We start from the raw sequence: 110,971 nt of genomic DNA on the forward strand, positions 1-110,971 counted from the left end.
TTGCCGCCCGCTCCACTCGCCTCACACCAGCGTCCAGCCCTCGGCCTTAATGTCAACCTCGACCTGCAGCCCGAAGAGCACCGGCCTCGCCCCGCTCCAGCCACCGAACTCGGAGCGGCTCAGGGTCTCATGCGTGCAGCGATCCAGGATCAGGACAGTGGGAGGGGCCCCGCGTGCCTCCGCCTCGTTGCGAGCCTGGAGAATGGAGTGAGCAAGGTCGGTGGCAAAGATCATGGCAGCAACCTGGGTCCTAATCACATCACGAAGGCGGCCCGTCGCCGGGCGACGACGGGCCTTGTCAGTCTGCCCCATCAAGGGAGTCCGACGTGCCGGGGTTGTCAGAACGGCGGCACTGTCCGGCTGATCCACCGCAGCCTGGAACACTGGCTGCACACCTCAGATGACGGACGTTCACGGCTCTTGTGGGGCTCTGCCAAGGCAACCAAAGTCAGAGCGGCGGCAAGTCTGTGTTGGGCTGTGTCCATGCCCTATCCCGTTGCGGAGCTTGTAGCCCCTGAGGCAAAGGAACACTCTCGGGGGCTCTTGGCTCGCCTTAAAATATGATCCCAGCAGGGCGCCCGAGGCGGATCTGGCTCGCCCCAGGCTCGGAAGGGGTCTCCCTTGACGGCAAACCCCTTCCTCACAGTTGGTTAGGGTAGGTTCTGATACGGGGCAATTTGGCCTTTGGAGGTATGGCTCGGCCCGGTTGGCTACTCAGACCTGGGCTCAGCCTCCCAGAGGTTGAACTGGCAACTCCAAAAGGCTCTGGAAGTGCAGGTCGCTCTCGTGGTCCCTGGAAAGCGGGTAGGCTTAGCGCACGCAGGGCCGGATGCTGCCAGCGGTGGGGTAAAAAGCGGCCCCGCCGAAGCGGGGCCGAGCACCAGGATCAGAGTGCGATCGCTTCTCCCGGGCGGCCGGCTCCGTGGAGCCGGACTGGGTCGCCGGACCAGCCGGCTTCACGTCGTGTAGAATCCACCCATCTCCTTTGTCTAGCTACCCTCGGAGTTCCAGTCGCAAGAGCTGCTGGTTGCCATTTCTACTCAGGTCAATAAGCTGTTGCTGCGAACATGGTCCGCGACTCAGCCCTGAGAACAGCAAGCGCGGAGTAGAGTGGAGATGAGGCAGGACTTCCTAGAAGTACGGCGTCGTGATGGGTAGACGCGCTCCTCCGATCAGGCCTCCCACTGTAACCGCCTTCGACGGCCAGGATGGCTGGAAGGCCATCAGCCTCGATCCGACTGGTACGAGCCTGCCTAACAGGAATGGGCCCTGGACCGCTATTGGGTTCGTCCAACTCCTCGACGATGGGATATTGGAGACTTTGCGGGAGCACGGTTACATCCTCCTGCGTGACGTCGAGGGCGAGGAGAATACCCTCGGGATCCAGCACCCGACCCAGTTGCACTGAGGTGCGGGATGAAATCCGCATCCGCACTCACACCAGGAACCCGCAAATACAGTCCGACGCTTCTTTCTCCCCCCGCGAGCAGGTCACCTCGGGTCACTGAGGGAATGTGACCGGCAGGGTTATCCGTACCGCCTGGAGTAAGGAAATTGCGTTGTCCCTGCTGCCCCATCTTCCTGAGCCTTTGTCCAATGTCCGACACGTCCGACGGCAGATGGTTCGAGCGAACAGCGTCAGGGCTTGCCCCTGATCTCCCACCCCTCGACCTGATCGTCCACCACGACCGGGACACCGAACAACGAGTGCGTTGACGGACCAGCCGCCCAGTAGCCATGTTTGTCCTTGCACAGGCGGGCCTGGACGGACAGCCCCAGGACTATGCATGTCGGCTGCTTACCTCAATTTCCCATGCGGCTGAGTTCGCGAGCGATTGCTTCGGCTACAGTGCGCCCGTCTGCAGACCGCGGAGGAGCGTCATTACTCAGCACGGAACAGGCCGTGCTTCTAGGTTGGAGAGGATCTCAGTTCTCAGCCGCATTCACGCTCGACTGGTAGTTGTTGTGCAAGAAATTCCATTCGGTGTACAGCCGATAGCTGTTGTATGGAATGGCGAAGCATATCAGGAACAAGTAGAATGGCAGCATCCTCGCTCTATTGTAGCCAACTTCTTTGGCGAAGATGAAAAGAGTCAGGATGCTAATTTCCCAGTAAAAGACGATAACCCTCTCGGTCCCGAGGAGAAATGCTGCCGCCGCGATCACGAAAGTAAGCCGCAGCCAAGAAATCAGCATCGCCTTGCCCGCAACTAGGGAGATAACAAAGAACGGCACCGAGAGCGCCAAGGTCTTCGCAACTGCTTCGGGCCTGAGATCTAAGTAGACACTCAGTTTCCTGGCGCCCAGATAGACAATGACTGGAGCGACGAGGAGTAGGCCAAGTGTACCCAAGATGAAGCGCCGACGCTCGAGGACCAACAGAGGTGCGAGGATGATCACTTGAAGGTGGGACAGCACTGCCGCGACGTAGCTCAACAGCGGATAGCGCGGCGTTAGAGCAAACGGCAACAGCAGCAGAATGGCCGCCATGCTTAGCCTTTGCAATTCTCCCATGAGGCGGAAGAGATAGAAATCTGTCGCAATGTAGATCAGGAAGAGCAGGGTAAGCGGTGTGAGGCGCAACTTGGTGGCAACGAACCGCCAGATAACCCAAGTGAACACTAGGTTCTTGATCAGGATGGCAGTGGGGTAAGCAACGCCGATCTTGGAAAAAACGTAAAGGTAAAGGAACGATAGAGGTTCGGAGGCGCCTACTACCGCCGAAAAGAATAGGTATGCACCTTTGAAGGTTTCGACCAAGAATAGATTATCGTAGAAATAGAAATAGTTGAGGTTGTCTCGGATCAACGACTCGACGACCTGCTGTGAAAGCAGCAGGATCGGAGCAACCGCCAGCGTCGTCAGGACGAGCAGTGCTAGGCTGTTCAGCAGCCGGTTCAGGGATCTCGGGCTCATCAGGCGTGGACTCGTTGTGCGGGTACAGAAACCGGTCCCTAGCCCAGCGGTGATAAGATGGGCAACAGTAGGGCGCGACTGCGACAGTTTGTGTCGGATGTCGTAGGGGCGATCATCAGGCTTGGGCTCTGCCCCGCACCTCCCACCGCTCGACCTGGTCGCCTCCTAGCAATCTGCGCCCGCCTCACGCCGCCTCGACGTGCACTGACGCCCTCTGGCCCAGCGCGGCAAAGGCCTGCTCGTACTGGTCCAGGCGCGTGGCGTGCCGGGCGTGGAAAAGGCGATCGACCTGGGGCCGGTGCCAGGACAGCCGGCGGGCGAGCTCGGCCCTGGTGATGCCCTCCGCTTCCAAGGCCCACATGAGCCGGACCTTGATCTCGATCTGCAGCCCGACCTTCACCTTGGGGCCATCGGTCAGCTCCGGCCGGGGGATCCGCCAGAAGTGGGACAGCCGGGCGGCGAGAGCCTCCTCGACCGCCAGCCGTCCCATGGTCAGAGCGTCCGCCTCGGTCTCGCCATAGGACGTGACCTCGGGCAGCTGCGGGCAGGTGACGAGCAGGGTATCGTTGTCGTCGGGTGTCAGGCTGATTGCATAATCCATGATGACCCATCCTCCTGGGCCCTTATCTGGCATCCAGCGTTGCAGCCAATAGAACTGTTGATCAGGCAGCGTCAGGACTTGCCCCTGATCTCCCACCGCTCGACTTGGTCGTCCACCACGACCCGCACGTTGAAGATCGAGTACCGGGAGGGCCCGCTGTGAGTGAATACTAGGTCGTCCCGGTGCAGCCTCTCGAACACGGCCGGCCCGATCGCGATCGACACCGGCTTCTCGCCCCGACTGCGGAAGGCTACGAGGTCGCGGGCGATGGCTTTCGCTAGGGTCAGGCCGTCCGTATCAGGGATGGGTGGGTGCTTCCGGCTCACGGGCTGGCCGGCTGGTTGGCAATCCCCTCGGCTCTGACGAACCCGTCCATCTGAGCTCCCATCCGCATCAGGGCGTCGTAATGGACCGGATGCAGGTGGCCGACCGGCAGGTGCCACTGCTCTGCGCACTGGCCGGCGTAGAGCGCCAGCGCCGGCACGGCCCACTCTCGCGCTTCCCGCAGCCGCGCCTCCAGCTCCTCGATCTTGTCCAGCAGGCTGCTGATCATCTCCTCGGGCTCGAGCATGGGGCAGGGGTCCTGATTCCGTCCCCGACAGCCTAAGGCCGGCCCCTGAATTAGAACAAGACCAGAACATAGCTCAGATGATGTCGTCGACAGTGACGCCCAGCGCCTCGGCGATCCGCTTCAAGGTGTCGATCGATCCCCGCTTCCGGCCATGCTCAATATCGTGAAGCTGGGCCCGGTGCATGCCGGCCTTGGCCGCCAGGTCAGCGCCGGTCAGGCCACGCCAGGTGCGGAGCGCTCGTATCGGATGTTCTCCCTTTAGAATTCGTTTCACCACCTTGGCCGGGATGCTTTCCCGCCGATCTGCTATGGCAGCGTCATGGGCCTGCAGCGCTTCGAGTTCTTCGGCCACTTCCCGCAGCCGCCGCACCTCGGCGATCAGGAGGGCCATCGTGCGGCCAACTGCGTGCTGCCCACCGCTCAGGGTGCAGTCCTGCATCGCAGCGGCCGCCGCCTCTAGGGCGTCCAGGTCAAGGGGCTCGTGCGCCCATGGATAGAAGTCTGCAGTGTCCGGCATTGCCTTTCCTCTCGGTCCGGCAATCGTTGCGGCTTTTACAGGACACAGTGCAAGTCATTGATCTTCCTTCGCACACCGCTTGCCGCTTTTACACCATAAGCCACTGATGAATTGGAGGAAATGAGGTCCCTCCGGGATCGCCATCCGGCCCGTTCGCTTCGCTTGACAGGCGAGGGTGGGTTCCCCTGAGTGGGGAGGACAGCAACTCGGAAACGGACAACTCCTGTGGCACGGATCGAGGCGGACGCCTCCATTGATCTTGACGACCTCGACCTTCACCGTCTTCGCGTCAGGTCGGAGAAATCCAGTTTTCTCGACGACATCTCGGTTCGCCTGAATGGCGAAAGGTATCAGGATGTCTACGAGGTGCTGTCGAACGACGGGAGCATCAGCAGCGACTTCGGTGGCAAGCGACTGGTTTTCGACGACGAGCAGCAGCGGCTCGTCGATGGATCCGTCACCGGGATCGTGGAATTCATCTACCAGGGTTCGAACCAGTGGAAACTCTGGTGGAGCCTTCAAGGTGTGGAACTTCCGGCGGTCAAACTCTGGAGCGCCTCGCTGACCGTCTCGGCCAAGGACGACGCTGCGATCGTCCGGGCCGCACTCTCCGGCGACGACAGCTTCCGATTGTCGGATCAGTCGGATCGGGCAAGGGGTTTCGACGGCAATGATACGCTTGAGGGACGCGGAGGCGACGATTCGCTCTTTGGCGGAGCAGGCCAGGACAGCATTTCTGGTGGTGCTGGCCACGACGTCCTGAATGGAGGAGACGGCGGCGACGTCCTGCGGGCAGGTCGTGGGGCGGACAGCCTTGCAGGCGGTGAGGGGCGCGACGTCCTGATCGGCGGGATGGACGACAATCCGGACGTGTTCCTGTTCAGGTCGGTCCGCGACAGCCGCATCGGTGCGGCGGACGCTGTCGAGAACTTCACCTCGGCGATCGAGAGCGGTGACCACATCGACCTGAGGTCGATCGACTCGAACATTACGCATCAAGGCAACGATGCATTCGATTGGGCGGGAAAGGCCGCCAAGGGTCATGCCGTGTGGTGGACCGCAGCCGGGACCGATATCTTGCTCAAGGCGGACGTCGACGGCGATGCGGCGGCGGATCTCGTCATTCGGCTGCGCGACCTGGATGGCCTGTCCAGGAACGACGTCTGGCTCTGAGGCGGCGACCCCGCAGGCTCAGGTCCGCGGGGCGCCACCCTCGAAGATGGCGTGGCCACGGTAATCCACCTCGGCCTCCTGCATCTGCAGATGGAGGCCGTCGCCTCTGAACGGATGGGCGCGGGCCAGGTCTTCGTCCACATCGATCCCAAGGCCAGGGCCGTCGGGCAGGCGGATGTAGCCATCCTCGATCCGGATGTTTCCCCTGATCAGCCGGTCGTGGAAGTCGGTCTCGATGGTCTCGGCCATGAGGCAATTGGGGATCGCAGCGCAAAGCTGGATGTTGGCTGCCCACTCCACGGGCCCGGCATAGAGATGGGGCGCGACCTGAGCGTTGGCGGCTTCGGCCAGGGCGGCGATCTTGCGGGTCTCCCAGATGCCCCCGGACCGTCCCAGCGCCGGTTGCAGGATGGCCGTGCCGGCTGCGAGCGCCTGCGCGAACTCGCGCTTGGTCGTCAGCCGCTCTCCTGTGGCGACCGGGATGCGGACGGCGCGCGCCACCTGGGCGAGCGACTCCATGTCGTCGGGCGGCACCGGCTCCTCGTACCAGAGCGGGCTGTAGGGCTCGATCGCGGCACCCATCCGGATCGCGCCGCCGGTCGCGAACTGGCCATGGGTGCCGAACAGGAGATCGGCCCGGTCGCCCACCGCCTCCCGGATCGACCGGCAGAAGGCCACGGAGCGCGAGATGTCGTGCATCGAGGGCATGTGGCCCGACCGGATCGTGTAAGGGCCAGCCGGGTCGAACTTCACGGCGGTGTAGCCTTTGGCCACCATGTCCTGCGCGGCCTCCGCCGCCTGGCCGGCGTCGGCCCAGAACCCCGGAAGGACATGAGCCGGACGGGTCGGATAAAGGTAGGTATAGGCCCGGATCCGTGGGCTGACCTGCCCCCCGATCAGGGCGTGCACCGGTCGGTTCCGGTCCTTGCCGACCATGTCCCAGCAGGCGATCTCCAGGCCCGAAAAGGCCCCGATCACCGTCGGGTCGGGTCTTTGGGTGAAGCCCGATGAATAGGCGCGCCGGAACATCAGCTCGACGTTCTCAGGGTTCTCGCCCGCCATGTGCCGGACGAAGACATCCCGGATGACCGCCGCCATGGCGTCCGGCCCAACGGCGGCGGCATAGACCTCGCCCCAGCCGACGACGCCGGTGTCGGAGGTGAGCTTCACCAGGATCCAGTAGCGGCCGCCCCAACCTGGATCCGGGGGCGAGGTGACGATGATGTCGAGGCTGTCGAGTTTCATGCCCGGATCCTGCCCGCGCCTTGGCCCGTCTGCAGGCAGGAAACCGACCTACGACGTCGCGGGCGCGGGATCTGGGCCACGCGCCCGGCGGAGCAGGAGGATGCAGGGGATCGTCAGGAGGGCCCCCAGGAGGTATGGCGCCCCATAAAGATGGCCGCCCGGGACCGAAGCGCCCCAGGCGAAGACGCTGGTCATCAGCAGCGGTCCGACGACCAGCGCCGCCGATCTGACCGAGGCGACCACGCCCTGCGCCTCGCCCTGTGAATCCGCCGGCACCAGTCGTGAGATGCGGCCCTGAAGCGCCGGGACGGTGACCTCGGCCAGGGAGGACAGCGGGCAGAGCAGGATCGCGAGCCATCCGCCCCATGGGGTCGGGGGAAGCAGCGCATAGACGACGAACCACACGAGACCGAACAGCAGGCCGAACATGATCGTTCCCCACTCTCCGAACCAGCGCATGTAGATCCGGATGCCCTGCGCCTGGGCCCAGGCGGCAGCGATCCCGAAGGCGGCCAAGGAGATCCCGATCTCCCAGGGGGTCCAGCCGAAGGCTGCCTTGCCCCAATAGGACCAGGTGGCGACATACGAGATGTAGCTCAGGTCGAAGAGGAACAGGATGAGGAGCAGGGGGCCGACCCCGGTCAACCGGCTCACCGACCGCATCGCCCCAAGGGGATTGGCCCGCTTCAGCTCGATGGGGCGCCGCGTCGCATCCGTCACCGTCTCCGGAAGCGTCAGCGCCCCAAAGGCGAGGTTGGCAAGGGCAAGGGCCGCCGCCGCAAGGAAGGGCGCCCGGGTGCCGAGCTCCCCCAGGAGGCCGCCGATGACAGGGCCCAGGATGAAGCCACCCATGAACGCGGCCCCCAGAAGGCCGAAGGTCTGGGCGCGCTTGTCCGGGGGCGTCACGTCGGCGGCCGCGGCGTTGCAGGTCGCATGGGTCGCCGCGGCGATTCCCGCCACGACCCTCAGGAGCATGAGGACCCCCATGGACCGCGCGAATGCGCTGCCCAGATAGTCCAGGGCCATGACGGCCAGAGAGATCAGCAGCACGGGCCTGCGCCCGTAGCGGTCCGAGATCGCTCCGATGACCGGCGCGCAGAGGAACTGCATGACCGCGTAAACGGTGGCCAGGACTCCACCCCAGAGGGCGGCGTTCCCGATGGTCCCGCCCTCCACCTGCGCGATGAGGTCGGGCATTACCGGGTAGACGAGCCCGATCCCGACCGCGTCCAGGAACAGGGTCGTCATGAGAAACGGCAAGGGAGAGCGCATGGTGCCGAGCTAGCGCAGCGTCGCGTCGGGGGCCAGTGGGTCCCCGGACGAGAGCTCAGCCGCTGCGGGCCTGGGCCAGGCCCGGCAAGTTCCTGCCTTATTCGATGGCGTCCAGCCGTTGGCGGCACTTGTCCAGCCATGTCTGGAGCGCCTGGAGCGACTCCGGCTCGTCGAGAAAGGGCACATGGCCGCGCCCCGGCACCTCGACCGCGATGAGGTCAGGCCGGCGCCGCTTCATGTCCTCGAAGGTGGCGCGCGACAGCAGGTCAGACGTTTCGCCCCGGAGCGCGGCCACCGGGAGACCGGCCAAGGCATCGAAGGCCGGCCAGAGGTCGGGCAGGGGCGTGTCCTCGGAAGGAAGGAACGCGTCGCGAAGGCGAGGGTCGTAGCGGAGGCCGAGCCCCTCCGGGGTTTCCTCGTAATGATTTCGCACCTCGTGCAGCCAGCGTTCGTGGGGCACGCCCCGGAAGCCGGTCCAGAGCTGCGCCCGCATCCGTGCCGCTTCCTCCCAGGTGGGCTGCGCCGGACGACGCCCGAGATAGCCGGCAATGACGCCAAGCCCGCGACGTTCGATCACCGGACCGATGTCGTTGAGCGCCACGCCCAGCAGCCGATCCTTGGCGGTCATCGCCAGGACCATCGCGACCAGCCCCCCGCGCGAGGTGCCGATCACGGCGGCCCGCTGTAGGCCAAGATGGTCCAGCAGCGCCACGACATCCGCGGCCTCCTGCGGAACGGTGTAGGTGGCGGGGCCGGTCCAGTCGGACTGGCCGCGCCCCCGGGCGTCGAGCCGGATGAGGCGCACCCCCTCGAGATGCGGAGCCAGGTGGTCGAAGTCGCCCCCGTTCCGGGTCAACCCGGCCAGAGCCAGGACGGGCAGGCCATGTCCCTCATCCGTGTAGTGGAGGCTGGCGCCATCCGCGGCTCGAACAAATGGCATCAGGCCGTTCCTTCTGCATCTGCTGCGATCCGGACCAGGTTACCGAGGGCCAGGACCGTGTTCCAATTGCGCGCCGTGTTCGGGACGCCGATTCCCTTGTCAAAGCGTGCGCCGAGGTTCGACCGACCGAAGCCGTCCGGCGTGTGGAGGTAGGCGGCCCCGTCCCGGATGGCGATCCTGTCAGGCCCGCCCAAGGCCCCCAAAGCCCCCACGCGCGCGGGATCAGGCACCCCGTCCAGGACAGCGAGGTGAAGCGTCGTCGGCGCAGCGCTGGCTTCGGGGAAGGGGTTCGACGTGATCATCCCAAGCCACGTGAACCCGTCGACCACATGCACGGCCTTGCCAAAGCCGAACTCCGCCCGGCAAAGGTCAGCGATGCAATCCCTGACCTCTTCGCGGGCAGCGGGACTGGTCGCGACGGCGTTGCCGCTGTTGATGTAGGTGACCGCATGACCAAATCCTGCGCGGGTCAGCGCGTCCCGCAGGGGACGAGTCGGGAGCTGGGTCGGACCACCGACCCCTCGGAACAGGATGACCCAAGCCGTCATGGCGGCTCAGGCGTCGATGGCACTATTGAGTTCATCCCCGAGGGTGCGTTCGTAGGCCGTGACATCCATCCACATCGGCTCGAGCACGTTGCCGTCCGGATCCGAGATGCTGCGGCCGTACATGAACGGGTAGTCCTGGACCTTGCCATTGTCGCTGCCCCCGGCGCCGAGCCCCGCCTCCATGAAACGTTCGACGGCCGCACGGCTGTCGCAGGACAGGGCCACCAAAACCGAGGTCTCGCGTGACGGATGACCGACCGGCCGGGGAGCGAACTCCGCAAACTTGTCGCGGGCCAGAAGCATGATCTTGATCTGGTCCGAGATCACCACGCAGGCGCTGCTGTCGTCCGAGAACCGCTCATCGAAGGCGAGCCCCAGGGCCGCATAGAACGCGCGCGCCCGAGGCAGGTCGCTGATCGGCAGATTGACGAAGATATGCTGGCCCATGTCGGATCCTCCCGGCCACCAGCCTAGAGCAGCCTGCAGGAGTAACCAAGTCCGGCGAACGGCTGAGCGGATCACCCTTGGCCGACGTCATGGGGTGCACGCCTGCCTAGCATACCGGCAGTCGATCGGCCGCCCGGATCGGTCGAGGCCACCGATCCCTGGCGAAGGTGGCCTCAGTTCAGAGGTTGTCCGCCTGAGGCATCCCAAGAACGTGGAACCCGCCATCCACTCGGACAACCTCGCCGGTGGTGCAGCGGCCAGCCTCCGAGCAGAGCCAGACTGCCGTTCCTCCGATCGCATCCAGCGTCGCGTTCGAGCGGAGTGGCGCATTCGCTTCGGTGTGCCGGAAGGTCGCGCGCGCACCACCGATCGCAGCGCCGGCCAAGGTCTTCATCGGCCCCGGCGAGATCGCATTGACCCGAATGCCCTCCGGACCGAGGTCATTGGCCAGGTAGCGCACAGCCGACTCGAGCGCAGCCTTGGCTACGCCCATGACGTTGTAGTGCGGCGTCACGCGGTTCGACCCCTGGTAGGTCAGGGTCACGATGCTGCCGCCGTCGGGCATTAGCGCACGCGCCCGGCGGGCCAGATCGATCAGCGAGTAGCAGGAGATAACCATCGAGGTCTTGAAGTTCTCGCGCGTGGTGTTGATGAACCGGCCATGCAGTTCGTCCTTGTTGGAAAAGGCGATGGCATGGATCAGGATGTCGATCCGGCCCCAACGCTCCGCCACGAGGCCGAACGCCCGATCCAGGGAGGCGTCGTCGGTGACGTCCGCATCCACCAGGAAATCCGAGCCAAGCGACGCGGCCAGCGGCTTCACGCGCTTGCCGAAAGCCTCCCCCTGGTAGGTGAAGGCCAGTTCCGCCCCCGCGCCATGCAACGCTTGGGCGATGCCCCAGGCGATCGAGTGGTCATTGGCGACGCCCATGACGAGCGCGCGCTTGCCCTGAAGGTTCATCAATTATGTCCGTTCAATCGGAGTGTTTGCTAAGGAGCATCGACCCATTCGTCCCGCCGAAGCCAAATGAATTCGTCATGACGGTGTCGAGACCGGCATTTTCGACCAGACGCGTGGCAATCTCGCCTTCGCGCAGGGCCGGGTCGAGGTTTTCCACATTGATCGACGGTGCGATGAAGTCGTCCTGGAGCATGAGGAGGCAGTAAATCGCTTCCTGTGCGCCGGTCGCGCCCTGGCTGTGCCCGGTCATCGACTTGGTGGAGGAGATCGGCGGATGGTCGTCCCCAAAGACGCGGCGCACGGCCTCAACCTCAGTGACGTCGCCTACGGGGGTCGAGGTTCCGTGCGCGTTGATGTAGCTGACCGCCCGCCCCTCAGGGAGGGTGGCCATCGCCAGCCGCATCGCCCGCTCGCCGCCTTCGCCGGACGGGGCCACCATGTCCGCGCCATCCGAAGTCGCTGCGAATCCGGTCACTTCGGCGTAGATCTTCGCGCCCCGCGCGAGCGCCCGCTCGCGCTCCTCGAGCACGACGATGGCCCCGCCGGCCGCGATCACGAACCCGTCGCGGTCGCGATCGAAGGCACGCGAGGCGCGGGTCGGGTCATCGTTGAAGTGCGACGACATGGCGCCCATGGCGTCGAACAGGGCGGACAGCGTCCAGTCCAGCTCCTCCCCGCCGCCGGCGAACATGACGTCCTGCTTGTTCATCTGGATCTGCTCGGCGGCCGCGCCGATGCAGTGCAGCGACGTCGAGCAGGCCGAAGTGATCGAATAGTTGATTCCCTTGATCCGGAACGAGGTGGCCAGGTTGGCGCTGACGGTCGACGACATCCCGCGCGGCACCATCAGAGGGCCGATCTTCTTCGGGCTGCCCGTCTTGAGCACCGTCTGGCCGGCCGCGAACAGGTTGGAGGTCGACGGTCCGCCCGATCCGGCGATGAGGCCGGTCCGCTCATGGCTCACCTCCGCCTCGCTCAGGCCGGAGTCGGCGATGGCCTGCTCCATGGCGAGATAGGCGTAGGCCGCGCCAGGCCCCATGAACCGGAGCCGGCGCTTGTCGATGTGCTCCGACGGATCGATCTTGATCGTGCCGGCAACCTGGGATCGGAAGCCATGCTCGGCCATGTCCTCGGACCGTTCGATGCCAGAGCGGCCGGCCTTCAGCGAGTCGAGCACCTCGGCCACGCTGTTGCCGATCGGCGAGATGATCCCCAGTCCGGTGACGACGACCCGTCTCATGATCAACCTCCCTGTGCGGCGGCCAGGCCGACGCGCATGTCCTTGACCTCGGCGACGATCTCACCGTCGGCCTCGACGCGGCCATCAGCCACGCCCATCTTCAGCCTGCGGTCGATCACCCTCGTGAAATCAACATGGTAGCGCACGAGCTTCCGATCGGGCTTGATCATCCCGGTCAGCTTGACCTCGCCCGCGCCCAGGGCGAATCCCTGGCCCTTCCACCCGCGCCAGCCCAGGTTGAACCCGGTCAGCTGCCACAGGCCGTCGAGCATGAGGCATCCCGGCATGACGGGATTGCCCGGAAAGTGGCATGGGAAGAACCAGAGGTCCGGGTGGATGTCCAGTTCGGCCACGACATGGCCCTTGCCGTTCGCTCCGCCGTCGTCCGATACATCGGTGATGCGGTCCATCATCAGCATGGGCGGAGCGGGTAGTTGAGCGTTGCCGAGGCCGAAGAGTTCGCCCCTGGCGCAGGCGAGGAGGGCCTCCCTGTCGAAGTGTCGCGGGAAGTCGGACATGTGCCCCTGGTCCATCCGGTTGTTGCGCGCCGGTCGATGCCTTATCACCGGCCCGGCAACGGGGGCAAGGGTGGGGCGGCCCCGGTTGAATCCCCACCTGTAAACGACATATGCTTCTGGGGCTTGGAACAAGAGGGCGCGGGAGGCCGATGCACGAGGACGCGATGACCTACAGGACGGCCGAGGATCGCGGAAAAGCTTGGCTTTCGCGGGGCGGACTGCGACCGACGCGGCAACGGGTGTCGCTGGCGCAGCTTCTCGTCGGGGATGGGCGTGACCGTCACGTCACCGCCGAGAGCCTCCACCACGCCGCGACCCGCGCGGGCGAGCCTGTGTCGCTGGCCACCGTGTACAACACCCTGCGCGCGTTCTGCGACGCTGGTCTTATGCGGGAGATCACCGTCGACGGCTCCAAGAGCTATTTCGACACGAACATGACCGATCATCCGCATTTCTTCTGGGAGGAGGAAGCCCGGCTGACCGATGCGCCCGCCTCGCAGTTGGAGATCCGGCGGCTTCCCGATGCCCCCGAGGGGGCGGAGATCGCTGCGGTCGACGTGGTGATCCGGCTTCGACGGGTTTAGGGGCGGCTCCCCCTCAGGCGTGATGACAGGACTGGCTCTGACTCGCTGCGCAAGCGGGGCAAGCCGATTCTCGCGCCATTGCAACCTTGCCGCCGCGGGGCTATCCCCGACCCTCGCCAGTGGAAGGCCGGATCCATGCCCAAGAAGCTTTTCGTCAAGACCTACGGGTGCCAGATGAACGTCCATGACGGGGAGCGCATGGCCGAGCTCTTGGCCGGGCAGGGTTACGAGGTCACCGAACAGGCCGAAGAGGCCGACATGGTCCTCCTCAACACCTGCCACATCCGCGAGAAAGCAGCGGAAAAGGTCTACTCCGATATCGGGCGGCTGCGGCCCCTCCGGGCTGCCAAGCCCGACCTGCGCATCGCCGTTGCCGGATGCGTGGCCCAGGCCGAAGGCGAGGAGATCATTGCCCGGGCGCCGATGGTTGACCTGGTCGTCGGACCGCAAAGCTATCACAACCTTCCCAAGCTGCTGAGGCGCATGGACGCGGGCGAGAAGGTCGTCGAGACCGAGTTCCCCGCCGAGGACAAGTTCGCCCATCTTCCTGCGCGCAGGCTCAGGACACCGACGGCCTTCCTGACCGTCCAGGAAGGGTGCGACAAGTTCTGCGCCTTTTGCGTCGTGCCCTACACCCGCGGTGCCGAGGTCAGCCGCCCGGCCGAGCGAATCCTGTCGGAAGCGCGCGCCCTGGTCGCGCAAGGGGTCCGGGAGATCACGCTTCTGGGTCAGAACGTGAACGCCTGGCACGGAGCCGAGGGAGGCCTCGCCACGCTGGTGCGCGAGCTGGCCGCGATAGAGGGGCTGGACCGCATCCGGTACACCACATCGCACCCGAACGACATGGACGATGCGCTGATCGCCGCCCATGGCGCCGAGCCGAAGCTCATGCCGTTCCTGCACCTCCCGGTTCAGTCGGGGTCGGACCGGATCCTCAAGGCCATGAATCGCAAGCACAAGGCCGAGGATTATCTGCACCTTATCGAGCGACTGAGGCGTGCGCGCCCGGACCTGCTGCTCAGCTCGGACTTCATCGTGGGATTTCCCGGCGAAACCGAGGCGGATTTCCAGGCCACGATCGATCTTGTCGAAGCGGTGCGCTTCGGATCGGCCTACTCGTTCGCCTATTCGCCGCGTCCCGGGACTCCGGCGGCCGAACGGCCCGGCGTCGCCGCTGCCGAAGCTCATGACCGGCTGCTCCGCCTTCAGGCCGTGATCACCCGCCAGCAGCAGGAGGCGCAGGCCTCGATGGTGGGGCGCGTCCTCCCGGTGCTGTTCGAGAAGCCGGGCCGGATGGACGGGCAGATGACGGGCAAGTCGGAGCATCTGATGGCCGTCAGCGTCACCGGGCCCGCAGAGTTGCGGGGGCAGGTCCGCGCGGTCCGGATCACGGGGGCCCTGACCAACTCGTTGGCGGGCGAGCTGGCTGCGTGAAGCGCAGCGATGTGACGTTCACGCGCCGATGACCAGGAAATGTGCGTCCTGTGGGGGTCGGACCGGGACCCTGTCGCCGCGTCAGGCGTTCTCCTGCCAGCGGCCCCTCGGAACGCTTGCGCCATGGTTCGGGCCGCGCCACCATGGTCCCACGAGGCGCATGTGCCCGAAGGAGAAACGACCCTGCCCGTGACCGCGCTGAACGCGTCCGCCGCCGCCCCCGCACATGGTGAAACTCTGCTCGAGTTTCCCGACAACTACCTGCTGATCGACCTGTGCGGCGAACATGACCGCAACCTGGCCATTCTGGAGGACCGCATCGGCGTCCAGATTCTCAGGCGGGGCAACCGCCTGGCCGTGATGGGCGACGCCGACGCGCGGGGTCGCGCCGGTGAAGTGCTGCGCGCCCTCTACCAGCGGCTCGAATCGGGCAAGGGCCTGGAGACCGGCGACATCGACCGGGAACTTCGGATGGGGCCCGCCCTGCGAGAGACCGGCCCGCAGGAAGGCGACCAGACCGAGATGTTCGGCGAGGACCCGAACGGCCGCATCGAGATTCGCACCCGCCGCAAGGTCGTGGAGCCCAGGACCGAGGCGCAGAAGGCCTATGTCCGCGCTCTCTTCGAGCATGAGCTGGCGTTCGGCATCGGCCCGGCGGGCACGGGCAAGACCTACCTCGCGGTGGCCGTGGGCGTCTCGATGTTCCTGGGCGGCCACGTGGACAAGATCATCCTCTCGCGTCCTGCCGTCGAGGCGGGCGAGCGCCTGGGCTTCCTTCCGGGCGACGCGAAGGAAAAGGTCGATCCCTACATGCAGCCGCTCTACGACGCGCTGAACGACTTCCTGCCGCAGAAGCAGGTGCAGAAGATGATCGAGGAGAAGATCATCGAGATCGCGCCTCTGGCCTTCATGCGCGGGCGCACGCTGAGCCACGCGTTCATCGTCCTGGACGAGGCGCAGAATGCCACGTCGATGCAGATGAAGATGTTCCTGACCCGCCTGGGCGAAGGATCGCGCATGGTCGTGACCGGGGACCGGACGCAGATCGACCTGCCGCGCGGCGTGCCGTCGGGCCTGATCGAGGCCGAGCGGCTCCTGCAGAACGTGCCCAAGATCAGCTTTACCCGCTTCACCGCGCGCGACGTGGTGCGGCACCCGCTGGTGGCGGCGATCATCGAGGCTTATGACGCCGACGCGCGCACCCGCGAAAAGCTCGAGGACCCAAGCTGAGACGATGACGGACGACCTTCTCGTCGAGACCCTGACCGAGGACCACCGCTGGGAGGACCTCGGTCTCGAAGCCTTGGCCGAACGGGCCTGCCGCGCGACCCTGGAGCGGCTCGGCCTGGAGCCGTCCGCCTACGAGATCAGCCTCCTGGCCTGCAACGATGCCCGGATCGCCGAGCTGAACTCGGACTTCCGGGGCAAGCCGCAGCCCACCAACGTCCTGTCCTGGCCCTCGGACGAGAGGGGGGCGGACAAGGCGGGCGAGATGCCCTACCTGCCCCCTCCCGAGCCACCGATGCCTTTGGGCCTCGGCGACATCGCCATCGCCTACGAGACCTGCGGCCGCGAAGCCAAGGAGGCTGGCAAGTCGCTGGAGGACCATGCCACCCACCTTCTCGTCCATGGAACGCTCCACCTCCTGGGTTTCGACCATGAGAGGGACGCGGACGCGGACCTGATGGAAGGTCTTGAGACCGAGATCCTCAGGGGGCTCGGCCTTGCGGACCCCTATGCTCCTGGAGCAGATGGGGTCGCCACCACGAGGATCACCGATGACTGACGTGAGCAACCCCACGCCGGGGCGCGACGAGGGCGGCGACGAAGCGGGCGAGGGCCAGAGTCGCGGCTTCTTCTCCCGCATCATCGAGGCGCTCAGTTCCAATGACGACGACAAGCCGGCCGGCGGACGGACCGTCGTGGTCCAGCCTGGGCTGGGCAACCTCCGGAAGATGCGGGCCGAGGATGTGGCCCTCCCGAAATCCGAGATCGTGGCCGTGCCGGTGACGATCTCCCTCCCGGATCTCGTCGAGGAGTTCCGCGAATCCGGGCGCACGCGGATTCCGGTCTATGAGGGCACGCTCGATCAGCCGATCGGCATGGTGAACCTCAAGGACGTGGCGCTGCGGCACGGCTTCGGACGCGGCGGCGACTTCGACCTGCGCGGGCTCCTGCGGCCGCTGCTCTATGTGCCCCCGTCGATGCCGCTGGCTGCCCTGCTCCAGAAGATGCAGCAGGAGCGGATCCACATGGCGCTCATCATCGACGAATATGGCGGGACCGACGGGCTCTGCACCATCGAGGATCTGCTCGAGACGGTGGTCGGGGAGATCGACGACGAGCATGACATCGCCGAGCCCGAGCACGTCTCCCGCGAGGGCGAGGGGGTCTGGATCGTCGACGGCGCCACCCCGATCGAGGAGTTCGAGCGCGAGATCGGGATGGACCTGACGGCCCACGAGGAAATCGATGCCGAGGAGGTGGATACCCTTGGCGGGCTGGTGTTCCTCCTGGCCGGGCATGTCGCGCAAAAGGGCGAGGTGATCGTCCACCCTGACGGGCCCCTCTTCGAGGTTCTGGACGCTGACGGCCGCCGGGTGCGCCAACTTCGCGTCCGGCTTCCGATGTCGCCGCGGTGATCGTCATGGACGGCCTGGCCCGCGGGCCAGGATGGCTGGCGGCTCGGCCTTGGCCGCTCCGTCTCGCAGTCCTGTCCGGCGTCGGCGGTCTGGCGGGGCTGGGACAGATCCCGACCGCCTGGCCGGTGGCGACGCTGCTGGCGCTTGTCGCTGCGATGGACATGGCACGTCGCCGTGCCGCCGGCTTCGCCGAGGGTTGGGCGCTCGGCGTCGGCTACTTCGCCTTCACTCTGCGCTGGATCGTGGATCCGTTCCTCGTCGAGCCGGAGCGGACCGGCTGGATGGCGCCGTTCGCGCTTTTCTTCATGGCCGCGGGCCTGGCCCTGTTCTGGGGGCTGGCCTTCGGCCTCGCGCGACGGCTCCGGCTGGGCCTTTGGGGGCTCGTTCCGATCTGGACGGGCGTCGAGGTGCTGCGCTCCCTGGTGCTCACGGGCTTCCCTTGGGTTCTCCTCGGTCATGTCTGGTCCGAAACTCCGCTCATCCAGCTCGCCTCGGTGATCGGTGTCCATGGCATGACTCTCCTGACCCTGGCCACGGCGGCGGTCCTGGCTAGTCCGGGCGCAGGCTACTGGCGCGCGGCAGTTCCCGCGGCCTTGGTGGCAGCGGCGGTCCTGCTGCGGCCCGGGCCGCCGCCCGCCCTCGATCCAGAGGCGCCGGTGATCCGCATCGTGCAGCCCAACGTCCCCCAGGAGGACAAGTGGAATCCGGACCTCATGCCGGGACATCTGCAACGTCTCCTGACCCTGTCGGGACCGCCCGAACCAGAGGGCGCCGGACCCCAACGGCCTGCATCGCTGGTGGTCTGGCCCGAGACGGCCCTGGCCGACCTCCTCGAATGGGCGGGGCCGGTTCTCGAGGCCGGGGCGCGCGTCGACGGCGGCGTGCCGGTCGCGACCGGCGTCGTTCGCCGGGACGAGCAGGGGCGGTTCTTCAACAGTCTCGTCGTCACGGACGATCGCGGGAACGTCACGGACCTTTACGACAAGGTCCATCTCGTGCCTTTCGGCGAGTATATCCCCTTCCGGGGTCGCCTGGACGAGCTCGGGCTCGAAGGCTTGGCCGAGATGCAGGGCGACGGCTTCACCGCCGGCGAGCCGAGCGGCAAGCTCATCGACATCCCCGGCATCGGATCGGCCCGGGCGCTGATCTGCTACGAGGGGATCTTCCCCGAGGAGATCGGCTCCGGCAGCCGGCCGCGGCTCCTGCTGCTTGTCACCAACGACGCCTGGTTCGGCGACCGGGCCGGTCCCGAGCAGCACTTCGCCCTTGGACGGCTCCGCGCCATCGAGTTCGGCCTTCCGCTCGTCCGGGCGGCGAACACGGGCATCTCGGCGATGATCGACGGCAAGGGGCGCATCCTGGCCTCCCTTCCCCTGCACGAGGCGGGCGCCCTGGACGTGCCGCTGCCGCCCGCGCTGCCTCCCACGATCTATGCGCGCCTTGGCGACGGACCGGTGCTTCTGGTCCTGGCAATGCTGACAATCGTCGCGTTTCGGCGGCGGGGGATTGACCCAGCCGTCCGGGGGGCCTAGCCAAGTCACCATTCCTGTCACAACGGCTTCCTGGCGTGACGGGCGAAATTCAATGGAGCGCTCCCCATGTCCCGCCTCGACTATGTGTTCACCTCGGAATCCGTCTCCGAGGGACATCCCGACAAGCTGTGCGACCGTATCTCGGACTCGGTCCTCGACGCATTCCTGGCCGAGGATCCGCTCGCGCGGGTTGCCTGCGAGGCCTTCGCCACCACCAACCGCGTCGTGATCGGCGGCGAGGTGGGCCTGACCGATCAGGATCGACTCCGGGTCTTCAAGGACGGGGTCGAGGGGATCGTCCGCGACTGCATCAAGGACATCGGCTACGAACAGGACAAGTTCCACTGGGCGCACTGCCAAATCGAGAACCTCCTGCACGAGCAGTCCGCCCACATCGCCCAGGGCGTCACGGGCGAGCGGGGCGAGGAAGGGGCCGGCGACCAGGGCATCATGTTCGGCTACGCCACCCGGGAAACCCCCGAGTTCATGCCCGCGCCCATCCACTACGCCCACGCGATCCTGCGCCGGCTGGCCGAGGTGCGGAAATCGGGGCAGGAGCCGCTGCTCCGGCCCGACGCCAAGTCGCAGATTTCCCTGCGCTACGCCGGCGGCCGCCCGGTCGAGGTGACCTCGATCGTGCTCTCCACCCAGCACGAGAGCGAGGCCCAGACCTCGGCCGACATCCGCGCCATCGTGGAGCCCTACATCCGCGAGGTGCTGCCCGAGGGCTGGATCAGCGACCGGACCAAGTGGTGGGTGAACCCGACGGGAACCTTCGTCATCGGCGGCCCTGACGGCGACACCGGGCTCACGGGGCGCAAGATCATCGTGGACACCTATGGCGGCGCGGCCCCTCATGGCGGCGGCGCCTTCTCGGGCAAGGACCCGAGCAAGGTCGACCGGTCCGCGGCCTATGCCGCGCGCTACCTGGCCAAGAACGTCGTGGCGGCGGGGCTGGCGGATCGCTGCACGATCCAGTTGTCCTACGCCATCGGCGTCGCCCGGCCCTTGTCCATCTACGCGGACCTGCACGGCAGCGGGGCGGTGGACGCCGCCCTGATCGAGCGGGCCATCGACCAGGTCATGGACCTGACCCCGCGCGGCATCCGGGAGCATCTGGGCCTGAACCGTCCGATCTACTCCCGCACCGCCGCCTATGGTCATTTCGGCCGCGCCCCCGAGCCCGATGGCGGCTTTTCCTGGGAGCGGACGGACCTTGCCGAGGCTCTGCACCGGACGGCGGGCAGCCTCGCGGCCTGAGCCGCCGCTCCTTGGCGAAGGCGCAGCTTTTGGCGTGCCTCGCCTTGCCGAACGGGCCGGACGCCCTTGTTCACCCCTGTCACCGACATGGGAGCAAGGGCGATGGCGCATCAGATCTGGACGGCCGACCTCTCGCGGCGCGGCTTCATGGCCGGCGCGAGCGGGCTTGCCGCAGGAGCCGTGCTGGCCGGCGGAGCCGCCGGTCCGGCCGTGGCCCAGCAGCAGGGCGCGGCCGGGGTCGTCGAGGGTCCCGACCTGCCCAACGCGCTCGTCGGGCGTCCTCCCGAGGTCGACAACGAGCTTCGCCAGCCCGAGACCCGGCGCCTGGGCTGGGCGGTGGCGGGCCTGGGCAACTTCGCCACCTCGTACCAGATCCCGGCCCTGGGCCGTGCGCGCCATTCCGAGCTGAAGGGCCTCGTCTCGGGGAACCCGGAGAAGGCGGCCGACATCGCGGCGCGGACCGGTGTGCCGGACGGCAGCGTCTATTCCTACGAAACCTTCGACCAGATCGCCGACAACCCGGAGATCGACGTGGTCTATGTCATCACGCCGAATTCGCTCCACCGCGACCTCGTGGTTCGCGCCTTCGAGGCGGGCAAGCACGTCATGGTCGAAAAGCCCATGGCGACCACGCCCGAGGATTGCGAGGCGATGATCGCGGCGCGGGATGCGGCGGGCAAGAAGCTGATGGTCGCCTACCGCGCGCATTTCGAGCCCTACAACCTCATGGCTGGGACCATGATCCGGGACGGGCGGCTGGGCGACGTGAGCTTCATGGCCTCGGACCACCAGCGGCCGCTCAAGCCCGAGGACCCCAAGGACCAGTGGCGGATGAAGAAGGACCTGGCCGGGGGCGGATCGTTCACCGACATCGGCATCTATTCCCTGAATGGCGTGATCTGGTTCATGGGGGAAAGCCCCGCGGCGCTGTCGGCCTCGGTCTACAGCCCGCCCGGCGACGAGCGGTTCGCGGAGGTCGAGGCGGTGTGCTCGGTCCAGCTCCGATTCCCGTCGGGGCGGCTCGCGAACCTGAGCTCCTCCTACATCGCCGACAAGAAGCGGATCGACGTCTTCGGTTCGGCGGGCGTCGCGACCCTGGACCCGGCGACCGAGTACATGGGCAACCAGCTCATGCTCAAGACCTCGGCGGGGACACAGGAGATGACGTCCGACTTCGCGAGCCAGGAACAGTTCACCCGCGAGATCGACCATCTGAGCCGGGCCATCATGAACGACACCGACGTCCTGACCCCGGGCGAGATGGGCCTGCGCGACGTGCGGCTGATCCAGGCGGTCTACCGGTCGGCGGCCGAGAACGGCGCCTGGGTCCAGCTCAACGACGATGGAACCGCCGCGGGCTGACTTGACGGAGGGCCGGGCGGCACCTATCCGCCCGGTCCCATGACCGAGTCTCCCGAGCGCCAGTGGCGCAACTTCTATGGCCGCACGCGGGGCAAGACGCTCCGCCCCCTGCAGAAGGCCCGCCTGGAGGGCGACCTTCCGGCGCTGGTCCTCCATGGCATCACGCGCGAGGAGAACCCGGAGCGGGCCGTCCTGGACCTGCCCGCGCGGCCCGGGCCGCTGTGGCTCGAGATCGGGTTCGGCGGCGGGGAGCATCTGGTCCACATGGCCCGGACCTACCCGCAGGCGACGATCCTGGGCGCGGAGCCCTTCGTGAACGGGGTCGCGCAGTTCCTGGGCAAGCTGGCCGAGGACCCGGTCCCGAACATCCGCCTCCACCCCGGGGACGCCCGCGACCTGCTGGAGGTGCTGCCCGCCGGCGTCCTCGAGAAAGCCTTCCTGAACTATCCCGACCCCTGGCCCAAGGCGCGGCACCACCGCCGCCGGTTCGTCACGCCCGAGCCGCTGGCGCTGCTGGCCCGCGCGATGACGTCCGGGGCCGAGCTGCGGGTCGCCACCGACATCGAGGACTACGTGCGGCAGACCCTGGAGGAGGTCCCCCCGGCGGGGTTCGCCCTGGAGAAGGGACCCACGGACGAGGCCTGGCCCGACTGGTTCTCGACCCGCTACGAGCGCAAGGCGCTGCGGGAAGGCCGGTCTCCGCATTACATCACCTTCCGCCGCCTCTAGCGAGCGGGGGGGCTCCGGGCTAGAAGGCCTCCCGCGAAGCAAGGAGGCTCCATGTCCGGCCACGGCACCCCGATTCCCATGACCGCACGGGCGGGCAACCCGCTGAAGGGCACGGCCGACGTGCCCGGCGACAAGTCGATCTCGCACCGGTCCCTGATCCTGGGCGCCCTGTCCGTGGGCGAGACCCGCGTGACGGGCCTCCTCGAAGGGGAGGACGTGCTCGACACCGCCGAGGCGATGCGGGCCTTCGGCGCCAGCGTGGAACGGCAGGACGGCACCTGGGTCGTGCAGGGGGTGGGCGTCGGCGGCTTTGCCGAGCCCGGCGACGTGATCGACTGCGGAAACTCGGGCACCGGCGTGCGGCTGATCATGGGCTGCATGGCGACCTCGCCCATCACGGCGACCTTCACCGGGGACGCCTCGCTGCGGGGGCGCCCGATGGGCCGGGTGACGGAGCCCCTGGCGCTGTTCGGCGCGCAGAGCTTTGGCCGCCAGGGTGGCCGCCTTCCGATGACGGTGGTGGGCGCGCGCGAGCCGGTGCCGGTGCGCTATGCGCTGCCGGTGCCGTCGGCGCAGGTGAAGTCGGCCATCCTGCTGGCCGGGCTGAACGCCCCCGGCGAGACCATCGTCATCGAGAAGGAGGCCACCCGCGACCACACCGAGCGGATGCTGGCCGGGTTCGGCGCGAGGGTCGGGGTCGAGGACAGCCCCGTGGGCCGCGTCATCACCCTGATCGGCCAGCCCGAGCTGAAGGCCCAGACCATCGTGGTGCCGCGCGACCCGTCCTCCGCCGCCTTCCCGGTCTGCGCGGGGATCGTCGTGCCGGGGTCGGACGTGCTGGTGCCGAACATCGGGCTCAACCCGACGCGGGCGGGGCTGTTCACCACCCTGCGGGAGATGGGGGCCGACCTGGCCTACGAGAACCTGCGCGAGGAAGGGGGCGAGCCCGTCGCCGACCTGCGGGCGCGGTTCAACGGCAGCCTCAAGGGCGTCGAGGTCCCGCCCGAGCGCGCGGCCTCCATGATCGACGAATACCCGATCCTGTCCGTGGTCGCGGCCTTTGCCGAGGGGCCGACGATCATGCGGGGCGTCAAGGAGCTGCGCGTCAAGGAAAGCGACCGGATCGACGCCATGGCCCGCGCCCTGCGCGCGGCGGGGGTCGAGGTCGAGGACGGCCCCGACTGGTGGATCGTCCATGGCCGGGGCGCGGACGGCGTCGAGGGCGGGGTCGTCGCGGAAACGCGGCTGGACCACCGGATCGCGATGTCCTGCCTGATCCTGGGCCTGGCGGCGCGGCGGCCCATGTCGGTCGATGACGGGTCGCCCATCGCGACCAGCTTTCCGATCTTCGAGACGCTGATGCGCGGCCTGGGCGCCGACCTGGTGCGGGCGTGAGCGGAGACCGCCGGAGCACCCGACGGAAGGTGATCGTCGGCGGGATCCTGGCGGCGCTGGCGGCGGCGCGCCTGTTCGAGCGGCTGGTGAACGGGGGGCGGGGTCCCTGAGCGGAGGACGCGCATGATCTTCACGGTGGCCATCGACGGGCCCGCGGCGGCGGGCAAGGGCACCATCGCCCGCGCCATCGCGCGCGAGCTGGGCTTTGCGCATCTGGACACCGGGCTCCTGTACCGGGCGGTGGGCCTGCGCGAGCTGGAGGGCCTGGACCCCGTCGCCGCCGCGCGGGAGCTCGACCCCGAGGGTCTGGAGGATCCCCGGCTGCGGCAGGCCGACGTCGCGCAGGCGGCGAGCCGGGTCGCCGCGATCCCCGAGGTGCGGGCCGCGCTTCTCGACTTCCAGAAGGGCTTTGCCCGGCGCGACGGCGGGGCGGTGCTGGACGGGCGGGACATCGGGACGGTGATCTGCCCGGAGGCGGAGGCGAAGCTCTTCGTCACGGCGAGCGACGAGGCCCGCGCCGGGCGGCGGTTCCGGGAACTGGCCGCGGCGGGCCACGACGTGAGCTACGAGGGGACGCTGGCCGAGGTGCGGGCGAGGGACGCCCGCGACTCCGCCCGGGATGCCGCGCCGCTCCGCGCCGCCGGGGATGCGGTCGTGATCGACACCTCGGACCTCGGGATCGAGGAGGCGGTCGGCGCTGCCCTGGCCGTGGTGCGGGAGCGGCTGGGCGCGCGCTGAGGCCCGCCCCGCGCCCCGTCCCGCGCCCCGCCCCGCGCCTCGGACGGGCATCGTGTCCCAGGGCAGGCCCAGAAGCGTCCGGATGAAGTCCTGCCGGAGATGATCCGCGAGGGCGGCCACCGCTTCGTCCCGCGCGGGCGAGGCGATGGCGGCGGCCAGTTCAAGGAGCGCCCGTTGGCGGGGAAAGGCCAGCTCGGGTCGGTCGCCCGCCAGCGCGTCGAGCCGTTCGCGCAGGGCCGCGAGATGGGCGCGGCGGGCCGTCAGGCCGGAGTCCGGGCGGGGGGTGAGGGGGGGCATGGGCTCTCCGGGGCAGGGATGGGCGGCCAGGGTCGCAGGTCCCGGTTAACGGCCCGCTGGCGCAACGTCCGGGGCGGGGGGGGCCGCGCAACGGGCGCTGCCGCGCGAAACATCCGGCCCGGTCCGGCGTTGAGGACCCCGGAGGGGGACAGCGATGCTGGAAGGGCTGAGGGCGATCCATCGGGACGCCTGGCGCGATGCCATGCGCCTGGGGCTCCAGTCGGCGGTCGCGGCGGCGGCGGCCTACGGGATCGCGCGATGGGTCGGCGACGTGGACCCGTTCCTGGTCATCATGATGGCGGTCACCAGCCTTCAGCGGTCGGTGGGCGGGACCATGGGGCAGGCGGTGATCCGGCTGCAGTCGGCGCTGGCGGGGAGCCTGCTGGGGCTGGCCTGCCTCGTGCTGCTGCCCTCGGGCTGGGGGACGGCGGTGGCGCTGGCGGTGTCGCTGTTCGCGGTGGGGGTCGCCTCGGCGCTGCGCCCCCTGTGGCAGCTGGCCGTGGTCCCGGCGGTGGGGATGTCGCTGGCCGGGCACGAGGATCTCGTGGACACGGCGCTGGTGTCGAGCGCGGGGATCCTGATGGGCGCGGCGCTGGGGGTCGTGGTGGCGCTGGCCGTCTGGCCCGAGCGGGCCGAGAGCCGGTTCGAGCGTCAGTTCCGGCGCGCCCTGCGGGCCACGGCCACGCGGCTGACCGACGCGGTCGAGGCCACGGTCGAGCCCGGCCGCACCCCGCGCGTGGACGAGCACCTGAGCGCCTGGCACGAGGCGGTCTGGCTGGCGCAGGAAGCGCTGAGCGAGGCGCGGTTCGTGGACCGCGCGGGGATGCAGGCGCGGCTGGACGCCCTGCGGGAGCTGCACGATTCGGTGACGATCCTGGACCGCGCGGCCGAGGCCGAGAGCCCTCCGCTGGCGGTGGAAGGGATGCGGGGGCAGGTGATGCATCTGCGGCGGGACGCCTGCGAGGTGCTGACCGGCATGGCGCGGGGCGAGGACGCCGGGGCGGGCCAGATCGACGACATCGACGCCACGCTGGAGCGGCTGCGGGCGGCCATGGAGGCCGAGGCGGTCGGCGGGGCCGAGCGCGAGACCCGGAGCGCGCTGGCCTTTGGCCTGCGGGAGGTGCGCCGCACGCTGGCCGCGCTGATCGAGGCGCAGGGCGCGTTGCGGGCCTGAACGGGGGGCCTGAGCCGGCCGTCCGATCGGGGGCCGGGGCGGCGTCGATGCGGCCCAGGGGCGCCGGATGCCATCTGAGGGTTGCCTGAGCGGGCCTTGTGCGGTAGGGGGCGGCGTCCCATATGGGATGAATCCCTTCAGACCGGCGGATACAACCGCCAGGCCCGCAACACGTAAAGGATCAGCATTTGGCTCAAGCCAGCATGGCGGAGTTCGAGGAACTCCTCAAGGAAAGCTTCGAGATCGACACCCCCTCCGAGGGTTCGGTCGTCAAGGGTCGGGTCATCGCCATCGAGGCGGGCCAGGCCATCATCGACGTCGGCTACAAGATGGAAGGCCGCGTCGATCTCAAGGAATTCGCCACCCCCGGCGAGCAGCCCACCGTGAACGTCGGCGATGACGTGGAGGTCTTCCTCCGCAATGTCGAGAACGCCCGTGGCGAAGCGGTGCTGTCCCGCGAGATGGCCAAGCGCGAAGAAGCCTGGGACCGCCTGGAGAAGGCCTACGAGCGCGAAGAGCGCGTCGACGGCGCCATCTTCGGCCGCGTCAAGGGCGGCTTCACCGTGGACCTGGGCGGCGCCGTGGCGTTCCTGCCGGGCTCGCAGGTCGACGTTCGTCCGGTTCGTGATGCCGGCCCGCTCATGGGCCTCAAGCAGCCGTTCCAGATCCTCAAGATGGACCGTCGCCGCGGCAACATCGTCGTGTCGCGCCGTGCGATCCTTGAAGAATCCCGCGCCGAGCAGCGCGCCGAGGTCATCGGCAACCTGTACGAAGGCCAGGTGGTCGAGGGCGTGGTCAAGAACATCACCGAATACGGTGCGTTCGTCGACCTGGGCGGCGTGGACGGCCTGCTGCACGTCACCGACATGGCGTGGCGCCGCGTGAACCACCCGAGCGAGATCCTGTCGATCGGCGAGACCATCAAGGTCCAGGTCATCAAGATCAACAAGGAAACCCACCGCATCAGCCTGGGCATGAAGCAGCTCCAGGAAGATCCGTGGGACACCGTCGAGCGGAAGTACCCCTACGGGTCCGTCCACACCGGCCGCGTCACCAACATCACCGACTACGGCGCCTTCGTGGAGCTGGAGCCGGGGATCGAGGGCCTCGTGCACGTCTCGGAAATGTCCTGGACCAAGAAGAACGTGCACCCCGGCAAGATCGTCTCCACCTCCCAGGAGGTCGAGGTCATGGTTCTCGAGATCGACTCGCAGAAGCGCCGCGTGTCCCTGGGCCTCAAGCAGACCCAGCGCAACCCGTGGGAAGTCTTCGCCGAGCAGTTCCCCGAGGGCTCGAACGTCGAGGGCGAGGTCAAGAACATCACCGAGTTCGGTCTGTTCGTGGGCCTGCCGGGCGACATCGACGGCATGGTGCACCTGTCCGACCTGTCCTGGGACCAGCGCGGCGAGGACGCGATCCAGTCCTACCGCAAGGGCGACCACGTCAAGGCCAAGGTCATCGAGGTCGACGTCGAGAAGGAGCGCATCTCGCTCTCCATCAAGGCGATGGAAAACGATCCCTATGCCGAGGCCCTGGGCGGCGTGAAGCGCGGTGACGTGATCACCGTGAACGTCACCAAGATCGAGGATGGCGGCATCGAGGTCGAGTACGAGGGGATGAAGTCCTTCATCCGCCGGTCCGACCTGTCGCGCGACCGCTCCGAACAGCGCCCCGAGCGCTTTGGCGCGGGCGACAAGGTGGACGTGCGCGTCGTGTCCGTGGACACCAAGACCCGCAAGCTCGGCCTGTCGATCAAGGCCCGCGAGATCGCGGAAGAGAAGGAAGCCGTGGAACAGTACGGCTCGTCCGACTCGGGCGCGTCGCTGGGCGACATCCTGGGCGCGGCGCTGCGCGGCGACCGCGGCTAAGCTCAGGCCGGCACGACACAGGGAGGGCTCCGCCGGTCGGCGGGGCCCTTTTTCGTGTCCGGGGCGGGCCTGTCCGGGGCGGCCTCGCTGCGCGACCGGTCCGGGTCCGGCCGGTCCGGGGCCGCTGCCCTCGCGTCTTAATCCATTGTAGGCCTTTGTCCGTGCGGCCCTTTCTTCTATAGTCAGGGTCGGAAGCAGGGCTTACCTGCTCGACGAGGTGAACTGTCCTGGGGGTGAGATGATCCGGTCCGAGCTGATTCAGAAGATCGCGGAAGAGAACCCGCATCTTTACCAAAGGGACGTCGAGAAGATCGTGAACACGATCTTCGACCGGATCGTGGAGGCCATGGCCCAGGGAAACCGGGTGGAGCTGCGGGGCTTCGGGGCCTTTTCCGTGAAGCGGCGGGACGGGCGCACCGGCCGCAATCCCCGGACCGGCGAGGCCGTCGAGGTGGACGAGAAGCACGTCCCCTTCTTCAAGACCGGCAAGCTTTTGCGCGACCGGCTGAACGGCAAGGTGGGCGGCGTGGCCGGCCCGGACGACGCGTCTGACCTTGACGACGACGAGGACTGAGGCCCGCCGACCGGTTGCGCCCGGCGCGGGACGGTGGCATCTGTCCCAGCGCCGCCGCGCAGTTCCGCGCCGGACGGCCCGCGAGGCTTGATCCATGCGATTTCTGAAGACCGCCTTCTGGGGCCTTGTCGCCGTCATCCTGGTGACCATGGGACTGGCCAACCGGGGCATCGTGACGCTGCGCGTGCTGCCCGAAGCGTTCAGCACCTGGCTGGGGGTGTCGCCCGACATCGACCTGCCGCTGTTCCTGGTGATCCTTCTAGGGGTCGCGCTGGGGCTCCTCGTGGGGTTCATCTGGGAATGGATCCGCGAGATCCCGGAACGGGCGCAGGGGCGCGCCACCGCGCGGGAGCTGGAGCGGCTGCGCCGCGAGGTCGCACGCCAGCGGGCCGAGGCCGCGCCGAGGAACGACGTGCTGGCCGCGATCGAGGCGCCGGTGGTGCCGGCGCGGCGCTGACATGGCGTTCCGCGTCACCGGGCCGGCGCAGGCGGGCCTGCGGGCGGCGGGCCGGGCCAGCGGTCCGGTCCGGGTCAAGGTCTGCGGCCTGACCACGGAAGCCCAGGTCGAGGCGGCGGCCGAGGCTGGCGCGGGCTATGTGGGCTTTGTGTTCTTTCCCCGGTCGCCCCGCGCGGTGACCGCGGCGGCGGCGCGTCCGCTGGCCTGGGCCGCCCCGGTCGGTGTCGCCAAGGTCGGGCTGTTCGTCGACGCCTCGGACGAGGAGCTGGCGGCGGTGCTGGACGTCGTGCCGCTCGACATGGTGCAGCTTCATGGGGCGGAGAGCCCGGAGCGGGTCGCCGAGGTCCGGGCGCGCTGGGGGTTGCCGGTCATGAAGGCCGTCGGCGTCGGCGGCGCCGAGGACCTGGCGCGGGCGCGGACCTACGAAGGCGTCGCGGACCAGCTGCTGCTGGACGCCAAGGCCCCCAAGGGGGCGGTGCTGCCGGGCGGGAACGGCGTGGCCTTCGACTGGGGGCTGCTGGCGGGCCAGAGCTGGGGCGTGCCCTGGATGCTGGCCGGGGGGCTGCATCCGGGCAACGTGGCCGAGGCGCTGCGGGTCAGCGGCGCGCGGCAGGTGGACGTGTCCTCGGGCGTGGAGAGCGCGCCGGGCGTCAAGGACCCCGGGCTGGTGCGCGGGTTCCTGGCGGCGGTGCGCGGGACGGGGAACGGGGGGCATCCCCACTGAGGCGATGCGCCCGCCGTCGTCGGCAGGAGGGCGGGGCGGCGCAAGGGTGCTTCCGCCCGGCCCCGGATGGGGCTAGAACCCGCCCCTGACACAGGGGGAGGCGCGCAGATGCCGGACACACGCCAGAACAGCTACATGACCGGACCGGACGAGCGCGGCCGCTTTGGGGAATTCGGGGGGCGCTTCGTCTCGGAGACGCTGATGCCTCTGATCCTCGATCTCGAGGCGGAGTACGAGAAGGCCAAGACCGATCCGACCTTCTGGGCCGAGATGGACGACCTGTGGAAGCACTATGTCGGGCGTCCCTCGCCGCTGTATTTCGCACCGCGGCTGACGGAGCATCTGGGCGGGGCGAAGATCTACCTCAAGCGCGACGAGCTGAACCACACCGGCGCGCACAAGATCAACAACGTGCTGGGCCAGATCATCCTGGCGCGGCGCATGGGCAAGACCCGCATCATCGCCGAGACCGGGGCGGGCCAGCACGGGGTGGCCACCGCGACGGTCTGCGCGAAGTTCGGGCTGCAGTGCATCGTCTACATGGGCGCGCACGACGTGGAGCGGCAGGCGCCCAACGTGTTCCGCATGAGGCTTCTGGGCGCGACGGTGGTGCCGGTGACGTCCGGCCGGGGCACGCTCAAGGACGCGATGAACGATGCGCTGCGGGACTGGGTGACCAACGTGCGCGACACCTTCTACTGCATCGGCACGGTGGCGGGACCGCACCCCTATCCGGCGATGGTGCGCGACTTCCAGTCGATCATCGGCAAGGAGGTCCGCTGGCAGATGGAGGAGGCCGAGGGGCGGCTGCCGGACACGGTGGTCGCGGCCATCGGCGGCGGGTCCAACGCCATGGGGCTGTTCTATCCGTTCCTGGACGACCCGAGCGTGCGGATCATCGGCGTCGAGGCCGGGGGCAAGGGCGTCGACGAGAAGATGGAGCATTGCGCGTCCCTGACCGGCGGCCGGCCCGGCGTGCTGCACGGCAACAAGACCTACCTGCTGCAGGACGAGGACGGGCAGATCCTGGAGGGCTACTCGATCTCGGCGGGGCTCGATTACCCCGGGATCGGGCCGGAGCACGCCTGGCTCCATGACATCGGGCGGGCGGAGTACGTGTCGATCACCGACAAGGAGGCGCTGGAGGCGTTCCAGATGCTCTGCGCGCTGGAGGGGATCATCCCGGCGCTGGAGCCGTCGCACGCGCTGGCCCATGTGATGAAGATCGCGCCGGACTTGCCCAAGGACCACCTGCTGGTGATGAACCTCTGCGGGCGGGGCGACAAGGACATCTTCACCGTCGCCAAGCACCTGGGCGTCGAAGTCAGGACCTGAGACCCCGTCCCATCGACCGGGCCTGCGATTCGCCCCCGCGTTCCCGGACGCGGGGGCATTCTCTTGCGCGCGGATCGGCCTGGGATGCCCCGGGCAAGGCCGGACGGGGGCTGCGGCACGGACCTTTGTCCTAAACTTGTGGCCAAGACGGGCCTGACGGGAGGAGGGGACAGCCCCGGCTAACCCGCCGTCGCATGGCATCCAGCCAGCGGGTCGTGGCTTCGTCGGTCCAGCGGGGCTGCGGAGCCCGCGGATCACACGGGAGACATGCGATGAAACGGATCCTCTTCGCCGCGCAGGCGGCCCTGAGCCTCACGGTCGGGGCGGCTTCGGCGCAGACAGTGGCCGAGCAGGTGGTCGCCGGCCTGCAGGCGCAGGGCTACACCCATATCGAGGTGAGGCAGGGCCCGTCGCAGGTGAAGGTCGAGGCCGTCCGGGCGGACAGACGGTTGGAATACGTCTATGAGTTGAGCACTGGTCGGATTCTGTCGCGCGAGGTAGGTCATGTCCGGACCGGCGACGATGATGCCCCCGGCGTCGAGGTGCGGACGGACGACCACGATTACGTGGACCCGTCGGATGATGAGGAGGATGGGCCGGATGCGGTGGACCCGGGCGACGGCGGCCCCGCCGGGGGCGACGGTTCCGGGGAGGACGGGGACGATGACGACGCCGGGGACGACGAGGGCGGTGACGAAGGCGACGAGGTCGGGGACGACGACGGTCCGGGCGATGACGACGGAACGGATGAGGACGGGGCCGACGACGGGGGCAACGATGCGCCGGAGGATGACGGCTCGGACGAGGACGGCGTGGACGACGGCGGCGACTCGGGCGAGGATGATGGCGACGGCGGTGACTCGGGCGAGGATCACGACCGCGGGCATGGCAACGACGACGACCATGACGATGCGGACAACCCCGGCCGCGGCCATGGGAACGACGGGCACGGCGGCAGGGACCACGCGGGCCGGACGCCGGGACGGGACAACGGCCACGACCGGGGCCATGGGCGGAACCGGGGTGGCGACGAGGATTGATCGCGCCTTCCGGGCTTGATCGGACGGGTCTCCGCAGGGACGCGGGGACCCTTGGCAGGAGAACGTGATGCGGCACTGGAGTGCATGGATCGTGGCGGGCCTGCTGGCCCTGGGACCAGGCCCGAGCGGCGCGCAGTCCCCCGCCGATTCCGTGATCGCCCAGCTTCGGGAGCAAGGCTACGAGCAGTTCAGCGTCTCGCGGACCCTTCTGGGGCGCATCCAGGTGATCGCGGAAGGGCAGCAGGGACGGCGCGAGATCGTGTTCAACCCGTCCACGGGAGAGATCCTGCGCGACTACGTCGAGGCCCGGAACGGCAACCGGACGCCCCGGATCTTCGATCCGTGGGGCGATGCGGACGAGAGCGGGACGGGAGGAACCGGCGCGGGAGGGGCCGGCGCGGACGATTCGGGCAACGGCGGCGGCCAGCCCGGGAACGGCAGCGGCTCGGGCGGCGGGCAGGGGGGAACCGGGGGTCAGGGCGGAACCGGGGGCCAGGGTGGAACCGGGGACGGAGCCTCGGCCGGAGGCGATGACGGCGGCGGCACCTCGGGCGGGGGCACCTCGGGCGGGGGCTCTGGCGGCGGCGGGGATGACGACGGCTCGGGCGGGGGCCGGGGCGGCAACGGCAACGCCGGGGGCAACGGGAACGGCAACTCCGGGGGGAATGGGAACGGGAACTCGGGCGGCAACGGCAACGCGGGCGGCAACGGGAACTCCGGGGGCAACGGGAACGGCAACTCGGGAGGGAACGGCGGGGGGAACGGGAACGGCGGTGGGAACGGGAACGGCGGTGGGAACGGGAACGGCGGAGGGAACGGAAACGGGAACTCTGGCGGAAACGGGAACGGGAATGGCGGCGGGAGGGGCAACGGCGGCGACAACGGTCACGGCGGCGGCAATGGAGGCGGGAACGGCCGGGGACCCGGGAATGGCAAAGGTTCGGGTGACGACTGAAGCCTGACTGCTAGGTCATGGGGTCGGGAGGAAGGCCGTGGATCGTACCGGTGTCATTGTCGCCATTCTGGCGGTGCAGACCATTTCGGCGGTGTTGTTCATCGCCAACATCGTGTGTTCGGTCCTGGGGGTCGCCCCTTTTGCCTGGATCGTCTACGAGCTGACCGAGATCGGCGCGGCGGTGGGCCTCATCCTCGGGACGATCCTGGGCGGCATCGCGCTCCAGCGGAGCCATGTGCGCACCCGGGAGGCGGAGGCGCGGCTGCGCGTGGCCTCGGGCGCGTTCATGGACCTGCTGGAGGAGCGGTTCGCCCTGTGGGGGCTGACGCCCGCCGAGCGCGACGTGGCGCTGTTCGCGATCAAGGGAATGTCCACGACCGAGATCGCCAAGATGCGGCAAACGAGCGAAGGCACCGTCAAGGCGCAGACGGCCGCGATCTATCGCAAGGCGGGCGTGTCCGGGCGGCCGCAGCTCCTGTCGCTGTTCATCGACGACCTCATCGCCGGGCCGATCGCGCCGGAGCCCGTGACGGGCGTCCGTCAGTCCAGGGCCTGAGAGCGCAGGATCTCGATCGGGACGACGTCGAGCGCGCGCCGATGCGTGGCGGCGAGGTGGACGCGCGGGGCGCAGCCTTCCTCGTGCGCCTGAAGGAAGCGCCCGGCGCAGAGGCACCAGGAATCGCCGGGCTTGAGGCCGGGAGAGCGCGCCTCGGGCCGCGGGGTGGACAGGTCGTTGCCGACGTATTTGGAGTAGGCCAGGAACTCGGCCGTCATGACGGCGCAGACGGTGTGCGAGCCGCGGTCCTGACGGCAGGTGTCGCAGGCCCCGTTCCGGAAGAAGCCGGTGAGCGGGTCGGTCGAGCAGGGCTCGAGCTCCGTGCCGAGGACGTTGAGCGAGGGGTCCTTGTCCATGCGGCCTCCGGTAAGGGTCCTGGCCCCATCTTGGGACGCCGGACGGGGCCGCGACAAGGGGGCCTAGCGGAAACGATCGGCGAGCTTCTGGAGCGGGGAGCGGGTGTCCTCGGCGGCGGCTTCGGTCCTGCCGGGCGCGGGCGTGGGCCGGGCCGGGGCCTCGGTCCTGGCAGGCTCGGGCGCGGGCCTGGAGGAGCGGGGCGGGTTCAGGCGCAGCGCGACCTTGTTCTGGAACGTGGCCCAGTCCCCCTGGGCGAGCGCGGGCGCCCCATCCTCGATGCCGCGGAGCATGTCGTCGAGCCAGCCCTGCTCGGCCTTGGCGAAGTCGTGGAGCACGTAGCCCGGCACCGCGTCCTTGTGGCCGGGATGGCCGACGCCCATCCGCACGCGGTGGTAGGCGTCCCCCACATGGGCGTGCAGCGACCGGAGCCCGTTGTGCCCGGCATGGCCGCCGCCGGTCTTGACCTTGAGCCTGGCGGGGGCGAGGTCGATCTCGTCGTGGAAGACCACGACGTCGGGCAGGGCGATCTTGAGGAAGCGCATGGCCTCGCCCACCGAGCGGCCCGAGTCGTTCATGTAGGTCTGGGGCTTGAGGAGCAGGACCTTTTCGCCCGCGAGCACGCCTTCGCTGGTCTGGCCCTGGAAGCGCGAACGCCAGGGGCCGAAGCCATGGCCTTCGGCGATGCGGTCCACGGCCATGAAGCCGATGTTGTGGCGATGGCGGGCGTATTGCGCGCCGGGGTTGCCGAGGCCGACGAAGAGTTTCATGGGCCGCGATGTAGCGCGGGACGGGGCCGAAGGGAACGGGGCGCGCGGCCCTGCCGTGGCCTCAGTCTCCACGCCAGCGGCGGAGGCGGGCCAGCATCGCCTCGGGCGGGAGGAGCGTCAGCGCGGCGGTGAGGGCGAGGGTCCAGGCGGTGCCGGACTGGCCGGTCAGGGCGAAGCCCAGCGTGCCCACGGCGAAGGCCCCGGTCTTGAAGACGGCGAGGGGACGGCCTTCGAGCCGGCGGGGCGAGACCGGAGCGGCCCAGGTGCCCCAGGCCAGCGCGAAGGCGAGCCCGCCCAGCCCGAGAGCCAGCGCATGGAGCCGACCCGACGCGGCCAGCCCGGCCAGGAGCGCCGTGCCCCAGAGGGCGAACGCGTCGTCCACCAGCGCGAGGAGGAGGGTCAGGTTGGCCATGATGGGGGTCCCGGACATGCGAACGGGACCCCAGGGGGTCCCGTCTGGCCTGTCATGCAGGCGAGCGCCGTCAGGAGGCGGCCGGCTCGTCCACGTTGTCGGCGGCGCGCAGGCCCGAGGGGGCCGAGATGTTCGCCACGACGAAGTTCCGGTCGATCGTCGGCTTGGTGCCGGCGGGGAGCGGGATGTCCTGGATGTGGATCACGTCGCCGACCTGGCGGCCGGTCAGGTCCACTTCGATGTGGTCCGGGATGTCGCCGGCGGTCACTTCGAGCTGCACCTGCGGGCGCACGGCGACCAGGGTGCCGCCACGCTTCAGGCCCGGGGAGGCGGCGTGGTTCGTGAACACGACGTCGATCAGGAGGTTGATCCGGGTCGTGGGCGAGATGCGCAGGAAGTCGACGTGGGTCGGCAGGTCCTTGACGACGTGGCGCTGCACGCCGCGGCAGACGACGCGCTGGTCGGCCTGGCCGTCGATCTTCAGGTTGAACATCGTGGACAGGAAGTGGCCCGCCTTCAGGCGCTTCATGAGCGCGTTGAAGTCGAGGTTGATCGGAAGGGGCTCTTGCCCGCCGCCGTAGACGATCCCAGGTACTGCGCCATCACGGCGAGCAGCGCGAGCGGCCCCCTTGCCCGTCCCCGCGCGAACCTGGGCCACGAGATCGATGACCTCACCAGCCATGGTAGTCTCCAATGATAAAGGGGCCGCCCTCCAAGGGTGTGCGGCCCGGTTGAGGGCGCCCGCTTAGCCTGTGCGGGTCCGGAAGGAAAGGGGGTCCGTGACCCTGCGACAGGCGGACCCGCCGATTCTCCATGCGATGGAGAAACAATCGGTGATCGGGGCGGCATTGCGAAGCGGGAAGGGGCTTGCGAGAAGCCGGGACGCGTCAATCCGAGCAGGTGATCCATGTCCGTCCTGACCGCCGTCCGGCTCTCGGCCCGGCCGAGCGCCGCCTTTGCCTCGCTGGGGCTCTTCTGGGGCTGCTGGGCGGCCTATGTGCCCGTCGTGAAGGCGGGGCTCGGGGTCTCGGACGGGACCTTCGGGCTCCTGCTGCTGGGATCGGCCTGCGGGCTCGTGTCGGCGATGTGGATCGCGCCCAGGACGGACCGGGCGCTGGGCGCGCGCGCCATGCAGGTGCTGGCGCTGGCCTTTGCCGTGGCCTGGGTGCTGCCCACCATGGCGCCGGGGGCGCTGCCGTTCTTCCTCGCGCTGGTGGTGGTCGGGCTCTGCTCGGGCCTCCTGGACGTGACGATGAACTCGCGGGTGTCCGAGCTGGAGGCGGCGCATGGGCGGTCGCTGATGAACGGGGCGCACGGGATGTTCTCGGTCGGCTACACGGTCGGGGCGCTGTTCGCGGGCTTTGCGCGCGAAGGCGGGCTGCCGCCGTTCCTTGCGCTGGCCTGCGTCGCGGGTTTCGTCATCCTCGTGCTGGTGCCGCTGATGCGCCAGGAGCCCCATGTGGTGCCGCATCCCGCCGCCGGGCGGGGGGATTACCCGCTGGTGCCGATCCTGCTCTGCGGGGGGGTGGTGATGGCGGCCTTCATGACCGAGGCCGCCACCGAGGCCTGGTCGGCCCTCCATGTCGAGAGGACCCTGGGCGGGCGCGCGGCCGAAGGGGCGCTGGGGCCGGCCATGCTGGGCATCACCATGTCCATCGGCCGCTTTGGCGGGCAGGTCGTGGCCGAGCGGCTGCGCGAGGTCGGGGTGGTGGTCGGCGCCTCGGCGCTGGCCGCCCTGGGGGCGCTGGTGGCGGCCTGGGCGCCCGGGCCGCTGGTGGCCTACCTGGGCTTTGGCATGTTCGGCCTGGGCGTGTCCGTCATCGGACCCATGGGCCTGGCCCTGGTGGGCAAGATGGTGCCCGCGCATTTCCGGACCGAGGCGATCAGCCGGGCGGCGGTCATGGGCTTTTCGGGATTCTTCTTCGCCCCCGTCATCATGGGGCTGGTGAGCCAGGGCTTCGGCCTGCGCTGGGCCTTTACCTGCGTCGCGGTCCTGGTGGCCTGCGCCATCCCGCTGGCGCTGGCCCTGGCCCGGCGTCCCGCTATGCAGCCCGCCTGAGCCAGAGCGCCTGATAGGGCGAGAGCCGCAGCTCGCCTTCCTCCACGCCGACCCGGCGGCCGGCGAGCGCATCCTCCAGATGGTCGTCCAGGCCCAGGGACCGGCAGGCGATCCGCTGGGGATGCTCGGTGAAGTTGAAGACGCAGGTCAGGGGCCGGATCGCGTCCGCCCGCAGGAGGGCGAACAGCGCCGGGTGGCCGGTGTCGAGGATGCGCGTGGGCACCTGCGCGGCCAGGGCCTCGAGCCGCTTGCGCGCCGCCATGATCGCGCGGACCCCGTCGTGGATGCGGGCCGCGGGCGAGCGGGGGCGGTCGGGCAGTCCGGCCACCAGCGGCCAGTCCATCCGGGGCCGGTGCATCCACCGCCCGTCGGGCGCGAGTTCGGGGTCCTGCCGGTAGCCGTGGTCGTTCAGCATCCCCAGCTCGTCCCCCATATACAGGAGGGGGATGCCCCCGAAGCTCGCGATCAGGGCGTGGCCCATGAGGATGCGGGCGATGGCGTGGTCGATCAGCGTCGGGTCGCCGGACTCGATCGCGGCCTCGAGCCCGGCCAGGCTCGCGAAGCTGCCGTTGGTGCGGCGGTCGCCGGTCAGGGCGTTGGACTGGAAGTCGGCGCCGCGGGCGAAGCTGCCCGGAAAGCTGCCGTTGTAGAAGTCCGCGAGGAAGTTCCGGTGGGCGTGGGCCTGCAGGTAGGGGATCCGGGCCGCGTCCTCGTCGGTGATGGCCCAGCCGATGTCGTCGTGGCAGCGGATGTAGGTGGCGAAGGACGCGCGGGAGAAGCGTTCGGGGAAGTGGGTCCGCAGGACCTGGGTCATCAGGCGGGTGTCGCGCGAGGCCAGCGACGACCAGAACTGCACCATCAGGTTGTTGTGGTAGGCGAGCTGCGCGACCTTCCCCTCGTGCCCGCCCTGGCCGAGATAGGGAACGAGGTCGCGGGGTCCGACGATGGCCTCGGCCTTGTGGATGACGGCGGGGGCGGCGGCGCGGGTGGCCTGCACGATGGCCTGGAGGATGTCGTGCACCTCGGGGAGGTTCTGGCAGGTGGTGCCGAGCCGCTTCCACATGAAGGCCACCGCGTCGAGGCGGAACACCTCCACGCCCTTGTTGGCGAGGTGGAGGATGGTGTCGAGCACCGCCAGGAACACCTCGGGGTTGGCCCAGTTCAGGTCCCACTGGTATTCGTTGAAGGTGGTCCAGACCCATTTGTTCAGGTCGGGGTAGAAGGTGAAGCTGCCCGGCGCCTGGTCGGGGAAGATGTCGACCAGCGTGGCCTCGTAGTCGCGGGGGAGGCGGTCGTCGTCGAACATCAGGTAGAAGGCCTGGAAGAACGGGTCGCCAGCGCGGGCGCGTTCGGCCCAGTCGTGCTCCTTGGCGGTGTGGTTCAGCACGAGGTCGAGGCAGACCGAGATCCCTTGGGCGCGGAGCGCTCGGGCGGCCTGTTCCAGGTCGTCCATGGTGCCCAGGCGCGGGTCGATCCGGCGGTAGTCCATGACCGCGTAGCCGCCGTCGGACTGGCCGGGCCGGGGCATGAGGCAGGGCATCAGGTGCAGGTAGGTGACGCCCAGGTCCCGGAGGTAGGGGATCGTGCGCGGGATTTCGGCGATGGTGCCGCAGAAGCGGTCCGCGTAGGCGACATAGGCCACCATGTCCTGCGACAGGAACCATTCGGGGTCCACGTCCCGCAGGAGATCGAGCGCCCGCAGGTCGGCGGGCCGTTCGCGCCAGCGCCCCTCGGCCACCGCGCGGACGCGGTCGAGGAGCGCCGGGACGTCATGCGCGTCGCCGTACAGGCGGGCCAGCGGGCCGCGCAGGTCCCGCAGCGCCCGCCGCCAGCGCAGGTCGAAGAGCGGATCGGCGGCCGCCTTGCGCGGGGCGCGGGCCTTGCGCGGCGCGGTCGTCGAAGCGGCGGCGGTCCTGGGCTGGGCCATGATGCGTCCCCTGGCTGGCGTCCTCGGGCCCGTTAGGCCAGGACGACCCAAGGGGCAAGCGATCGTCCGGCCCCCGGCGCGGCCCGGGGCAGGTCAGGCGTTCTCGGCCCAGTCCCCCTCGAAGTCGCGGGGCACCAGCAGGATGTCCCGGTTCACCTCGCGCAGGGTGCGGCGGCCGCAGAGAGCCATGGTGACGTCCATCTCCTTCTGGAGGATCTGGAGCGCGCGGGTCACCCCCGCCTGGCCCATCGCGCCCAGGCCGTAGACATAGGCCCGCCCGATCATGGTCCCGTCCGCGCCCATGGCGATGGCCTTGAGGATGTCCTGGCCCGAGCGGATGCCGGAATCGAGCCAGATCTCCGTCTCGCCCTTCACGGCCCGCACGATGGAGGGGAGGACGCGGATGGAGCTCAGCGCGCCGTCGAGCTGCCGCCCCCCATGGTTCGACACCACGATGGCGTCGGCCCCGGCCTTGACGGCCAGCCGGGCGTCCTCGGCGTCGAGGATGCCCTTGAGGATGAACTTGCCGCCCCAGCGTTCGCGGATGCGTTCGACCTTGTCCCAGTCGAGCCGGGGATCGAACTGCTCGGCGGTCCAGGCCTGGAGCGAGCTGAGGTCGCCCACGCTCTTGGCATGGCCCACGATGTTGCGGAAGGTGCGCCGCCTGGTGCCGGCCATGCCGAAGGACCAGCTCCACTTGGTGGCCATGTCCCACAGGTTGCGCGGCGTGGGCTTGGGCGGCGCCGAGAGGCCGTTCTTGATGTCCTTGTGGCGTTGGCCGAGGATCTGGAGATCGAGCGTGAGCACCAGGGCCGAGCAGTTGGCCGCCCGCGCCCGTTCGATGATCTCGTCCACGAAGCCGGTGTCCTGCATGACGTAAAGCTGGAACCAGAAGGGCGCCGGGCTGTTCTGCGCCACGTCCTCGATCGAGCAGATCGACATGGTGGACAGGGTGTAGGGCACGCCGAAGGCCGCGGCCGCGCGGGCGGCCTTGATCTCCCCGTCGGCGTTCTGCATCCCCAGCGACCCCACGGGGGCGAGCGCGACCGGCATCGTCACCGGCTGCCCGAGCATCGTCCCGTTGAGCGTCCGGCCCGACATGTCCACCGCCACCCGCTGGCGGAAGCGGATCCTGTCGAAGTCGCTGGTGTTCTCGCGGAAGGTCTGCTCGGTCCAGCTTCCGGATTCGCAGTAGTCGAAGAACATCTTGGGCGTGCGGCGGCGGTGCAGGCGCTTGAGGTCGTCGATGTTGGTGATGACGGGCATGGCGGTCTCGCAGGGGTTTCCCGACATTAGACGCGTTCCGGACGGCGATGAAAGTCCCGACCGGCGGCCCGGTCGGACGCAGCGCCGATTAACCATTTCTTTCCGCATCCCTGTTTAGGCTGCACGCCGAACATCCACGAGGTGCCGATGAAGTCCCTGCTGCGAATCGCCTCCTGGCCCGTGGAGATCGGGGTCATCGCCGGGACCCTGCTGGCCTTTCGGCTGGCCGTCCATTTCGAAATGCTGGAGCAGATCTACGCCTTTTCCCGCGCCCACGAGGAGTGGGAGCTCGACGAGTACTTCACGCTGCTGCTGGCGCTGTCGATGTCGCTGCCGCTGCTGCTCTGGTGGTGGAACCGGCAGCTGTCCCGGGCCAACCGGCTGGCCTCGGCCGCCGAAGCCGAGGCGCGGCGCCTGTCGCTGCTCGATCCCCTGACCCGGCTGCCGAACCGGCGGGGATTCTATCGGGCGGTGGAGGAGGTGACCTCCGGCTCGAATCCCGCCCTGACGGTGCTTTTGCTCGACCTCGACCGGTTCAAGCCTGTGAACGACCTGCGGGGGCACGAGGCCGGGGACCAGCTGCTCCGCGCGGTGGCCCGGCGGTTGCGCCGCTCCTGCCCCGAGGATGCGATCGTGGCCCGCCTGGGCGGCGACGAGTTCGTGGTGGCCCTGTCGCGCCCCGGCCTGGACGACTGCGGCGATGCCATCGGGCGGACGATCCTGCGGGCCATGCAGGAGCCCTTCGTCTTCGACGACTGGCAGGCCTCCATCTCCTGCTCGATCGGCATCGCGGACTGGCAGCGGGGCCTGAGCGGGTCGGACCTGCTGCGGCGCGCGGACCAGGCGATGTACCGCGCCAAGCAGGCCGGACGCGACGGTCTGGCGCATTTCGACCCCCCTCTGGGCGAGGCGCTGCGCGAGCAGGCCGCCCTGGAGCACGACCTTCGCCGCGCCCTGACGGCGGGCGAGATCCTGCCCTACTTCCAGCCGATCTTCGACATCACGGGGCGGCAGCTGCGCGCCTTCGAGGTGCTGGCGCGCTGGTGCGATCCGCAGCGCGGCTTTGTCCCGCCCGACCGGTTCATCCCCCTGGCCGAGGAACTGGGCCTGATCGAGCGGCTGTCCGAGATCGTCCTGGAGAAGGCCTGCGCCGCGCTCGAGGGCTGGCCCACCGACCTGCCGATCTCGTTCAACCTGTCGCCCCGGCAGCTGGGGGACCCCATGCTGCCCTATCGGATCCTGGCCATCCTGGAACGGCACGGCATCCCGGGCAGCCGGCTCGAGATCGAGATCACCGAACGCGCCGTGCTGGCCGACATGGAGGTGGCCCGCCGGATCGTGGCGGAGCTGGTGAAGGCCGGGGTGCGCATCTCGCTGGACGATTTCGGGACCGGCACCTCCAGCCTTGCCATCCTGACGCAGCTTCCCATCGACCGGATCAAGATCGACCGCAGCTTCATCGCCGAGGTGGACCGGCTGCCGGAACGGGCCAAGATCGTGGCAGGCGTCCTCGCGCTCGCATCCTCGCTGGGCCTCGACGTCACCGCGGAGGGGATCGAACGGGACGAGGAACTGGCCTTCCTCCGCGAACGGCGCTGCGCGCTGGGCCAGGGCTTCCTGCTGGGGCGGCCCCAGCCGGCCGAGGACGTGGCGCGGCTGATCTCGGATCACGAGGAGCCGGCCCGGGCGGTGGGCTGAGGGCGTGCCGCCCGATGGCCGGGCAGGGCGGGGCGCCCTGTCAGGCCAGGCGCCCGTCCGGGGTCAGGGGGGGCAGGGGTCAGGCGGAGTGGGCGCCGTCGGCCAGGGACTTCACGAAGGCCAGCACCTCGGAAGGGGTGCGGCCCTGGGCCACCTCGGACACGATGGCCGAGCCGACCACCGCCCCATCCGCCACGCTGGCGATGTCGCGGGCGGACTCGGGCGTCCGGATGCCGAAGCCCACGATCACCGGGAGGTCGGTCTTGGCCTTGATGCGGGCGACCTCGGGGGCGACGTCACCCGCCTGCGCGGCGGCGGCCCCGGTGATCCCGGTGATCGAGACGTAGTAGACGAAGCCGGAGGTGTTCTGGAGCACCTTGGGCAGGCGCCGGTCGTCGGTGGTGGGCGTCGCGAGGCGGATGAAGTTGAGGCCCGCCTTCTGGGCGGGGATGCAGAGCTCGTCGTCCTCCTCGGGCGGGAGGTCCACGACGATGAGGCCGTCGATCCCGGCCTCCTTGGCCTGCTCGAGGAAGCGCGGCACCCCGCGGGAGTGGATCGGGTTGTAGTAGCCCATCAGCACGATCGGGGTCTGGTCGCCGGTGGCGCGCAGGTCGCGGGCGATCTGGAGCGTCCGGTCCAGGGTCTGTCCGCCCGCCAGCGCGCGCTGCCCGGCCAGCTGGATCGTCGGGCCGTCCGCCATGGGATCGGTGAAGGGCAGTCCGAGTTCGATGATGTCGACGCCCGCGGCGGGAAGGCCCAGCACGATCTCGCGCGAGCTGTCGAAGTCGGGATCGCCCGCCATGACATAGGCCACGAAGGCCTTGCGCCCCTCGGCCCTGAGCCGCGCGAAGGTGTCGTCGATCCGTGTCATGGCCCTATCCCCCGTTTTCCCGGGGGATGCGCCACGGCAGGCGGAAATGCAAGGAGGGCCGATGGACCCCATCCCGCCGCACGGGCGATGCGGCGGGATGGGGCGGACGGGCCGGGGAGGAGGACGCGGCCCGCCCGGTTCGTGCCCGACCCGTCAGGTCGGATGCGCCTCGGCTTCCTCGGTCGCGCGTTCGTCGGACATGGTGCCCCCCTCGGGCTCGGCCGAGATGATCCAGTGGGTGCCGAAGCGGTCCCGGACCATGCCGAAGCCCCGCGAGAAGAAGGTGGGGGCAAAGTCCTGGAGGACGTCGCCACCCTCGGACAGCCGGTCGAAGGCGGACCGCGCGGCCCCGGGGTCGGGGAAGGTCTGCATGACGGACACGCCCTGCTGGCGGTCGCCGTCCATCCCCGGCGGGAAATCCGAGGCCATGAGGAGCCCGCCGGCCGTCCGGATCTGGCCGTGCATGACCCGGTCCGAGCCCGCCCATCCCTCCGGGGCGTTCGGGCTTTCGGCGTAGCGCATCACGGCGAGGTCGGTGCCGCCCAGGGCTTCGGCGTAGAAGGCCAGCGCCTCGGCGCAGCGGCCCTGGAAATGCAGGTAGGGGATTGTGGCCATCAGGGGACCGGCGCGGGGGCGGGCTGCGATTCGGTGTCGATCATCCAGCGCGTGCCGAACCGGTCCGTGAGGCTGCCGAACCCGGGGGACCAGAAGGTGGATTCGTAGGGCATCTCGATCTCGCCCCCTTCGGCCAGGGCGTCGAAGACGCGGCGGCCCTCGGACGTCGTGGGATAGGTGAGCGTGATGGAGTTCCCGGCCATCGGAACGGCCTTGGAATAGTCCGAGGCGTAAAGCCAACCGTCCCCGATCCGGAGCGCGGCGTGCATGACGCTGTCGGGGTCGCCCCAGCTTTCGCCGGAGGGCGCGTCGGCGGCCTTCATGATCTGCGGATCGGGCGAGCCGAAGATGCGGGCGTAGGTGCGAAGCGCCTCCTCGGCGGTGCCGTCGAAGAACAGGTAAGGGATCGGGGCCATGCTGATTCCTCCGGGGTTGGGTGACGCTAGGTTAACATGTTCCTATTTCGTTCCAAAGCGCCGCATCGCGCCGCTGTCCGATTTCCGCCGATGGGGGATGAAGCGAGCCGGGCGAGCCCCCATATGCGGCCTATGAACTATGTGCTCGCCCTCCTCCTCCCGCCCTTGTCGATCCTCCTTGCGGGTCGGCCCATCCTCGCCGTCGTGGTGTTCCTGTTCTGGCTGCCCGCCATCATCTTCTCGGGCGGGCTGGGGCACCCGATCTTCATCCTGCTGGCCTGGATCATCATCTGGCAGAAGCAGGAGGACCGGCGCGTCCGACGCTTCGACCGCTAGGCCCCGCCACGGGGGGCGGCGATGGCGTCCACCATCCATCGCGTCCCCCAGCGGTCCGTGACCCGGCCGAATCCCGGCGACCAGTCGGTCGCGCCATAGGGAGTTTCGACCCGGCCCCCATGGGACAGGGCGTCGAAGACGCGCTGCCCTTCGCCGGGGTCGGACAGCGTCACGGCCATCGCCGTGCCCGCGCCCGGGTCGGCGCGGCAGGGATCCGGGACGGCATGCCATCCGCGGGCGGTGTGGACCGAGGCATAGACGAGCGGGTTCGGGAAGGCCGATGCAGGGCAGGGGCGTCCGGCCTGCGGGCGCGGCCGGAAGATCGCGGCGTAGGTGCGCCGCGCGTCCGCGCAGGAGCCCTCGAACGTGAAGCAGGGAATGGTCATGACCGATTCCTTTCCTTGGGCAGGGGTTCAACATATCATGTTCCCTTTTTGTTCCCAAGCCTTGCTTGCGGTCGGGCGAAGGTCGCCCTAGAAGCGCGGCGTTTTGGTCACGGAGACGAGCATGGGCTTTCGCATGGGGATCGTGGGGCTGCCCAACGTCGGCAAATCCACCCTGTTCAACGCGCTGACGCGCACGGCCGCCGCGCAGGCCGCCAACTTTCCCTTTTGCACCATCGAGCCCAATGTCGGCGAGGTGGCCGTGCCCGACCCCCGGCTGGAGAAGCTGGCCGAATTGGCAAAGTCGCGGCAGATCATCCCGACGCGGATGACCTTCGTGGACATCGCCGGGCTCGTGAAGGGCGCCTCCAAGGGGGAAGGGCTGGGGAACCAGTTCCTGGCCAACATCCGCGAGACGGATGCGATCGCCCATGTGCTCCGCTGCTTTGAGGACGGGGACATCACCCATGTCGAGGGGCGGGTCGATCCGGTCGCGGACGCCCAGACCATCGAGACGGAGCTGATGCTCGCGGACCTCGAGTCGGTCGAGCGGCGGCTCCAGAACCTCGCCCGGAAGGTCAAGGGCGGCGACAAGGAGGCGGTGGAGCAGGAAGGGCTGCTCAAGCGCGCGCAGGCGGCGCTGTCCGAGGGCCGGCCCGCGCGGACCGTGCAGGTGTCCGAGGATGAGAGGCGGTCCTGGCGGATGCTGCAACTGCTGACCGCCAAGCCCGTGCTCTATGTCTGCAACGTCAACGAGGAGGACGCGGCGGAGGGGAACGAGTTCTCGGCCCGCGTGGCGGCGATGGCCAAGGCCGAGGGCAACAGCCATGTCGTGATCTCGGCCCGGATCGAGGAGGAGATCGCCCAGCTTCCCCCCGAGGAGCAGACCGAGTTCCTGGAAACCATGGGGCTGGAGGAGGCGGGGCTCGACCGGCTGATCCGCGCCGGCTACGAGCTCCTGCATCTCCAGACCTACTTCACGGTCGGCCCCAAGGAAGCGCGGGCCTGGACCATCGGGCAGGGGACGCTGGCGCCGCAGGCGGCGGGCGTGATCCACGGCGACTTCGAGAAGGGCTTCATCCGCGCCGAGACCATCGCCTACGACGACTACGTGGCGCTGGGTGGCGAGGCGGCGGCGCGGGAGGCCGGCAAGCTGCGGGCCGAGGGCAAGACCTACGTCGTCAAGGACGGCGACGTCATGCACTTCCTGTTCAACACCTGAGGCGCCCGGAGGCGGGCGTCACTCCTCGCGTTCGGTGGTGAAGGCGAGCGGATAGCCCGCCTGTCCGCCCATGTCGGTGGCCTGCCGGGCCTTGGCCTCGGCTACCTCGCGCGTGAAGACGGCGACGACGCAGGCGCCCCGGCGGTGGGCGGTCAGCATGACGCCCAGCGCCTCGGCCTCGGTCATGCGGAACACGGCCTTGAGCACCTTCACCACGAAGTCGCGGGGGGTGAAGTCGTCGTTGAGCAGGATGACCTTGTAAAGGCGCGGACGCTCGGCTCGCGCCTTGGCCTGCGGCTTGGGGAGGAGGACGATGTCGGGCATGGCCGCGTGGGGTCCGTGAACTGCACCGGGCGCGCGGGAAGATAGCACGCCGCCCCCGCAGCGAAAGGCTGGGGCCGCTCAGGCGGCCATCAGCTTGTCGAGATGTTCGCGGGCGGCGGTGAGGTCCTGGCGGAACTTCTCGGTCTCGAGCTCCTTGGCGACGGGATCGGGCAGGCGGAGCAGGAAGCTCGGGTGCACCGTCAGGAAGACGGGGATGCCGTCAGGGCCGGATTCGACCGTGCCGCGCCGCTTGAGGATGCCATCGCGCGAGCCGGTGAGCGATTCCGCCGCCGAGGCGCCCAGCGCCACGAGGAGCTTGGGCCGGACCAGCGACACCTCCTGCTGGAGCCACCACTTGCAGGCCGAGATCTCGCCGCCGTTGGGGCTCTGGTGGATGCGGCGGACGCCCTTGATCGTGTACTTGAAGTGCTTGACCGCGTTGGTGAGGAAGACCTTGGAGCGGTCGATGCCGGTGTCGCGCAGGATCTGGTCGAAGAGTTGCCCCGCCGGGCCGACGAAGGGGCGGCCGGCCAGATCCTCCTGATCGCCGGGCTGTTCGCCCACCATCATCAGCGCCGCGTCCAAGGGTCCTTCGCCGGGGACGGCCTGCGTCGCGTGGGCATGGAGCGGGCAGCGGGTGCAGGCGTCCTCCTCCTCCTTGAGGGCGGAGATCAGGCCGGGTGCGGCGAGGGGAGTTCTGGGCGGCGCGGGACGGGCGGCGATGGCCTTGGCGTAGAAGGGCGCGCGGGTCGGCGCGGCCTCGGCCATGGCGCGGACGCGGGTTTCGGCATTGGCGAGGAGGTCGGGGATGGCGGCGGTCTCGGGCAGGTTCTTCCAGTAGCGCTTGGGCATCTCGGCCAGCATGCGGGCGGTCTTGACCCGCGCCGGATTGAAGATGTTGCGGAAATAGGTGAGCCAGAGATCCTCGGCCGCGTCGTCGGGCAGGTCGGGCTTTTCGGCCCCTTCCTCGAAGGTGGTGACGCCATCCTCGAAGCGGGCCACGAGGTCGGGCGTGGCGATCAGCCAGTCCATGTCGGCGAAGCGACGGGCAAAGAAGGGCGCGGCGGGTTCGAGGGTGAAATGCGCGGGCTCGAACCAGGCGGCGAAGCGGCGGCGCGGGGCGGTGCGGTCGCCGATCTCGCGGAAGCGGACAAAGGCCTTGAGCTTGTGGAGGTCGCGGTGGACCGCCCGTTCCATCTGGCGGAGCGCGGTCAGGTCCTTGTCGGCCGGGTCCTGCATGAGGCCCGATTCGGTGCGCAGGCGCCACAGGACGGCGTAAAGGCGGGCGAAGCGTTCGGGGTCCTTGTGCCAGACCACCTGCGCGGCGAGGTGGACGAAGTTCTCGGGGACGCGGATCGCCCCGACCTTGGGCGCGGGCGGCGGCTCATCCTCGGCCCAAAGGACGGCCTCGCCGGGGCCGCGGCTCCAGGTGATCGCCTCGGGCGGGATGCGCGCGGACAGGCAGGCGCGGGCGGCCTCGCGCCAAGCCTCGGCGGTGCCGACCTTCGGGAGCGTCACATGGGGCATGAGGTTCATGTATTGTTCTGCGCCTCGAGTCGCAACAATGAGCTAACGCGGGGACCGGGGCCAGGGGTCCCGGTGTGGCAGGGTCAGAACAGGCTGAGCTGTTCGGGTTCGGGCGCGAAGCGGGCGCGCAGGTCGGCACTGTCGGTGAGCGCCCCGGGGCTCCAGTCCGGCAGGGTGATGAAGGGCCGCGCCTTCTTGAGCGACGCCCCCATGCGAAGGAGGTCGTCGTAGCGCAGGCCGCGGTGCCGGCGCGTCTGGAGGACGCGGTCCACCGTCCTGGTGCCGAAGCCGGGGACGCGGAGCAGCATCTCGCGCGGGGCGCGCTGGACGTCGACCGGGAAGTGCTGCCGGTTCCGGAGCGCCCAGGCGAGCTTGGGGTCGATCTGGAGGTCGAGGTTGCCGTCCTGCGCGATCTCGTCGGGCGAGAACTCGTAGAAGCGCATGAGCCAGTCGGCCTGGTAGAGCCGATGCTCGCGCAGGAGGGGCGGCGTCACCAGGGGAAGCTTGGCGGTCGAATCCGGGATGGGTGAGAAGGCCGAGTAATAGACCCGCTTGAGCCCATAGGAGCCGTAAAGGCGCGCGCTTTGCTGGAGGATCGTCGCGTCGTTCGTGGCGTCGGCGCCCACGATCATCTGGGTGGACTGGCCGGCCGGCGCGAACCTGGGCGCCGCGGTGCCCTGGAGGGACCGGTCGCTGGCCGCCTCGCGCCCGAGCCGGATGTCGGCCATGTGCTTGCGGATCTCGGCGGGCTTCTTTTCGGGCGCGAAGTCGGCGAGGCTTTGTTCGGTCGGAAGCTCGATATTGACCGACAGGCGGTCGGCGTAGAGCCCGGCCTCGGCCACCAGCGCGGGGTCGGCGCCGGGGATGGTCTTAAGGTGGATGTAGCCGCGGAAGTCATGCTCTTCGCGCAGGGTCCTCACGATGCGGACCATGTCGCGCATCGTGTCGTCGGGCGACCGGATGATGCCCGAGGACAGGAACAGCCCCTCGATGTAGTTGCGCCGATAGAATTCGAGGGTGAGGGTCACGACCTCCTCGGGCGTGAACCGGGCGCGCTGCACGTTCGAACTGACGCGGTTCACGCAATAGGCGCAGTCGAAGATGCAGAAGTTGGTCATCAGGATCTTGAGCAGCGACACGCAGCGGCCATCCGGCGTGAAGCTATGGCAGATGCCGTTGCCATCCGTGGAGCCCAGGCCCTTGCCGTCGCGGGAATCGCGGCGGGAGGTGCCGGACGAGGCACAGGAGGCGTCGTAGCGGGCTGCGTCCGAGAGGATCGCGAGCTTTTCCTGAAGGTTGGGTGCGGACATGACGTTCATCTATTGTTCGCATCGGTCCCGTGCAAGGAACTGCGACATCCCGACCACCCCCCGACGGGTGCGGCAGGGGACCATGTCGTATCAGGATCATGATGGGTCGCATTGGCCCTTGGGCTGACGCAGCGAGCCATGCAGGCTGGCCCCCAGGACAACCGAGCGCGGAGACCAAGGGTGGCCCGAGACCTTGAACCCCTGTTCCGCGTCACCGAGGAGCCCGACCTTGGCATCGTGCTGGCCGACGGCTGCCGGCTGTCGGCCCGGGTCTGGCGGCCCGAGGGCGCGGGGCCGGTGCCGGCGATCCTCGAATTCCTGCCCTACCGCAAGCGCGACGGCACCGTGGTGCGGGACGCGCTGACGCATCCCTGGTTCGCGGCGCGGGGCTACGCCTGCCTGCGGGTGGACATGCGCGGGAACGGCGATTCGGACGGGCTGATGGAGGACGAGTATTCGCCCCAGGAGCTGTCGGACGCCTGCGAGGTCATCGCCTGGATCGCGGCGCAGCCGTGGTGCAGCGGCCGGGTCGGCATGATGGGGATCAGCTGGGGCGGGTTCAATTCCTTGCAGGTGGCGGCGCTGCGACCGCCGGCGCTGGGCGCCATCATCACGCTCTGCTCCACGGTGGACCGCTACGCCGACGACATTCACTGGAAGGGCGGGTGCCTTCTCAACGAGAACCTGGGCTGGGGGGCGACGATGTGGTCGTACTCCTCCCGGCCGCCCGATCCGGCGCTGCGGCCCGACTGGCGCGAGGTCTGGCGCGCGCGGCTGGAGGCCGAGCCCTTCCTGCCCGCCGTCTGGCTGCGGCACCAGCGGCGCGACGCCTATTGGCGGCACGGGTCGGTCTGCGAGGACTTCGGCGCGATCCGCGCGGCGACCCTGGCGGTGGGCGGCTGGGGCGACAGCTACAAGAACGTGCCGCCGGCGCTGCTGGAGGGCCTGTCGGCTCCGGTCAAGGCGATCATCGGGCCGTGGATCCACAAGTATCCGCATTTCGCCGTGCCCGAGCCGCGCATCGGATTTCTGCAGGAAGCCCTGCGCTGGTGGGATCGCTGGCTCCGCGACGAGCCGAACGGCGTCGAGGACGACCCCGCCTACCGCGCCTACCTGATGGACGGCCTCCGTCCCGCGACCTGGTACAAGGAGCGTCCGGGCCTGTGGATCACCGAGGACAGCTGGCCGTCGCCCCGGATCGGCACCCAGCACCTGGAGTTCGGGGACCGGACGCTCGGCCCGGCGGCGCCGTTCGAGATCGTCCTCGCTTCCCCGCAGCATTGCGGGGCGGAGGGCGGAGAATTCTGCGCCATCTGGCTCGGGCCCGAGATGCCGGGCGACCAGCGGGCGGACGACGCCCTGTCGGCCTGCTTTGACAGCGGAGCCCTGGAGGAGACGGACATCGTCGGCGCGCCGGTGGTGACCCTGCGGCTGCGGTCGGACCGTCCGGTGGCGATGGTGGCGGTCCGGCTCTGCCATCTGCATCCCGACGGCGCCTCGACCCGGATCACCTGGGGCGCGCTGAACCTGACGCACCGGGACAGCCATGCCGATCCTGTGCCTCTCGTGCCCGGCGAGGAGGTCGAGGTCCGCGTGACGCTCGACCATATCGCGTACCGGCTGCCGGCAGGGCACCGGCTGCGGGTGGCCGTGTCGTCGAGCTACTGGCCGATGTTCTGGCCGATGCCCGAGCCGGTGACGCTGACCCTGGCCGGGGGTGGTCTGGACCTGCCGGTGCGGCCGCGGGCCGAGGGGGACGAATGCGCCTTTCCCCCTCCGCAGGCGGCGGAGCCTCTGAAGGAGCGGGAGCTGCGCGCCCCGTCCCATGTGCGGCGCACCGAGATCGACCAGCGGAGCGGCGCGGTCACGCTCGTCATCGAGGACGATTTCGGGATGCAGGAGAACGGCGACCACGGGCTCATCTACGGGTCGGTGCTGCGCGAACGGTGGAGCATCCATCCCGACGACCCCCTCTCGGCGCGGGGCTGGGTGCACTGGACGCAGGAGATCCGCCGCGACGGGATCGAGATGCGGACCGAGGCCACGTCGGAGATGTGGTCGGACGCCGGCAGCTTTCACCTCAAGGGGCGCTTGGAGGCCTGGGAGGGCACGGCCCTGATCCACGCCCGCGACGTGGAGGAAAGCATTCCGCGCGACTTTCTGTGAGCGCCCGAAAGATTCGTTGTTCCGCAAGCGGCGTGCGGTTTACGCTGCGATAAAAAGAATGAACAGGGAGCCTTAACGATGAACGACGAACTCCGGTATCTGCTGGGGCGGACGGTGCGTGGGCGGATGAACCGTCGCGACTTTCTGGGACGCGCGGCGGCGCTGGGCGTGTCGGCGGCGACCGCGAACACGCTTCTCGCGACCGCCGTTCGCGCCGAAGGTCCGATCAAGGGCGGAACCCTCCGCTTTGGCCTCCAGGGCGGGGAGAGCACCAGCTCGCTCGATCCGGCGCTCGCGGCCTCGCAGGTGCCGTTCCAGAACCTGTCCACCATCGGTGAGCCGCTGGTCGAGGTCGGGCCGGACGGGTCGATCGTGCCCCGCGTGGCCGAGGCCGTGGACAGCACCCCGGACGCGAAGACCTGGACCTTCACGATCCGCAAGGGGATCGAGTTCCACAACGGCAAGACGCTGACGCCGGACGACGTGCTCGCGACGCTGCAGCGCCACTCGGACGAGAAGTCGCAGTCGGGCGCCCTGGGCATCATGCAGGGCATCGAGTCGATGACGGTGGATGGCGACCACGTGGTGGTGACGCTGGCCACGCCCAACGCCGACCTGCCGTACCTGATGGCCGATTATCACCTGATGATGCAGCCGAACGGCGGGCGCGACAGCCCGGCGGACGGGATCATGTCCGGCCCCTACAAGGTGGTCAGAGACGAGCCCGGCGTGCGCCACGTCTTCGAGCGTTTCGCCAACTACTGGGACCCGACGCGCGGGCATGTCGACACGATCGAGAACATCGTCATCAACGACCCCACCGCGCGGATGGCGGCGCTCCAGTCCGGGCAGGTCCATGTCGTCAACCGGGTCGAGCCCCGGACGGCCGCCCTGCTGTCCCGCGCGCCGGGGGTGTCGGTGACCTCGGCCAAGGGGCGGGGGCACTACGTCTTCATCATGCGCTGCGACGCCGCGCCCTTTGACAACAAGGACCTGCGGCTCGCCCTGAAATACGCCATCAACCGGCAGCAGATGCTGGACACGGTGCTGGCGGGCTACGGGTCGCTGGGGAACGACATCCCGATCAACGCCTCCTACCCGCTGTTCGACGAAAGCTGGCTGCCCCAGCGCGAGTACGATCCCGAGAAGGCGGCCTTCCACTACAAGGCCTCGGGGCACGACGGCTCTCCGATCGTGCTGCGGACGTCGGACGTGGCCTTCCCGGGCGCGATCGACGCGGCGGCGCTGTTCCAGCAATCGGCGGCGGCGGCGGGCATCCCCCTCGAGATCCAGCGCGAGCCGGGCGACGGCTACTGGTCCGAGGTCTGGAACAAGCAGCCCTTCTGCGCCTCCTACTGGGGCGGCCGGCCGGTGCAGGACCAGATGTATTCGACGGCCTACCAGTCGTCGGCCGACTGGAACGACACCGCGTTCAAGAACGAACGCTTCGACCAGCTCATGCAGGAAGCGCGGGGCGAGCTCGACCAGGCCAAGCGCAAGGACATGTATGGCGAGATGGCCAGGATCCTGCATGAAGAAGGGGGTCTCATCTGCCCGATGTTCAACGACTTTGTCGAGGCGCACGGTCCCGAGGTGCAGGGCTGGTTCGAGGACCCGACGCAGGAGCTCATGAACGGGCTCGCGGGCGTCAAGCTTTGGCTGAGCTCGAACTGAGGCGGGGCGCGTGCATCCGCTCCTGAAGATGGTGGTCCAGCGCGTCGCGCTGGGCTGCCTCCTGCTGATCGCCGCCTCGGTCGCGATCTTTGCCGGGACCGAGGTCCTGCCGGGAGACGTGGCCGCCTCGGTCCTGGGGCAGTCGGCGACGCCCCAGGCGCTCGCGAACCTCCGGGCGGAGATGGGGCTCGATGAGCCGGCGACCACGCGCTACTTCGCCTGGCTGCTGGGCGCGCTGCACGGGGACCTGGGCACCGCGCTCTCGAACAAGCAGGACATCGCGGCCGCCATGGGCCAGCGGCTGGGCAACACGCTGTTCCTGGCCTCCTGCGCGGCGGCCATCGCCGTGCCGCTGTCCATCCTGCTGGGCCTCATCGCGGTCCGCTACCGGGGGCGCTGGCCGGATCGGCTGATCTCGGGCGTGACGCTTGCCACCGTGTCCGTTCCTGAGTTTCTATTGGGTTACATCGTGATCTTCGCGCTGGCTGTGAAGTATCGCCTGTTCCCGTCCGTGGCCACGATCTACGCCGGGATGAGCCTGGGCGAGAAGCTTCAGGTGATCGCCCTGCCGGTGATCGTGCTGGTGCTGGTCGTCCTGGGGCACATGATGCGGATGACGCGGGCGGCGATCCTGAACGTCATGCAGAGCCCCTACATCGAGACGGCGGAGCTCAAGGGCCTGCGCCCCTTCGCCATCATCGCGCGGCACGCCTTTCCGAATGCCATCGCGCCGGTGGTGAACGTGGTGATGATCAACCTTGCCTATCTGGTGGTGGGCGTGGTCGTGGTCGAGGTCGTCTTCGTCTACCCGGGGATGGGGCAGTACCTTGTCGATCACGTGGCCAAGCGGGACGTTCCGGTGGTGCAGGCCTGCGGGCTGGTGTTCGCCGCCGTGTACATCGGCTTCAACCTCCTGGCCGACATCCTGTCGATCCTCGCGAACCCCCGGCTGAGGCACCCGAGATGATGCGCGTTCCCCCTTCGGCCCTGCTGGGGCTCCTGGTCACGGCGGTCTTCTTCGGCGGCGCGATCCTGGCGCCCTGGATCTCGCCCTATTCCTACGACGCGACGGTGGGCGGCGTCTGGGAGCCGGCCACGGCGGCGCACTGGCTCGGCACCGACGGGATCGGGCGGGACGTGCTGTCGCGCATGATCTGGGGGGGGCAGATCACCATCTGGGTCGCGACGGCGGCGACGCTGCTGAGCTTTGTCACCGGATCGGTGCTGGGCTTCACGGCGGCAGTGGCGGGCGGCTGGGTGGACCAGGCGCTGTCGCGCTTTGTCGACCTCGTCATGTCGGTGCCGTCGCTGATCTTCGCGCTGGTGGTGCTGTCGGTGATGCCGGTGACGCTGCCGGTGCTGATCCTGGTCATGGGCCTCCTGGACGCGACGCGTGTGTTCCGGCTGGCGCGGGCCGTGGCGGTGGACATCACGGTCATGGACTACGTCGAGGCCGCGCGCCTGCGCGGCGAGGGCTGGGGCTGGATCATCTTCCGCGAGATCCTGCCCAACGCCCTGTCGCCGCTGGTCGCCGAGATGGGCCTGCGGTTCATCTTCATGGTGCTGTTCATCTCGACGCTGTCCTTCCTGGGCCTGGGCGTGCAGCCGCCGCTCGCCGACTGGGGCGGCATCGTGAAGGAGAACAAGGACGGCATCGTCTACGGCATCCCGGCGGCCCTTTATCCGGCGGTGGCCATCGCGACGCTGGCGATCTCGGTCAACCTCGTGGCGGATTGGATCCTGAACCGCACGACCAGCCTCAAGGGAGGGCGCGGTGCCTGATCCGGTTCTGACGATCGACGGCCTCCGCATCGAGGCCACGGTCCACCCGCCCGGCGAGCCGTCTCGCGACGTGGTGCTGGTGGACGGGGTGTCCTTCAGCCTGCCGCGGGGCAAGGTCCTCGGCCTCATCGGGGAGTCGGGGGCCGGAAAGTCCACGATCGGCCTCTCGGCGCTGGGCTACGGGCGGGGCGGGGTCCGGATCACCGGCGGCCGGATCGCCGTGAACGGCCGCGAGATTCTGACCGGCGGCGCGGGGGCGCTGCGGTCCCTGCGCGGCCACGAGGTGACCTATGTCGCCCAGTCGGCGGCCGCGGCCTTCAACCCGGCCAAGCGGCTCATGGAGCAGGTGGTGGAGTCCACGCTGGCGCACGGGCTGGCCACCCGGGCCGAGGCCGAGGCGCGCGCCGTCGCCCTGTTCGCCAAGCTGGGGCTGCCGGACCCCGCGAACTTTGGCCGGCGCTACCCGCACCAGGTGTCGGGCGGGCAGCTCCAGCGGGCGATGACGGCGATGGCGCTCTGCCCGCAGCCCGATCTCGTGGTGTTCGACGAGCCGACGACCGCGCTGGACGTGACGACGCAGATCGGCGTGCTGGCCGCGATCAAGGACGCGATCCGCGACACCGGGGTGGCCGCGCTCTACATCACCCACGACCTTGCGGTGGTGGCGCAGGTGTCCGACGAGATCCTCGTGCTGCGGCACGGCAAGATGGTCGAGCATGGCGAGGTCCGGCAGATCATCGACGCCCCGCGCCAGGACTACACCCGCGCGCTGGTGGCCGTGCGCGAGACCGAGAGCGCCGAGCGACCGCCCACGGCACAGGCGGTGCTGACCGTCCGCGACGTGACCGCCCGCTATGCGGGAGCGGGGGCGGACGTGCTCCGGGGGATCAACGTGGCGCTGGGCCCGGGCCGCACGCTGGCCGTGGTGGGCGAGAGCGGGTCGGGGAAGTCGACGCTGGCCCGGGCGATCACCGGCCTTCTGCCGGCGTCCGAGGGGCGGATCGAGTTCGCGGGCCGCGTGCTGGCCCCCCGGCTGGCCGAGCGGTCCAGGGACGACCTGCGCGACATCCAGATGATCTACCAGATGGCCGACGTGGCGATGAACCCGCGCCAGACCATCGCGACGATCATCGGGCGCCCGCTGGAGCTTTACTTCGGGATGCGGGGCCGCGCCCGCGACGCCCGCGTCGCCGAGCTGCTGGACGCCATCGAGCTGGGCCAGGGGTTCGCCCATCGCTACCCGGCCGAGCTGTCGGGCGGGCAGAAGCAGCGGGTCTGCATCGCCCGCGCCCTTGCCGCGCGGCCCAAGCTCATCATCTGCGACGAGGTGACCTCGGCCCTGGACCCCCTTGTGGCCGAGGGGATCCTCAAGCTGCTCGCGGAGATCCAGGCCGCCGAGGGCGTGGCCTACCTGTTCATCACGCATGACCTTGCCACCGTGCGGGCGATCGCGGACGGGATCGCGGTGATGCACCGGGGGCAGGTCGTGCGGTACGGCACCAGGTCCGAGGTCCTGACGCCGCCCTTCGACGATTACACGGGCCTCCTGCTCGCCTCGGTGCCCGAGATGCGGCAGGGCTGGCTGGAGGACGCGATCCGGTCGCGCCGCGTGCCGGGGTCGGCGGCCGGGCTGCCCGACGCGCCGGGACCGGCGATCCTGCCGGGCGGGCAGGTGGTCGGCGCGGGGTCCTGAGGGGTCAGGCAGGGTCCGGCCAGCGTCCACGGGCCAGCGCGTCGATGCTGTCGACGATGCGGGTGAAGCTGTCCCGCGCCCGTGCGACCGAATGGCGGGCGCGCAGGTAGCCATGGACGAGCCCCGGCTCGGTGACGGCCCGGGCGCGTCCCCCGGCGGCGCGGAGGCGTTCGGCGTAGGCCGTGGCGTCGTCGCAGAGCGGGTCGCATTCCGCGGCAAAGGCGATGGTGGGCGGGAGCCCCGTGAGATCCGGGTCGCGCAGCGGCGCGAAGGTGGGGTCGTCCGGCACCTCGCGCGCCGTCGGCCGGCGGATGCGGTCGTAGAACTCGAGATCCGCCCGCGTCAGCATGGGCGCCTGGGCGTGCGCGACCATGCTGCCCGAATTCCGGTCGCCGCCCAGCGCCGGGTAGATCAGCACCACGCCCGCCAGGGGGCGCATCCGGCCCCGCAGCGCATGGGCCGCCGCCGCCGCGAGGTTCCCGCCCGCGCTGTCCCCGGCCAGCACCAACGGACCGGGACAGGCGGCCCCGACGGCGAGAGTGGCGGCCACGGCGTCGTCGAAGGCCGCGGGATGCGGATGCTCGGGCGCGAGCCGGTAGTCCGCCGAGATCACCCGCAAGCCGGTGCGGGCCGCGATCTCGGCGCACACGTCGTCGTGGCTGTCGAGGCCGCCCACCACGAAGCCGCCGCCATGGAAATAAAGGACCGTCGCTTCGGGGCGGGGCGGATCGTAGCAACGGCAGGGCACCCCGCCCCAGGAGGTATCGGTGACATCGAGGCCCTCGGGCCGCGGCTGCCGGAACGCCGCGCACATCCGGTCGTAGACCTCGCGCTGCTGGGCGATGCCGAAACTCGCCGTTTCGGGCGGATACCAGCGTTCCGTGGCGCGGATGAAGGACCAGGTCTCGGGATCGATCAGGCGCGCGTAGTCGGTCATGGGGCGGGTCCTGTGAGGGTCGCCCACGAGGCTAGAGGCGGGACCCGGGCCGCGCCAGTCCCCGATCCCGCCAGTCCCCGATCCCGCCAGTCCCCGATCCCGCCAGTCCCCGATCCCGCCAGTCCCCGATCCCGCCAGTCCTCGATCCCGCCACTCCCCCGATCCCGCCGGAGCCCGGCGCGGCCGGGATGCCGGCCCCAGGGGACGGAACCGCCTGACGCGCCCCCGTCCGGGGCCCGATCAGAAGCCCTGCGGATGCGGGGTGCCACCCGCCCGCGCGGGGAGGACCGGCACCTCGACCGCGGGCTGCTCGCCCGTCAGGCTGCGCAGGAAGGCCACGATGTCATCGACCTCCGGAGCCGAAAGGTCGGCGCCAAGCTGCGCCGTGCCCATGATGTGAACCGCCTCGGGCAGCGACCAGACCGCGCCCGAATGGAAGTAGGGCGCCGTGAGGGCCACGTTCCGCAGCGGGGCCGCGCGGAAGACGTAGTCGTCGCTGGCCGTCTTGGTGACCGCGAACCGGCCGAGGTCGCCCTCGGGCAGGACGTCGCCGCCGGGCCGTTCGACCACACCGAAGGGGAAGTAGTCCTGCCCGCCGAAGTTCACGCCGTTGTGGCAGCCCGCGCAGCCTTCCTCCATGAAGAGCTGGAGACCATGCTTCTGCACGTCGGTGAGCGCCGCGTCGTCACCCTGGAGCCAGCGATCGAACGGCGCGCCGGGGGTCACGAGCTTGGCCTCGAAGGCGGCGATGGCGTTGGCGAAGTTGTCGAAGCTGACCGGATCGGCCTCGTCCGGGAAGGCCTGGGCGAAGGCGTCCTTGTAGGGCTGCATCGAGTTGATGGTCGCCACGACCTGGTCCGGCGTGTTGTTCATCTCCACCGAGGCCTGGACGGGTCCCTTGGCCTGGGCCGCGAGGTCGGGCGCGCGCCCGTCCCAGAACTGGGCGATGTTGAAGGTCGCGTTGAGCACCGTGGGCGCGTTACGCGGCCCCTTCTGCCAGCCATGCCCGATCGAGGTCTCGAGCCCGTCCACGCCGCCCATGCCGACGTTGTGGCAGCTTTGGCAGGACACGAGGCCCGAGGACGACATGCGGGGATCGAAGAAGAGTTGCGCGCCGAGTTCGATGCGCGCGGCCTCGACCCCGTCGGCGGGGGCGGCAGGCGGCGGAACGGCGGCGAAAAGGTCGGAAGCGGCCGTCCGGAGGGCCGAGTCGTCGGCCAGGGCGGCCGTGCCGCCCAGGAGCAGGGCGGAGGTGAGGAGAGAAAGGCGATGCATCGCGGATGTCCTCTGGGTTGGAGCCGCCGACAGGCTCGCCCAAGCTCCGTTCACGTGGCTTTGATCTGGCGCAAGTCGGGCGTGATTCCGTGGGCCCGCAACAAAGTGTTGCCCTCCCGCCCCCCCCCCGGGGGGAGGTCGCATTGAAGGTGGATCCGGGTCACGCGCGGCATCTGGCGCAAAGCTGAATCATTCTACTCGCCGTTGTGAACGTTCCTGCTATGTTCTTGTTATGTTCCAACCTGCGAGTCCGATCCCCAGAGCTCATGTCCCAGCATCCGCCCTCCCCGTCGTCCGACGACATCGTGCAGGCCCTCCTGGCTCTCGCCACGCGCGAGCACCTGGGCGAGGGCGTGACATGGGCGGAGGTGGAGGCGGCGATCAACCAGCTGGTGGACCGCCCCAGGGCCGCCCGGTTGCTGCGCGAGGCCCTGGAAAGGCTCGACAATCCCAAGACGGCCCTGAACATCGCCGACTGGCTGGACCAGGCGGCCCGAAGCCGCGAGGCCGATGCGCGCGCCGCCGGGCGCAGCGGCGAGAAGTTCCTGGCTCCGCTTCAGGGCGTCAGCCTCGGGGCGCTGGCCACCTCGGGCTTCGCCTATGCGGCCGGCACCCTGGACGGGATCGTGTCGGCCTGCGTGGGGTCGGCGGCGTTCCTGCTGGCCGGAGCCTCGACGACGGGGCGCTGGATGCTGTCGCGCCGGGAGGATCTGGCCCGGCAGGACGCCGAAGCCCTCAGGCGGCTCGCGGAGATCGCCCAGTCCCGCGAGGCCTGAGGCACGCCATTGCATCTCGCTTTCCGGTCCGGGACCGCTATATCATCGGGCCGAAGGAGCGTGCGCCCATGAGCATTGCGGAACTCGGTGTCATTGCGGCTTCGGCCCTTGCGGCCGGTGGTGGCCTGGCCTTCATCTACCATGTCGTCCGGACCGGGGGGCGCGACCGGCCGAAGGACCCGGAGGGGGTTCGGCGCCTTGTCCGTTCCACCACGTCCGAGAGAACGGGACGCGTCGCGGCCGAGTAGCAGCCGACAGGTGCCTCAGGCGGCGCCCTTGCTCTGGGTCCGCCATGTCCCGCCCGCGCCGTCGTGCCGCCGGTCCAGCGCCCTGAGGAACCCCTCGGGATAGGGCTGCGCGGGCAGGGCCAGGAGCTTGTCCGTCTGCTGGGCGTCGGGCCCCAGCATCCGCCAGATGTTCGCCGCCGACCGGGAATGGTACTGCCGTGCGCCCGAGGTCCGGACCTGGAGGCTCAGATGCTCGCGAGCGGCCCCGGTGAGAAGCTTGCTGAGCTTGTAGTGCCGGATGGGGAGCACGAGCGGCCCGCTCCAGAGATTGGAGCCGAGCGGCGGCGTCCCGTCCGTGTAGTGCACCGTATGGAAGCCCTGGTTGAGGTGCGTCCCGGTGCGATACCGGAGGAACGGCACCTTCCGGAGCGAATCGAAGGTCCCGAAGGCGTGGAAGCGGGCATCGAGCGCCCAGGACAGCCCCGCCCAGTCGCCGAAGCCCCAGCGGATCGACGGATGGGCGAGGTAGTCCGGGCTGGGCGCGGTCGGGGCGAGGCAGCAATGCGTCAGCACGTCCTCGAAGGAGGCCGGGTCCCGGTCGAGATCCTCGAGCGAGGCCGGAGCGGCCGGGAGCATGTCGATCAGGAGGCCGCTGGTCCATTCCTTGCCCTCGGCCTCGGCGCGGCGGGCCAGGGCGGCGAAGTCGGGGAGCCCCTCGGGGAGGTCCACGAACTCGTCGGCGTCGACGGTGAGGGCCCAGTCGCCCGGCGCGAGGCAGAGCTTCATCATCGCCTCGAGCCAGAGCCCCTTGGCGGTGAGGAAGGTGCCCACCTTGGGCGTGACGACATGGACGTCCGGCTCGTGCAGGGTGTCCCGCAGGGGGGCGGCGGAATGGTCGTCCACCAGGACGAAGCGCGTCACGCCCCGGCGGCGGTAATGATCGAGGAAGCGCGGCAGGAAGTGGCCGTCGTCCTTGACGCAGGCGAAGAGCTGGAGCGCGTCCGGCCCGGCCGGCGCGGGAAAGCCGTGCGTCGTGTCGAAGATCATCCGTGCCAGCTCTGGCCCGGGCAGCAGGTCCACCAGCCGGTGCCGCGCGCTGTAGGCCAGGTCCACGTAGCGGTCCCGCCATTCGACGGAGGTGGTGTTGCCGATGAAGGACAGCGCCTGGTTGAACTCGGTCATGGCCCGCAGCACCTCATCCTCCTGGACGTAGCCGGCGCCGCGGGGGTTGAGGGGCGCGCGCCGGGGCGTCGGCGTCGCGTGGACGAAGGGGTTCCGCAGGTCCTCGTGGCGGACGAACTGCCGCGTGCGGTTGGACATCGTCACGAGATTGCGGTCGAGGTTGTGGCAGATCAGGGCCGCCGAGGGGTCCGCCCGCAGCGCCGACAGGATAAGGTCGATCTCGTCGAACTGGCGGGGCAGGAACCGGTCGTTGTAGCCGGTCGCCCGGTAGAGCGTGGCCGGCAGGCTGACACGCCCGCTCGAGCCGTCGCCCCATTCGCCCGAGAAGTGGTGGAAGACGAAATGGTCCCCGTGCACCGCATGGACGTCGAGAAGCTGCCGCGTCTCGGCGGCGGTGACGAAGTTGTCGGCGTCCAGGCTGGAATAGACCTGCCCCCGCAGGAGCGGACGGAAGGCGTTCTTGGCCTTGCCGAAGTGCCAGCCGTCGAGGCGGTCCAGCCGGACGATCCGCAGGCGGCGGGCGCGGATGTCCTTGCGGAACTCGTGGCGGACCCAATCCTGCGTCGCCCGGTCATCGTCGAAGAACAGGACGACGAACTCCACGAGGGAGCCGAAGGCGCGGTGTTCGTCGAGGTTCGCCCCGAGCGTGGCGCGCAGGTCGCCGCCGCGGTCCATCACGGGGATGCAGTAGGAGATGAGCGGACCCGATCCGGACGGGCGCGCCCGTGGCGGAACGAGGGGGACCGCCATCCCGAAGGCCGGCCGCACCACCGGCGGGCGCGGCAAGGTCGCGGGGGCGGGGGCGACGTTGGCCTGTTCGGGGCCGGTCGTGGAAGCGGGCCGGCGCGCGGCGGCCACCGCCTCGTCGGGCGTCAGGGCCGTGAAGCCACGCTCGCTGGACCAGGCGCCCAGAACGCCGGAGATCCCCCATTTGGCGCGCAACCTTTCGAACCGGTCGCGCAGCAGGTGGGCGGGTCCCGTTCCAGGGGGCAGGCGTTCGACGGTGTAGCCGCGCTGGAGGATGGGCTGGAAGGCCGTGCCATCGGTCAGGAAGACCGGCTTGAAGTCCATCGACGCCCTTTGGCGTGCGGCGATGTCGGCCACCGCGCGGTCGAGATCCTCGCCGGAGAGGCCCGGCACCAGAACGCCCAGCACGGCGCTGGCCTTGCCCTTGAGCCCGTCGCAGTCGAATCCGGGGGAGGGTTCCAGGATCGGAGGCGCCGCCGGGCCATCGTCCCAGGGCTGCACCTTGCGCGCGGTCGCCCGGGCGCGGGCGGTTCCGCCCAGCCGGGATGTCAGGCGGACGACATGGTGGGCTGCCGCACCGGTGGGCGGCTGGTCGGGGCCCGCTTGCAGGTCGCTGATGCGACGGGGCGGATCGTCCGCGACGGGCGCGACCTGTCGGGCGTCCAGGTCACCCGGGCCGTCGTGAGCGGGCCGGTCGGCGGGGCCGGGGCCTTCGGGCCTGCGATCCCCGGTCATTGCGCCTCCGCGAGAAGGAGACGCTCTACGATGCGGGCGGCGTCCGGGGCGCCGTTGGCCGGGGCCAGCTTCAGGCAGTTCGCTCTCAGGTAGGCGCGGGCGCGCTGGTTGAGGATCAGCTTCACGATCTCCTCGAGGTCGGGCAGGTCCTGTTCTGACAGGTCGAAGGCTGCCGCATGATCCTGTGCGAATCTGGCCCGGCCGGACTGGTCGTCCAGGGACGGATGCCGGTTGGGCACGAAGATCGTGGGAAGGCCGAAGCTGATGACATCCACAAACGTGTTGTAGCCCGCCGCCGCGATGGAGAAATCGAACGCGTTGTAATACTGCGCGAGCGGGAAGCCGTTGACATAGGTTGCGTCCGGCCAGCGGCGCGCTGCCGCAGCCAGGGGGTCGCCCTCGGCGATGCAGATCCGGAGCCCGGGAAACCGGCCCAGGACGGCCATGATCCGGTCGATGAGGGTGGCGAGGTCGCGGTGGGTTCCCGAACCCATCTGGATCAGGACCGCGGTCGCGTCGGGATCCAGGGACAGGCCGGCGCGGGCCTCGTCCCGGGGCAGGAGATCCTCTGGATCGAGGAGGCGCACCGGATCGACGCGAAGGGCTTCGCTGCGCCGGGACGCCGTGATGCCGATGTCCCGCGCGCCCGCGATGTCGGCCGGCTCCAGAATGGCATCGCACCAGCGGGCGTTGGGCAGGAAGCGGCTGGTCGAGCGCCCCCACATGCCCCGTCGCACCCAGGCCAGCCGGCAGCCGTGCCGGGGACCCACCGCCTGCACCAGCCCCGGCGTCAGGTGGTTGCCGTCGAAGATGACGGCCCCGGCGTCATAGGTTTCGATCAGGCGTTCGAGATCGTCCCGGAGCCAGCTGTCCCACTCGGGCGGCGAGGCTCCGGGCCCCGGCGCGGTCGGCAGGAACTCGGCCTGGAATCCCAGGGCCTCGATGGGCTGGAGCGCAGGGACCTGGGACGCGAACACGACCGGGACGGTGCTCCGCAGGCGACGCGCGATGGCGAGCGACCGCATGAGGTGCCCGAGGCCCCCCTTGGCCGGAAGGAACAGGACGCTCCTGCGGCGCGGCCGCCGCGCGGCGGTCCTTGGACGCGGGGCGGTTGCGCTGGGCGACATGGCGGCCCTCGCGGGGGCGGTCCGGTCCCGGGTGGCCCAACGGGAGATCTGCTCGGCCATCCGCTCGGGCTCGCAGTAGTGGGGGCCGGGGCCGTGGAGGGGTTCCGTCCTGGGGGGAAGGAGAACCTCGACGCCCATGGCGAGGGCCCATCGGATCATCGTGGGAAGGCAGGCCGGGGCAGCGTCGGGCGGGACGCCCACCAGGGCATCGAGCCGCCGCAGCAGGCGCTCGATGGCGAGGTCGGCAAATCCCTGGTCGAGCAGATCGCCTCCGGCGGTCGCGACGCGCCGGTAGGGGACGGAGGACAGGTCCAGGATGTCCATCCGCGTCCCGGGCGCCAGGCCCGCGAGGCGCCCGAGGATCATGGGATCGGGCGGTGTCAGCCAGCCCAGGCCGAAGGTCGCCGGGCGCGGCAGCGATTCGAGAAAGGGCTGGCGGGGCGGAACCAGTGCCGCAGCCTGGAGGGCATCACGGACCACCGTGACGCGCCCATGCGGTGCCAAGGCGGCGATCTCCAGGTCGGTGACGGGGTCGGCGCCGTCGGGCAGCCGGACCTCGATCCCGGGGGCCGTCAGGCCCAGGAGCGCGGCGCGGACTCTCTCGCCCCCCGGCCAGCCGTGGATGATGACCCGTTCGGCCTGTGCGGCCTGTCCCGGGATGAGGCGCGCGGCCCGGCCCTGGCTCACATGCTCGCGCAGGCGGGTGGCCGCCCCCGGGATGAGATCGGACCCGGGCAGGGGGACCAGGCCGATCCGCTGGCCAAGGCGGGCGCAGTCCAGCAGGTCCAGATCGAGCCGCAGCCCGCGATCCGGAAGTTCGGAGAGATCGAAGATGAACACCCGGTCGTAACGGTCGGCCACGGTTCCCGCCCTGATGACCTTCAGCCGATCAGTACGCCGGAGCGCAATGGTCCGCCACCACCCGAAGGCCGCAACGGCATGGCGGAGGCGTGCGGCGGACGACCTTTGCCGCGCGGAGAGCCTTGGATCCAGGGGCCAAGGGACCGAACGGCGATTCAGTAGGCGTCGTGAAGATCGTTCTCGGCGAGCTGCAGCGGTTCCACGTCCTCGACCGGGCTGCCCCAGCCAAGAAGGTCGGCGGGATCGAAGGCCCCTGCGGTCGCGGTGCCGCCGTCCTGGGAGGTGGCGATCTTGGCAATGGTGAGGGTCAGGCCCGCCGCCAATGCGATGGCCGCCATCAACTCCGTTCGGGACATGCAGTCTTCCTTCAACCCCGCGTCAGCTGGAGCCCAAGCGGGCTTCCAAAAACGCAACAGAAACAATCTAGGGGTTAATGGCTGCATTGTCTTATCACGATGTGCAAACCTTGGGTGATCGGCCAAATCCCGCTTTCGCTGCATCGCCGCGCGCCTGGGCGCGGGCCTGGGGCCGCCCGCGCCCTTGGGCGGTTGCCCTTGCCGGCGGGCCGTCCTAACGAAGGCGTTCTGCTGGCCTTGGGCGTGGTTCCGGGGTGACATGGATCGAGGGGGAGACCCGCGCATGACCATCCGGACTCCCTTCGGGGGCACGTTGCGCTCGGCCGAGGATCTGGCACGGGCCGGGCTCGTGACAGAGGAGGCGCGGCCGGGGCTCGATGCGGTGGCGGCGCGCTATGCGGTCGCAATCACGCCCGCCATGGCCGACCTCATCGAACCCGATCTGCCCGACGACCCCATCGCGCGGCAATTCGTGCCAGATGCCGCGGAGCTGGATACCGCGCCCGAGGAGATGGCCGATCCGATCGGGGACATAGCGCACAGCCCGGTCGCGGGGATAGTGCACCGCTACCCGGACCGCGTGCTGCTTAAGCCGCTGCATGTCTGCCCGGTGTATTGCCGCTTCTGCTTCCGGCGCGAGATGGTGGGGCCGGAGGGGATGGGAAACCTTGGTCCCGAGGAGATGGACGCCGCCCTGGCCTACATCGCCGGGCAGCCGAACATCTGGGAGGTGGTCGTGACCGGGGGCGACCCGCTGATCCTGTCGTCCCGGCGGATCGGCGAGCTTCTGGCGCGGCTGGCCGCGATCCCGCAGGTCAAGGTGGTCCGGTTCCACAGCCGCGTTCCGGTCGTGGACCCTGGCCGCGTCACAGGGGAGCTGACGGCGGCGCTGAGGGCTGGCGGGCGCCTGGCCGTTTATGTCGTCCTGCATGCCAACCATGCGCGCGAGCTGACCGTCGAGGCCCGCGCGGCCTGCGCGCGACTCGTGGACGCCGGAGTGCCGATGCTGAGCCAGTCGGTGCTTCTGCGGGGCGTCAACGACAGCGCCGAGGCTCTGGAGGACCTGCTCAGGGTCCTCGTGGAGACGCGGATCAAGCCCTATTACCTGCATCATCCCGACCTGGCCCCCGGGACTGGCCACTTCCGGGTGAGCATCGCCCAGGGCCAGGCGCTGATGCGGGCGCTGCGCGGGCGCGTGTCCGGGCTGTGCCAGCCGACCTATGTGCTCGACCTGCCGGGGGGGCATGGGAAGTCGCCGCTGGGTCCGAGCTATGCGACGCCTCTCGAGGGGGAGCCCGGGCGTCACCTCGTCGAGGACTACGACGGCCAAGTCCATCGTTATCCACCGGAAGCTGCGCCCGAAGGCTGATCTCCGGGGAACCCGGGGCCGCGCAGAACCTTTCGGAACGGACCGGGGCCTCATGCCTCGGTCGGGGCGGGAACGGCAGAGCGGACGTCGGGATGAGGGCAGGATCGGCAGATCAGGGGCCGCGTCGCGCAAAGGGTCCTCGGGCAGATTCCCCGGGAGCCGAGGGGCTCGGGTCCCTGAGCGGGACATCGGCGGCTGGCGAACGCAGGACAGGGACGATGGGGAGCATCATGGGATTTTTCCAGCTGATCCGGGCGGCCGCCATCGGCTGGTGGAACGACCGGGCCATGAGCCTTGGGGCGTCGATCGCCTTTTTCACGCTGTTCTCGCTCGCGCCCATGCTGCTCCTTGCCATCAGCGTGGTGGGCCTGGCCTATGGACGCGAGGCGGCCCAGGGCGCGGTGGTCGGTGAACTGGGCGGGCTGCTCGGGAAGGATGCGGCGGCGGCGCTCGAGGCGCTGATCGCGAGCGCCCGCGACGTCGGATCGGGCGTGATCGGGACAGCGGTGGGGGTCGTCACGTTCCTTGTCGTCGCGACCGGCGCGGTGTCGGAGATCCAGGACAACCTCAACATCATCTGGAAGGTCCAGGGATCGAGCTTCAGCCTGTGGTCGGTGCTGCGGACCCGGGTGCTGAGCCTCGCGCTCGTGCTGGGCATCGGGTTCCTGCTGCTGGTCTCGCTGCTCGTGGATGCGGCGATCTCGGTCATCGCGACCTACATCGAGGCCGGGTTCTCCGAGGGCCTCGCGGTGCTTCAGCTTCTCAACAGCGTGGCGTCCTTTCTGGTCGCCACCCTTCTGTTCGCCATGATTTTCAAGATACTGCCGGCGGTGGCGCTGGCCTGGCGCGACGTGGCGGCCGGGGCGGCCGTCACCGGGCTGCTCTTCACGGTCGGCAAGGTGCTGATCGGCCTCTACATCGGCCAGAGCGGCATTGCCTCGGGCTACGGGGCGGCGGCCTCGGTGATCACCATCATGCTCTGGATCTACTACTCCTCGCTGATCCTGCTCTTTGGAGCCGAATTCACCAAGGCGTTTGCCGAGACCCGGGGCAGCCACGCCCGCTGAGCCGACCCGTCCGGTCGACCCATGGGCGCTGGGACAGGAAATCAGCGGCCGGGACGGGAACGCCGGGCGCGCGATCGCGTTCGCGGCACATGGACGATGGTCGCCGATGGTCGCCACAACTGCGTTCGGGTGCCGCGCTCGGCTTTGCGCTGGGCGGGTTCTTCGACGGCATCCTCCTGCACCAGATCCTGCAATGGCACCACCTCCTGAGCCTGGTGCCGGGCGTGGGCGACTTGCGGCGGCAGGTGCTCTGGGATGGCGCCTTCCATGCGCTGATGTACCTGATCGCCGCGTTGGCCCTATGGCGGCTTTGGTCGGGATCGAGGAGGGCGGGCCTGCCGGGGCCGGCGGCGCTGGCCGGATCCCTGCTGATGGGGTTCGGGGCTTGGCACGCGGTCGATGCGGTGCTGTCGCACTGGATCCTCGGCATCCATCGCATCCGGGTGGACACGGCGGCCCCGCTGGCCTGGGACCTGGGCTGGCTCGCCGTCTTCGGTCTCGTGCCGCTGGGGCTGGGCTGGATGCTGCTGGGCCGGGACGGCAGCGGGCCGCGGCGCAGGGCCGGGCCGGCGGTGCTGGGACTTGCGCTGCTGACGGCAGGGCTGGGGGCCTGGGCTCTCCGGCCGAGCGGGACGCCCTACACGGTGGCCGTGTTCGGCGCCGGTCAGAGCGCAGCGCAGATCGAGGCGGGCCTGACGGAACTGGGTGCGCAGGTCGTCTGGGCCGGGCCATCGCTGGATGTCGTGGTCATCGACATGCCGCCGGAGCGACGCTGGTCGCTCTACCGGCAGGGCGCCTGGTTCGTCAGCGGCACGGGCGTCCCGGCCGGGTGCCTGGGCTGGAGCCGCCCCGGCGGGACCGACGCGTGACCGGGTCCCGGGCGGAGGCGGCCTGCCATTCCCGCTGATGCCGGCACGCGGGCCGCCCCGGCCTTCGGACGATCGCCCGAAGGCACCCGACCGATCCCGTCAGCGGCTGCGGCGGCCGATGGCGAGGGCGTAGGTCCAGGTCGGCACGACCACCCCCCGCGCGACCGAGAAGGACTCGGCGTCGCCCAGATACTCGAAGCCGTTGTTGGTCAGCACGCGGGCCGAGCCCTGGTTGTCCTGGAACACCTCGGCCACGATGGTCTCGTCCCCGTGCGGGTTCGCGGCGATCAGGGCGCCGACCGCCTCGCTCGCCAGGCCGGTGTTCCAGGCACCCGGGGCGATCCAGAAGCCGATCTCGCTTTGGCGGCGGTCCATCCGGGCGAGATGGATGAGGCCCAGCACCTCGCCCAGGCCCTGCGCGCTGCCGTCCAGCGCCCAGACATCCTCGGTCCGGTCCGGGTTCGTCGAGCGCGCCACGAGAGCCTCGGCGGCGCCGGGCGGGTAGGGGTGCGGGATCGAGCGGGTGTTGCAGGCCACCCGCCGGTCGCCCGCATAATGGGCGATCAGGCCCGCGTCGGATTTCCGCAACGGGCGCAGCACGAACCGGTCGGCCGCGATCACTGGTTGCGACAGGCTGGAATCGGGCTGCGTCGTGATGACGGTTTCAAGCATTCTGGTGTCCTCCCCCGACACCCCATGTCCCCGGCACAGATCGGGGATCCTGCCGGGCATCTACACCCCGGCTTGCGGCGAAAACGTGACATATGTGGGGGCGGCGCATTCGATTGCAGCCCCGTCCGGGGTTCCGGGCCTGGGGGTCCGGAAAAAGGAAAGGGGACCGGCCCTCCCGCCGGTCCCCCGTCCTGTGTCGTGCGGGCGCCTTACTCGGCGGCTTGGGCGGCGGGTGCCACGGACACGAAGGTCCGGCCCTTGAGACCCTTGCGGAAGGACACCTGGCCTTCGGAGGTCGCGAAGATGGTGTGGTCGGTCCCCATGCCCACGCCGGTGCCGGGCCAGATCTTGGTCCCGCGCTGGCGCACGATGATGTTGCCGGGGATCACGACTTCGCCGCCGTACTTCTTGACGCCGAGACGGCGGCCGGCGCTGTCGCGCCCGTTGCGGGAAGACCCGCCAGCTTTCTTGTGTGCCATAGGTAGCTCTCCTTAGGCTTGATCGGCCGAGTCGTTCGACCCGGCGGAGGTGGCGGCCAGCGCGGCGGCGGCTACGGCCGCGACGCCCACGGCAGCGGCGCCGACAAGGGCCGCGGTGCGGCCACGACGGGCCTTGGGCGCCGGCGTGGGGGCGGGCTCGTCCGCCGGGCGGGTCGAGGCGCCGATGGCGGCCTTGACGCCGGTCGAGTCAGCACCCGACGCGAGGATCTCGGTCACGCGGACGAGCGTGAGCTGCTGCCGGTGGCCCTTGGTCCGCTTGGACGAGTGCTTGCGGCGGCGGCGGACGAAGTGGATCGTCTTTTCGCCCTTGATCTGGTCGATGACGGTGGCCTGAACGGCGGCACCGGACACGAGGGGCGCGCCGATCTGGTCGCCGACGACCAGCACGTCGTTGAACTGGATCGTTTCGCCTGCTTCGGCGGCCAGCTTTTCGACCCGCAGGACATCGCCCTGCTGGACCCGGTACTGCTTGCCGCCGGTCTTGAGAACCGCGAACATCGGTTACTTCCTTTTCAAGTTCCGCGCCCTTCGGCCCCCCTGCTGGGGCGTTGTCGGACCTTGCGGGCCCGGCCTCGGACAGCGCGCCCCGATGGGGCGTCAGTTACGCATGAGCGCGGCCAAGGCAGCGCGACCCCACAAACGAATCCGCTTGCCGGGATGGCGGCTTATCTGCGCATGTGCGCGCTGAGTCAACCCGAAAGCAGGTGCGTTCCATGATCCGGTCCCTGTCGATCTGCCTTGTCCTTCTGCTCGGGGCCTGCACGCAGGGGGCCAATCCGGTCTCCCTCCTGAACCCGGCCGAGGCGCAACGGCGCGGCGCGGTCGAGGTGGCGGTGAAGTCCACCTTCCCGGGCATCCTGGACGAGATCGAGGCCGGCGGCGGCCCCGCGATCAGCGGGGCCATGGACGCCGCCGGCGTGCCGGCGCAGGACCGGCCCGCGCGACTCCTGCAGCTTCGCGGCGATCTCGGACTTTACGAATCGAATCCGGCCGCCTTGGCCGCCGCGCTGGTGGTCTACGGGCGCTAGCAAGGGCGGACGCGCGGCGCCGGCCCGGGCGCAGGGGAAGGGTCCTAGAGTTCCTCGGTCGCCATGAACCGCGCCGCCGCCAGGCCAAGGCTCCGCGACACCTCGACGAACTGCTCGTCGAAAGCCTGGAAGACGGCGTGGTTGAGCGCCTGGCCCGGCCCGCTCTGGGAGAACTCGATCAAAGCCTCGATGTCGGAGTCGGACGCAGGCTCGTAGGCCTTGAGGAGGAAGGCGTACACCCATTCCGTCGTGTCGGCGCGGATCTGGGATTCCTGCGACCAGACGTCGGACAGGAGATCCTCCTCGGCAAGGTTCGGGTTCATGGCCCCGCCGTTCATCAGCCCCTTCAGGTAGGCGTAGTTCGTGTTCATCGTGCCAGCCACGTTCGCCTCGATAAGGTCCGTGGATTCGGCATATCGCTGCAGGCGTTCCAACCGGGGCGACTCCTCTGCCATCGCCACGGCTGCGGCCTCCTTGGCCGCCTGCTCGACATCGTCGTCGATCATCTCCTCCCGCGCCGAGACCTCGAGAGCGGTCAGGGACCGGCCGGGCTCGGATTCGAGGAAGGCGCGCATGGCGGCCGTATCCTCGCCGGCGAGCGTCTGGACGAGGGAGTCGAGGAGTTCCGACTTGAGGTGCTCGGCGTCGTAGATCGAGGCGACCGCGCCGTTCCAGGCGGCCGGTTCGGCGCCGGGTCCGAACATGGTCGCCGCGATGGCGCTGCCATGCTCCTGGCCCTCGCGGACGACGACATCGACCACCTCGGGGATGAGGAGCGCCTCGTAGATCGCGCGGACATCGTCCGGGGCCGACGGATCCGAAGCGGGCTGGGGCTCGGCCGATTGGGCCAGAACAGGTCCGGCCGCGAGCAGGAGGACGCTGACAGATCGAAGGAACATCGCATGGCTCCGCAGGGGCTTGAGGCCGCTGCACGGCCCGTTCCCTGCGAAGATAGGCCCGGCGCGTTGAGCCGCCAAGCAACCCCGTCGATGCCTGACGCGAACGTCATGACGTCGAGAACGCCCGAAGGGGGTTGCACCTGCCTGCGGCTCAGACTAGACGGGGCCTCGGCCGCGGAGAGATGCCGGAGCGGTCGAACGGGGCGGTCTCGAAAACCGTTAGGGGTGCAAGCCCCTCCAGGGTTCGAATCCCTGTCTCTCCGCCAACTTACTTCCTAAGGTGCTGTCTTATATGGCAGTTACAGCGCCCTGCCGATTTTACCCATCATGCTACCCGCCATCACGGAAGCTACCGGCTCGGAGGCGGGTGGCAAGGCGGCGGCCATCGCATACACCCTGATCGAGACGGCCAAGCTTAACGTCATCGACCCACAGGCTTGGCTCGCCGACACCCTGGCGCGCCTGCCTGACCACAAGATCACGAGGATCGATGAGCTACTCCCCTGGTCCTGGCGGCCGTAGCGGTCACGCTGGACAGTTCCTGCGGCGCCGAGCCTTCGTCCGGACCTGTATCTTAAGTGACACTGGCTGCTACCTAGATGGGCTGCACGGCCGTTGGCAAGCCGTGGGCCGGTTCGACGGCGTCCTCGACACGGAAGGCCTTCCCGAGGAACCAGCCTCCTGCATCGCTTATCCTTTCGACCACGCTGAACAGCGACGGTACGAAGAGGAGGGAGAGCAGGGTCGAGAGCAGCAGGCCCCCGATCACCGCGATAGCCATGGGTGCGCGGAACTCGCCACCGGTGCTATGGGCAAGGGCCGAGGGCACCATACCCGCGGCCATTGCAATGGTGGTCATGATGATGGGTCGCGCCCGCTTGTGGCCCGCCTCAATCATCGCAGTGGCCCGGTCAGTACCGTTCCGGGACGCCTCGAGGGCGAACTCTACGAGCATGATGGCGTTCTTGGTCACGATGCCCATCAGCATTAGGAAGCCGATTACCACCGACAGCCCAATGCCCGCACCGTAGAGGTAGAGGGCGAAGATAGCGCCGCCGATGGCCAGCGGCAGCGACAGGAGGATTGTGACAGGCGTCACGAAGCTGCCGAACAGAAGCACGAGCACCACGTAAACGAGCAGGACCCCCGCCCCCATCGCCAGCGCAAAGCTCGAGAAGACTTCGTTCATGGTCTCCACATCGCCGGCAGCCTGGATCGATGTCCCCTCGGGCATCGCGGCGGCGATAGGGAGTTGCATGATGGCCTGGTTTGCGGGGCCAAGGACTGCGCCTTCGGCCAGGTCGGCCTCAACAGCGACTCGGTAGCTCTGATCGTAGCGCTCGATGACGCTCGGCCCCGTGGCGAGGCGGATGTCGGCTAGGACCGCGAAGGGGACCTGTGCTCCGGTGGAAGAGCGCACACGCAGGCCAATAAGTTGCGAAAGATCGTTGCGCGCAGCCTCAGCCAAGCGCACCCGGATGGGGATCTGCTCCTCGCCTGCATCGAACTGCGCGAGGTTGGAGTCGCTATCGCCCAACGTCGCCACTCTGATGGTTGAAGCTAAGGTCACCGCGTTGACCCCCAGCTCGGCAGCGATCTCAGGCCGGGGGGTGATCTGGATCTCTGGCCGTACTAGGGCCGCCTCGGTCGAGACAGCACGCAATTCGGGCAGTGTCTTCATTTCCTGAGCAAGCGCCCGTGCGGCCGTCGAAGCCGCGACCTCGGTGTCGCCCAGCACGTTGATGGATATGTCGCGCTGCTGGTTCTCGTTCAGCAGGAAAAGTCGGACGTCGGGAATATCCGCCACGCGTGCTGCAATCTCTTGGTCAATCTCTGCGCCGGCGCGCTCGCGCGCTTCCTTCTCGCCGTAGTTGATCTGCACGTTGACGGCAGTCGCGGAGGAGCCGTCGACGAAGATGCCCTCGACCTCCGGGATCTCAGCGAGGAGGTTGGTGACCTCTTGTCCCACGGCCCGGGCTTCCGCGAGCGTGGAGCCGGGCGGTAGTTCGATCGAGATGGCCGCACGGCCGGTGTCGCTGGCCGGGATAAACTCGGTCGGCAGAAGCGTGGCGGAGTAGATGGAGCCCGCGAAGACGAAGATACCCAAGACAAGGGTCACAAGGCGGTGGCGCAGGGTCCAGCCGAGAATGCGGAGGTAGTTCCGCATGAGCCAACCATCTGGTGTCTCGTGTCCTGCTCTATGGCTTCGCAGGAAATAGGCTGCGAACATAGGCGTGATGAGGCGTGCCACGAGCAGCGAAAACAGCACCGCGACCGCCACGGTGATCCCAAACTGCTTGAAGTACTGGCCGGCAATACCGGGCATGAAGCTCACGGGGGCAAAGACCGCCACAATGGTGAAGCTGATGGCGATCACCGTGGTACCGATCTCGGCCGCAGCCTCCATGGCAGCATCGAAGGCCCGCTGGCCGGCTTGGATGTGGCGGACGATATTCTCGATCTCGACGATGGCATCGTCCACCAGGATCCCAGTCACGAGTGTAATCCCGAGGAGGCTCACGGTGTTGAGCGAGAAGCCCAGCAGATCCATCACGATGAACGTGGGGATGATCGACAGCGGCAACGCGACCGCTGTCACAATCGTGGCGCGCCAATCACGAAGGAACAGGAACACAACGATGATGGCCAGGGCCGCGCCCTCGTAGAGCGTGTCCATGGCGGAATGGTAGTTGGCCTCGGTGTAGACGGTCGCGTCGTCCACAAGCGCGAAGCGTGTGTCGGTATACCGCTCCGCCAGCGCGGCGAGCCGCTCCTTGACCGCCTCGGCCGCAACGAGGTCGCTCTCGCCCGTGGCGCGGAAGACGCCGAAAGCCACCACGGGTTGGCCATCAAAGAGCGCGAAGTTCTCGGCCTCGCTCGCGCCGTCGCTGATCGTGCCCAGTTGGTCGAGCCGGATCGTGTCCCCGGTGCCAAGGCGGATCGCGGTCTGCCCAAGCGCACGAACGGAGGCCGCTGAGCCCAGTGCCCGGATCGAGTATTCCTGTCCGGCTAGATCCCCCTCGCCGCTTCCCACATCCGCGTTGCTCTGCGCCACCTGAGCGTTCACGTCGGCGGCAGTGAGCCCGAAGGCGAGGAGACGGTTCGGGTCGAGTTCTACCCGGATCTCGCGCTCGGCCCCGCCCAGGCGCGTGACCCGGCCCACACCCGCGGCAGCCTGGAGCTCACGGGCGACGACCTCGTCCACAAAGTAGGACAGCTCCTCGATCGAGCGGGTGGGATCGGAGACGGCATAGGTCAGAATGGCGCCGCCTGTCACATCGAGGCGCTGTACGACGGGCTCAGTCACATCGTCAGGGAGCTCTTGGCGAATGCTGGAGATTGCGTCCTTGACGTCGTTGACGGCCCGGTCGGTGTCCGTGCCGATCTCGAACTCGATCGTGAGCCTTGCCGCACCGTCGTTGGCTGTGGCTGAGACGTGACGTACACCATCCACGTCCCGCACCTCGGCCTCGATCGGCTGGACGATCTGGCCCACAACTTCGGAGGGAGCCGCACCGGCCAGGTCCACCGAAACCGTCACGATCGGAATGTCAACGTTCGGCATCTGCGTGACTGGCATCCGCAGGAAGCTCACAAGACCGGCCAAGCAAAGGACAAGAAAGAGCGCGATGGGCGTGACGGGCCGTCGGATTCCCCAGGCTGACAGGTTCATTGGTCTTCTCCTGTGTGGTCGTCCGTCAGAACGGGACGGATCACGTCGCCGTCGCTGAAGAAGGCGGCAGCGCGGGCCACGACCTGATCGCCGGGCTCGAGGCCCGAAACGACCTCGCGCCACTCCTCCCACAATAGACCTGCAACCACAGGCTGCCGCTCGATCACACCGTCCTGAACACGAAGGACATAGCTCTCCTCGGCATCGGTGATGACGGCCGAGGCCGGAACGGCAAGCGCGTCGCGCTCCGCGACGGCGATCCAGCCCGCCGCAAAAAGACCAGGCCGCAGGCCTTCGCGCGCTTCAAGCCGGATGCGGACTGTGCCGAGGCGGTTGGCTGGGTCCACGACGGGCGAGACCAACCGGACGCTGCCCTCCAGTGGATCGAGGCCGGCCACCTCAAGCTCGACCGGGTCGTCCACCGCGATCAGACCAAGTTCCGTCTCCACGACCTCGGCTTCCACCTCGACGAGGCCATCGCGAATGATGCGATAAATGGGCTCCCCGCCCAAGCTGGTCATGGAGCCGATCTGGCCGTTGCGGACTGAGATGAGCCCTTTCACTGGCGCCGTGATCTCGGCATGCTCGAGGTTAATACGAGCAAGGTCGAGAGCCGCCTGTGCCTGCTGAAACTGCGCAGCCGCCATGCCAAAGCCATCCTGGGCCGAAGCGAGAGAAGCGGCGGCAGTCAGCGCAGCCGCCGTCGCATCGTCCAGGTTGGCCTGGGTGGCCGTGCCATTCTCGTGCAGGGCCTTCGTGCGGTCGAGCGCCTGGTTCACTTGGCTCACCGTCGCCTCGGAGGAGGCAATGGCGTTACGCGCCTGCCGCATGCCGGCGACCGCTCTTGCGTTCTCTGCTTCGGCCTGAGCCAGTTGTCTCCGGAGCGCGTGGTCGTCCAAGTGAGCGATAAGCTGTCCCGTCTCGACGTGGTCGCCGACATCCACATAGAGCCCAATGATGGGATATCCGCTGATCTCCGGATAGACCAGCACCTCCTCCCGAGGAATAAGCGTGCCTGCGATGGCGACCCTCTGGACCAGTGCGCGCTCCGCCGCCAGGGCGACCGTCACCGCAGGGACCACTCCCTCGCCCTGCTCCTCGCCTCCTTGCGCCAAGAGCGATGAGGGAGCGAGCCCCGGCACGAGACTGCTGAAAACAACAATGCTGACCGGAACAACGAACCTCTGAATCCCTGACATGAACGGACTCCTATGTTCTGTCGACCTCATCCGAGGTATCTCGGCGGTCGTGTTCGCTGTCGACGATGACCTCCAGCGGCTTGGGTGTTGGGCTGCACTGGCTCTTGAGAGGGTGCCAGATCTCCACTTCCTGCGTTTGGACTATATCACATTTGCAAGCGACATGCGCGGGGATCCTGCCACCCAGCAGGCCATGGTTCTGGTTCACCATCATCGGCCGAGAATGGGGCCGTTCCTCAGTTCACTTCGGCCCTGGGCACCAAGCACTCATCTTCGGCGGCGAAATCCTAACCACTGGCCTGATGAGTTGTAGCGGCCAGACCAGACGTGTGTGGACGCCCCCTGGGATGCAAGTGATACTTGGCACGATCGGGCATGTGGTCAGGTGCGGTCGTGTGTCCGGCCTCGAAGATGCGGCCTGTCATGCGCCGCGGGCCTGTATGGAGATATGCAGGTCAGGCCCAGTTCGCTTACCCGCGCTCGATGGCGCTCCGTCCGGAATGCTGGTTCGCCCGACCCGGTCTCGTGACCGTCTGCCCTTACGTTCCTTCGCTCCTCTCACATCCTCGGCGACAACCCGACGATCCTGGCCTAGGCGGCCGCCATCGCCGGATCCCTGTAGACCTCTCCCTTGTTCATGAGCGCCCAGGCGACACGGGCCATGCGGTTGGCCAGCGCCACGGCCACCAGCATCTTCGGCTTGCGCGCCAGCATCCGCGCAAGCCACGAGCCCTCGGGGAGGCCCTTGCGCGCGGCCCATCGCACCACCGCCACCGCGCCAATGATCAGCAGCCGCCGGATGTCCTTCTGGCCCATCTTCGACGTTCGGCCCAGCCGGTCCTTGCCCCCGCTCGAGTGCTGTCTCGGCGTCAGGCCAACCCAGGCGGCGAAGTCGCGGCCTTTCGAGAAGGTCTCCATGGGCGGCGCAAAGGTGGTGATCGCCGCTGCGGTGATGGCGCCCACGCCCGGGATCGTTGTCAGCCGTCGCGCCGCATCGTCGGCGGCCGCACGGCGACGAAGCTCGGCATCGAGGTCCGCGATCTTCGCAGCCAGACCAGCGATCTGGTCCAGCATAAGGCGCGCCAGGTCGCGCACCGCCGCAGGCAGCAGCCCATCATCCCCCTCGATGACGGCCGCGAGACGCCCGACATGCGCCGGACCGGTGGGGGCGACGATGCCCTGCTCGGCCAGATGCGCACGCAGGGCATTGATCGTCTGCGTGCGCTGGCGAACTAGCAGGTCTCGGGTGCGGTAAGCCATCGCTGCGGCCTGCTGGGCCTCAGACTTCACGGCCACGAACCGCATGGTCGGCCGCGATGCGGCTTCCGTAATCGCCTCGGCATCGGCCATGTCGTTCTTCTGCCTCTTCACGAACGGCTTCACATAGGCCGGCGGGATCAGCCGCACCTCGTGGCCGAGATCGCCAATAGCCCGGCCCCAGTAATGCGCACTGGCGCAAGCCTCCATCGCCACCACGCACCGCGGCTGCCGGCCAAGGAACTCCAGCAGCTGCGCACGCGATAGCTTGCGCCGAAAGACCACAGACCCATCGACCCCGGCGCCGTGCGCCTGAAACACGTTCTTGGCCAGATCCAAGCCGATGATGCTAACCTCTCCCATGGACGCCCTCCTCCTAGCGGTGCTTCAACACCCGCTACCTTGGCACATCGATGCCGTCGGGGGGCGTCCACCCCATCGCTTACCTTCTGCAGGCTGTGAAACTTGTTCCTCGGAGGACCTATCTCCGATAGCCCGGGCCAAGCTCGGCCTGGGTTGTGGCGAGGTGCAGTGAGACCTCCTGGCAGGCCTAGCGGTCAGGCCGGACGCTTACGCCAGCAGCGCACGAAGTGCACGACTGCCAAGTTTCACTTGGCCGTTAGTGGCACTCGGACCGGCTCTCATCCGACAAACCGCAAGAAGGGCAATGTCAAACGCCCACTCTGGCTCCGAACTGAAAGCCGATCGGCCGATAGCTCGGCGTCGATAAGCAAAGCTAGTTGCCGTTTCCAAGAGGAGTTTCGAGGAGTCGTATTTCGAACTGTAATTCCGTCACCTGCTCGCGGAGCCTCTCAATCTCCTGCTGGCTCTCGGCTAACAGCGCTGCTTGAGTTTGGGCCAATGCGCTGTCTACCTCTTCTCGGGCAGCTGTAGTAAAGGCTTCCTGAAGTAGGTCAGAGGCATCGAGGCAGTGACCTTCCTTGACCGTTCCGCTCCGAACTAGAACGGCCTTTCCGACTTTCTCGCCAGCAATGGTTCGTGGGGCATCTACCAACGAAACCTGCAGTATGTCTCCCTCAGATAGTAACGCCAAGCGACCGCTTCCCTCGCTCACCTGCCAGTTTCGCCATGCGCCTATTCCATGAAGCTGTCCCCGGCCATCGTGCTGCAGAACCGGCATCATCAGTTCCCCTTCGAAATAGCAGACCATGGCCGCAGCTGAGCGTAAGGTCTCAAGAGCTGCCGACCGTTGCTCCTCTGCTCGCGCAATCCCGTTCCAAGCAATCACAAGCGTCGCGGCACTCAGCAGGCGGAGCATCATAAACCTTCCTATAAGGGCAGCTAACCGAGCGTATCGCGTCTTGGACGATGTTGCTATCCAACTGCTTGTCGACTTCCTCCGGCGTTTCCGCTTGCTGCCACGCCGCCCACCGCTGCCGCTGGGCCTCGGCTATCTTGGCCCGCCCTTCGGCCGTCCTCGGCCCTGTGCTCTTGCCGCCGTGGAACTTGCAGCGTCGCCGTCCGGGCTCGCTCTTGAGGCGGCAGGGCAGCCCCTTGCGGGTGCGTGCCCCACAAGGAACCCGAAGCTTGGCGTTGCGCTGGGCCTCCCGCTCTCGCAGGCGAGCACCGCTGACCTCGGCCTCCCGACCCAGGCTGGCCTGCCAGGGGTCAGGGGCGGTAAGACCCCATGCCCGCGCGCGCGCATTTGGTGTCCGAAAAACCATCAGCCCGAGCGCCTGGCGCAGCCGGCGGGGGGCGTGGCCGTGCATCGGGACCGCGGCCTTGCGCTCCCAATACTGCACGGTGTCCCGGCTCAGGCCGCACAGCGCCGCAAGGCGGACCTGCGAGAGCCCAGCGGCCTTGCGGTGCGCCCGCAGCGCCGCCCCGGTCAGGACGGTTGCACCCTTACCCTGGCTCATGCCGCGTTCCGTTCGTGGATCATTGCCAAGGCTGAGGCGGGCCACTCAACAACCATCCGCGCGAGACGTGGGACTGTCGGTCCGGCAGCCGTTGCTGCTCCACCAAAGAGGCGCTGGGCTCGCTCCACGCGCCAGCGGGACCTCCGATAAGCCATAGCCCTTTCGCACGGCCTAGCCACGGTGTGGCACGGGGCTCGGCAACCCCGTGCACGTGCTATTCGTGCTATTCGTGCGATTTCGGGCGGCGCAGAGGTGGGTGGATTAGCACGGGTCGCACGAATAGCACGGCTCCCTGCCGCCACGTCGCTCGCCACGGTCATGAGAGCGTCGTTCATTCGGACGCCTCCCGGACGACGCGGAAGGCTTCCCTTCGACTCTTGCCGCGCACGGTCGCACCTTGCTCCAGCGTCACCAGCCAGCCCGCCTCCACCAGCCGTGCCGTTGCCTTGCTGGCCGTCGGGCGGTCCCGCAATGCTCGGACCGGGGCATATCGCAGGATGTCGCTGGGCAGCACCTCGGGTTCGCGCCAAGTCTCGACGAGCCAGCGCCGCAGCCGTTCGGCCTGCTCCACCTCGGGAGCCATGGCGGCGCCGTCCGCCAGTCGGGCGGCTTCGGACAGGTAGAAGTCGGCAAGCGCGATGGCGTCGGCCATGGTGTCGGGCTGCACCTCGCCTGCGCCCAAGTTACCCCAGAGGGTCAGCACGCCCGCAATGCGTGCCGCCTGCTCGGCCGACTTGCTGGCGTAGCCCGTGACGTGGGCCAGGTCGCCGCCAGGCGCCTGCCGGGTCTCCACCTCATCCGAGAAGCGCACCAGCAGCGCGCGAGCCTCAGTCGCCAGCGGCAGGTGGCGAGGGGTCAGCTCGCGGGTGTCCGGGTCCGTCATCGGCATGGCTTGGGCCAGAATGGTTCGCAGCCGCTGGGCAAAGGCCTCAACCGGCCGAGGGTCCGTCCTCAGCGTCGCGGACAGGCGCCGACCGATGGTGCTGGGCGGCTCACAAATCAGGAAGCGCGGCAGAAAGCCGGTGCCCCCCGCCAGACTGTCGGCCATGAACGCGCGCGCCACCACCGGCTGCACCATGAGGTGAACCGCCAGCCTCCGGCCAAAGAGCGTGTAGGAGCCTTCACCCGCGCGCGTGCGCCGGATCGGGTTGCCGCCCCACAGATCGTTGAGGGCGGCCAGGGTCTTTTGCCGGTTCTCGGCTCCCATGCCGTGCCCGCCCAGGAACTGCCCGCCCTCATCCGAAAAGATGCCAAGCGACGGCTGCCCCTGAGCAAAGAGCCGGGTCAGGCCCTCGAAGGTGGGCTCGGTCACGGTGCGGTCCTGCGACGGGGGCGCGGCGGGCTCTGCGCCCAGCGCGGCCAGATCGGCTTGCGCGGCTGTCCGCTTCTCGCCCTTGCCCCGCTTGGCCTCAGTCAGGATTCGCTCGCGCTCGCCCTTCCAGAGCGCGTGCCGGTTCTGCCAGGCCGTGACCTCCTCGCGCAGGGCGCGGTTGGCCTCGCGCTCATGCTCGCGCAGGCCTTCCATGAGGGGACGGTCGCATGACGACTTGCGCGCCCCGCTCTCCGCAATGGTGAGGGCATAAACCGACAAGGGCGCAGGCCCGCCCAGCGCCTCGACATCGGCGTGGGCCTGCACGGCTAAAGACGCCACAGACAGGGCCGATTGCGCGGGGATGGCCATGGGGGCTCCGGTCATGGCCTGCACAGCCTCCACAGCTGCCCGCAGCGGCCCCAGCGCCTCGAGAGGATAAGGGCGGCCGGGCGGCACGTCGCGCACCAGCGGTTGTGGCCCCTCCGGCCGGAAGGGGATCGGTTGCACGACCGTCATGCGGCGGTCCTTTCCTGCAATATGTCGTTCCAGTCGCGCCCCTCGGGCGCGGGCAGCAGGCTCACGGACCAGCCCAGGCGCGCGGCGTGGCGGGCGAGGTAGTCCCCCGCCTTCTGCCCCGCCTGGTCGCCGTCCATGGCCACGATCAACTCGCCGGGCTCGGGTGGAAGGCGCAGGCTGGTGAAGCCCGAGGCGCTCAGGGCTGCCCAGACCGTCGCTGGGCCGCGCAGAAGGCCACTGGCGAGGCTCAGGGCCGTCTCGATCCCCTCCGCCACCACGAGCGGCCCAGGTCCGCCGGCGAGGCGCACAGCCCCGCCGCGCACGCTCCCCAGCATCGCTTTCGTGGGCTCCACGTCGGCCTTGCCGCTCCCATCCGGGCGCAGGTAGGTCCGGTGAACGGCAGGCCCGTCCCCTCCCTCCACGAGCGCCACCATGGCGGGCCAGCGCCGGGCACTTGGATGCCAGGCCTCCGGGTGGAAGCGCAGAGAGGGTGGCAGGGCGCAGGTGATGCCCCGCGCCCGCAGGTAGGTCTCGGCCGGGGTGCCCGTGATGGGGCCAGCCTCCTGCCATGCGGCCAGGGCCTGCGCTGCCCGGCGCTGGGCGTCGGCACGCTCCTCAGCCTCCCAACGGGCCGACGCTGTCAGATCCGATTGAGGCTGAACGTCCCCTGTCCCAAGCAGCCCGAGGCCGCGCAGGGCACCTAGGATGTCCGAGAACTCGCATCCCGCGTGGCAGCGCAACAGAAGGCGTGCGTCCGCGCCGGTGGACAGGCTGAGGCTGGGCGAGCGGTCATCGTGGGCGGGGCAGCGTGCGAGCCCGTAGCGGCCGTGCCAGCGCCCGCCCATCGCCCGGGTCAGGGTGCGGGCGTCGCTCATTCGTCGCCCCCTTCACCATAGGCCAGGAGAGCGACTAGGGTCGCCTGGGCTGTCGTGAGGCCGAAGCGATGACGCAGGCGGGCGTTGCGCAGAGCCATCATGCCTCGCCCTCCGCGGCCAGCGCACGGGCGGAGGGCGGGAAACGCAGAGCCGTGCGATGCAGGTCGCAAAGGATCCGCCGGCCATAACGAGATTTCAGGCGATGGCAGGACGCGGCCAGCCGCCAGCCACGCACCTCCCGAAACTCCGTGCGGTGATCGTTGGTCCGGCCTTCGAGAAGGGCGCAACAAGCACAATAGACCTGGGTCGGGCTGGAGTACCAGCCGCCGGGACTGGACATGCTCAAAGCCTCTTTGGCTTGAGCGACGGGCGTTCGTGCGTTACCTCTCGGGGCGTCCACCGCCGTAACAGATACGCCGCCGCCCGGTCGCTCGGGTGGCGGTTTCTGTCAGGCGGCGGTCCTTGCCGCCTCCCAAGCTTCAATCTCCGCCAGCTTCCAGCGGGTGCAGCCGGGTGACAGGGAAATGGGTTTTGGAAAGGCGGGGTCCGCCTTGACCCAACGCCACAGTGTTGTGCGGTGAACGCCATAACGCGTAGCGAGTTGCGTGTCAGCTAGATATGCCTCGGCCATTTCTGTACATCTCGAACGATTGCGATGAACTGCAACATGATGCGGGCGGACGGGCACTGTCGTGGATCAACTCCGGTGTGGGTTTTTACCCATCCGAACTTCCAAGGTGCCGAAGAAATGACGGGTTAGGGCGGCGGCGCCTTCTTTGGGTCCAGACCCGTTTGACTGCTGAATAGCTGTCCGGCTGTAGTCGCAGGAGGCCGAGCCCTTCAGCTACAGCATGGCAGGCGCTTGTGCCCCGCTCCTCATCGGCTGATGTTGCTTTCAGCCCGCGCCATTGCACCACTTCAGAAATCAACGTCGAGATTGCTCGATCTCTATCTATCGTGGCGAACGGATACTTTCCTTTCTGCTTTGGCCTTTCTAGCTGGCCCGTGAGCGCCAGGAATGCCCACTCACGCATCTGTTCGGGCACTAACCTTCCATATTTGGCGCAATCGGCAACTATGCGAAGCAAGGCATCATGGGCCAGAGGGTCATGCTCAGCCGACTGGAGAAGATTTGCTGCCGCCCTTTCTCTATCCTTGGTGTCCATAATGATAGCGTGCTCAATGCTATCTCCGCGGGAGCCCGCGATGCCCGCATACAGCGACGTCAGTGATCGATACGGCGGCGTGGCCTTCCCAAATTCAACAATCAATTCTCTTCCGTCGCTGTACATCCTTGCTTCGCAATCAATGCAGAATGGGCCAGCCCTGCGGCGACATTCGCAGTTTGGATTGCCGTCGAACTGTCGAACGACATAGTCAACTGCGCATCGGTAGCATCCGGTAGCCTGACAGTTACAGACTCGGTAGAGGCTCAAGCCGATATCCTCGCCACATTTACATTGCTGTGTCGTGAAGCAGCCAAGAAGTCCGACCAGTCACGCATCATGCAGCGACGCTTCTCGACCATGTCGCTCCGCCGATATGCCCGCTCGACTTCGCTGCCGACCGTGTGCGCTAAGGAAATCTCGGCCATATCGGACGGGTAGGTCGTCCGCTCGGCCACCCAGTCACGGAACGTGGAACGCAGCCCATGCGGCACGGCTGGTTGCCCGGTCCGGCTGTCCAGCCAACCGGACTCGCCCGCTTTCACGGCATCTGCGTGCATCCTGCGCATGACGGCCGACAGGCTCATGTCCGACAGCGCACCGCCGCGCGGGGCGGGGAACACCAGAGGGCTACTCTCCTGCCGGGGCAGGGCGCGTAGAAGGGCCACTGCCTCGCGCGTGAGCGGCACGCGATGCTCCCGGCCCGCCTTCATGCGCTCAGCCGGAATTGTCCACATGGCTTCGTCCAGATCGACCTCGGACCAGAGCGCGCCCCGGACCTCGCCCGACCGCACAGCTGTCATCGCTGCGAACTCCAGCGCCCGCGCCGACATGCCGTCCCGCGCGCGCAGAGTTGCGAACCAAGCGGGCGCATCCTTGAGGCTGACAGCCGGGTAGCTCTCCGCTTTCGCTACCTTGTCGGGCTTGGGCAGAAGGGCCGACAGGTTGTGCTTCCATCGCGCCGGGTTCTCGCCCTTGCGGTGCCCCGCGACCGTGGCCCAAGCCAGAACGGCCTCGATTCGGCCCCGCAGCCGAGTTGCCGTTTCGGTCTTGGTCAGCCAGATCGGCTCCAGCACGGATAAGACGTGGGCAACCTCGATGTCCTGCACCAGCATGTCACCCAGCACGGGCTTCGCGTAGGTGTCCAAGGTGGAGCGCCATTGCGCTCGATGCTTGGGATTACGGAACTCCCCTTCCTTGCTCGGAAGGTAGCGGTCCACCGCAGCCGAGAACGTCAGCCCTCGACGCTGAGCGGCTGTCAGAGCAGAGCGGGCCGCCTTGCGCTGCTCCACGGGATCGACGCCGGCCCGGATCATCAGACGCGCCTCCCGAGCTTTCGTCCTGGCGTCGGATAGAGAAACCTCGGGGTAGCCGCCCAAGCCGATCTCTCGCCGCCGCTCCCCGACCATGGTCCGCAGGAGCCACGTCCGTCCGCCACCCGGAGTAACTTGCAGCATGAGCCCCGGCACTCCGCCCACCGGGAACACGGTGTTGCCGCTCCCGCCGGGATGACGGAGGCGCTTGACCTCCACAGCGCTCATTTCTCGTGCGACCTTTGGCATCCCGTTACCCGCCATAATACCCTCCATAGGATATGCGGATGGGTGCAACTGACTGCAACGGAATTCTATAGGGTGGCTGGATTATATTGAAGCATCATAAGGCTATGCGCGACGGACTGCGACAGCCTGATACAGGTTTTTGGCGGCCTGTCTCTCCGCCACTAATCCCCATGCTCTATGGTTAAACCTGATAACCAGCGACGCCTTCCAGCGACGCCGGATCCATTGCGCGATCCGGGTGGGGCTGCATCTGCAATCATTCAGGCGACCTGACGAGGCATGTCCACGTCCATGCCGGCCGGGACCCATCTTCCCGCCTCATGCCGGAGCAGGCCTCGGGTCCCGCCGTGCATGGCGTAAAGCGAGAGCCAGGCGTTGTCGAAGAGGGCCCGCACGTCCGGGTGGCGCTCAAGCACCGCCGAGATGGCCTCGGGCGGAGCCTCAAGGACCACCACGAGTCGGCCGGGCTCGTGCCGGAGCCGGTCGCCGTCGTGGACCGACTGCCAGGGCAGGCCCACGCGCAGCAGCCCGCCATTGCCCTCCACGACCCCCAGCCCTCCGGTGACGTTGTGCAGGAGCTTGTTGCCGGCGCCGAAGACCTCGGGCGCCACGGCCGAGCCGTGATACTGGAGGGCGATCCAGCTTGCCACGACAACGGGGGCCGTCAGGATCAGCTCGAGCGCGGCGAAGCCGTCGTCGCCCCGCCAGTCGTAGCTGTGCAGGAACGCGCGCCCCCCGAGATCCCATCCGGCCGTGCGGGCACGCGGCGCGGCAATGAAGGCGCTGCACCCGGCCAGGCCCCATTCGGGACGGAGCTCGGCCCAGTCGGCACCCCGCCGGCGCAGGGTCTCGGGGTTGGCGGCGCGGGGAAGGCGCGCCGCGCGCTCGGTCCGCGCCAGCCGTCCGGCGGTGGCAAGAGCGTCATGGAGGCGGGCGAGATCTTGGGCATGGCCGGGTGCGGGATGGTCGTCGAAGAGGCGCAGCGCGTCCGAAACCGTGTCGTGCTGCCCCGCGACGAAGAGGGTGTCCGCCGGGATCTCGATCCCGACCTCCCGCAGGCCGGCGCGAGTGGCGGGCTCGTTCAGCAGCCCGGCAAGGAGGCGCGCGTTCACATCCCCCGCATGTCCGCCGCAGGCCCCGCATTGAAGCGCGCTGGCGTGGGGCATGTTCGTGACCGTCGAGCCATGCCCGGCCAGCAGCACGACCCGCGCGAAGTCCCGGGTCAGCGACATCGCTCGCAGGATCCTGGCTGCGGCGGTGATCCTCTCGCCCGGGGCCAGGTCGAGCACCGGGGCCGGCTCCGGCCTGGTCTGGGCGGGGTGGCCCAGCGCGTCCCGCACCAGCTTGGCGGCGTAGAGCGGTCCCGCCGCCTCGATGAAGGCGAAGGACGACACGGCGGCCGTCTGGAACCGGCCCCAGGCCCGCACGGCGCGGCGGTGCAGGCGGAGTTGGGTGGTGGCGGCGGACGCGGCCGAGGACGTGCTCTGCACCACGGTCGGGATGAGGGCCGGGCCCCGCGCCTCGGCCAGGTCCGAGGCCATGGGGCGGTGATGTGCGGCCAGACCGAAGAAGCCGGCGAAACCCAGCGTGGCGATCCCGGGATCGGCCGTCTCAAGGGCGCGGCGGAACACCTCGGAGCGCACGTCGATGCAGAAGACGGCCTGGATTGCGGGCCGGCTGGCCGTCGAGGTCGGGGCCGGGGCCGCCATTTTCTCGGTCAGCCAGCGCTCGGCCGCACGGTCGGCCGCCTCCTGGAGCGCGAGGTCGATGAGCTGGTCCTCGCTGGGCACGAGCGGTCTCGCGTGCTCCACGAGGGTGCGGGTCCAGTCGGCCGCCACCTCGTCGCGGTACCGGTCCAGGAGCGCGGCCTCCCATACGAGGCGAATCGCGAGGAGGTCCAGGAGGGAGCCGTCGTGCCGCCCCTCCAGGCCCGCCTGCCAGTCGAGGCCGCGCGCGAGCTGCGACCACCCGCCCAGCGCCATGTGGAGGCGGTGGAACGCAGTCGGCGCGGTGTCCGGGCCGAGGCCAAGGGTATCGGAGCCCTCGGCAAGGGCGGCGCAGGCCGACGGAGCCAGTGCCGCGACCCGAGCCGCGAAGCCCCGCAGGCCTGCGATCTCGGGCGTCAGGTCATGGCCAGCAAAACCGTGCCAAGACGCAAAGGCGCCGATGCGCGGGGCAGGCCAGAGCGTCTGCCCGCGGTCGAAGTGTCCCGCCGCCCAGAGCCCGATGCGTTCGGCGACCAGGCCGGGCCAGTCGATCCCGGAGACGCGGGCAGCAAGGTCGGCCACAGTCGGCAGCGGCATGAGCGCGGGCGTCGGACGGCCGGCGGCGGCACGGAGGCTGGCGGGCGTCCCGGGCAGGCCGGTCACAGCGAGCGCCGCCGCGAGGTCCGCATCGGTGATCTCGCCTTCCGCGATCATACGCGCATAGGTCGCCCGGGGCTGCGCGAGCGAGACCCCGGCGACCCTCGCCAGACGGGCGGAGGCGGTCGCGCGGCTCTCCCCGACCTGGCCGAGGAACGGGTTCACGGCGACCGTCGCCTCCAGCGGGAAGGCAGGTGGAACCTGCCGCCCGGCCTCCTCGGCGACAGCAACGAGTTCGAGCACGGGGCCGGGCAGGGCGGACGCAGGGATCATGGCCGGATATCCTTGGGCGGATTGGACAGGGACCAGCCGCCGAGCCAGCGGTTGGTGAGAGCGTTGAGGTAGAAACCGTTCGCGACATGGACCCGGAGGCCCGCCGCGGCCGGGTGCCCGGCCCAGAGCGGCAGGGCCGCTTGCGCGACGGCGACGACGCCGAAGGTTGCGACGGCCAGGACCAGGACGGCCCAGCCGAGCGCATCGGGTTCGGGAGTGGGCGGCAGGGTGCCGGCCGTCAGGGCCTCGGCGCCGGTCTGGAGCGCGAAGTAGGCCAGGGTGGCGCCGACCGACATGGCCAGCGTCCGGCGGGTCAGCGCCCGGGGCGCGGCGTCGGCAAGTCCCTGGGCGATCAGATAGGCCACGCCGAGGACGAGGATGCTCCCCAGCGCGATGGCCTGCGGCGGCTTGCTCGCCAGGCCGACGGCAAGGCCGAGCACGACGTAAAGGCCCAAGGCCAGACCGAACGCCTGGAGGATGGGGCGGGCTCCCGGCACGGCGACTGGACCGGGCCGCCGGATCGCGGCCACGGCGTCCACGGCCCGGCCCGAGGCGAGGAAGGCGTGGGCCTTGTAGAGCGAGTGCGCCACGATGTGCAGGAGTGCCAGCGGGAACAGCCCGAGCCCGCATTGCAGCACCATGAAGCCCATCTGCGCGCAGGTGCTCCAGGCGAGGGCCGTCTTGACCGCCGGCTGGGTCAGCATCACCACCGCCGCCAGAAGCGCGCTGAACCCACCCAGAAGCGCCAGCACGGCCAGCACGCCCGGCGCCGCGAGGAGCACGTCGGCGAAGCGGATCAGCAGGAAGCCCCCGGCATTGACCACGCCGGCATGGAGCAGGGCCGAGACGGGGGTGGGCGCTTCCATCACCTCGGTCAGCCAGCCGTGGGTCGGGACCAGCGCGGACTTGAACACCGCCGCCAGGCTAAAGGCGCCCGCGGCCCAGAGAGCGGCCGGGGGGACGTGGCCCTCGCGGGCTTGCCCGAGGATCTCTGCGACATCCCCGGTGCCGTAGGCCACCAAGAGAAGGCCCGCGCCTGTGGCAAGAGAGATGGTGCTGATCAAGCCGGTCAGCGCCTTCTTCCGAGCTGCACGGCGGGCCGCCGGGCGTTCGGGGTAGAAGAGGAGGAGGCGGTCAACTGCCACGCCCACGGCAGCCCAGGCGAGCACCAGTTGCCCGAGGTTGCCCGCGGTGACGAGGCCCAGCACGGCGGCGAGGGCCAGGCTCATCCAGGCCAGGAAGGCGGCCTGCCGGGGCTCGCCGTCCAGCGCGATCGCGGAAAAGCGCAGGACGACCCAGCCCACGAACGCCACAAGGAGGAGCATCGTGACACTTACCGCATCGAGCCGGACAGAGAGGCCAAGCCCGCCACCGCCGATGAGCGGGCTCGTGGCTGGCCCATGACGCGCGAGCCATATGGCCGAGGCGACGCCCAGGATCATCGCGCCGAGTGCAGCCGCCTCGGGCCAGCGGAGGCGCCGACCGGCACGGGGCGGGGGTCGGAGCAGAAGGTCGATGGCCATCGCAACGAGAAGAAGCGGGGCGAGAAGGGGGAGCAGGAGCACGACAGGGTTCCTTCGGTGGCCTGCCCCGGACGTAGACGTTCCGCGTCCCCGTTAAAAATGCATTGTATTTTCTTGATCGTTCGATAAATCTAAACCATGGGCGAGCTGAACTACCACCACCTGCGTTACTTCCGGGCGGTTGCTCATGACGGGAACCTTACGCGCACCGCCGAGAAGCTGAACGTCACCCAGTCGGCCCTGTCGGTGCAGATCCGTCAGCTCGAGGCCCGGCTCGGCCACGACCTCTTCGAACGGCGGGGCCGGCAACTCCACCTGACCGAGGCGGGGCGGATCGCCCTCGATCACGCCGATGCCATCTTCGGCGTCGGCGAGGAGCTCGTGGCGACGCTCGCCCGGCGCGGCGGCACGCAGCAAGCCCTTCGCATCGGGGCGCAATCCACGCTGTCGCGGAACTTCCAGATGGGCTTCCTGCGGCCTGTCCTGGGCCGCGGGGACGTAGAGATCGTGCTCCGCTCGGGCTCTGGGCGGGAGTTGCTGGACGCGCTCCACGCGCTGTCGCTGGACGTCGTGCTGACCAACGCCCCGCCAGCCGGAGAAAGCCCTCTCCTGATCCACAAGATCGCTGACCAGACGGTGAGCCTCTTTGGCACGCCGGCGCGGGTCGCGCATGGTTCGCTGCGGGACGTTCTCATGGCCGAGCCGGTGATCCTGCCAACCGAGAGCTCGATCCGCACGGGATTCGACAGCCTCGTCGCACGGCTGGAGGTGCGCCCTCGAATCGCCGCGGAGGTGGACGACATGGCTATGGTGCGCCTGCTCGCGCGCGAGGACGCGGGGCTGGCTGTCGTTCCGGCGGTGGTTCTCGCCGATGAGCTGGGGGCCGGCCTTCTCGCGGAGGCGCCGTTCCCACTCGGCATCTCTGAGCCGTTCTACGCGGTCACCGTGGAGCGGCGGTTCCCGAACCCGCTGGTGCAGGCGCTGATCGATGCGTCGCGGCCGGCAGAGGCAGGCATCCTCGGCGGGTAGCCAGATGCCCGTTGCCCAACTGTCGCACCACGTCCCAGCAACTGTGTGCGACCTATGAGAACACCTGACGGAACCGTTCGACCTGGTCGAGGCGGTTGAGGGCGCAGCCGATCCGCGAGGGCCTCCTGGAAATCGGCGCGCCGCTCGTGAGCCGGATATCCGGCCGACGGAAGCGGTTGGCCCAGGCGAGCGTCGCCTCGGGCGCGCCTTAGGCTGCGCGGCCCGCCCGGGTGAAATGGGCGTCCAACTCGTCCTGGCCCGGGCCCATCTCGAGGGCAAAGCCCACCGGGCGCGTCGGTCGGCGGGCGCTGGATCGTGCAGCGACCTTTGCCGGTGCAACCGGGGCCGGAGCGGCTGCGACCACGTCCCCGTCGGCGGTGCGGAAGAACGCCACGGTGGCGCGCAGCGCATCAGCCTGCTGGGCCAGTTGCTCGGCGGTGGTCGAGACCTGCTCGGAGGCGGCGCTGTTCTGCTGCGTGACCTCGTTGAGCTGTATGATGGCCGTGTTCACCTGCGCGGCTCCGGTGGCCAGCTCCTGGTTGGCATTGGCGATCTGCGCCACCAGATCGGCCGTGCGCTCGATCTCGGGCAGGAGCGCCTCCAGGCTCTCGCCGGCGGCCGTGGCCTCGCGCAGCGTCTGCCCGGACAGCTGGCTCACCTGGCCCGCAGCCGTTTGGCTGCGCTCGGCAAGCTTTCGCACCTCGGAGGCAACCACGGCAAAGCCGCGCCCGTGCTCGCCCGCGCGGGCTGCCTCCACAGCCGCGTTGAGCGCCAGCAGGTCGGTCTGGCGCGCGATCTCCTGGATGATGAGGACCTGCTCGGCCACCGTCTTCATGGCGGCCATGGCGCGGCCCGTGGTCTCGCCCACCGTCCGGGCCCGCTCGGCCGAGGAGCGGGCGATGGCCTCGGTCTCCTGGGCGCTGTGGGCCGTCTGCTTGATGTTGGCCGCCATCTGCTCGACGGAGGCGGACGCCTCCTCGGTGGAGGACGCCTGCTCGGTCGCACCCTGGCTCAGCTGGGTGGATGTGGCCGCCATCTCCACCGCGCCGCTCGCCACCTGGCGGGCGTTGTCGCCGGCCTCCGAGGCCACCTCGCGCAGCCGTTCCACCATGCCGTTCAGCGCCTGGCAAACCTGGCCCACCTCGTCGCGCGAGGTCACGTCGACCGTCGTGCGCAGGTCGCCCGACGAGACGGCCTCGGCCAGACGCGCGGCCCCGCTCAGGTTCCGGCGCAGGCGAGCGCCATAGAACAGCACCAGCGCCAGCGCCAATGCCACGAACAGAATGGAAAGCCCGGCGGTGCCCAGCGCGATGGTCCGGGACAGGTCCAGGGCTTCGGCCGTCAACCGGGAGGCCTCCTGCTCCTGGTATGTCGTCAGCTGTCCCAGAGCCTCGCGGAAGGGCTTGGTCTGCGCGTAGTACACGTCATCAAGGAGCCTGCGGGCCGCGCCCTGATCGTGCGATTTCACGATGGACTGAAGCTGCCCGGCGGCATTGTCGGCGTCAGCCTTGTAGCCGACGGCGTCGGCCACCATGCGCTTTTCATCCTCGGTCAGGTAGGTCGCGGCATAGGCGTCCCAATCCGACGAACCTTGCTGGAGCGCCGCTGCGATCTTCTGATCGGCCATCTCCCAGGTCATGTCGCCGTCCAAGGCTTCCTTGAGAGCCAGCGGCATCTCGACGGCGTAACTGTCGTGGACATGCTTGAGCTCGACCATGGGCATGACACGATCCTCCTGGATCGATCGCATGCGTGCCGTGATCGCATTGCTGCCGAAATGGCCGACAACAGAGATGATCACCATGGCCACCACCGTAGTGGATTGGATCATCAACATCCTTGCCGAGACGCTTTGGAATAGGCTTCGGCCGTGTGGGGTTGCGCTGCGCAAGTCTGATTTCTCCGTCGGCGTCCGAGCCGATCCTGCTGAGTGGAGTTCAGCCGGTGGTCACGACGTCGCGAGAGGCGAATCGCTATCGTCGCCTGCAATGCAGCTTTGAGATCCGGCCGAATGGCTCAGCCAGATTTGCAAAGAAGTTCTAATGAAGAGCTAAGGACGACGCCCTGAAAGGCAGGATGCTTAATTTCCAATCAACAGGAGAATTGATCGAAAAGGAACGGGCGCCATCGCTGGCGGTCGCGCCGTGGCGGGTTTGCTGACCGGCGAACTTATCGGGCGCCTTGGGCCACGGATGACGGATCGAGCCTGCGGGTTCATTGTGCTCCCCTGGACGATGTCGGACTTCGCGGGCCCGCTGCCAGTCCGCTCGGCATGGCTCGGAGATGGTCCGCAGGGCGTTCGGGTGCGTGTGGGATGCCGCGCCGCCAGGGAAGATCGTGCCTAGCCGCCAGCCTTGCATCCGAACCCGGGCCTTCGTCGTCAGGTCGGCGAACCGTGGAGACGATGGAGAGGGCGGTGCGTGCAGGAAGTCCGGGGCTGACCGCCTTTGCAGGCCAACCCGGCGGAGGGCCGTTCGGCCCTTCCTTGAGGCATGGCCAACCGTCAGGGGTGACCCCGGGGGCTGACAACCTGCGGTGGCCCAGTGCGCATGGACGGGGCTTGCGGCCGTTCCGTTCCCCGGGCGCGAGCCGGGCTCAGCGGTCTCGATCTTGTTCGAAGGTCGAGCGTGATCCCGGTTGCGGGTAGCCCGAGAACTGGACGGAGCCCCTTGCGCGGCGTCCCCTTACCCCTTGATCCCCAGTGCGTCCGCAGCCCGTTGCGCCGCCTCGATGGCGCCGTTCACGTAGCCTGGATCGGTAGGGCTCGTTTCGCTTCCCGCGAGCGTGAGGCGCGCGGCCCAGGGGCCCTCGACCCAGGGGCCGGGGGCCGGGGCGGGATGGCCGCCGTCGCCGAGGTCGCGCGCCGTGGTGGTCAGCGGCTCGGTGGCCCAGTCGGCGATCCATGCGGCGCGGGGGTGCCCGGCGGCCTCGCCGAAGAGGCGCTCGAGCTGGCCCAGGCAGGCCTCCGTCAGCGCGGCCTCGCCCATGGCGGCGCGGCTTCCCGCCCCGACGCCCAGAAAGCCGAGAAGCGCCGCCTGACCCGAGGCGGTGGTGGCGTCGTGGATCTCCACGAGCGGTCCCACGAGGCTTTGGGCGGTGCCCGACAGCCCCGCCTCGCGCCAGAAGGGACGGTCGTAGACCGCGAAGAACTTGGCATGCGGCGCCATCCAGGTGGGCGTGTCGCGCCAGCGCCGGGCCGTGGCCTCGTCCAGCGCGGGGCTGAAGGTGACCGTGGCCTCCAGGAGCCGGGGCGGCAGCGCGGCGATGACGCGGTCGGCGGTCACGGCCTCCGCGGTCCCGTCCGGGTGCTCGACCGCAAAGCGCACCCCGTCCTCGCCCAACGTCATGGCCGTCACCCGCGCCCCGAGCCTGACACAGCCCTCGGGCAGGTCGCGGGCCAGCGCGGCCACCAGCGCCCCCGTGCCGCCCACCACGCGCATTGACGGGTCGGCCGGTGCGTCCCCCGCGCGCCGGAACCGCTGGGGCGCCTCGCGCGACATGCGGTGGAACACCACGTCGCCCTCGCCGTGCTGGGGCATGAGCGCCAGACCCAGCTCGGCCACGAGCGCGGCCAGCGCGGGCTGCGCCTCGGGCCAGACCCAGGAGGCGCCCAGGTCGAAGCCATCCGAAGCGGGGCGGCCCTGTTCGTCCACGGTCTGGATGCGGCCCCCGATCCGGTCGCGCGCCTCGAGGACGAGAACGGACACGCCGGCCCGATGCAGGAGGCGCGCGGCGCTCAGCCCGGCCAGTCCGCCGCCGACGATGGCGACTTGGGTGTGCAGAGTCATTCGGTCAGACCTCATCAGGAATTGCCGGGCATCGGCAGGACATCGGGGTGCCGGAGCGGGGCGTCCTTGAGCCAGACCTGCGCCCCTTCGGGACCGACCGCGGCCGTCAGCGCCTGCCCGGCGGGCAGCCGGCCCCAGCTCGGCGCAGGTGCCTGGGTCCCGTTCAGCGTCAGGCGGCCCGACAGCACGACGAACTCAAGGCCGCGGCCATTCTCGACGGTCACCGACGCATCGGGACGCCAGTGCTCGACCGAGACCCGTTCGGCGCCGTCGTTGAAGAGGACACGTGCGGCGGTCGCGCCATCGCGCAGGGGGACGGCCTCGCCCTCGCCGGGCTGGCGCACGATCTGGGCGTGGTCGCCTTCGCGGTGCTGCCAGAGGCGCACGAAGATCACGCAGCCTTCGGCCGCCGCCGGGCTGTGCGAGGTCCCGGGCGGGTTGCGGAAGTAGCTCCCCGCCGGATAGTCGCCGTGCTCGTCCTGGAAGGTGCCCTCGAGCACGAGGATTTCCTCGCCGCCCGAGTGGACATGAGCGGGGAAGGCGCTGCCCGGGGCGTAGCGGACGAGGGAGGTGGCCCGCGCGACCTCGCCGCCTTCGCGGTAGAGCATCTTGCGGTCCACCCCGGCCGCCGGGCTTGGCACCCAGTCGAGCCGGCCTGCCTGAACCAGGACAGTCTTGGTCAGGTCGTCATTGATGAGCATCGGTCGAATCCCCCATGGTCAGCACCATCCGGAACGTGGCGTCGCCGGATCTCATTCTGTCATAGGCCGTCTGGGCGCGCTCCAGGGGCAGCACGTCGATCAGGGGCCGCACGCCGGTCAGCACGCTGAAGTCGACCGTGCGCTCGCTCTCGTAGGGCGAGCCGGTGATCGAGCCGACCCTCCCGCGCTCGCCGCCCACCACCGCATGGTCCGGGACCCAGCGAGCCGCCGGATCGGCCTTCTCGATGTTGCTCGCGTCGGCGTCGCAGATGCCGCAGGCCTCGACCGCGATCAGGATCTCGCCCGGCGCGGGACGGGGCACGGGCCGCTCGACGATCTCGAACCGGCCGGGTGCCGCCACCTGCATGGCATGATACGTCGCCCTCATGCCGCCTGCTCCCGCCGGGGCCGCAGAGCCCCAATGGCGCAGGTCAATCGGGCGATCGCCTCGTCCAAGGTCGCTCGGGGGCAGCCCAAGTTGATGCGCATGTACCCCTCCCCTTCGGGCCCGAACTTCTGACCCTTGTCGAGCCAGAGACGGGCCTGGGTCAGCATGAACCTGTTCAGGTCCTCGGCGTCCAGGCCGAGCCCCCGGCAGTCCATCCAGGCCAGATAGAGCGAGTCCGCCGGCAGCACGCGGAGGCCGGCGTTCAGGCCGCTGACCGCCGCCGCGAAGTGGGCATGGTTCGCCCGCACGTAAGGGAGAAGCTCCTCGAGCCAGGGCTCGCCGTGGGTGTAGGCGGCCTCGGCGGCGACAAGGCCCATGACGTTCACCAGCGGGGCCATGTTGCGGTCCTGCTGGCGCCGGAACCCCTCCCGCAGCCGCCGGTCCGGGATGAAGATGTTCGCGCATTGCAGCCCCGGCAGGTTGAAGGTCTTGCTGGGCGCGGTGCAGGTGATGCTGTTCCGGGCAAACCCCTCGCCCAGGCTGGCGAAGGGCACGTGCCGCAGTTCCGGGGCCATGATGAGGTCCTGATGGATCTCGTCCGAGACAACCAGGACGCCATGCCGGGCGCAGATCTCGCCCATGCTGCGCAGCTCGGCCTCGGTCCAGACGGTGCCGGTCGGGTTGTGCGGATGGCTCAGGAGGAAGATCCGGGTGTTCGGGCGGATCGCCGCCTCGAACGCCGCCTCGTCGTAACGGTAGCCGCTCTCGGTCCGCACCAGCGGCGCAGGGTGGGGGATGCGGCCGTTCAGCAGCGCGTCGTCGCGGAAGTGCCCATAGACCGGCGGCTGGATCAGCACGCCGTCGCCGGGGCCGGAAAAGGCCTGAAGGATGATCTTGATCGCCGTGATGACGCCCGAGGTCTGGACGACCCACTCGGGCGCGACCTCCCAGCCAAAGCGCCGCGCCTGCCAGCCGACCACGGCCGCGACGCAACTGGCCGGGCTGCCGTTCGGGTAGCCGAAGACGCCCTGCCGTGAGGCCTCCACCAGCGCGTCGATCACCGGCTGCGGCGCGCGGAAGTCCATGTCGGCCACCCACATCGGCAGCGGATCGGCGGCAGCCTCGTCCGGGGCGAGCATCGCCTTCGCGCCATCCCACTTCATGGAATGCGACGTGCGGCGGTCGATCACCTCGTCGAAGCAGTTCAGGTGGCCGGCAACGTTCATCGGGAACCTCGGTGGGGCCGGAGGCGGCAAGGGGACGTTGACCCGGGCCTACCAGAGGTCCAGCATGAGCAGAAATGGCATGATCTCATGCATGCATGAAGGATGTGCATAATGCTCGACCGTCAGCATCTGGCCCTGATCCGGGAGGTCAGCCGCGCAGGAAGCGTGACGGCCGCCGCCGACCGCCTGAACCTGAGCCAGTCCGCGATCAGCCATGCCATCGCGAAGCTGGAGGACCGCCATCAGGTCCGGGTCTGGCGCAAGAAGGGCCGGAGCCTGGAGCTCACGCAGGCTGGCGCGTATCTCCTCGACTTGGCCGAGCGCCTCCTGCCCGAGCTCGAGCACGCCGAGCGCGTGCTGGCCGACATCGCGCGCGGACGACGGGGCGCGTTGCGGATCGGCATGGAATGCCATCCTTGCGAGAAGTGGCTGATGCGGGTGACCGCGCCCTATCTGGCCGCCTGGCCTGACGTGGATCTCGAGGTTCGGTCGGCCTTCCGCTTCGATGGCGTGGCCGCCCTCCAGAACCACGAGATCGACGTGCTCGTCACGCCCGACCCGGTGGCGGGGCCGGATCTGCACTTTGCGCCGGTGTTCGACTACGAACTGAGGCTGGCGGTCCGCAGCGATCATCCGCTGGCCGGACGATCCTTCGTCGAGCCATCGGACCTGACCGGAGAGGATCTGCTCACCGTGCCGGTCCCGATCGAGCGGCTCGACATCTATACGCGCTTCCTGATCCCCGCCGCCTGCCGCCCCGGACGCCGGGTGCCGGTCGAAAGCCTCGACCTGATGCTCCAGCTGGTCGTGGCCGGGCGCGGCGTGAGCGTGCTGCCGGACTGGCTCCTGCGAGAGATGGCGGTGGGGATGCCCATCGCCACGCTCGGCATCGGAGCGGGGGGACTCCAGAAGAGCATCAACGTCGGCCTGCGCCGGTCTGACCTCGGGACGGACTACGTGGCCGGCTTTCTCGCTGTTGCTGGTGAGGTGCGTCCCTGACTCCAGGGTGCCCGCTGGGCGGGGCTGGCGCCCTTGGCCGCTGCGTCGGAGACGTGGCGTGCCCCAGGCACGGCGGCCCGACGTTTGGTCCTGAGAGCCCCGGCGTCTCGGTGGAACTTGGAATGTGGCAGTTCCGACCGAGTCCGACATCACCTTGGCGCGAGGGGCCGGGCTGCTGTGCTGGCCGTCGTCGGGCTTGCGGCCGATGCTGCCGCCCGGACGCGCTTGGGGCCGGTACGTGGGAGTGCTGTGGCGTGAGATGCCCGAGACCGCGCGTCCAGGGTGGGAAGGGCGTCATTGCGGGCGGGCGCGAGGGCGCGGGTCCAATCGGCCGAATCGATCTCACGAAAGGCCACGGCATGCCGGCCCAGGCCAATGGCCGGGCTGTTGAAAGCCTGTCGCACGCCCTGCGGTGCGGCGGGTCGAGAGCCCTATCAGAAATGCCCACCCGCAGGGAACATCGCGCCTCACCCCTGGTTAGGTGGGCTTGGTCCGCTGTTCAGTGAAGGGCTGGGTTGTGACAAGGTACGACGCCGCCCCGGGCTGGCCCAGGGCGACAGCGAGATGGCCCGCCGCCCTCGTGATCACGCCTGGGCGGCCACTCGGCTTGGACGAGTGCGGGTTGGTGGCGGAGCCTGCGCCCCGCCGTGGACCTGACGCGTGCCAGAGGCTATCCCATCATGCTGGCCCGGTAGGGCGGGGTTCGGCCAAGACGACAACGCTCCTCCTTCCGCTCGCGAGAGCCAAGGCCCCCGGCGTCCTCGGCCAGCTGATTTGCAATTGCCCCGTCCATTCCCGCGCGGACGCGGGCGAGGCGATGACCGTGGAGGACAGGCACAGGGTGCCGGACCCCGACAGGCGCGCGGAGGCAGCGTGGTTCACCGGCCCCTTCGGCCCGGCGCGGGACCGGGCGGACGCGGCGGCTGGGGTCATGGCGGTTGTGTTCGCGGCGACCGAGAGGGTGCCCGCCCTGCGCGAACGTGAGGAGCGCCTGGCCTTCCGCGTTTGGGCTAGGCACTGCGCGCGCTTGCGGGATCCGTCGGGTTCCCGGGCGTTGTCAGCGGGGATGTCGGAGGCCGCGTCCGTGCTGGCCGATATGGCCATATCAGGACATGCCGACGTGCCTCGCGCTGCCCGGCGTGAGGGACGGATGGACGTCATTCGCAACCTTGGGCCCGGCGCGGACGGCGTGCAGCGGCTGCGGGTCGACCGTCGCGCGATCGGGGTGGCCGTCCCCAGGCCGGAGCCCAACGGTCTCCGCGCGGCCCGCAGGGAGGTCCTCGTCCCACGTTGCCGCGGTCATGGGCGCGAGTTGATCGACCGTGTTGCCGCATCGGCTCGGCGCCAAGACAGATTACGCGCTCACGCCCGGGGGGGTGCGAGGCGCGCCATCACGCTGCCCATCCCGTCCACGCAGGGCGGGGGCGGCCCAGCCAGGGAGGACGCCTATGCCTGAGATGGAATCGCCGAGCGCAGGCTGGGCCGCGTCCCCGTTCCGGGGTCGTCGCGTGCTCGTCGTGGAGGACGAGTACATCCTGGCCAAGGACCTGCGCGAGGAGCTGGAGCGCGAGGGCGCCGAGATCCTCGGTCCGGTCCCCACGGTGGCCGAGGCCCTTGACCTGCTGAAGAGCGGTCCTCCGCCTTCCATGGCCATCCTCGACATCAATCTCCAGGGCCAGATGGCCTGGCCCGTGGCCGACCGGCTGCGCGACATGGGCGTGCCGTTCATCTTCGCGACCGGCTACGAGGCCGCCGCCATCCCGCCCGCCTACGCCGGCGTCCCCCGGGCCGAGAAGCCCGTCGCCGTACGCGACCTCCGCCCTGTCTGAGAATGGGGCAGGGCGCCGGGCCGGGACCTGAGCATAAGCCCCGGCATCCTGACGGACTCCCGACGCTGGTGCCGCACGCGTGCCACGCCCGGCCACATGATGGGAGGGGACCGCCCTTCCCTCCAGGGGGATGCCGGCCAGCTGCGGCCTTGCAGGATCCTGACGGATCAGTTCGTGCGAGGCGCCCCCGGCAGGCTTTCAGCCCCACGGTCTCGTCGACAGGTCGTGCCGCGTCGCGGATCGGGGCGGAGAGTTCCGGCGCGCCGTGTTCCCGCCTGACCCGACCTGGGTGAACGCACCTTTGTTCATGCCGACCCCTGGCGGTTGTCAGTTCGCCGCCTTCGCTCTCCCGATCCGGCCCACCGTGGTTTCACGGTGCCTGCCGATGGCCCGGAGGCGCTCGGGCCAGCCGGGGGCGTCCTCTGCGCATCGAAGGCTGCGGCGACTGAGGTCCGACCTGTCAGGACGGTCGCGCGGGAAGGCGGCTCTGCGCGGTCCGGCGGGTTCCGAGTGCTGTGTCGTTCGAGGTTGACGGCCATGGCGACTTGCAAAATTCGCACGGGAACACAGGTGCCGTTGTCACACAGGCGTGTCTCATCTTGGAGCCGGTCACATGAACATCCCATCCGCCGCCCCCTCGGGCGTCTTCAAGATCGGCAACGAGATCCCGGTCCATCGGCTGGGCTTTGGGGCCATGCGGATCACCGGCCCGGGCATCTGGGGCGAGCCCAAGGACCGCGGGGAAGCCTTGCGGGTCCTGCGCCGCCTGCCCGAGCTGGGCGTCAACTTCATCGACACGGCCGATTCCTACGGACCCTTCGTGAGCGAGGATCTCATCGCCGAGGCGCTTGCGCCATATCCGGACATGCTGATCGCCACCAAGGGCGGTCTGACCCGGACCGGCCCGAACGTGTGGCCGCCGGTCGGGCGGCCCGAATATCTTCGCCAATGCGTGCTGATGAGCCTGCGCCGCCTCAGGCAGGAGCGGATCGGCCTTTGGCAGCTGCATCGCATCGATCCCAAGGTGCCGCGTGACGAGCAGTTCGGGGTCATTGCGGACATGATCGGCGAAGGGCTGATCGCCCATGCGGGCCTGAGCGAATGCGGCGTCGAGGACATCGAGGCGGCGCGGAAGGTGTTCCCCGTCGCCACGGTGCAGAACCGCTACAATCTGGCGGACCGGGGCAGCGAGGCGGTCCTCGATTACTGCGAACGCGAGGGGATCGGCTTCATTCCGTGGTTCCCGCTGGCGGCGGGCGATCTCGCGCGGCCCGGCGGCGCCCTTGACACCATCGTCCGACGGCTGGGCGCGACGCCCAGTCAGGTGGCCTTGGCCTGGGTCCTCAGGCGCAGCCCCGTGATGCTGCCGATCCCGGGAACGAGCCAGGTGGCCCACCTGGAGGACAACGTCCGCGCGGCCGGCATCGAACTCACGGACGAGGACTTCGCGGCCCTTGACCGGCAGGGCCGCGCCTCGCCGGGGTGAGCCGCCTCGCCGAAGGACATGCCCGAAGGGGGAGGGGCACCGGCCTAAGCAGGGCGTCGCATCGGTTGGCTCGACCGGCGATGCCGGCGAATCCAGAACGGCAACCGGTCAGTGATTCCGTCCCTTCGTGACAGGGCCGCCGATCCCGGCCACCGCGGGGCAAGAAGGGCGCAGGTTGCCGACCGGTCTGGCATGGCACTGAGGCATCTCATCGCGGCAGCCCGGATTTGCTCCTCGCTTGGCGCGAAGCTACTAGGCTCTAGGTTGCGTTTTCGTTCGGTTCGTTGTCTGCATGATCCCCACGTGCGCGGTGGGATCGTCGTTTCTGGATCGTAAGCGGCGGGATGAGATCGGGAGCGAGGCACCGAATGAGCGAACTGATTGGCAAACGGGTGCTGATCGTTGAGGATGAGCCCATCATTTCGATGCTGCTCGAGGACATGATCGATGATCTCGGCATGACCGTGTCGGCGCGGGCCGCGACGCTCGCCGAGGCGCGGGAACTGGCCCGCGTGAATGTCTGCGACGCTGCCATCCTGGACATCAACCTCCGTGGCCAGATGAGCTACCCGGCCGCCGAGATCCTGGCGCTTCGGGGGGTGCCGCTGGTGTTTGTCACAGGCTACGCCCGCGACCAGGTTCCGCCCCTGCTAGCCAATGCTCCGGTGTTGCCCAAGCCCTACCAGGCGGACCAGATCGCGGCTGCGCTGGCCACCGTACTCGGCACCCGAGGGGCGCCATGCCGTCCAGCATAGGGGTGAACGAGGGCGGCCCGACGGGCGAGCCCCAGGGCCCCGGCGGCGGCTTCGACTCCGAGACGGGCGCCATAGGTCAGGTCGCGCCACCCGTCGCGGTCGACAGCTCGATCGAGAAGGACGTCTCCCGGCACGATATCTTCTTCGCCGCCGTCGAGGCGACGCGGATGCCGATGATCGTCACCGATCCGCGCCAGCCCGACAACCCGATCGTCTTCTGCAACCCCGCGTTCCAGCAGATGACCGGGTATACCTTCGAGGAGATCCGGGGCCGCAACTGTCGCCTCCTGCAGGGACCCGACACCGACCGCACGGTCATCGACGAGTTGCGGCAGGCCATCGACCAGCGCCGCGAGATCGCGGTCGAGATCCTGAACTACCGCAAGAACGGCTCGGCGTTCTGGAACGCCCTGTTCATGTCGCCCGTCTTCAACCAGGACGGGGAGCTGGTCTACTACTTCGGCTCGCAGCTCGACGTGTCGCGCCGCCGCGATGCGGAGGACGCGCTCCGGCAGGCGCAGAAGATGGAAAGCCTGGGCCAGCTGACGGGCGGCATCGCCCATGACTTCAACAACCTTCTCCAGGTGATCCTGGGCTACCTCGACGGGATCAAGGCCAAGGGCGTCACCAACGATCCCGCCTATGCCGAGGCCGCGCTGGACGCGATCGGCCTGGCCGCGACGCGAGGCGCCACGCTCACCAACCAGCTCCTGTCCTTTGCCCGCAAGCAACGGCTGGACGGGCGGCTCGTGAACCTGAACGCCGTTGTGGCAGGCTTCAAGCCCCTCATCGAGCGGACGGTCGGCGGCACCATCGCCATCGAGACCCGGCTCGACCCGGCCTTGGCCAACACCAAGGTCGACACCACCCAAGCCGAGCTGGCCCTTCTCAATGTCCTGATCAACGCGCGCGACGCGATGCCCAACGGGGGCCGGATCATGGTGGAAACCGCGATGCGCGACATCGCGGACGAGGATCGCGGACATTTCGGTGAGCTGGGGGCCGGTCGCTATGTCACGCTGTCCATCACCGACACCGGGACCGGGATTCCGCCCGAGATCCTCAAGCGCGTCACCGAGCCGTTCTTCACCACCAAGGAGCAGGGCAAGGGCACGGGGCTGGGCCTGTCGATGGCCTACGGCTTTGCCAAGCAGTCGGGCGGCATGATGCGGCTCACCTCCGAGGTGGGTCACGGGACCACCGTGCGGTTCTTCTTCCCCGCCGTGCAGCAGTCGCCCGAGCCGCGGGGCGCGCAGCCTCCTCGTCCCCTGGATCAGCGCGCCGGGACCGAGGTGATCCTGATCGTCGAGGATCAGGAGGATGTGGGGCAGCTGGCCCAGTCCGTGCTCGAGGATTTCGGCTACAAGGTCCTGCGAGCCCCGGACGGGCTGGAGGCCATGGATATCCTCGAGGGCGACGAGCGCATCGACCTGCTGTTCACGGACCTGATCATGCCGGGCGGCATCAACGGCGTCATGCTGGCCCGCCGAGCGCGGCAGGCCCGGCCGCGGCTGAAGGTGCTGCTCACCACGGGCTATGCCGAGCTGAGCTTCGAGCGCGAGACCGCCGGCGGCTCCGAATTCGATCTCATCAACAAGCCCTACCGCCGTTCCGAGTTGGCCGCCAAGGTGCGTCAGGTTCTCGATGGACCGACCGGCGTAGGATAACGCCGCGGCGGCCGCACGGCCATGCTGCCGCGTTCCCGGGCCATCAGCCCGCCCGAGCTGCGGGCCTGATCCATGCTTTCGGCGTCGTGCGGGTGGCGGACCGATTGCAACCGGGGCGAGCGCGCCGGGTATCCCCCAAGCCACGCCCATGCTCATGCCAGAAGTGGGCCGATGCCTCCCAGCGCTGACGGTGGCCTGCGCGGAGAGCCGACCGTGCAGGGACAGGACGGCGCGGCGCGCAAGGTCGTCCCGGGCTCTTGGTCGATCCTCACAGTCTTGGGGTAACGCGCCGTGCTGCCGCGTGGATTTGGCTCGGCCCGAACCAGCTCTGGCCAGTCCTGGAAACGTGACTCGATTGGGCTCGGGATCGATGGCTTCTGCGTCCGGCACAACGTGGAGACAGGCATGGGGCTGGTGATCAATCCAAGGGGCACGAGCGGCGCGGGCAAGACCTGGCTCGTGCGCGAGGTCATGGCGGCAAGCTGCCGTGCCGGGGCGGCGGCCATGCCGGTGTGCCGCAAGGGCCGGCATCGCCCCATCGCCTGGCGGTTCGCGCCTACTTGGAGGCAGCGGCCATTGGCCGTCATCGGCCACTATGATGCCGCGCGCGGCGGGACCGACACGATCCCCCAGACGGACGGTGGCCTGGACGAAGCCTTTCGGCTGGCGCGCTCTCTGGCCACGGAAGGACATGACGTGCTGATCGAAGGCTATCAGCTGAGTGGGGAGGTGGAGCGAACCACGGTGCTGGCGCAGGCTCAGGCCGCCCGCGAGCGCCGGCTCCATGTGCTTTGGCTCGACGTGCCCCTGGAGCGTTGCGTGCGGAACGTGGTCTCCCGGCGCCGGGCTGGACGCGGCGCGTATCAGGCGATCGAGCGCACTGTCCGGGCGGGCCACGATGCGCTGGCGACAGCCTGTCAGGCTCTGCGCCACGAAGGGGTGGACATCGAGCGGCTGGACAGTGGCGCGGCGTTGCATCGGACCCTGGCCCTGCTGGGCCTCGACCCGGCTCTGCTCGCTGGGCCGGAGGCGCGCTTGCCTGTCGGTGAGCCCTCAGCATTCGTGGATCAGACCGCCTGGGCGTGGCGTCACGACGTGCAGCGTTGAATGCCGAAAGTCCGCCCTACGTGGCGGCCAGACATGCCGAATCCGGACACAGCGGGCCGGGTTCCGATCACGACCATTCACTGACGAAGGAAATCTGCTACATGGCCGATCCAAAGCCCGGAACCGCGCGTCCGTTGCCGTCACCCCCGCCCGGCGGAGGCTTGCGGCCCTTTTCGATGCTGCGGACCTTCCTGGACGGCCAGGCGTCGGGCGGGATTGCCCTCATGGCGGCCGCGGCCCTCGCGATCCTCGTGGCGAACTCCCCCCTGGCGCCGGCCTACTTCGAGGCGCTGCACGCCTATCTGGGGCCGCTCAGCCTGGCCCACTGGATCAACGACGGCCTGATGGTGATCTTCTTCCTGGTGGTCGGGCTGGAGATCAAGCGCGAGGTGCTGGACGGGCAACTGTCGACCTGGTCGCGCCGCATCCTGCCCGGTGTCGCCGCCCTGGGCGGGATGGCGGTGCCCGCGCTCGTGTTCCTTTTCTTCAATGCCGACGATCCGACCACGGCCCGGGGCTGGGCCATTCCGTCCGCAACCGACATCGCCTTCGCGCTGGGGGTGCTCTCGCTCCTGGGCTCGCGCGTGCCCACGTCGCTGAAGGTCTTCCTGACCGCGCTTGCCATCATCGATGACCTGGGCGCGGTGCTCATCATCGCCGTCTTCTATTCGGGCGACCTTTCGCTGCCGCATCTGGGCGGAGCGGCGGCCGTCCTTGCCGGGCTCGTTCTCCTGAACCGCCTGGGCGTGACCCGGCTCTGGGCCTACCTCGTGCCTGGTGTGGCCCTGTGGTGGCTGGTGCTGGGCTCGGGCGTCCATGCCACGATCGCGGGCGTGCTGCTGGCCCTGACCATTCCCCTGCGATCGTTCCCGGGCCGCCCCGATGACACGGACCATTCGCCCCTGCACCGCCTGGAGCACGCGCTCCACCCGTGGAGCACCTTCCTTATCATCCCGGTGTTCGGGTTCGCCAACGCCGGCCTGTCCTTTGCCGGGCTCACGATGGAGGCGGTGACGAGCGATCTGACGCTCGGAGTGGCGCTCGGCCTTCTTCTGGGCAAGCTGGTCGGCGTCTACGGCAGCGCCTGGGCCGTGATCCGTCTGGGGCTCGCCGACGTGCCCATGGGGGCGGGCCGCCTCCAGCTCCTCGGCGTGGCCCTTCTGTGCGGGATCGGCTTCACCATGAGCCTATTCATCGGCCTTCTGGCCTTTGCCGACTCCGCCCTCCTGCAGGAGGAGGTCAAGGTCGGCATCCTGGCCGGCTCGCTCCTCGCGGGGCTCCTGGGCTGGAGCGTGCTCAGGGTGGCGCCCCGGGACGTGCCGGCGCCCGAACCCGCCGTGCGCTAGGACCTGCGCCCGGCCGGCATGGCAAAGACCAACCGCTCGGGGCATGAAAAAAGGGGGTGGACGCGCCACCCCCTTTCGGGATCTTCGACTGGATTCCGGGCATCCGACCGCAAGGATCGACGCTGCGGCCGGACTGGTCCAGCTTAGGCCAGCTGCAGGTTCTCGGCGGCTTCGCGTCCGTCACGGCCGGACACGATGTCGAAGGTGACCTTCTGGTTGTCCTTGAGGCCGGTCAGGCCAGCCCGCTCAACGGCGGAGATGTGGACGAAAACGTCCTTGCGTCCGCCCTCGGGGGCGATGAAGCCGAAGCCCTTGGTGGTGTTGAACCATTTCACGGTGCCGGTGGCCATCGTGATGTCTCCTAGTCAGGAACGCTGCCCGCGACATGCGGCAGCCCGGCTTGGTCAGTGTCGCAACGAGAACTGAAGCCGGTGACGGAGACAGCGGATCGAGGGAGTGTAACGTTCGCAGCGGATACATGGGGTGGACCACGCTACAAAGCAAGACCTTTCTCACGGCTGCGGAAACAGAAAGGTCCGAGCATCCCTCGCCTTGTCCGCAGCTCGGGCTGGCCCGCATGCCGATGAGCCGTGGCCCGCGATCAGGCCCTGACGCGCCCAAGCGCGGGATCCAGCTCTGGAAAACTATCGTGTCAAGTGGAGACCTTATGCGATTGGGCGCGCCTTCCCCCTCGCAACATTCTGCCGTGGCTCCACGTATGGGTGAGCCACGAGGGCGTCCTTGCGGCCAAGACCACGGAGAATGACTTGCTGGGCGTGTCACCCGATGTCGCGGCTGGCGACCTGCGGGCTCGCCCGCGACCGGGAGCCCCCTTGGACGCCATTCTCGAGATCAGACGGACGCGGCGGTTGTCCAATGGCCGGCGGCGCGCCCACCCACGTCGACACGCAAAGGAGCAGGCATGAGGAAATCCCCTGGGACCGTAGATGGCTGGATCGGCGACATCTTCAGGAACACCCAATCGTCCGTCCCGCCGACTCCGGCATTCCGACCGACCCAGACCCCTTCGGAGAAGCGGGCGGACGAAACCACCCGTGTCGCCCGTGAGATCACCGAGGCGGCCAAGGAGCGGTTGCAGGCCGATGTCGCGCGGCTGCGGCAGGCGCGCCTCGAGAAGGAGGCGGTGGACAGGGCAAATGCCGCCCGGGTCCCGGCGAAGAAGCGGCAAGCCAGCCGGTCGCGCTGAACCACTGCGGATCAGGGCGAGGCCAACGGGCTCCGCCGTCCGGATACCTTGAGCACCGCGGCCGGGAATCCTCGGCCGCGGTGTCGCGTTCTGGTGCCCGAGGGGACCGGCTGGCTGCCTCGGGTCAGCTCAGGGGGTGGCAGTAGGCCAGGCCGCCGCCGTGAACGCTGGTCAGGGACCGTGCGGCCGCGCTGCATTCAGCGCCTGACTCGGTGCGGACCACGATGCTGGGGACCTGAGTGTTGGCTGTGACGATCACCAGGATGTGGGGGCCGGGCTGCATCTCCGCTTCGGGGAAGTTGGCAAGGCTCTGCCGGGGATCGTAGACCCAGATCTTCGCCGCCACGAGATCCGCCGGCGCCACCGACCGGCCGGGATCGTCGCCCAGGAGACGGTCGATCACACCCTGGGCCTGGGCCGGGGCCCCGCTGAGCGTCAGCGTGAACAGGCCGGCGAGGCCAGCAAGGGCAAGTGGGATCGGAAAGCGGAAGGACGTCATCAGGAGCCTCAGGTGGGGATCAGGCAGAGCGTCTAGCGGCCCTGCGACGTCCAACGGAGAGGAAGGGACAGGGTTCCCGCGGTCGAGCGCGTCGGTGCCAAGCGTCCGCCCGTGGTCGGGGTCGGACAGCTCCGATCGATCCGATCTGGAGGAGTTGCCCTTAGGTCAGATGGTCCTCGACAGGACCATCCTGAGCCGGCAGACTCGCTGCAACTTCGGACCGAGCGTAAGGGCTGACGTCCAAGGCGACTGCTGACTGGCCCCGATGCGGCGGTTTCCGCCCGTAGTCAAAGAGATGCGACGAAAGCGGGGTGTTCGACATGCCGTGGTCATCCTTCGATGCAAGCCGGGTCCGGGATGCGGCCACACTCGGTGGCTTTCTCGGGTGGCGGGTGCGGGCACGGACCACGCTCCACCTGAATGAATTCTCGGGGTCCGAGATGGCCCTCGGAGCGCCCCTGACGATCCAGGCGGGTCGAATCGGCTTTCTGGGCCATCCGGTGCGGGACTCGGTCGTGGTGGCGTTTCCAGATGGGGCGGTTCAGCCGGGCGACCGACTGGAAACCCTCCGCTTCGGGCACTTCCGCTCGATCCTGGTGAACATGCCGACCCTTCGCCACCAATTCGACCTCGAGGCGAGATAGGGTCGGACTGCTTTCGCAGCGGGATAAACATGGCTGTCGTGTGTCGGCCTTCCACGATCTTGCAATTCAGCCTTCGGAGATTCAGGCGGAGCGAACGGGCCTGATTGTTTACAGGGCATCGTTTGAATTGTAGCCTCTGCATTCAGGACCGAATGGAATTGGTATCTGCCAGTCAGTCCGGGCGGCAGGCCGCTGAAGTTCGGCCCAATCGTCTGGTATCCGGACAAGGCCGGAGACTCATTGCCCGAGGCAGGCCCCGGCGTCGTACGCGTCGCGTCCACCTGGCCTGCCGCCAGCCGGAGACTCAGCTCCTTGGCCGGACGTGCGGTGTGGCATCCGGATCCGGATGCGTGGTGAGCGGGGTTCCCTGATGGCGGCGCCGGTTGCATTCGACAGCAAGGTCGTGGTCGCGACGGCGACCTGGGATTACGGAGCATTGGGATCACTGGAGGCGGGCATCCTCTGCCAGCTCCGGTTCCATGACCCGGACGGAGACGTGCTGGACACCGAGATCGTCGGGGGCGCCGGACCCCTTCACGGCACGGCGTCGATCAACTCGCTGGGGTTCGATTACCGTCCGAACGAGGACTACCTGGGCTCGGACAGCTTCATGTACCGGGTGACCGACGCGGGCGGCGCAACGGCCACGGCCACCGTCGCGATCACCATTGCGGCGGAAGGGCCAGCGACGCTGACCGGCCTGGCAGGGGCCGATATCCTGATCGCCGGGGCCTTGGCCAATGACCTCTATGGTGGAGACGGGAACGACCACCTGAGCGGCGGAGGCGGCAACGACCGGCTTCATGGCGGCGCGGCCGACGACGTTCTGAACGGGGACAGCACATTCAGTTGGGCGCCCGCCGGGAACGACGTCCTCTTCGGTCAGGAGGGGGATGACGCCCTCAACGGCAATGCCGGCGATGACACCCTGTTCGGAGGCGAAGGCGACGACCGGCTGTCCGGCGCCGGATACTGGCACTCGTGGGGCAACGACGTCCTGTACGGAGGGTCCGGGAACGACACCCTGACCGGGAGCTGGGGAACCTACAGCTTTTATGGTGGCGACGGGGCCGACAGCCTGACAGGCGTGACCGGCGAAGACAGCGTCGATGGCGGCGATGGCAATGACAGCCTGTCGATCGACGTCAGCGGGAGTCTTGCCGTGGCGGGGACGGCCGCCACGGTCAACGGCGTCGAAACGGTTCGCGGGATCGAGTTGTTCACGGTCCAAGGGGGCACTGGTGCGGACAGCCTGCTGGGCGGGCGCCGGGCTGACTCCTTGGCCGGAGGAGGGGGTGACGACACCCTGATCGGCGCTGGCGGCGGCGACACCATCTACGGGGACTCTGCGTTCGAGGTCGGGAACGACCTCATCTATGGCGGGCGAGGGGACGACACGCTGGATGGTGGCGACGGTCTGGACACGATCTTTGGAGGCAGCGGCGCGGACCGGATCCGCCTGCACTGGAGCGCGGCTGGCGGCGAAGCGGACGGGGTGAAGGGCTTCGACACGCTCGAGATCGCGGCCAGTGGATCGATTGCCGTCTCGGGCAAGAGCCTCGTGATCGATGGCCGCGTCGTCGGAAGGAACTTCGAAGCCTTCAGCATCCAGGGAGGAGTCGCCGAGGACACCATCACGGGTGGGGCGGGCAATGACACGCTGTCGGGCGGAGACGGCAGTAACAGCCTTTATGGGGGCGAAGGGAACGACGACCTCAGCAGTGCCGGGGGCGGGGTCCTGTCCGGCGGCGACGGGGACGATCGGTTCAGCACCTCCGGCCTGGAAGGCGGGCCGGGCCATGTCATCTACGGCGGCCAAGGCAATGACAGCTGGAGCGACAGCGGCGGCGGTCCCGGCTCGGGTGGAGATGACACCGTCTATGGCGGCCTCGGCAACGACGCCCTGACGGCCGGTCCGGGACGCGACAGCGTCTATGGCGGGGGCGGCGACGATTCCGTGACCTACGGCCGGGCCGACGATCGGCTGTTCGGTGGGGGCGGCTCCGATTTCCTGATGTTCATCGGCAGCGGACGGCTCGTGGTTTCGGATGGCCGCGTGCTGGCGAATGGCGCAACGGTCGCCGAGGGCTTCGAGCGGTTCAGGATCTATGGCGGCAGCGACGACGACGAGATCTCGGGCGGCGGCAGCGGCGACGACCTCAACAGCGGCAGCGGCAACGACATCCTGCGGGGCAATGGGGGTGGCGACACCCTCATGGGGAATTTCGGCGACGACCTGGCCCATGGGGGGACGGGCGACGACCTCCTGGACGGCTGGGAAGGAGATGACCGGCTGTTCGGCGGCGCGGGCGACGATGCCGTCTACGGCGCCTTCGGCGACGACACCGTCCATGGAGGCGACGGCGCCGACTATGTGAGCCTTGAGGACCTCGGGGAGGGCGACATGGCTTATGGGGGCGCGGGCTTCGACAGGCTGGTCCTGTCGGCGTCCTCGCCGGTCCGTCTGGTCGCTTCGGGCAAGCGGGCCTTTGCCGACGGCCATCTGATCGGCGCGGAGTTCGAGGAGTTCGAGTTCCAGGGCAGCCTGGGCAAGGACACGCTGAAAGGGGGCGACGGCGACGACATCCTGGACGGTCGCGGCGGTGCGGACTTCATCCACGGCGGCGGGGGCGCGGACCTGGTGAGGTTGAGCGAGCCCATCAACGCCGATGCGGAGATCGTCGGCGGGCGGGGCAGGGACATGCTCGCTGTCGCCGGGCAGGGAGCCCTGCTCGCCTCCGGGGGCGGTGCCAGGATCAACGGAGTCCTGATGGGCTCGGGCTTCGAGCGGGTCAGCTTCTTGGGAGGGACCGGCAACGACACGCTGAGAGGGGGGGCGGGGGATGATATTCTGGACGGCGGTGGCGGGCGCGATCTCGTGCAGGGCGGAGGGGGCGCCGATGTGATCCTGCTTCCCGGCCCCGGGACCCGCGGGACCTTTGACGGCGGCGATGGCCGCGATGTTCTCCAGGTGACCGCGAGCGGGCGGCTGATCGCCACGGGGACGGGGGTGCGGATCGACGGCGACATTGTCGGCACCGGCTTCGAGAGGTTCGCCCTGACCGGCGGCTCCAGGACGGACAGCCTCTTGGGCGGGGCTGATGCGGACACCCTCGTCGGATTGGGAGGAGCCGACATCCTCCAGGGCCGTGGCGGGGCCGACGACCTGTCCGGCGGGGCCGGCGGCGACCGGCTCGCCGGGGAGGCCGGCAACGACAGGCTGGACGGGGGCGAGGGTCAGGACGCTCTGCGGGGCGGAGACGGCGTGGACCGCCTGATCGGCGGGACCGGCAACGATCGGCTGGAGGGTGGCGGGGGAACCGATTTCCTCTACGGCGGCCAAGGTCGGGACCGTCTGATGGGGGGGAGCGGCCTTGATCGCCTGGTCGGGGGCGAGGGCGACGACCGTTATGTCATCACCGGGCCCGACGCGACCGTCGAGGAGAAGGGCGGCGGGATCGACCGGGTGACCTCTTGGGTCAGCACGACCCTGGCCAGGAACGTGGAGCATCTCGTCCTGGCGGGGAAGGGCGATCTGCGCGGCTCCGGGAATGGTCAGGACAACCGCATCGAAGGCAATTCAGGGGACAACATCCTCCGGGGCGCAGAGGGCCGCGACGTCCTGCTGGGCGGGGCGGGCAAGGACCAACTCGAGGGGGGCGGC

Annotated in this window: 102 protein-coding genes, 1 tRNA gene, 1 pseudogene and 1 riboswitch (1 of these 105 running past the window's edge); of the genes and pseudogenes, 49 read left to right on the top strand and 55 right to left on the bottom strand. The window is 69.0% G+C overall.

What is annotated here, in order from left to right; all coding sequences use genetic code 11:
* Positions 1 to 21 precede the first annotated feature (21 nt).
* From J3P31_RS01140 to J3P31_RS01165, 6 genes are all read right to left on the bottom strand, one after another.
* The gene (locus J3P31_RS01140) at positions 22 to 234 is read right to left on the bottom strand and encodes a hypothetical protein (RefSeq protein ID WP_210526450.1); all 213 of its coding nucleotides are present in this window, start codon (positions 232 to 234) and stop codon (positions 22 to 24) included.
* Between the two features lie 1,692 nt (positions 235 to 1,926).
* A complete protein-coding gene (locus tag J3P31_RS01145) occupies positions 1,927 to 2,916 on the bottom strand; it encodes a hypothetical protein (RefSeq protein ID WP_210526452.1) in 990 nt (329 codons plus the stop codon).
* A gap of 184 nt (positions 2,917 to 3,100) precedes the next feature.
* Positions 3,101 to 3,517 carry a type II toxin-antitoxin system HicB family antitoxin gene (locus tag J3P31_RS01150; RefSeq protein WP_210526454.1) on the bottom strand — a complete coding sequence of 139 codons (417 nt, stop codon included), beginning with the start codon at positions 3,515 to 3,517 and terminating at the stop codon, positions 3,101 to 3,103.
* A 71-nt stretch (positions 3,518 to 3,588) separates the two neighbouring features.
* On the bottom strand, positions 3,589 to 3,741 hold the full coding sequence (locus J3P31_RS01155; protein WP_210526456.1) for a hypothetical protein: 153 nt from the start codon (positions 3,739 to 3,741) through the stop codon (positions 3,589 to 3,591).
* 98 nt (positions 3,742 to 3,839) lie between these two features.
* Positions 3,840 to 4,088, bottom strand: coding sequence for a hypothetical protein (locus J3P31_RS01160; RefSeq protein ID WP_210526458.1), 249 nt, complete (start codon positions 4,086 to 4,088; stop codon positions 3,840 to 3,842).
* Positions 4,089 to 4,161: 73 nt separating this feature from the next.
* Positions 4,162 to 4,605: a helix-turn-helix domain-containing protein gene (locus J3P31_RS01165; RefSeq protein ID WP_246849203.1), complete on the bottom strand. Its 444-nt coding sequence runs from the start codon at positions 4,603 to 4,605 to the stop codon at positions 4,162 to 4,164.
* A gap of 225 nt (positions 4,606 to 4,830) precedes the next feature.
* Here J3P31_RS01165 and J3P31_RS21785 point away from each other — a divergent pair, with 225 nt between their 5' ends.
* Positions 4,831 to 5,778: a calcium-binding protein gene (locus J3P31_RS21785; protein ID WP_368372995.1), complete on the top strand. Its 948-nt coding sequence runs from the start codon at positions 4,831 to 4,833 to the stop codon at positions 5,776 to 5,778.
* A gap of 18 nt (positions 5,779 to 5,796) precedes the next feature.
* Here the strand turns inward: J3P31_RS21785 and J3P31_RS01175 are convergent, their stop codons facing one another.
* The 8 genes from J3P31_RS01175 to fabA all read right to left on the bottom strand — a co-directional run bounded on the left by J3P31_RS01175 (position 5,797) and on the right by fabA (position 12,949).
* The gene (locus J3P31_RS01175) at positions 5,797 to 7,023 is read right to left on the bottom strand and encodes a mandelate racemase/muconate lactonizing enzyme family protein (protein WP_210526462.1); all 1,227 of its coding nucleotides are present in this window, start codon (positions 7,021 to 7,023) and stop codon (positions 5,797 to 5,799) included.
* A 48-nt stretch (positions 7,024 to 7,071) separates the two neighbouring features.
* Positions 7,072 to 8,271 carry an MFS transporter gene (locus tag J3P31_RS01180; RefSeq protein WP_246849202.1) on the bottom strand — a complete coding sequence of 400 codons (1,200 nt, stop codon included), beginning with the start codon at positions 8,269 to 8,271 and terminating at the stop codon, positions 7,072 to 7,074.
* 121 nt (positions 8,272 to 8,392) lie between these two features.
* Positions 8,393 to 9,235 (bottom strand): alpha/beta fold hydrolase, encoded by an 843-nt coding sequence (locus J3P31_RS01185; protein WP_210526466.1) that lies wholly within the window; start codon positions 9,233 to 9,235, stop codon positions 8,393 to 8,395.
* The gene (locus tag J3P31_RS01190; protein WP_210526468.1) at positions 9,235 to 9,783 is read right to left on the bottom strand and encodes a DUF1697 domain-containing protein; all 549 of its coding nucleotides are present in this window, start codon (positions 9,781 to 9,783) and stop codon (positions 9,235 to 9,237) included. The genes J3P31_RS01185 and J3P31_RS01190 overlap by 1 nt, the downstream gene beginning before the upstream one ends.
* Before the next feature lie 6 nt (positions 9,784 to 9,789).
* Positions 9,790 to 10,230, bottom strand: coding sequence for a VOC family protein (locus J3P31_RS01195; protein ID WP_210526470.1), 441 nt, complete (start codon positions 10,228 to 10,230; stop codon positions 9,790 to 9,792).
* Positions 10,231 to 10,408: 178 nt separating this feature from the next.
* Positions 10,409 to 11,191, bottom strand: coding sequence for an enoyl-ACP reductase FabI (locus tag J3P31_RS01200; RefSeq protein WP_438270248.1), 783 nt, complete (start codon positions 11,189 to 11,191; stop codon positions 10,409 to 10,411).
* Positions 11,192 to 11,204: 13 nt separating this feature from the next.
* On the bottom strand, positions 11,205 to 12,431 hold the full coding sequence (gene fabB / locus J3P31_RS01205; protein WP_210526474.1) for a beta-ketoacyl-ACP synthase I: 1,227 nt from the start codon (positions 12,429 to 12,431) through the stop codon (positions 11,205 to 11,207).
* A 2-nt stretch (positions 12,432 to 12,433) separates the two neighbouring features.
* A complete protein-coding gene (gene fabA, locus J3P31_RS01210; RefSeq protein ID WP_210526476.1) occupies positions 12,434 to 12,949 on the bottom strand; it encodes a bifunctional 3-hydroxydecanoyl-ACP dehydratase/trans-2-decenoyl-ACP isomerase in 516 nt (171 codons plus the stop codon).
* A 164-nt stretch (positions 12,950 to 13,113) separates the two neighbouring features.
* On the opposite strand from fabA, the gene irr reads away from it, so the two are divergent.
* From irr to J3P31_RS01310, 20 genes are all read left to right on the top strand, one after another.
* Positions 13,114 to 13,533 carry a Fur family transcriptional regulator Irr gene (gene irr / locus J3P31_RS01215; protein ID WP_210526478.1) on the top strand — a complete coding sequence of 140 codons (420 nt, stop codon included), beginning with the start codon at positions 13,114 to 13,116 and terminating at the stop codon, positions 13,531 to 13,533.
* Positions 13,534 to 13,668: 135 nt separating this feature from the next.
* Entirely contained in the window at positions 13,669 to 14,967 is a 1,299-nt protein-coding gene (gene miaB, locus J3P31_RS01220; protein WP_210526480.1) for a tRNA (N6-isopentenyl adenosine(37)-C2)-methylthiotransferase MiaB, read from the top strand.
* A 123-nt stretch (positions 14,968 to 15,090) separates the two neighbouring features.
* The gene (locus J3P31_RS01225; protein WP_210526482.1) at positions 15,091 to 16,197 is read left to right on the top strand and encodes a PhoH family protein; all 1,107 of its coding nucleotides are present in this window, start codon (positions 15,091 to 15,093) and stop codon (positions 16,195 to 16,197) included.
* Positions 16,198 to 16,201: 4 nt separating this feature from the next.
* A complete protein-coding gene (gene ybeY / locus J3P31_RS01230; RefSeq protein ID WP_210526490.1) occupies positions 16,202 to 16,753 on the top strand; it encodes an rRNA maturation RNase YbeY in 552 nt (183 codons plus the stop codon).
* A complete protein-coding gene (locus tag J3P31_RS01235; protein ID WP_210526492.1) occupies positions 16,746 to 17,609 on the top strand; it encodes a hemolysin family protein in 864 nt (287 codons plus the stop codon). The genes ybeY and J3P31_RS01235 overlap by 8 nt, the downstream gene beginning before the upstream one ends.
* A 5-nt stretch (positions 17,610 to 17,614) precedes the next feature.
* Positions 17,615 to 19,141, top strand: a complete 1,527-nt coding sequence (gene lnt / locus J3P31_RS01240; protein ID WP_210526494.1) for an apolipoprotein N-acyltransferase — start codon at positions 17,615 to 17,617, stop codon at positions 19,139 to 19,141.
* 11 nt (positions 19,142 to 19,152) lie between these two features.
* Positions 19,153 to 19,201: riboswitch (SAM-SAH riboswitch) on the top strand.
* Positions 19,202 to 19,207: 6 nt separating this feature from the next.
* Complete coding sequence (gene metK / locus J3P31_RS01245; RefSeq protein ID WP_210526495.1) at positions 19,208 to 20,401, top strand: methionine adenosyltransferase; 1,194 nt, start codon at positions 19,208 to 19,210, stop codon at positions 20,399 to 20,401.
* 102 nt (positions 20,402 to 20,503) lie between these two features.
* Positions 20,504 to 21,763, top strand: a complete 1,260-nt coding sequence (locus tag J3P31_RS01250; protein WP_210526496.1) for a Gfo/Idh/MocA family protein — start codon at positions 20,504 to 20,506, stop codon at positions 21,761 to 21,763.
* Positions 21,764 to 21,802: 39 nt separating this feature from the next.
* A complete protein-coding gene (gene trmB, locus J3P31_RS01255) occupies positions 21,803 to 22,492 on the top strand; it encodes a tRNA (guanine(46)-N(7))-methyltransferase TrmB (RefSeq protein WP_210526497.1) in 690 nt (229 codons plus the stop codon).
* Between the two features lie 51 nt (positions 22,493 to 22,543).
* A complete protein-coding gene (gene aroA, locus J3P31_RS01260; RefSeq protein ID WP_210526499.1) occupies positions 22,544 to 23,887 on the top strand; it encodes a 3-phosphoshikimate 1-carboxyvinyltransferase in 1,344 nt (447 codons plus the stop codon).
* A gap of 123 nt (positions 23,888 to 24,010) precedes the next feature.
* Entirely contained in the window at positions 24,011 to 24,625 is a 615-nt protein-coding gene (locus tag J3P31_RS01265; RefSeq protein ID WP_210526501.1) for a (d)CMP kinase, read from the top strand.
* A gap of 451 nt (positions 24,626 to 25,076) precedes the next feature.
* Positions 25,077 to 26,096: an FUSC family protein gene (locus J3P31_RS01270; protein ID WP_210526503.1), complete on the top strand. Its 1,020-nt coding sequence runs from the start codon at positions 25,077 to 25,079 to the stop codon at positions 26,094 to 26,096.
* A gap of 203 nt (positions 26,097 to 26,299) precedes the next feature.
* Positions 26,300 to 27,964 carry a 30S ribosomal protein S1 gene (rpsA, locus tag J3P31_RS01275; RefSeq protein WP_210526852.1) on the top strand — a complete coding sequence of 555 codons (1,665 nt, stop codon included), beginning with the start codon at positions 26,300 to 26,302 and terminating at the stop codon, positions 27,962 to 27,964.
* Positions 27,965 to 28,202: 238 nt separating this feature from the next.
* On the top strand, positions 28,203 to 28,538 hold the full coding sequence (gene ihfB / locus J3P31_RS01280; RefSeq protein WP_210526505.1) for an integration host factor subunit beta: 336 nt from the start codon (positions 28,203 to 28,205) through the stop codon (positions 28,536 to 28,538).
* Between the two features lie 94 nt (positions 28,539 to 28,632).
* The gene (locus J3P31_RS01285; protein ID WP_210526507.1) at positions 28,633 to 28,995 is read left to right on the top strand and encodes a lipopolysaccharide assembly protein LapA domain-containing protein; all 363 of its coding nucleotides are present in this window, start codon (positions 28,633 to 28,635) and stop codon (positions 28,993 to 28,995) included.
* A 1-nt stretch (position 28,996) separates the two neighbouring features.
* Positions 28,997 to 29,719 carry a phosphoribosylanthranilate isomerase gene (locus J3P31_RS01290; RefSeq protein ID WP_210526509.1) on the top strand — a complete coding sequence of 241 codons (723 nt, stop codon included), beginning with the start codon at positions 28,997 to 28,999 and terminating at the stop codon, positions 29,717 to 29,719.
* A 108-nt stretch (positions 29,720 to 29,827) separates the two neighbouring features.
* Positions 29,828 to 31,054 carry a tryptophan synthase subunit beta gene (gene trpB / locus J3P31_RS01295; protein ID WP_210526511.1) on the top strand — a complete coding sequence of 409 codons (1,227 nt, stop codon included), beginning with the start codon at positions 29,828 to 29,830 and terminating at the stop codon, positions 31,052 to 31,054.
* Positions 31,055 to 31,326: 272 nt separating this feature from the next.
* Positions 31,327 to 32,094, top strand: coding sequence for a hypothetical protein (locus J3P31_RS01300; RefSeq protein WP_210526513.1), 768 nt, complete (start codon positions 31,327 to 31,329; stop codon positions 32,092 to 32,094).
* 67 nt (positions 32,095 to 32,161) lie between these two features.
* Positions 32,162 to 33,049 carry a hypothetical protein gene (locus J3P31_RS21545; protein WP_210526515.1) on the top strand — a complete coding sequence of 296 codons (888 nt, stop codon included), beginning with the start codon at positions 32,162 to 32,164 and terminating at the stop codon, positions 33,047 to 33,049.
* Positions 33,050 to 33,086: 37 nt separating this feature from the next.
* The gene (locus tag J3P31_RS01310) at positions 33,087 to 33,605 is read left to right on the top strand and encodes a helix-turn-helix transcriptional regulator (protein ID WP_210526517.1); all 519 of its coding nucleotides are present in this window, start codon (positions 33,087 to 33,089) and stop codon (positions 33,603 to 33,605) included.
* Here J3P31_RS01310 and J3P31_RS01315 read toward each other — a convergent pair.
* The 4 genes from J3P31_RS01315 to J3P31_RS01330 form a co-directional block, all read right to left on the bottom strand.
* Positions 33,590 to 33,961, bottom strand: a complete 372-nt coding sequence (locus J3P31_RS01315; protein WP_210526519.1) for a DUF2237 family protein — start codon at positions 33,959 to 33,961, stop codon at positions 33,590 to 33,592. The genes J3P31_RS01310 and J3P31_RS01315 overlap by 16 nt on opposite strands.
* 63 nt (positions 33,962 to 34,024) lie before the next feature.
* A complete protein-coding gene (pth, locus tag J3P31_RS01320; RefSeq protein ID WP_210526521.1) occupies positions 34,025 to 34,729 on the bottom strand; it encodes an aminoacyl-tRNA hydrolase in 705 nt (234 codons plus the stop codon).
* Between the two features lie 61 nt (positions 34,730 to 34,790).
* Entirely contained in the window at positions 34,791 to 35,141 is a 351-nt protein-coding gene (locus J3P31_RS01325; protein WP_210526529.1) for a DUF2568 domain-containing protein, read from the bottom strand.
* 70 nt (positions 35,142 to 35,211) lie between these two features.
* Positions 35,212 to 35,823: a 50S ribosomal protein L25/general stress protein Ctc gene (locus J3P31_RS01330; protein WP_210526531.1), complete on the bottom strand. Its 612-nt coding sequence runs from the start codon at positions 35,821 to 35,823 to the stop codon at positions 35,212 to 35,214.
* A gap of 225 nt (positions 35,824 to 36,048) precedes the next feature.
* Here J3P31_RS01330 and J3P31_RS01335 point away from each other — a divergent pair, with 225 nt between their 5' ends.
* Positions 36,049 to 37,200: an MFS transporter gene (locus J3P31_RS01335; protein ID WP_210526533.1), complete on the top strand. Its 1,152-nt coding sequence runs from the start codon at positions 36,049 to 36,051 to the stop codon at positions 37,198 to 37,200.
* Here the strand turns inward: J3P31_RS01335 and J3P31_RS01340 are convergent.
* Together J3P31_RS01340 and J3P31_RS01345 are read right to left on the bottom strand one after the other, a co-directional pair.
* Positions 37,184 to 39,127 (bottom strand): alpha-amylase family protein, encoded by a 1,944-nt coding sequence (locus tag J3P31_RS01340; protein WP_210526535.1) that lies wholly within the window; start codon positions 39,125 to 39,127, stop codon positions 37,184 to 37,186. The genes J3P31_RS01335 and J3P31_RS01340 overlap by 17 nt on opposite strands.
* A 93-nt stretch (positions 39,128 to 39,220) precedes the next feature.
* The gene (locus J3P31_RS01345; RefSeq protein WP_210526537.1) at positions 39,221 to 40,393 is read right to left on the bottom strand and encodes an alpha-hydroxy acid oxidase; all 1,173 of its coding nucleotides are present in this window, start codon (positions 40,391 to 40,393) and stop codon (positions 39,221 to 39,223) included.
* A 147-nt stretch (positions 40,394 to 40,540) separates the two neighbouring features.
* Here J3P31_RS01345 and J3P31_RS01350 point away from each other — a divergent pair, with 147 nt between their 5' ends.
* Positions 40,541 to 42,091, top strand: coding sequence for a putative bifunctional diguanylate cyclase/phosphodiesterase (locus J3P31_RS01350; RefSeq protein WP_210526539.1), 1,551 nt, complete (start codon positions 40,541 to 40,543; stop codon positions 42,089 to 42,091).
* Positions 42,092 to 42,170: 79 nt separating this feature from the next.
* On the opposite strand, the gene trpA is transcribed toward J3P31_RS01350, so the two are convergent.
* The 3 genes from trpA to J3P31_RS01365 all read right to left on the bottom strand — a co-directional run bounded on the left by trpA (position 42,171) and on the right by J3P31_RS01365 (position 43,993).
* Positions 42,171 to 42,962 (bottom strand): tryptophan synthase subunit alpha, encoded by a 792-nt coding sequence (gene trpA, locus J3P31_RS01355; protein WP_210526541.1) that lies wholly within the window; start codon positions 42,960 to 42,962, stop codon positions 42,171 to 42,173.
* 153 nt (positions 42,963 to 43,115) lie between these two features.
* Positions 43,116 to 43,577, bottom strand: coding sequence for a VOC family protein (locus J3P31_RS01360; protein WP_210526543.1), 462 nt, complete (start codon positions 43,575 to 43,577; stop codon positions 43,116 to 43,118).
* Positions 43,577 to 43,993, bottom strand: coding sequence for a VOC family protein (locus tag J3P31_RS01365; protein ID WP_210526545.1), 417 nt, complete (start codon positions 43,991 to 43,993; stop codon positions 43,577 to 43,579). The genes J3P31_RS01360 and J3P31_RS01365 overlap by 1 nt, the downstream gene beginning before the upstream one ends.
* Positions 43,994 to 44,125: 132 nt before the next feature.
* Here J3P31_RS01365 and J3P31_RS01370 point away from each other — a divergent pair, with 132 nt between their 5' ends.
* A complete protein-coding gene (locus J3P31_RS01370; protein ID WP_210526853.1) occupies positions 44,126 to 44,329 on the top strand; it encodes a hypothetical protein in 204 nt (67 codons plus the stop codon).
* On the opposite strand, the gene J3P31_RS01375 is transcribed toward J3P31_RS01370, so the two are convergent.
* Positions 44,326 to 44,715, bottom strand: coding sequence for a VOC family protein (locus tag J3P31_RS01375; protein WP_210526546.1), 390 nt, complete (start codon positions 44,713 to 44,715; stop codon positions 44,326 to 44,328). The two genes, J3P31_RS01370 and J3P31_RS01375, sit on opposite strands and share 4 nt — an antisense overlap.
* 121 nt (positions 44,716 to 44,836) lie before the next feature.
* Between J3P31_RS01375 and ychF the strand changes: the two genes are divergently transcribed.
* Positions 44,837 to 45,934, top strand: coding sequence for a redox-regulated ATPase YchF (ychF, locus tag J3P31_RS01380; RefSeq protein ID WP_210526553.1), 1,098 nt, complete (start codon positions 44,837 to 44,839; stop codon positions 45,932 to 45,934).
* A gap of 18 nt (positions 45,935 to 45,952) precedes the next feature.
* Here ychF and clpS read toward each other — a convergent pair whose 3' ends face one another.
* The 3 genes from clpS to J3P31_RS01395 all read right to left on the bottom strand — a co-directional run bounded on the left by clpS (position 45,953) and on the right by J3P31_RS01395 (position 49,095).
* Positions 45,953 to 46,258: an ATP-dependent Clp protease adapter ClpS gene (clpS, locus tag J3P31_RS01385; protein WP_210526555.1), complete on the bottom strand. Its 306-nt coding sequence runs from the start codon at positions 46,256 to 46,258 to the stop codon at positions 45,953 to 45,955.
* 78 nt (positions 46,259 to 46,336) lie between these two features.
* Entirely contained in the window at positions 46,337 to 47,785 is a 1,449-nt protein-coding gene (locus J3P31_RS01390; protein ID WP_210526854.1) for a UdgX family uracil-DNA binding protein, read from the bottom strand.
* Between the two features lie 83 nt (positions 47,786 to 47,868).
* Positions 47,869 to 49,095 (bottom strand): putative DNA modification/repair radical SAM protein, encoded by a 1,227-nt coding sequence (locus J3P31_RS01395; protein WP_246849201.1) that lies wholly within the window; start codon positions 49,093 to 49,095, stop codon positions 47,869 to 47,871.
* Positions 49,096 to 49,275: 180 nt separating this feature from the next.
* Between J3P31_RS01395 and J3P31_RS01400 the strand changes: the two genes are divergently transcribed.
* The 5 genes from J3P31_RS01400 (at position 49,276) to J3P31_RS01420 (ending at position 56,410) form a co-directional block, all read left to right on the top strand.
* Positions 49,276 to 51,261 (top strand): CocE/NonD family hydrolase, encoded by a 1,986-nt coding sequence (locus J3P31_RS01400; RefSeq protein WP_368372996.1) that lies wholly within the window; start codon positions 49,276 to 49,278, stop codon positions 51,259 to 51,261.
* Between the two features lie 78 nt (positions 51,262 to 51,339).
* The gene (locus J3P31_RS01405; RefSeq protein ID WP_210526560.1) at positions 51,340 to 52,935 is read left to right on the top strand and encodes an ABC transporter substrate-binding protein; all 1,596 of its coding nucleotides are present in this window, start codon (positions 51,340 to 51,342) and stop codon (positions 52,933 to 52,935) included.
* Positions 52,936 to 52,945: 10 nt separating this feature from the next.
* Entirely contained in the window at positions 52,946 to 53,902 is a 957-nt protein-coding gene (locus J3P31_RS01410) for an ABC transporter permease (protein WP_210526561.1), read from the top strand.
* Positions 53,899 to 54,717, top strand: a complete 819-nt coding sequence (locus J3P31_RS01415; protein ID WP_210526562.1) for an ABC transporter permease — start codon at positions 53,899 to 53,901, stop codon at positions 54,715 to 54,717. The genes J3P31_RS01410 and J3P31_RS01415 overlap by 4 nt, the downstream gene beginning before the upstream one ends.
* Positions 54,710 to 56,410: an ABC transporter ATP-binding protein gene (locus J3P31_RS01420; RefSeq protein ID WP_210526564.1), complete on the top strand. Its 1,701-nt coding sequence runs from the start codon at positions 54,710 to 54,712 to the stop codon at positions 56,408 to 56,410. Before J3P31_RS01415 ends, J3P31_RS01420 begins: the two co-directional genes overlap by 8 nt.
* Positions 56,411 to 56,414: 4 nt before the next feature.
* Here the strand turns inward: J3P31_RS01420 and J3P31_RS01425 are convergent, their stop codons facing one another.
* Positions 56,415 to 57,347 carry an alpha/beta hydrolase fold domain-containing protein gene (locus tag J3P31_RS01425; RefSeq protein WP_210526566.1) on the bottom strand — a complete coding sequence of 311 codons (933 nt, stop codon included), beginning with the start codon at positions 57,345 to 57,347 and terminating at the stop codon, positions 56,415 to 56,417.
* A gap of 240 nt (positions 57,348 to 57,587) precedes the next feature.
* Positions 57,588 to 58,622 carry a cytochrome-c peroxidase gene (locus tag J3P31_RS01430; protein WP_210526568.1) on the bottom strand — a complete coding sequence of 345 codons (1,035 nt, stop codon included), beginning with the start codon at positions 58,620 to 58,622 and terminating at the stop codon, positions 57,588 to 57,590.
* 266 nt (positions 58,623 to 58,888) lie between these two features.
* Between J3P31_RS01430 and J3P31_RS01435 the strand changes: the two genes are divergently transcribed.
* Positions 58,889 to 59,398 carry a hypothetical protein gene (locus tag J3P31_RS01435; RefSeq protein ID WP_210526570.1) on the top strand — a complete coding sequence of 170 codons (510 nt, stop codon included), beginning with the start codon at positions 58,889 to 58,891 and terminating at the stop codon, positions 59,396 to 59,398.
* 68 nt (positions 59,399 to 59,466) lie between these two features.
* Positions 59,467 to 59,646, top strand: a complete 180-nt coding sequence (locus J3P31_RS01440) for a hypothetical protein (protein ID WP_210526571.1) — start codon at positions 59,467 to 59,469, stop codon at positions 59,644 to 59,646.
* A gap of 15 nt (positions 59,647 to 59,661) precedes the next feature.
* On the opposite strand, the gene J3P31_RS01445 is transcribed toward J3P31_RS01440, so the two are convergent.
* The 3 genes from J3P31_RS01445 to J3P31_RS01455 all read right to left on the bottom strand — a co-directional run bounded on the left by J3P31_RS01445 (position 59,662) and on the right by J3P31_RS01455 (position 64,633).
* The gene (locus J3P31_RS01445; protein ID WP_210526572.1) at positions 59,662 to 62,289 is read right to left on the bottom strand and encodes a glycosyltransferase family 2 protein; all 2,628 of its coding nucleotides are present in this window, start codon (positions 62,287 to 62,289) and stop codon (positions 59,662 to 59,664) included.
* On the bottom strand, positions 62,286 to 64,277 hold the full coding sequence (locus tag J3P31_RS21790) for a glycosyltransferase (RefSeq protein WP_210526574.1): 1,992 nt from the start codon (positions 64,275 to 64,277) through the stop codon (positions 62,286 to 62,288). Before J3P31_RS21790 ends, J3P31_RS01445 begins: the two co-directional genes overlap by 4 nt.
* Positions 64,278 to 64,432: 155 nt before the next feature.
* The gene (locus tag J3P31_RS01455; protein ID WP_210526575.1) at positions 64,433 to 64,633 is read right to left on the bottom strand and encodes a hypothetical protein; all 201 of its coding nucleotides are present in this window, start codon (positions 64,631 to 64,633) and stop codon (positions 64,433 to 64,435) included.
* A 283-nt stretch (positions 64,634 to 64,916) separates the two neighbouring features.
* Between J3P31_RS01455 and J3P31_RS01460 the strand changes: the two genes are divergently transcribed.
* From J3P31_RS01460 to J3P31_RS01470, 3 genes are all read left to right on the top strand, one after another.
* Positions 64,917 to 66,002, top strand: a complete 1,086-nt coding sequence (locus J3P31_RS01460) for a lysine-2,3-aminomutase-like protein (RefSeq protein WP_210526577.1) — start codon at positions 64,917 to 64,919, stop codon at positions 66,000 to 66,002.
* 230 nt (positions 66,003 to 66,232) lie between these two features.
* Entirely contained in the window at positions 66,233 to 67,069 is an 837-nt protein-coding gene (locus J3P31_RS01465) for a YihY/virulence factor BrkB family protein (RefSeq protein ID WP_210526578.1), read from the top strand.
* Positions 67,070 to 67,158: 89 nt separating this feature from the next.
* A complete protein-coding gene (locus tag J3P31_RS01470; protein WP_210526580.1) occupies positions 67,159 to 67,938 on the top strand; it encodes a DUF2243 domain-containing protein in 780 nt (259 codons plus the stop codon).
* 99 nt (positions 67,939 to 68,037) lie between these two features.
* Here the strand turns inward: J3P31_RS01470 and J3P31_RS01475 are convergent, their stop codons facing one another.
* The 3 genes from J3P31_RS01475 to rplU all read right to left on the bottom strand — a co-directional run bounded on the left by J3P31_RS01475 (position 68,038) and on the right by rplU (position 69,608).
* Complete coding sequence (locus J3P31_RS01475; RefSeq protein WP_210526582.1) at positions 68,038 to 68,610, bottom strand: GNAT family N-acetyltransferase; 573 nt, start codon at positions 68,608 to 68,610, stop codon at positions 68,038 to 68,040.
* A gap of 209 nt (positions 68,611 to 68,819) precedes the next feature.
* On the bottom strand, positions 68,820 to 69,089 hold the full coding sequence (rpmA, locus tag J3P31_RS01480; RefSeq protein WP_210526584.1) for a 50S ribosomal protein L27: 270 nt from the start codon (positions 69,087 to 69,089) through the stop codon (positions 68,820 to 68,822).
* Positions 69,090 to 69,101: 12 nt separating this feature from the next.
* Positions 69,102 to 69,608, bottom strand: coding sequence for a 50S ribosomal protein L21 (gene rplU, locus J3P31_RS01485; RefSeq protein ID WP_210526585.1), 507 nt, complete (start codon positions 69,606 to 69,608; stop codon positions 69,102 to 69,104).
* Between the two features lie 215 nt (positions 69,609 to 69,823).
* On the opposite strand from rplU, the gene J3P31_RS01490 reads away from it, so the two are divergent.
* On the top strand, positions 69,824 to 70,138 hold the full coding sequence (locus J3P31_RS01490) for a hypothetical protein (protein WP_210526586.1): 315 nt from the start codon (positions 69,824 to 69,826) through the stop codon (positions 70,136 to 70,138).
* Positions 70,139 to 70,182: 44 nt separating this feature from the next.
* Here the strand turns inward: J3P31_RS01490 and J3P31_RS01495 are convergent, their stop codons facing one another.
* Complete coding sequence (locus J3P31_RS01495) at positions 70,183 to 71,037, bottom strand: DUF2059 domain-containing protein (RefSeq protein ID WP_210526594.1); 855 nt, start codon at positions 71,035 to 71,037, stop codon at positions 70,183 to 70,185.
* A gap of 176 nt (positions 71,038 to 71,213) precedes the next feature.
* On the opposite strand from J3P31_RS01495, the gene J3P31_RS01500 reads away from it, so the two are divergent.
* Together J3P31_RS01500 and J3P31_RS01505 are read left to right on the top strand one after the other, a co-directional pair.
* Positions 71,214 to 71,303 (top strand) — tRNA-Ser (locus tag J3P31_RS01500).
* A gap of 88 nt (positions 71,304 to 71,391) precedes the next feature.
* Positions 71,392 to 71,559: pseudogene (locus tag J3P31_RS01505) on the top strand (transposase domain-containing protein); the annotation flags it as partial.
* Between the two features lie 73 nt (positions 71,560 to 71,632).
* On the opposite strand, the gene J3P31_RS01510 reads toward J3P31_RS01505, so the two are convergent.
* The 12 genes from J3P31_RS01510 to J3P31_RS01565 all read right to left on the bottom strand — a co-directional run bounded on the left by J3P31_RS01510 (position 71,633) and on the right by J3P31_RS01565 (position 88,636).
* Complete coding sequence (locus tag J3P31_RS01510; RefSeq protein WP_210526596.1) at positions 71,633 to 74,710, bottom strand: efflux RND transporter permease subunit; 3,078 nt, start codon at positions 74,708 to 74,710, stop codon at positions 71,633 to 71,635.
* Entirely contained in the window at positions 74,707 to 75,909 is a 1,203-nt protein-coding gene (locus J3P31_RS01515; protein WP_210526603.1) for an efflux RND transporter periplasmic adaptor subunit, read from the bottom strand. Before J3P31_RS01515 ends, J3P31_RS01510 begins: the two co-directional genes overlap by 4 nt.
* Before the next feature lie 591 nt (positions 75,910 to 76,500).
* Complete coding sequence (locus J3P31_RS01520; RefSeq protein ID WP_210526605.1) at positions 76,501 to 77,529, bottom strand: IS110 family RNA-guided transposase; 1,029 nt, start codon at positions 77,527 to 77,529, stop codon at positions 76,501 to 76,503.
* A gap of 373 nt (positions 77,530 to 77,902) precedes the next feature.
* Positions 77,903 to 78,445, bottom strand: a complete 543-nt coding sequence (locus tag J3P31_RS01525; RefSeq protein ID WP_210526873.1) for a hypothetical protein — start codon at positions 78,443 to 78,445, stop codon at positions 77,903 to 77,905.
* Positions 78,360 to 79,046 carry an HGGxSTG domain-containing protein gene (locus J3P31_RS21715; protein WP_210526607.1) on the bottom strand — a complete coding sequence of 229 codons (687 nt, stop codon included), beginning with the start codon at positions 79,044 to 79,046 and terminating at the stop codon, positions 78,360 to 78,362. The genes J3P31_RS01525 and J3P31_RS21715 overlap by 86 nt, the downstream gene beginning before the upstream one ends.
* Positions 79,047 to 79,377: 331 nt before the next feature.
* Positions 79,378 to 80,874, bottom strand: a complete 1,497-nt coding sequence (locus J3P31_RS01535) for a YfjI family protein (protein ID WP_210526609.1) — start codon at positions 80,872 to 80,874, stop codon at positions 79,378 to 79,380.
* Entirely contained in the window at positions 80,871 to 81,749 is an 879-nt protein-coding gene (locus tag J3P31_RS01540; RefSeq protein WP_210526611.1) for a DUF7146 domain-containing protein, read from the bottom strand. Before J3P31_RS01540 ends, J3P31_RS01535 begins: the two co-directional genes overlap by 4 nt.
* 448 nt (positions 81,750 to 82,197) lie before the next feature.
* The gene (locus J3P31_RS21795; RefSeq protein ID WP_210526613.1) at positions 82,198 to 82,380 is read right to left on the bottom strand and encodes a helix-turn-helix transcriptional regulator; all 183 of its coding nucleotides are present in this window, start codon (positions 82,378 to 82,380) and stop codon (positions 82,198 to 82,200) included.
* An 85-nt stretch (positions 82,381 to 82,465) separates the two neighbouring features.
* Positions 82,466 to 83,041 (bottom strand): hypothetical protein, encoded by a 576-nt coding sequence (locus J3P31_RS01550; protein WP_210526615.1) that lies wholly within the window; start codon positions 83,039 to 83,041, stop codon positions 82,466 to 82,468.
* Between the two features lie 140 nt (positions 83,042 to 83,181).
* On the bottom strand, positions 83,182 to 84,477 hold the full coding sequence (locus J3P31_RS01555; RefSeq protein ID WP_210526855.1) for a tyrosine-type recombinase/integrase: 1,296 nt from the start codon (positions 84,475 to 84,477) through the stop codon (positions 83,182 to 83,184).
* A gap of 260 nt (positions 84,478 to 84,737) precedes the next feature.
* Positions 84,738 to 87,113: a YbcC family protein gene (locus J3P31_RS01560; protein ID WP_210526617.1), complete on the bottom strand. Its 2,376-nt coding sequence runs from the start codon at positions 87,111 to 87,113 to the stop codon at positions 84,738 to 84,740.
* Positions 87,110 to 88,636, bottom strand: a complete 1,527-nt coding sequence (locus J3P31_RS01565; RefSeq protein WP_210526856.1) for a proton-conducting transporter transmembrane domain-containing protein — start codon at positions 88,634 to 88,636, stop codon at positions 87,110 to 87,112. Before J3P31_RS01565 ends, J3P31_RS01560 begins: the two co-directional genes overlap by 4 nt.
* Positions 88,637 to 88,774: 138 nt before the next feature.
* Between J3P31_RS01565 and J3P31_RS01570 the strand changes: the two genes are divergently transcribed.
* Entirely contained in the window at positions 88,775 to 89,665 is an 891-nt protein-coding gene (locus tag J3P31_RS01570; protein WP_210526619.1) for a LysR family transcriptional regulator, read from the top strand.
* 208 nt (positions 89,666 to 89,873) lie between these two features.
* Here the strand turns inward: J3P31_RS01570 and J3P31_RS01575 are convergent, their stop codons facing one another.
* The 5 genes from J3P31_RS01575 to J3P31_RS01595 all read right to left on the bottom strand — a co-directional run bounded on the left by J3P31_RS01575 (position 89,874) and on the right by J3P31_RS01595 (position 95,768).
* Positions 89,874 to 91,502 (bottom strand): methyl-accepting chemotaxis protein, encoded by a 1,629-nt coding sequence (locus tag J3P31_RS01575; RefSeq protein ID WP_438270251.1) that lies wholly within the window; start codon positions 91,500 to 91,502, stop codon positions 89,874 to 89,876.
* An 847-nt stretch (positions 91,503 to 92,349) separates the two neighbouring features.
* Positions 92,350 to 93,453, bottom strand: a complete 1,104-nt coding sequence (locus tag J3P31_RS01580; protein ID WP_303645117.1) for a flavin monoamine oxidase family protein — start codon at positions 93,451 to 93,453, stop codon at positions 92,350 to 92,352.
* A 14-nt stretch (positions 93,454 to 93,467) separates the two neighbouring features.
* The gene (locus J3P31_RS01585; RefSeq protein WP_210526632.1) at positions 93,468 to 94,154 is read right to left on the bottom strand and encodes a cupin domain-containing protein; all 687 of its coding nucleotides are present in this window, start codon (positions 94,152 to 94,154) and stop codon (positions 93,468 to 93,470) included.
* Positions 94,141 to 94,542, bottom strand: a complete 402-nt coding sequence (locus J3P31_RS01590; RefSeq protein ID WP_210526634.1) for a hypothetical protein — start codon at positions 94,540 to 94,542, stop codon at positions 94,141 to 94,143. Before J3P31_RS01590 ends, J3P31_RS01585 begins: the two co-directional genes overlap by 14 nt.
* Positions 94,539 to 95,768 (bottom strand): MalY/PatB family protein, encoded by a 1,230-nt coding sequence (locus J3P31_RS01595; protein WP_246849200.1) that lies wholly within the window; start codon positions 95,766 to 95,768, stop codon positions 94,539 to 94,541. Before J3P31_RS01595 ends, J3P31_RS01590 begins: the two co-directional genes overlap by 4 nt.
* Before the next feature lie 111 nt (positions 95,769 to 95,879).
* On the opposite strand from J3P31_RS01595, the gene J3P31_RS01600 reads away from it, so the two are divergent.
* From J3P31_RS01600 to nhaA, 7 genes are all read left to right on the top strand, one after another.
* Positions 95,880 to 96,767 (top strand): LysR family transcriptional regulator, encoded by an 888-nt coding sequence (locus tag J3P31_RS01600; protein WP_210526635.1) that lies wholly within the window; start codon positions 95,880 to 95,882, stop codon positions 96,765 to 96,767.
* 1,448 nt (positions 96,768 to 98,215) lie between these two features.
* Positions 98,216 to 98,596, top strand: a complete 381-nt coding sequence (locus tag J3P31_RS01605) for a response regulator (protein ID WP_246849199.1) — start codon at positions 98,216 to 98,218, stop codon at positions 98,594 to 98,596.
* Positions 98,597 to 99,209: 613 nt separating this feature from the next.
* The gene (locus J3P31_RS01610; RefSeq protein ID WP_210526637.1) at positions 99,210 to 100,082 is read left to right on the top strand and encodes an aldo/keto reductase; all 873 of its coding nucleotides are present in this window, start codon (positions 99,210 to 99,212) and stop codon (positions 100,080 to 100,082) included.
* Positions 100,083 to 100,450: 368 nt separating this feature from the next.
* A complete protein-coding gene (locus J3P31_RS01615) occupies positions 100,451 to 100,837 on the top strand; it encodes a response regulator (protein WP_210526639.1) in 387 nt (128 codons plus the stop codon).
* A complete protein-coding gene (locus J3P31_RS01620) occupies positions 100,822 to 102,504 on the top strand; it encodes a histidine kinase famiy protein (RefSeq protein ID WP_210526640.1) in 1,683 nt (560 codons plus the stop codon). Before J3P31_RS01615 ends, J3P31_RS01620 begins: the two co-directional genes overlap by 16 nt.
* 405 nt (positions 102,505 to 102,909) lie before the next feature.
* Positions 102,910 to 103,611, top strand: a complete 702-nt coding sequence (locus J3P31_RS01625) for a hypothetical protein (protein ID WP_210526641.1) — start codon at positions 102,910 to 102,912, stop codon at positions 103,609 to 103,611.
* A gap of 101 nt (positions 103,612 to 103,712) precedes the next feature.
* Positions 103,713 to 104,957, top strand: coding sequence for a Na+/H+ antiporter NhaA (gene nhaA, locus J3P31_RS01630; protein ID WP_438270252.1), 1,245 nt, complete (start codon positions 103,713 to 103,715; stop codon positions 104,955 to 104,957).
* Between the two features lie 143 nt (positions 104,958 to 105,100).
* Here nhaA and J3P31_RS01635 read toward each other — a convergent pair whose 3' ends face one another.
* Positions 105,101 to 105,307, bottom strand: a complete 207-nt coding sequence (locus J3P31_RS01635; RefSeq protein WP_210526643.1) for a cold-shock protein — start codon at positions 105,305 to 105,307, stop codon at positions 105,101 to 105,103.
* A gap of 572 nt (positions 105,308 to 105,879) precedes the next feature.
* Here J3P31_RS01635 and J3P31_RS01640 point away from each other — a divergent pair.
* Entirely contained in the window at positions 105,880 to 106,164 is a 285-nt protein-coding gene (locus J3P31_RS01640) for a hypothetical protein (protein WP_210526644.1), read from the top strand.
* Positions 106,165 to 106,288: 124 nt separating this feature from the next.
* Here J3P31_RS01640 and J3P31_RS01645 read toward each other — a convergent pair whose 3' ends face one another.
* A complete protein-coding gene (locus J3P31_RS01645; protein WP_210526645.1) occupies positions 106,289 to 106,663 on the bottom strand; it encodes a hypothetical protein in 375 nt (124 codons plus the stop codon).
* 320 nt (positions 106,664 to 106,983) lie between these two features.
* Here J3P31_RS01645 and J3P31_RS01650 point away from each other — a divergent pair, with 320 nt between their 5' ends.
* Together J3P31_RS01650 and J3P31_RS01655 are read left to right on the top strand one after the other, a co-directional pair.
* Complete coding sequence (locus J3P31_RS01650; RefSeq protein ID WP_210526647.1) at positions 106,984 to 107,307, top strand: hypothetical protein; 324 nt, start codon at positions 106,984 to 106,986, stop codon at positions 107,305 to 107,307.
* A gap of 370 nt (positions 107,308 to 107,677) precedes the next feature.
* A protein-coding gene (locus J3P31_RS01655; protein WP_210526649.1) for a calcium-binding protein crosses the window boundary here: on the top strand, positions 107,678 to 110,971 show its 5' portion. It continues 657 nt past the right edge of the window; 3,294 of the gene's 3,951 nt are visible here — the first part of the coding sequence; the start codon lies at positions 107,678 to 107,680; the stop codon falls past the right edge of the window.

The organism is Rubellimicrobium arenae (assembly GCF_017916275.1).
GTDB lineage: Bacteria > Pseudomonadota > Alphaproteobacteria > Rhodobacterales > Rhodobacteraceae > Rubellimicrobium > Rubellimicrobium arenae.

What these genes read in the sequence shown, in the direction of transcription:
- J3P31_RS01140 (WP_210526450.1), bottom strand. Translation starts at nt 234, where the DNA reads ATGATCTTTGCCACCGACCTTGCTCACTCCATTCTCCAGGCTCGCAAC.
- J3P31_RS01145 (WP_210526452.1), bottom strand. Translation starts at nt 2,916, where the DNA reads ATGAGCCCGAGATCCCTGAACCGGCTGCTGAACAGCCTAGCACTGCTC.
- J3P31_RS01150 (WP_210526454.1), bottom strand. Translation starts at nt 3,517, where the DNA reads ATGGATTATGCAATCAGCCTGACACCCGACGACAACGATACCCTGCTC.
- J3P31_RS01160 (WP_210526458.1), bottom strand. Translation starts at nt 4,088, where the DNA reads ATGCTCGAGCCCGAGGAGATGATCAGCAGCCTGCTGGACAAGATCGAG.
- J3P31_RS01165 (WP_246849203.1), bottom strand. Translation starts at nt 4,605, where the DNA reads ATGCCGGACACTGCAGACTTCTATCCATGGGCGCACGAGCCCCTTGAC.
- J3P31_RS01175 (WP_210526462.1), bottom strand. Translation starts at nt 7,023, where the DNA reads ATGAAACTCGACAGCCTCGACATCATCGTCACCTCGCCCCCGGATCCA.
- J3P31_RS01180 (WP_246849202.1), bottom strand. Translation starts at nt 8,271, where the DNA reads ATGACGACCCTGTTCCTGGACGCGGTCGGGATCGGGCTCGTCTACCCG.
- J3P31_RS01185 (WP_210526466.1), bottom strand. Translation starts at nt 9,235, where the DNA reads ATGCCATTTGTTCGAGCCGCGGATGGCGCCAGCCTCCACTACACGGAT.
- J3P31_RS01190 (WP_210526468.1), bottom strand. Translation starts at nt 9,783, where the DNA reads ATGACGGCTTGGGTCATCCTGTTCCGAGGGGTCGGTGGTCCGACCCAG.
- J3P31_RS01195 (WP_210526470.1), bottom strand. Translation starts at nt 10,230, where the DNA reads ATGGGCCAGCATATCTTCGTCAATCTGCCGATCAGCGACCTGCCTCGG.
- J3P31_RS01200 (WP_438270248.1), bottom strand. Translation starts at nt 11,191, where the DNA reads ATGAACCTTCAGGGCAAGCGCGCGCTCGTCATGGGCGTCGCCAATGAC.
- fabB (WP_210526474.1), bottom strand. Translation starts at nt 12,431, where the DNA reads ATGAGACGGGTCGTCGTCACCGGACTGGGGATCATCTCGCCGATCGGC.
- fabA (WP_210526476.1), bottom strand. Translation starts at nt 12,949, where the DNA reads ATGTCCGACTTCCCGCGACACTTCGACAGGGAGGCCCTCCTCGCCTGC.
- irr (WP_210526478.1), top strand. Translation starts at nt 13,114, where the DNA reads ATGACCTACAGGACGGCCGAGGATCGCGGAAAAGCTTGGCTTTCGCGG.
- miaB (WP_210526480.1), top strand. Translation starts at nt 13,669, where the DNA reads ATGCCCAAGAAGCTTTTCGTCAAGACCTACGGGTGCCAGATGAACGTC.
- J3P31_RS01225 (WP_210526482.1), top strand. Translation starts at nt 15,091, where the DNA reads ATGGTTCGGGCCGCGCCACCATGGTCCCACGAGGCGCATGTGCCCGAA.
- ybeY (WP_210526490.1), top strand. Translation starts at nt 16,202, where the DNA reads ATGACGGACGACCTTCTCGTCGAGACCCTGACCGAGGACCACCGCTGG.
- J3P31_RS01235 (WP_210526492.1), top strand. Translation starts at nt 16,746, where the DNA reads ATGACTGACGTGAGCAACCCCACGCCGGGGCGCGACGAGGGCGGCGAC.
- lnt (WP_210526494.1), top strand. Translation starts at nt 17,615, where the DNA reads ATGGACGGCCTGGCCCGCGGGCCAGGATGGCTGGCGGCTCGGCCTTGG.
- metK (WP_210526495.1), top strand. Translation starts at nt 19,208, where the DNA reads ATGTCCCGCCTCGACTATGTGTTCACCTCGGAATCCGTCTCCGAGGGA.
- J3P31_RS01250 (WP_210526496.1), top strand. Translation starts at nt 20,504, where the DNA reads ATGGCGCATCAGATCTGGACGGCCGACCTCTCGCGGCGCGGCTTCATG.
- trmB (WP_210526497.1), top strand. Translation starts at nt 21,803, where the DNA reads ATGACCGAGTCTCCCGAGCGCCAGTGGCGCAACTTCTATGGCCGCACG.
- aroA (WP_210526499.1), top strand. Translation starts at nt 22,544, where the DNA reads ATGTCCGGCCACGGCACCCCGATTCCCATGACCGCACGGGCGGGCAAC.
- J3P31_RS01265 (WP_210526501.1), top strand. Translation starts at nt 24,011, where the DNA reads ATGATCTTCACGGTGGCCATCGACGGGCCCGCGGCGGCGGGCAAGGGC.
- J3P31_RS01270 (WP_210526503.1), top strand. Translation starts at nt 25,077, where the DNA reads ATGCTGGAAGGGCTGAGGGCGATCCATCGGGACGCCTGGCGCGATGCC.
- rpsA (WP_210526852.1), top strand. Translation starts at nt 26,300, where the DNA reads ATGGCGGAGTTCGAGGAACTCCTCAAGGAAAGCTTCGAGATCGACACC.
- ihfB (WP_210526505.1), top strand. Translation starts at nt 28,203, where the DNA reads ATGATCCGGTCCGAGCTGATTCAGAAGATCGCGGAAGAGAACCCGCAT.
- J3P31_RS01285 (WP_210526507.1), top strand. Translation starts at nt 28,633, where the DNA reads ATGCGATTTCTGAAGACCGCCTTCTGGGGCCTTGTCGCCGTCATCCTG.
- J3P31_RS01290 (WP_210526509.1), top strand. Translation starts at nt 28,997, where the DNA reads ATGGCGTTCCGCGTCACCGGGCCGGCGCAGGCGGGCCTGCGGGCGGCG.
- trpB (WP_210526511.1), top strand. Translation starts at nt 29,828, where the DNA reads ATGCCGGACACACGCCAGAACAGCTACATGACCGGACCGGACGAGCGC.
- J3P31_RS01300 (WP_210526513.1), top strand. Translation starts at nt 31,327, where the DNA reads ATGAAACGGATCCTCTTCGCCGCGCAGGCGGCCCTGAGCCTCACGGTC.
- J3P31_RS21545 (WP_210526515.1), top strand. Translation starts at nt 32,162, where the DNA reads ATGCGGCACTGGAGTGCATGGATCGTGGCGGGCCTGCTGGCCCTGGGA.
- J3P31_RS01315 (WP_210526519.1), bottom strand. Translation starts at nt 33,961, where the DNA reads ATGGACAAGGACCCCTCGCTCAACGTCCTCGGCACGGAGCTCGAGCCC.
- pth (WP_210526521.1), bottom strand. Translation starts at nt 34,729, where the DNA reads ATGAAACTCTTCGTCGGCCTCGGCAACCCCGGCGCGCAATACGCCCGC.
- J3P31_RS01325 (WP_210526529.1), bottom strand. Translation starts at nt 35,141, where the DNA reads ATGGCCAACCTGACCCTCCTCCTCGCGCTGGTGGACGACGCGTTCGCC.
- J3P31_RS01330 (WP_210526531.1), bottom strand. Translation starts at nt 35,823, where the DNA reads ATGGCTGGTGAGGTCATCGATCTCGTGGCCCAGGTTCGCGCGGGGACG.
- J3P31_RS01335 (WP_210526533.1), top strand. Translation starts at nt 36,049, where the DNA reads ATGTCCGTCCTGACCGCCGTCCGGCTCTCGGCCCGGCCGAGCGCCGCC.
- J3P31_RS01340 (WP_210526535.1), bottom strand. Translation starts at nt 39,127, where the DNA reads ATGGCCCAGCCCAGGACCGCCGCCGCTTCGACGACCGCGCCGCGCAAG.
- J3P31_RS01345 (WP_210526537.1), bottom strand. Translation starts at nt 40,393, where the DNA reads ATGCCCGTCATCACCAACATCGACGACCTCAAGCGCCTGCACCGCCGC.
- J3P31_RS01350 (WP_210526539.1), top strand. Translation starts at nt 40,541, where the DNA reads ATGAAGTCCCTGCTGCGAATCGCCTCCTGGCCCGTGGAGATCGGGGTC.
- trpA (WP_210526541.1), bottom strand. Translation starts at nt 42,962, where the DNA reads ATGACACGGATCGACGACACCTTCGCGCGGCTCAGGGCCGAGGGGCGC.
- J3P31_RS01360 (WP_210526543.1), bottom strand. Translation starts at nt 43,577, where the DNA reads ATGGCCACAATCCCCTACCTGCATTTCCAGGGCCGCTGCGCCGAGGCG.
- J3P31_RS01365 (WP_210526545.1), bottom strand. Translation starts at nt 43,993, where the DNA reads ATGGCCCCGATCCCTTACCTGTTCTTCGACGGCACCGCCGAGGAGGCG.
- J3P31_RS01370 (WP_210526853.1), top strand. Translation starts at nt 44,126, where the DNA reads ATGAACTATGTGCTCGCCCTCCTCCTCCCGCCCTTGTCGATCCTCCTT.
- J3P31_RS01375 (WP_210526546.1), bottom strand. Translation starts at nt 44,715, where the DNA reads ATGACCATTCCCTGCTTCACGTTCGAGGGCTCCTGCGCGGACGCGCGG.
- ychF (WP_210526553.1), top strand. Translation starts at nt 44,837, where the DNA reads ATGGGCTTTCGCATGGGGATCGTGGGGCTGCCCAACGTCGGCAAATCC.
- clpS (WP_210526555.1), bottom strand. Translation starts at nt 46,258, where the DNA reads ATGCCCGACATCGTCCTCCTCCCCAAGCCGCAGGCCAAGGCGCGAGCC.
- J3P31_RS01390 (WP_210526854.1), bottom strand. Translation starts at nt 47,785, where the DNA reads ATGCCCCATGTGACGCTCCCGAAGGTCGGCACCGCCGAGGCTTGGCGC.
- J3P31_RS01395 (WP_246849201.1), bottom strand. Translation starts at nt 49,095, where the DNA reads ATGTCCGCACCCAACCTTCAGGAAAAGCTCGCGATCCTCTCGGACGCA.
- J3P31_RS01405 (WP_210526560.1), top strand. Translation starts at nt 51,340, where the DNA reads ATGAACGACGAACTCCGGTATCTGCTGGGGCGGACGGTGCGTGGGCGG.
- J3P31_RS01415 (WP_210526562.1), top strand. Translation starts at nt 53,899, where the DNA reads ATGATGCGCGTTCCCCCTTCGGCCCTGCTGGGGCTCCTGGTCACGGCG.
- J3P31_RS01425 (WP_210526566.1), bottom strand. Translation starts at nt 57,347, where the DNA reads ATGACCGACTACGCGCGCCTGATCGATCCCGAGACCTGGTCCTTCATC.
- J3P31_RS01430 (WP_210526568.1), bottom strand. Translation starts at nt 58,622, where the DNA reads ATGCATCGCCTTTCTCTCCTCACCTCCGCCCTGCTCCTGGGCGGCACG.
- J3P31_RS01435 (WP_210526570.1), top strand. Translation starts at nt 58,889, where the DNA reads ATGTCCCAGCATCCGCCCTCCCCGTCGTCCGACGACATCGTGCAGGCC.
- J3P31_RS01440 (WP_210526571.1), top strand. Translation starts at nt 59,467, where the DNA reads ATGAGCATTGCGGAACTCGGTGTCATTGCGGCTTCGGCCCTTGCGGCC.
- J3P31_RS01445 (WP_210526572.1), bottom strand. Translation starts at nt 62,289, where the DNA reads ATGACCGGGGATCGCAGGCCCGAAGGCCCCGGCCCCGCCGACCGGCCC.
- J3P31_RS01455 (WP_210526575.1), bottom strand. Translation starts at nt 64,633, where the DNA reads ATGTCCCGAACGGAGTTGATGGCGGCCATCGCATTGGCGGCGGGCCTG.
- J3P31_RS01460 (WP_210526577.1), top strand. Translation starts at nt 64,917, where the DNA reads ATGACCATCCGGACTCCCTTCGGGGGCACGTTGCGCTCGGCCGAGGAT.
- J3P31_RS01465 (WP_210526578.1), top strand. Translation starts at nt 66,233, where the DNA reads ATGGGATTTTTCCAGCTGATCCGGGCGGCCGCCATCGGCTGGTGGAAC.
- J3P31_RS01470 (WP_210526580.1), top strand. Translation starts at nt 67,159, where the DNA reads ATGGACGATGGTCGCCGATGGTCGCCACAACTGCGTTCGGGTGCCGCG.
- J3P31_RS01475 (WP_210526582.1), bottom strand. Translation starts at nt 68,610, where the DNA reads ATGCTTGAAACCGTCATCACGACGCAGCCCGATTCCAGCCTGTCGCAA.
- rpmA (WP_210526584.1), bottom strand. Translation starts at nt 69,089, where the DNA reads ATGGCACACAAGAAAGCTGGCGGGTCTTCCCGCAACGGGCGCGACAGC.
- rplU (WP_210526585.1), bottom strand. Translation starts at nt 69,608, where the DNA reads ATGTTCGCGGTTCTCAAGACCGGCGGCAAGCAGTACCGGGTCCAGCAG.
- J3P31_RS01490 (WP_210526586.1), top strand. Translation starts at nt 69,824, where the DNA reads ATGATCCGGTCCCTGTCGATCTGCCTTGTCCTTCTGCTCGGGGCCTGC.
- J3P31_RS01495 (WP_210526594.1), bottom strand. Translation starts at nt 71,037, where the DNA reads ATGTTCCTTCGATCTGTCAGCGTCCTCCTGCTCGCGGCCGGACCTGTT.
- J3P31_RS01510 (WP_210526596.1), bottom strand. Translation starts at nt 74,710, where the DNA reads ATGAACCTGTCAGCCTGGGGAATCCGACGGCCCGTCACGCCCATCGCG.
- J3P31_RS01515 (WP_210526603.1), bottom strand. Translation starts at nt 75,909, where the DNA reads ATGTCAGGGATTCAGAGGTTCGTTGTTCCGGTCAGCATTGTTGTTTTC.
- J3P31_RS01520 (WP_210526605.1), bottom strand. Translation starts at nt 77,529, where the DNA reads ATGGGAGAGGTTAGCATCATCGGCTTGGATCTGGCCAAGAACGTGTTT.
- J3P31_RS01525 (WP_210526873.1), bottom strand. Translation starts at nt 78,445, where the DNA reads ATGCTCCGCCTGCTGAGTGCCGCGACGCTTGTGATTGCTTGGAACGGG.
- J3P31_RS21715 (WP_210526607.1), bottom strand. Translation starts at nt 79,046, where the DNA reads ATGAGCCAGGGTAAGGGTGCAACCGTCCTGACCGGGGCGGCGCTGCGG.
- J3P31_RS01535 (WP_210526609.1), bottom strand. Translation starts at nt 80,874, where the DNA reads ATGACGGTCGTGCAACCGATCCCCTTCCGGCCGGAGGGGCCACAACCG.
- J3P31_RS01540 (WP_210526611.1), bottom strand. Translation starts at nt 81,749, where the DNA reads ATGAGCGACGCCCGCACCCTGACCCGGGCGATGGGCGGGCGCTGGCAC.
- J3P31_RS21795 (WP_210526613.1), bottom strand. Translation starts at nt 82,380, where the DNA reads ATGGCCGAGGCATATCTAGCTGACACGCAACTCGCTACGCGTTATGGC.
- J3P31_RS01550 (WP_210526615.1), bottom strand. Translation starts at nt 83,041, where the DNA reads ATGTACAGCGACGGAAGAGAATTGATTGTTGAATTTGGGAAGGCCACG.
- J3P31_RS01555 (WP_210526855.1), bottom strand. Translation starts at nt 84,477, where the DNA reads ATGCCAAAGGTCGCACGAGAAATGAGCGCTGTGGAGGTCAAGCGCCTC.
- J3P31_RS01560 (WP_210526617.1), bottom strand. Translation starts at nt 87,113, where the DNA reads ATGATCCCTGCGTCCGCCCTGCCCGGCCCCGTGCTCGAACTCGTTGCT.
- J3P31_RS01565 (WP_210526856.1), bottom strand. Translation starts at nt 88,636, where the DNA reads ATGGCCATCGACCTTCTGCTCCGACCCCCGCCCCGTGCCGGTCGGCGC.
- J3P31_RS01570 (WP_210526619.1), top strand. Translation starts at nt 88,775, where the DNA reads ATGGGCGAGCTGAACTACCACCACCTGCGTTACTTCCGGGCGGTTGCT.
- J3P31_RS01575 (WP_438270251.1), bottom strand. Translation starts at nt 91,502, where the DNA reads ATGTTGATGATCCAATCCACTACGGTGGTGGCCATGGTGATCATCTCT.
- J3P31_RS01580 (WP_303645117.1), bottom strand. Translation starts at nt 93,453, where the DNA reads ATGACTCTGCACACCCAAGTCGCCATCGTCGGCGGCGGACTGGCCGGG.
- J3P31_RS01585 (WP_210526632.1), bottom strand. Translation starts at nt 94,154, where the DNA reads ATGCTCATCAATGACGACCTGACCAAGACTGTCCTGGTTCAGGCAGGC.
- J3P31_RS01590 (WP_210526634.1), bottom strand. Translation starts at nt 94,542, where the DNA reads ATGAGGGCGACGTATCATGCCATGCAGGTGGCGGCACCCGGCCGGTTC.
- J3P31_RS01595 (WP_246849200.1), bottom strand. Translation starts at nt 95,768, where the DNA reads ATGAACGTTGCCGGCCACCTGAACTGCTTCGACGAGGTGATCGACCGC.
- J3P31_RS01600 (WP_210526635.1), top strand. Translation starts at nt 95,880, where the DNA reads ATGCTCGACCGTCAGCATCTGGCCCTGATCCGGGAGGTCAGCCGCGCA.
- J3P31_RS01605 (WP_246849199.1), top strand. Translation starts at nt 98,216, where the DNA reads ATGCCTGAGATGGAATCGCCGAGCGCAGGCTGGGCCGCGTCCCCGTTC.
- J3P31_RS01610 (WP_210526637.1), top strand. Translation starts at nt 99,210, where the DNA reads ATGAACATCCCATCCGCCGCCCCCTCGGGCGTCTTCAAGATCGGCAAC.
- J3P31_RS01615 (WP_210526639.1), top strand. Translation starts at nt 100,451, where the DNA reads ATGAGCGAACTGATTGGCAAACGGGTGCTGATCGTTGAGGATGAGCCC.
- J3P31_RS01620 (WP_210526640.1), top strand. Translation starts at nt 100,822, where the DNA reads ATGCCGTCCAGCATAGGGGTGAACGAGGGCGGCCCGACGGGCGAGCCC.
- J3P31_RS01625 (WP_210526641.1), top strand. Translation starts at nt 102,910, where the DNA reads ATGGGGCTGGTGATCAATCCAAGGGGCACGAGCGGCGCGGGCAAGACC.
- nhaA (WP_438270252.1), top strand. Translation starts at nt 103,713, where the DNA reads ATGGCCGATCCAAAGCCCGGAACCGCGCGTCCGTTGCCGTCACCCCCG.
- J3P31_RS01635 (WP_210526643.1), bottom strand. Translation starts at nt 105,307, where the DNA reads ATGGCCACCGGCACCGTGAAATGGTTCAACACCACCAAGGGCTTCGGC.
- J3P31_RS01640 (WP_210526644.1), top strand. Translation starts at nt 105,880, where the DNA reads ATGAGGAAATCCCCTGGGACCGTAGATGGCTGGATCGGCGACATCTTC.
- J3P31_RS01645 (WP_210526645.1), bottom strand. Translation starts at nt 106,663, where the DNA reads ATGACGTCCTTCCGCTTTCCGATCCCACTTGCCCTTGCTGGCCTCGCC.
- J3P31_RS01650 (WP_210526647.1), top strand. Translation starts at nt 106,984, where the DNA reads ATGCCGTGGTCATCCTTCGATGCAAGCCGGGTCCGGGATGCGGCCACA.